The 114,587-nt window shown below is 73.6% G+C and carries 96 protein-coding genes and 15 tRNA genes (2 of these 111 cut by a window edge); 40 read left to right on the forward strand and 71 right to left on the reverse strand.

Annotated features, from left to right (window positions below; translation table 11 throughout):
• A protein-coding gene (locus tag Sya03_RS12250; protein WP_239107405.1) for a response regulator transcription factor crosses the window boundary here: on the reverse strand, positions 1-595 show its 5' portion. 98 nt of this gene lie to the left of the window's left edge; 595 of the gene's 693 nt are visible here — the first part of the coding sequence; it begins with the start codon at positions 593-595; the stop codon falls past the left edge of the window.
• 238 nt (positions 596-833) lie between these two features.
• Between Sya03_RS12250 and Sya03_RS12255 the strand changes: the two genes are divergently transcribed.
• Both Sya03_RS12255 and Sya03_RS12260 read left to right on the forward strand, forming a co-directional pair.
• Entirely contained in the window at positions 834-1,832 is a 999-nt protein-coding gene (locus Sya03_RS12255) for a carboxypeptidase-like regulatory domain-containing protein (RefSeq protein WP_203938383.1), read from the forward strand.
• 58 nt (positions 1,833-1,890) lie between these two features.
• Positions 1,891-2,997, forward strand: coding sequence for a serine hydrolase domain-containing protein (locus Sya03_RS12260; RefSeq protein ID WP_203938384.1), 1,107 nt, complete (start codon positions 1,891-1,893; stop codon positions 2,995-2,997).
• Positions 2,998-3,016: 19 nt separating this feature from the next.
• Here the strand turns inward: Sya03_RS12260 and Sya03_RS12265 are convergent, their stop codons facing one another.
• From Sya03_RS12265 to Sya03_RS12300, 8 genes are read right to left on the reverse strand one after another with little or no spacing between them, the layout of a single operon-like run.
• Complete coding sequence (locus tag Sya03_RS12265; protein ID WP_203938385.1) at positions 3,017-3,454, reverse strand: FAD-dependent monooxygenase family protein; 438 nt, start codon at positions 3,452-3,454, stop codon at positions 3,017-3,019.
• A gap of 45 nt (positions 3,455-3,499) precedes the next feature.
• Positions 3,500-4,375, reverse strand: a complete 876-nt coding sequence (locus tag Sya03_RS12270; RefSeq protein ID WP_203938386.1) for an FAD-dependent oxidoreductase — start codon at positions 4,373-4,375, stop codon at positions 3,500-3,502.
• 47 nt (positions 4,376-4,422) lie between these two features.
• Positions 4,423-5,370: a class I mannose-6-phosphate isomerase gene (locus Sya03_RS12275; protein ID WP_203938387.1), complete on the reverse strand. Its 948-nt coding sequence runs from the start codon at positions 5,368-5,370 to the stop codon at positions 4,423-4,425.
• Positions 5,367-6,578: an ADP-dependent glucokinase/phosphofructokinase gene (locus Sya03_RS12280; protein ID WP_203938388.1), complete on the reverse strand. Its 1,212-nt coding sequence runs from the start codon at positions 6,576-6,578 to the stop codon at positions 5,367-5,369. Before Sya03_RS12280 ends, Sya03_RS12275 begins: the two co-directional genes overlap by 4 nt.
• A gap of 1 nt (position 6,579) precedes the next feature.
• Positions 6,580-7,443, reverse strand: coding sequence for a ketose-bisphosphate aldolase (locus Sya03_RS12285; protein ID WP_203938389.1), 864 nt, complete (start codon positions 7,441-7,443; stop codon positions 6,580-6,582).
• Positions 7,444-7,475: 32 nt separating this feature from the next.
• Entirely contained in the window at positions 7,476-8,321 is an 846-nt protein-coding gene (locus Sya03_RS12290) for a carbohydrate ABC transporter permease (RefSeq protein ID WP_203938390.1), read from the reverse strand.
• A 1-nt stretch (position 8,322) separates the two neighbouring features.
• Positions 8,323-9,264: a carbohydrate ABC transporter permease gene (locus Sya03_RS12295; RefSeq protein WP_203938391.1), complete on the reverse strand. Its 942-nt coding sequence runs from the start codon at positions 9,262-9,264 to the stop codon at positions 8,323-8,325.
• Between the two features lie 55 nt (positions 9,265-9,319).
• A complete protein-coding gene (locus Sya03_RS12300) occupies positions 9,320-10,609 on the reverse strand; it encodes an ABC transporter substrate-binding protein (protein WP_203938392.1) in 1,290 nt (429 codons plus the stop codon).
• A gap of 264 nt (positions 10,610-10,873) precedes the next feature.
• On the opposite strand from Sya03_RS12300, the gene Sya03_RS12305 reads away from it, so the two are divergent.
• Entirely contained in the window at positions 10,874-11,680 is an 807-nt protein-coding gene (locus tag Sya03_RS12305) for a DeoR/GlpR family DNA-binding transcription regulator (RefSeq protein WP_239107407.1), read from the forward strand.
• Here the strand turns inward: Sya03_RS12305 and Sya03_RS12310 are convergent.
• From Sya03_RS12310 to Sya03_RS31530, 17 genes are all read right to left on the reverse strand, one after another.
• The gene (locus tag Sya03_RS12310; RefSeq protein WP_203938393.1) at positions 11,677-12,582 is read right to left on the reverse strand and encodes an aldo/keto reductase; all 906 of its coding nucleotides are present in this window, start codon (positions 12,580-12,582) and stop codon (positions 11,677-11,679) included. The two genes, Sya03_RS12305 and Sya03_RS12310, sit on opposite strands and share 4 nt — an antisense overlap.
• Before the next feature lie 31 nt (positions 12,583-12,613).
• Positions 12,614-14,527: a hypothetical protein gene (locus Sya03_RS12315; protein ID WP_203938394.1), complete on the reverse strand. Its 1,914-nt coding sequence runs from the start codon at positions 14,525-14,527 to the stop codon at positions 12,614-12,616.
• A gap of 128 nt (positions 14,528-14,655) precedes the next feature.
• Positions 14,656-14,730: transfer RNA gene (locus Sya03_RS12320), tRNA-Cys, on the reverse strand.
• Positions 14,731-14,736: 6 nt separating this feature from the next.
• Positions 14,737-14,809, reverse strand: a tRNA-Arg gene (locus Sya03_RS12325).
• A gap of 5 nt (positions 14,810-14,814) precedes the next feature.
• Positions 14,815-14,896, reverse strand: a tRNA-Tyr gene (locus tag Sya03_RS12330).
• A 1-nt stretch (position 14,897) separates the two neighbouring features.
• Positions 14,898-14,971, reverse strand: a tRNA-His gene (locus Sya03_RS12335).
• Positions 14,972-14,973: 2 nt separating this feature from the next.
• A tRNA-Val gene (locus tag Sya03_RS12340) sits at positions 14,974-15,045 on the reverse strand.
• Between the two features lie 26 nt (positions 15,046-15,071).
• A tRNA-Arg gene (locus Sya03_RS12345) sits at positions 15,072-15,140 on the reverse strand.
• Between the two features lie 29 nt (positions 15,141-15,169).
• A tRNA-Ser gene (locus Sya03_RS12350) sits at positions 15,170-15,254 on the reverse strand.
• A 10-nt stretch (positions 15,255-15,264) separates the two neighbouring features.
• Positions 15,265-15,338 (reverse strand) — tRNA-Leu (locus tag Sya03_RS12355).
• 13 nt (positions 15,339-15,351) lie between these two features.
• Positions 15,352-15,424, reverse strand: a tRNA-Ala gene (locus tag Sya03_RS12360).
• Between the two features lie 16 nt (positions 15,425-15,440).
• Positions 15,441-15,513: transfer RNA gene (locus tag Sya03_RS12365), tRNA-Leu, on the reverse strand.
• A 39-nt stretch (positions 15,514-15,552) separates the two neighbouring features.
• Positions 15,553-15,625, reverse strand: a tRNA-Gly gene (locus Sya03_RS12370).
• Between the two features lie 129 nt (positions 15,626-15,754).
• A tRNA-Gly gene (locus Sya03_RS12375) sits at positions 15,755-15,827 on the reverse strand.
• A gap of 12 nt (positions 15,828-15,839) precedes the next feature.
• Positions 15,840-15,912, reverse strand: a tRNA-Glu gene (locus Sya03_RS12380).
• A 97-nt stretch (positions 15,913-16,009) separates the two neighbouring features.
• Positions 16,010-16,083: transfer RNA gene (locus Sya03_RS12385), tRNA-Trp, on the reverse strand.
• Between the two features lie 72 nt (positions 16,084-16,155).
• Positions 16,156-16,281, reverse strand: coding sequence for a hypothetical protein (locus tag Sya03_RS31530; RefSeq protein WP_275411445.1), 126 nt, complete (start codon positions 16,279-16,281; stop codon positions 16,156-16,158).
• 249 nt (positions 16,282-16,530) lie between these two features.
• Between Sya03_RS31530 and Sya03_RS12390 the strand changes: the two genes are divergently transcribed.
• Genes Sya03_RS12390 through Sya03_RS12400 form a run of 3 tightly spaced genes read left to right on the forward strand, consistent with a single transcriptional unit; the run spans position 16,531 to position 18,649 of the window.
• Positions 16,531-17,271: a hypothetical protein gene (locus Sya03_RS12390; RefSeq protein ID WP_203938395.1), complete on the forward strand. Its 741-nt coding sequence runs from the start codon at positions 16,531-16,533 to the stop codon at positions 17,269-17,271.
• Complete coding sequence (locus Sya03_RS12395; protein WP_203938396.1) at positions 17,268-18,182, forward strand: hypothetical protein; 915 nt, start codon at positions 17,268-17,270, stop codon at positions 18,180-18,182. The genes Sya03_RS12390 and Sya03_RS12395 overlap by 4 nt, the downstream gene beginning before the upstream one ends.
• Complete coding sequence (locus tag Sya03_RS12400; RefSeq protein WP_203938397.1) at positions 18,176-18,649, forward strand: hypothetical protein; 474 nt, start codon at positions 18,176-18,178, stop codon at positions 18,647-18,649. Before Sya03_RS12395 ends, Sya03_RS12400 begins: the two co-directional genes overlap by 7 nt.
• 101 nt (positions 18,650-18,750) lie before the next feature.
• Here Sya03_RS12400 and Sya03_RS12405 read toward each other — a convergent pair whose 3' ends face one another.
• Together Sya03_RS12405 and Sya03_RS12410 are read right to left on the reverse strand one after the other, a co-directional pair.
• Positions 18,751-19,254: a hemerythrin domain-containing protein gene (locus tag Sya03_RS12405; protein ID WP_203938398.1), complete on the reverse strand. Its 504-nt coding sequence runs from the start codon at positions 19,252-19,254 to the stop codon at positions 18,751-18,753.
• 335 nt (positions 19,255-19,589) lie between these two features.
• A complete protein-coding gene (locus Sya03_RS12410; protein WP_343949640.1) occupies positions 19,590-20,090 on the reverse strand; it encodes a hypothetical protein in 501 nt (166 codons plus the stop codon).
• A gap of 454 nt (positions 20,091-20,544) precedes the next feature.
• Here Sya03_RS12410 and Sya03_RS12415 point away from each other — a divergent pair, with 454 nt between their 5' ends.
• From Sya03_RS12415 to Sya03_RS12425, 3 genes are all read left to right on the forward strand, one after another.
• Positions 20,545-20,949, forward strand: a complete 405-nt coding sequence (locus Sya03_RS12415) for a LapA family protein (protein WP_203938400.1) — start codon at positions 20,545-20,547, stop codon at positions 20,947-20,949.
• Between the two features lie 97 nt (positions 20,950-21,046).
• The gene (locus Sya03_RS12420) at positions 21,047-21,604 is read left to right on the forward strand and encodes a DUF5994 family protein (RefSeq protein WP_203938401.1); all 558 of its coding nucleotides are present in this window, start codon (positions 21,047-21,049) and stop codon (positions 21,602-21,604) included.
• Positions 21,605-21,776: 172 nt separating this feature from the next.
• Complete coding sequence (locus Sya03_RS12425) at positions 21,777-21,989, forward strand: hypothetical protein (protein ID WP_203938402.1); 213 nt, start codon at positions 21,777-21,779, stop codon at positions 21,987-21,989.
• 32 nt (positions 21,990-22,021) lie between these two features.
• Here the strand turns inward: Sya03_RS12425 and Sya03_RS12430 are convergent, their stop codons facing one another.
• Positions 22,022-22,492: a sigma-70 family RNA polymerase sigma factor gene (locus Sya03_RS12430; protein WP_203938403.1), complete on the reverse strand. Its 471-nt coding sequence runs from the start codon at positions 22,490-22,492 to the stop codon at positions 22,022-22,024.
• Between the two features lie 242 nt (positions 22,493-22,734).
• Here Sya03_RS12430 and Sya03_RS12435 point away from each other — a divergent pair, with 242 nt between their 5' ends.
• From Sya03_RS12435 to Sya03_RS12445, 3 genes are all read left to right on the forward strand, one after another.
• On the forward strand, positions 22,735-23,445 hold the full coding sequence (locus Sya03_RS12435) for a GAF and ANTAR domain-containing protein (protein ID WP_203938404.1): 711 nt from the start codon (positions 22,735-22,737) through the stop codon (positions 23,443-23,445).
• A 34-nt stretch (positions 23,446-23,479) separates the two neighbouring features.
• Positions 23,480-24,208 (forward strand): GAF and ANTAR domain-containing protein, encoded by a 729-nt coding sequence (locus Sya03_RS12440; RefSeq protein WP_203938405.1) that lies wholly within the window; start codon positions 23,480-23,482, stop codon positions 24,206-24,208.
• A gap of 132 nt (positions 24,209-24,340) precedes the next feature.
• Positions 24,341-24,700, forward strand: coding sequence for a hypothetical protein (locus Sya03_RS12445; protein ID WP_203938406.1), 360 nt, complete (start codon positions 24,341-24,343; stop codon positions 24,698-24,700).
• Between the two features lie 95 nt (positions 24,701-24,795).
• Here the strand turns inward: Sya03_RS12445 and Sya03_RS12450 are convergent, their stop codons facing one another.
• Both Sya03_RS12450 and Sya03_RS12455 read right to left on the reverse strand, forming a co-directional pair.
• On the reverse strand, positions 24,796-25,680 hold the full coding sequence (locus Sya03_RS12450) for a Gfo/Idh/MocA family protein (protein WP_203938407.1): 885 nt from the start codon (positions 25,678-25,680) through the stop codon (positions 24,796-24,798).
• Between the two features lie 29 nt (positions 25,681-25,709).
• On the reverse strand, positions 25,710-26,918 hold the full coding sequence (locus Sya03_RS12455; protein WP_203938408.1) for an ROK family protein: 1,209 nt from the start codon (positions 26,916-26,918) through the stop codon (positions 25,710-25,712).
• 246 nt (positions 26,919-27,164) lie between these two features.
• Here Sya03_RS12455 and Sya03_RS12460 point away from each other — a divergent pair, with 246 nt between their 5' ends.
• From Sya03_RS12460 to Sya03_RS12475, 4 genes are read left to right on the forward strand one after another with little or no spacing between them, the layout of a single operon-like run.
• Positions 27,165-28,214, forward strand: coding sequence for a zinc-binding dehydrogenase (locus Sya03_RS12460; RefSeq protein ID WP_203938409.1), 1,050 nt, complete (start codon positions 27,165-27,167; stop codon positions 28,212-28,214).
• A complete protein-coding gene (locus tag Sya03_RS12465; RefSeq protein ID WP_203938410.1) occupies positions 28,211-29,029 on the forward strand; it encodes a sugar phosphate isomerase/epimerase family protein in 819 nt (272 codons plus the stop codon). Before Sya03_RS12460 ends, Sya03_RS12465 begins: the two co-directional genes overlap by 4 nt.
• On the forward strand, positions 29,026-30,306 hold the full coding sequence (locus Sya03_RS12470; RefSeq protein ID WP_203938411.1) for an MGH1-like glycoside hydrolase domain-containing protein: 1,281 nt from the start codon (positions 29,026-29,028) through the stop codon (positions 30,304-30,306). Before Sya03_RS12465 ends, Sya03_RS12470 begins: the two co-directional genes overlap by 4 nt.
• Positions 30,303-32,105 (forward strand): amylo-alpha-1,6-glucosidase, encoded by a 1,803-nt coding sequence (locus Sya03_RS12475; protein ID WP_203938412.1) that lies wholly within the window; start codon positions 30,303-30,305, stop codon positions 32,103-32,105. The genes Sya03_RS12470 and Sya03_RS12475 overlap by 4 nt, the downstream gene beginning before the upstream one ends.
• A gap of 139 nt (positions 32,106-32,244) precedes the next feature.
• On the opposite strand, the gene Sya03_RS12480 is transcribed toward Sya03_RS12475, so the two are convergent.
• The 3 genes from Sya03_RS12480 to Sya03_RS12490 are packed head-to-tail and all read right to left on the reverse strand — an operon-like array spanning position 32,245 to position 34,995.
• Entirely contained in the window at positions 32,245-33,132 is an 888-nt protein-coding gene (locus Sya03_RS12480; RefSeq protein WP_203938413.1) for an excalibur calcium-binding domain-containing protein, read from the reverse strand.
• Between the two features lie 4 nt (positions 33,133-33,136).
• Complete coding sequence (locus Sya03_RS12485; RefSeq protein ID WP_203938414.1) at positions 33,137-33,814, reverse strand: TerD family protein; 678 nt, start codon at positions 33,812-33,814, stop codon at positions 33,137-33,139.
• 26 nt (positions 33,815-33,840) lie between these two features.
• Positions 33,841-34,995 (reverse strand): DUF475 domain-containing protein, encoded by a 1,155-nt coding sequence (locus tag Sya03_RS12490; protein WP_203938415.1) that lies wholly within the window; start codon positions 34,993-34,995, stop codon positions 33,841-33,843.
• Positions 34,996-35,231: 236 nt separating this feature from the next.
• On the opposite strand from Sya03_RS12490, the gene Sya03_RS12495 reads away from it, so the two are divergent.
• The 5 genes from Sya03_RS12495 to Sya03_RS12515 all read left to right on the forward strand — a co-directional run bounded on the left by Sya03_RS12495 (position 35,232) and on the right by Sya03_RS12515 (position 38,873).
• Positions 35,232-35,810, forward strand: a complete 579-nt coding sequence (locus tag Sya03_RS12495; protein ID WP_203938416.1) for a TerD family protein — start codon at positions 35,232-35,234, stop codon at positions 35,808-35,810.
• Between the two features lie 39 nt (positions 35,811-35,849).
• Positions 35,850-37,037, forward strand: coding sequence for a toxic anion resistance protein (locus Sya03_RS12500; protein WP_203938417.1), 1,188 nt, complete (start codon positions 35,850-35,852; stop codon positions 37,035-37,037).
• Between the two features lie 17 nt (positions 37,038-37,054).
• Positions 37,055-37,534 carry a hypothetical protein gene (locus Sya03_RS12505; protein WP_203938418.1) on the forward strand — a complete coding sequence of 160 codons (480 nt, stop codon included), beginning with the start codon at positions 37,055-37,057 and terminating at the stop codon, positions 37,532-37,534.
• Complete coding sequence (locus Sya03_RS12510) at positions 37,534-38,097, forward strand: TerD family protein (RefSeq protein ID WP_203938419.1); 564 nt, start codon at positions 37,534-37,536, stop codon at positions 38,095-38,097. Before Sya03_RS12505 ends, Sya03_RS12510 begins: the two co-directional genes overlap by 1 nt.
• Positions 38,098-38,195: 98 nt before the next feature.
• On the forward strand, positions 38,196-38,873 hold the full coding sequence (locus tag Sya03_RS12515; protein ID WP_203938420.1) for a hypothetical protein: 678 nt from the start codon (positions 38,196-38,198) through the stop codon (positions 38,871-38,873).
• Positions 38,874-38,906: 33 nt separating this feature from the next.
• Here Sya03_RS12515 and Sya03_RS12520 read toward each other — a convergent pair whose 3' ends face one another.
• The 5 genes from Sya03_RS12520 to Sya03_RS12540 all read right to left on the reverse strand — a co-directional run bounded on the left by Sya03_RS12520 (position 38,907) and on the right by Sya03_RS12540 (position 44,320).
• Positions 38,907-39,491, reverse strand: coding sequence for a TerD family protein (locus tag Sya03_RS12520; protein WP_203938421.1), 585 nt, complete (start codon positions 39,489-39,491; stop codon positions 38,907-38,909).
• Between the two features lie 362 nt (positions 39,492-39,853).
• Positions 39,854-40,675 (reverse strand): HAD family hydrolase, encoded by an 822-nt coding sequence (locus Sya03_RS12525; RefSeq protein WP_203938422.1) that lies wholly within the window; start codon positions 40,673-40,675, stop codon positions 39,854-39,856.
• A complete protein-coding gene (locus tag Sya03_RS12530; RefSeq protein WP_203938423.1) occupies positions 40,672-41,832 on the reverse strand; it encodes a cysteine protease StiP family protein in 1,161 nt (386 codons plus the stop codon). Before Sya03_RS12530 ends, Sya03_RS12525 begins: the two co-directional genes overlap by 4 nt.
• Positions 41,829-43,136, reverse strand: coding sequence for a phosphoribosyltransferase family protein (locus tag Sya03_RS12535; protein ID WP_203938424.1), 1,308 nt, complete (start codon positions 43,134-43,136; stop codon positions 41,829-41,831). Before Sya03_RS12535 ends, Sya03_RS12530 begins: the two co-directional genes overlap by 4 nt.
• Complete coding sequence (locus Sya03_RS12540) at positions 43,133-44,320, reverse strand: HpcH/HpaI aldolase/citrate lyase family protein (protein ID WP_203938425.1); 1,188 nt, start codon at positions 44,318-44,320, stop codon at positions 43,133-43,135. Before Sya03_RS12540 ends, Sya03_RS12535 begins: the two co-directional genes overlap by 4 nt.
• Positions 44,321-44,486: 166 nt before the next feature.
• Here Sya03_RS12540 and Sya03_RS12545 point away from each other — a divergent pair, with 166 nt between their 5' ends.
• A complete protein-coding gene (locus tag Sya03_RS12545; protein WP_203938426.1) occupies positions 44,487-45,875 on the forward strand; it encodes a VWA domain-containing protein in 1,389 nt (462 codons plus the stop codon).
• Between the two features lie 757 nt (positions 45,876-46,632).
• On the opposite strand, the gene Sya03_RS12550 is transcribed toward Sya03_RS12545, so the two are convergent.
• From Sya03_RS12550 to Sya03_RS12575, 6 genes are all read right to left on the reverse strand, one after another.
• The gene (locus Sya03_RS12550) at positions 46,633-48,768 is read right to left on the reverse strand and encodes a UvrD-helicase domain-containing protein (protein WP_203938427.1); all 2,136 of its coding nucleotides are present in this window, start codon (positions 48,766-48,768) and stop codon (positions 46,633-46,635) included.
• Positions 48,768-55,148 carry a DEAD/DEAH box helicase gene (locus tag Sya03_RS12555; RefSeq protein WP_203938428.1) on the reverse strand — a complete coding sequence of 2,127 codons (6,381 nt, stop codon included), beginning with the start codon at positions 55,146-55,148 and terminating at the stop codon, positions 48,768-48,770. The genes Sya03_RS12550 and Sya03_RS12555 overlap by 1 nt, the downstream gene beginning before the upstream one ends.
• Positions 55,145-59,857, reverse strand: coding sequence for a class I SAM-dependent DNA methyltransferase (locus Sya03_RS12560; protein WP_203938429.1), 4,713 nt, complete (start codon positions 59,855-59,857; stop codon positions 55,145-55,147). The genes Sya03_RS12555 and Sya03_RS12560 overlap by 4 nt, the downstream gene beginning before the upstream one ends.
• Positions 59,854-62,733, reverse strand: a complete 2,880-nt coding sequence (locus tag Sya03_RS12565; RefSeq protein ID WP_203938430.1) for a helicase-related protein — start codon at positions 62,731-62,733, stop codon at positions 59,854-59,856. The genes Sya03_RS12560 and Sya03_RS12565 overlap by 4 nt, the downstream gene beginning before the upstream one ends.
• Positions 62,734-62,871: 138 nt before the next feature.
• Positions 62,872-63,996 (reverse strand): hypothetical protein, encoded by a 1,125-nt coding sequence (locus tag Sya03_RS12570; protein ID WP_203938431.1) that lies wholly within the window; start codon positions 63,994-63,996, stop codon positions 62,872-62,874.
• Positions 63,993-64,508, reverse strand: coding sequence for a DUF4365 domain-containing protein (locus Sya03_RS12575; RefSeq protein WP_203938432.1), 516 nt, complete (start codon positions 64,506-64,508; stop codon positions 63,993-63,995). The genes Sya03_RS12570 and Sya03_RS12575 overlap by 4 nt, the downstream gene beginning before the upstream one ends.
• A 952-nt stretch (positions 64,509-65,460) precedes the next feature.
• Between Sya03_RS12575 and Sya03_RS12580 the strand changes: the two genes are divergently transcribed.
• Positions 65,461-65,712 carry a hypothetical protein gene (locus Sya03_RS12580; protein WP_203938433.1) on the forward strand — a complete coding sequence of 84 codons (252 nt, stop codon included), beginning with the start codon at positions 65,461-65,463 and terminating at the stop codon, positions 65,710-65,712.
• 57 nt (positions 65,713-65,769) lie between these two features.
• Here the strand turns inward: Sya03_RS12580 and Sya03_RS12585 are convergent.
• A tRNA-Leu gene (locus tag Sya03_RS12585) sits at positions 65,770-65,854 on the reverse strand.
• Positions 65,855-65,985: 131 nt separating this feature from the next.
• Here Sya03_RS12585 and Sya03_RS12590 point away from each other — a divergent pair.
• On the forward strand, positions 65,986-67,662 hold the full coding sequence (locus Sya03_RS12590) for a tetratricopeptide repeat protein (RefSeq protein WP_239107409.1): 1,677 nt from the start codon (positions 65,986-65,988) through the stop codon (positions 67,660-67,662).
• 45 nt (positions 67,663-67,707) lie between these two features.
• On the forward strand, positions 67,708-68,367 hold the full coding sequence (locus Sya03_RS12595; protein ID WP_203938435.1) for a DUF3159 domain-containing protein: 660 nt from the start codon (positions 67,708-67,710) through the stop codon (positions 68,365-68,367).
• Here the strand turns inward: Sya03_RS12595 and Sya03_RS12600 are convergent.
• Genes Sya03_RS12600 through Sya03_RS12610 form a run of 3 tightly spaced genes read right to left on the reverse strand, consistent with a single transcriptional unit; the run spans position 68,348 to position 71,300 of the window.
• On the reverse strand, positions 68,348-69,844 hold the full coding sequence (locus Sya03_RS12600; protein ID WP_239107411.1) for a glycosyltransferase family 2 protein: 1,497 nt from the start codon (positions 69,842-69,844) through the stop codon (positions 68,348-68,350). The genes Sya03_RS12595 and Sya03_RS12600 overlap by 20 nt on opposite strands.
• On the reverse strand, positions 69,841-70,926 hold the full coding sequence (locus tag Sya03_RS12605; protein ID WP_203938436.1) for a HEAT repeat domain-containing protein: 1,086 nt from the start codon (positions 70,924-70,926) through the stop codon (positions 69,841-69,843). Before Sya03_RS12605 ends, Sya03_RS12600 begins: the two co-directional genes overlap by 4 nt.
• Entirely contained in the window at positions 70,926-71,300 is a 375-nt protein-coding gene (locus Sya03_RS12610; protein ID WP_203938437.1) for a response regulator transcription factor, read from the reverse strand. The genes Sya03_RS12605 and Sya03_RS12610 overlap by 1 nt, the downstream gene beginning before the upstream one ends.
• A 114-nt stretch (positions 71,301-71,414) precedes the next feature.
• On the opposite strand from Sya03_RS12610, the gene Sya03_RS12615 reads away from it, so the two are divergent.
• Both Sya03_RS12615 and Sya03_RS12620 read left to right on the forward strand, forming a co-directional pair.
• Positions 71,415-73,070, forward strand: a complete 1,656-nt coding sequence (locus tag Sya03_RS12615; RefSeq protein ID WP_203938438.1) for an ATP-binding protein — start codon at positions 71,415-71,417, stop codon at positions 73,068-73,070.
• A gap of 60 nt (positions 73,071-73,130) precedes the next feature.
• Positions 73,131-74,195, forward strand: coding sequence for a 3-oxoacyl-ACP synthase III family protein (locus Sya03_RS12620; protein ID WP_239107412.1), 1,065 nt, complete (start codon positions 73,131-73,133; stop codon positions 74,193-74,195).
• A 1-nt stretch (position 74,196) separates the two neighbouring features.
• Here the strand turns inward: Sya03_RS12620 and Sya03_RS12625 are convergent, their stop codons facing one another.
• Genes Sya03_RS12625 through Sya03_RS12635 form a run of 3 tightly spaced genes read right to left on the reverse strand, consistent with a single transcriptional unit; the run spans position 74,197 to position 76,963 of the window.
• Positions 74,197-76,218 (reverse strand): ATP-binding protein, encoded by a 2,022-nt coding sequence (locus tag Sya03_RS12625; protein WP_203938439.1) that lies wholly within the window; start codon positions 76,216-76,218, stop codon positions 74,197-74,199.
• Positions 76,215-76,589 carry a response regulator transcription factor gene (locus Sya03_RS12630; RefSeq protein WP_203938440.1) on the reverse strand — a complete coding sequence of 125 codons (375 nt, stop codon included), beginning with the start codon at positions 76,587-76,589 and terminating at the stop codon, positions 76,215-76,217. The genes Sya03_RS12625 and Sya03_RS12630 overlap by 4 nt, the downstream gene beginning before the upstream one ends.
• Positions 76,586-76,963 (reverse strand): response regulator, encoded by a 378-nt coding sequence (locus tag Sya03_RS12635; RefSeq protein ID WP_203938441.1) that lies wholly within the window; start codon positions 76,961-76,963, stop codon positions 76,586-76,588. The genes Sya03_RS12630 and Sya03_RS12635 overlap by 4 nt, the downstream gene beginning before the upstream one ends.
• A gap of 191 nt (positions 76,964-77,154) precedes the next feature.
• Here Sya03_RS12635 and Sya03_RS12640 point away from each other — a divergent pair, with 191 nt between their 5' ends.
• The 5 genes from Sya03_RS12640 (at position 77,155) to Sya03_RS12660 (ending at position 81,579) form a co-directional block, all read left to right on the forward strand.
• Positions 77,155-77,388 (forward strand): hypothetical protein, encoded by a 234-nt coding sequence (locus Sya03_RS12640; RefSeq protein ID WP_203938442.1) that lies wholly within the window; start codon positions 77,155-77,157, stop codon positions 77,386-77,388.
• A gap of 177 nt (positions 77,389-77,565) precedes the next feature.
• On the forward strand, positions 77,566-78,384 hold the full coding sequence (locus Sya03_RS12645; protein WP_203938443.1) for a hypothetical protein: 819 nt from the start codon (positions 77,566-77,568) through the stop codon (positions 78,382-78,384).
• A 226-nt stretch (positions 78,385-78,610) separates the two neighbouring features.
• On the forward strand, positions 78,611-80,503 hold the full coding sequence (locus Sya03_RS12650; RefSeq protein ID WP_203938444.1) for an anthranilate synthase family protein: 1,893 nt from the start codon (positions 78,611-78,613) through the stop codon (positions 80,501-80,503).
• A gap of 165 nt (positions 80,504-80,668) precedes the next feature.
• Positions 80,669-81,244: a DsbA family protein gene (locus Sya03_RS12655; protein WP_203938445.1), complete on the forward strand. Its 576-nt coding sequence runs from the start codon at positions 80,669-80,671 to the stop codon at positions 81,242-81,244.
• A 59-nt stretch (positions 81,245-81,303) separates the two neighbouring features.
• Positions 81,304-81,579: a hypothetical protein gene (locus Sya03_RS12660; protein ID WP_203938446.1), complete on the forward strand. Its 276-nt coding sequence runs from the start codon at positions 81,304-81,306 to the stop codon at positions 81,577-81,579.
• Positions 81,580-81,622: 43 nt separating this feature from the next.
• On the opposite strand, the gene Sya03_RS12665 is transcribed toward Sya03_RS12660, so the two are convergent.
• The 4 genes from Sya03_RS12665 to Sya03_RS12680 all read right to left on the reverse strand — a co-directional run bounded on the left by Sya03_RS12665 (position 81,623) and on the right by Sya03_RS12680 (position 86,826).
• Positions 81,623-85,024 (reverse strand): SCO7613 C-terminal domain-containing membrane protein, encoded by a 3,402-nt coding sequence (locus Sya03_RS12665; protein ID WP_370872161.1) that lies wholly within the window; start codon positions 85,022-85,024, stop codon positions 81,623-81,625.
• Positions 85,025-85,089: 65 nt separating this feature from the next.
• Positions 85,090-85,500: a TIGR03668 family PPOX class F420-dependent oxidoreductase gene (locus Sya03_RS12670; RefSeq protein WP_203938448.1), complete on the reverse strand. Its 411-nt coding sequence runs from the start codon at positions 85,498-85,500 to the stop codon at positions 85,090-85,092.
• Positions 85,497-86,324 (reverse strand): LLM class F420-dependent oxidoreductase, encoded by an 828-nt coding sequence (locus Sya03_RS12675; protein WP_203938449.1) that lies wholly within the window; start codon positions 86,322-86,324, stop codon positions 85,497-85,499. The genes Sya03_RS12670 and Sya03_RS12675 overlap by 4 nt, the downstream gene beginning before the upstream one ends.
• Positions 86,325-86,334: 10 nt before the next feature.
• The gene (locus Sya03_RS12680; protein ID WP_203938450.1) at positions 86,335-86,826 is read right to left on the reverse strand and encodes an SRPBCC family protein; all 492 of its coding nucleotides are present in this window, start codon (positions 86,824-86,826) and stop codon (positions 86,335-86,337) included.
• Positions 86,827-87,005: 179 nt separating this feature from the next.
• Here Sya03_RS12680 and Sya03_RS12685 point away from each other — a divergent pair, with 179 nt between their 5' ends.
• A complete protein-coding gene (locus Sya03_RS12685) occupies positions 87,006-87,644 on the forward strand; it encodes a hypothetical protein (RefSeq protein ID WP_203938451.1) in 639 nt (212 codons plus the stop codon).
• 1 nt (position 87,645) lies between these two features.
• Here Sya03_RS12685 and Sya03_RS12690 read toward each other — a convergent pair whose 3' ends face one another.
• Positions 87,646-90,312: an MGH1-like glycoside hydrolase domain-containing protein gene (locus Sya03_RS12690; RefSeq protein ID WP_239107413.1), complete on the reverse strand. Its 2,667-nt coding sequence runs from the start codon at positions 90,310-90,312 to the stop codon at positions 87,646-87,648.
• A 122-nt stretch (positions 90,313-90,434) separates the two neighbouring features.
• On the opposite strand from Sya03_RS12690, the gene Sya03_RS12695 reads away from it, so the two are divergent.
• Positions 90,435-92,351 carry an amylo-alpha-1,6-glucosidase gene (locus Sya03_RS12695; RefSeq protein ID WP_203938452.1) on the forward strand — a complete coding sequence of 639 codons (1,917 nt, stop codon included), beginning with the start codon at positions 90,435-90,437 and terminating at the stop codon, positions 92,349-92,351.
• Between the two features lie 15 nt (positions 92,352-92,366).
• On the opposite strand, the gene Sya03_RS12700 is transcribed toward Sya03_RS12695, so the two are convergent.
• Together Sya03_RS12700 and Sya03_RS12705 are read right to left on the reverse strand one after the other, a co-directional pair.
• Positions 92,367-93,038, reverse strand: a complete 672-nt coding sequence (locus Sya03_RS12700) for a response regulator transcription factor (RefSeq protein ID WP_203938453.1) — start codon at positions 93,036-93,038, stop codon at positions 92,367-92,369.
• On the reverse strand, positions 93,035-94,213 hold the full coding sequence (locus Sya03_RS12705; protein ID WP_239107414.1) for a sensor histidine kinase: 1,179 nt from the start codon (positions 94,211-94,213) through the stop codon (positions 93,035-93,037). Before Sya03_RS12705 ends, Sya03_RS12700 begins: the two co-directional genes overlap by 4 nt.
• 189 nt (positions 94,214-94,402) lie before the next feature.
• Here Sya03_RS12705 and Sya03_RS12710 point away from each other — a divergent pair, with 189 nt between their 5' ends.
• Positions 94,403-94,852: a DUF1707 SHOCT-like domain-containing protein gene (locus tag Sya03_RS12710; protein WP_203938454.1), complete on the forward strand. Its 450-nt coding sequence runs from the start codon at positions 94,403-94,405 to the stop codon at positions 94,850-94,852.
• A 101-nt stretch (positions 94,853-94,953) separates the two neighbouring features.
• The gene (locus Sya03_RS12715) at positions 94,954-95,763 is read left to right on the forward strand and encodes a metal-dependent hydrolase (protein WP_203938560.1); all 810 of its coding nucleotides are present in this window, start codon (positions 94,954-94,956) and stop codon (positions 95,761-95,763) included.
• A gap of 2 nt (positions 95,764-95,765) precedes the next feature.
• On the opposite strand, the gene Sya03_RS12720 is transcribed toward Sya03_RS12715, so the two are convergent.
• Positions 95,766-97,394: a bifunctional 3'-5' exonuclease/DNA polymerase gene (locus Sya03_RS12720; RefSeq protein ID WP_203938561.1), complete on the reverse strand. Its 1,629-nt coding sequence runs from the start codon at positions 97,392-97,394 to the stop codon at positions 95,766-95,768.
• 74 nt (positions 97,395-97,468) lie between these two features.
• Between Sya03_RS12720 and Sya03_RS12725 the strand changes: the two genes are divergently transcribed.
• Positions 97,469-98,269: a class I SAM-dependent methyltransferase gene (locus Sya03_RS12725; RefSeq protein WP_203938455.1), complete on the forward strand. Its 801-nt coding sequence runs from the start codon at positions 97,469-97,471 to the stop codon at positions 98,267-98,269.
• Here the strand turns inward: Sya03_RS12725 and Sya03_RS12730 are convergent.
• The 8 genes from Sya03_RS12730 to murD form a co-directional block, all read right to left on the reverse strand.
• Positions 98,262-99,191, reverse strand: coding sequence for a carbohydrate ABC transporter permease (locus tag Sya03_RS12730; protein ID WP_203938456.1), 930 nt, complete (start codon positions 99,189-99,191; stop codon positions 98,262-98,264). The two genes, Sya03_RS12725 and Sya03_RS12730, sit on opposite strands and share 8 nt — an antisense overlap.
• Positions 99,191-100,096: a carbohydrate ABC transporter permease gene (locus Sya03_RS12735; RefSeq protein ID WP_203938457.1), complete on the reverse strand. Its 906-nt coding sequence runs from the start codon at positions 100,094-100,096 to the stop codon at positions 99,191-99,193. The genes Sya03_RS12730 and Sya03_RS12735 overlap by 1 nt, the downstream gene beginning before the upstream one ends.
• A 26-nt stretch (positions 100,097-100,122) precedes the next feature.
• Positions 100,123-101,559, reverse strand: a complete 1,437-nt coding sequence (ngcE, locus tag Sya03_RS12740) for an N-acetylglucosamine/diacetylchitobiose ABC transporter substrate-binding protein (protein ID WP_203938458.1) — start codon at positions 101,557-101,559, stop codon at positions 100,123-100,125.
• Positions 101,560-101,587: 28 nt separating this feature from the next.
• Positions 101,588-102,469, reverse strand: a complete 882-nt coding sequence (locus Sya03_RS12745) for a carbohydrate ABC transporter permease (protein WP_203938459.1) — start codon at positions 102,467-102,469, stop codon at positions 101,588-101,590.
• Positions 102,469-103,395, reverse strand: coding sequence for a carbohydrate ABC transporter permease (locus Sya03_RS12750; RefSeq protein ID WP_239107415.1), 927 nt, complete (start codon positions 103,393-103,395; stop codon positions 102,469-102,471). Before Sya03_RS12750 ends, Sya03_RS12745 begins: the two co-directional genes overlap by 1 nt.
• 161 nt (positions 103,396-103,556) lie before the next feature.
• Entirely contained in the window at positions 103,557-104,855 is a 1,299-nt protein-coding gene (locus tag Sya03_RS12755) for an extracellular solute-binding protein (protein WP_203938461.1), read from the reverse strand.
• 157 nt (positions 104,856-105,012) lie between these two features.
• On the reverse strand, positions 105,013-105,993 hold the full coding sequence (locus Sya03_RS12760) for a MurR/RpiR family transcriptional regulator (protein WP_203938462.1): 981 nt from the start codon (positions 105,991-105,993) through the stop codon (positions 105,013-105,015).
• Between the two features lie 280 nt (positions 105,994-106,273).
• On the reverse strand, positions 106,274-107,587 hold the full coding sequence (murD, locus tag Sya03_RS12765; protein ID WP_203938463.1) for a UDP-N-acetylmuramoyl-L-alanine--D-glutamate ligase: 1,314 nt from the start codon (positions 107,585-107,587) through the stop codon (positions 106,274-106,276).
• A 69-nt stretch (positions 107,588-107,656) separates the two neighbouring features.
• Here murD and Sya03_RS12770 point away from each other — a divergent pair, with 69 nt between their 5' ends.
• Positions 107,657-109,000 carry a MurL-like N-terminal domain-containing gene (locus tag Sya03_RS12770; protein WP_203938464.1) on the forward strand — a complete coding sequence of 448 codons (1,344 nt, stop codon included), beginning with the start codon at positions 107,657-107,659 and terminating at the stop codon, positions 108,998-109,000.
• Between the two features lie 157 nt (positions 109,001-109,157).
• A complete protein-coding gene (locus Sya03_RS12775) occupies positions 109,158-110,591 on the forward strand; it encodes a S8 family serine peptidase (RefSeq protein ID WP_203938465.1) in 1,434 nt (477 codons plus the stop codon).
• A gap of 47 nt (positions 110,592-110,638) precedes the next feature.
• On the opposite strand, the gene Sya03_RS12780 is transcribed toward Sya03_RS12775, so the two are convergent.
• Both Sya03_RS12780 and Sya03_RS12785 read right to left on the reverse strand, forming a co-directional pair.
• The gene (locus tag Sya03_RS12780) at positions 110,639-112,411 is read right to left on the reverse strand and encodes an FAD-binding oxidoreductase (protein WP_203938466.1); all 1,773 of its coding nucleotides are present in this window, start codon (positions 112,409-112,411) and stop codon (positions 110,639-110,641) included.
• Between the two features lie 54 nt (positions 112,412-112,465).
• Positions 112,466-113,275, reverse strand: a complete 810-nt coding sequence (locus tag Sya03_RS12785) for a TrmH family RNA methyltransferase (protein WP_203938562.1) — start codon at positions 113,273-113,275, stop codon at positions 112,466-112,468.
• Positions 113,276-113,341: 66 nt separating this feature from the next.
• Between Sya03_RS12785 and Sya03_RS12790 the strand changes: the two genes are divergently transcribed.
• Complete coding sequence (locus tag Sya03_RS12790; protein WP_203938467.1) at positions 113,342-114,367, forward strand: NADPH:quinone reductase; 1,026 nt, start codon at positions 113,342-113,344, stop codon at positions 114,365-114,367.
• Between the two features lie 69 nt (positions 114,368-114,436).
• Here Sya03_RS12790 and Sya03_RS12795 read toward each other — a convergent pair whose 3' ends face one another.
• Positions 114,437-114,587, reverse strand: partial view of a hypothetical protein gene (locus Sya03_RS12795; RefSeq protein ID WP_203938468.1) — the final stretch only. 527 nt of this gene lie beyond the right edge of the window; only the last 151 of its 678 coding nucleotides appear in the window; the start codon falls outside the window, past its right edge; it ends in the stop codon at positions 114,437-114,439.

Genomic DNA, 114,587 nt, shown 5'->3' on the forward strand with positions numbered 1-114,587 from the left:
CGTGCGAGTCGATCGTGCGTTCGTAGCCGGCGAACTCGTACCCGCGGATCCGGTTGACCAGCTCGAACCGGGAGAACACCCGGCCGGGCGCCGAGCACAGCGCGGTCAGCAGACCCCACTCCGTGGGGGTCAGGTCGAGCAGGGCGCCGTCGAGGCGGGCCTCGTGGCGCGCCTCGTCGATCAGTAGCCGGCCCGCCCCGTAACCGGTCACCGCCGGCCGGGCCGGGCCGGCGCGCGAGCGGTGCAGCACCGCCTCCACCCGCAGCACCAGCTCGGTCGGGCTGAACGGCTTGGTCACGTAGTCGTCGGCGCCGCGCCGGAGGCCGTCGACCCGGTCCTCCACGGCGCTCCGCGCCGTCAGCACGACGACGGGCACCTCGCCGCCGTCGCGCGCGGCGGCCAGCACCTCCAGCCCGTCGATGTCGGGCAGGCCCAGGTCGAGCACCATCGCCGCCGGGCGGGTGGTCTCCAGCAGGCGCAGGGCCTGCGCGCCCGAACCGGTGGTGTGCACGGCGTGCCCCGCCCGCTCCAGGTAGCGGCGCACGAGCTCGCGCAGCTCGCGGTCGTCCTCGACGACCAGCACCGGGCCTGCCATCCCCCCAGCCTCCTCCGCCGGTCCGGCGGCGGTCAGGGCCGGACGGCCCCCTCGTCCGGGGTATTGCCGGGTTACCGGGGCGGGCACCCCGGCCCTGGTCCGGGCCGGCCCCGGCCTGCCAGCATGGGAGTGTCGGACGATCGGGCCCTGGGCCCAGCCCCGGTGAGCCGTACCACCGTCGATCTGAGCGCTCGCCGCAGTGCTCGTCCGCGGTACGGACCCTGGAAGGGAGATCGCCGTGCAGCGACCCCGAGTCATCATCAGCGTCATCGCCGCCGCCGTCCTCGCCACGGCCGCGGCCGCGACGGCCGGCGCGCCGCCCGCCGTCGCGGGAGCCGGAGCCGGAGCCGGAGCCGGCGGCCTCGTCGGCACGGTCCGCGACACCTGCGGCGTCCCCGTGCGCGACGCCACGATCGTGGTGTACCCGTCGGACCTGTCCGGCTCCGAGGTCGCCCGGACGAGCACCGGCACCGCCGGCCGGTTCCGCGTGCCCGCGCTGGAGGCGGGCAGCTACACGATCCTCATCGATCGGGACGGCTGGTCCGAGTGGGCCCCCGGCCGGATCACCGACCCCGCCGGGGCGACCACCTACCGGGTCGTCGCGGGGCACACCACGAGGGCGAACAGTGTCGTCACGGCGGCCGGCGTCATCGCCGGGCGGGTCACCGCCCCGCACGGCGGGCCGGCCGGGGGCATCCGTGTCACCGTGGAGGGCCCGAGCGCGTCGGCGTGGGACACCGTCACCGCCGCCGGCGGCACGTACTCGATGAGCCTGCCGCCCGGCACCGGATACACGGTCAGCTTCACCAACGGCGAGCTGACCCAGTACTCGCCGCGCACCCTCGACCGGGCGCAGGCCCGGCAGTACACGGTGACATCCGGCCGCGTCACCCGCGTCAGTGAGCGGTTGCTGCCGCCCGCGGTGCTCACCGGCCGGCTCGTCGACGAGTCCGGCAACCCCGTCGCCGGCGCCCAGGTCGGCGTCTCCATCGCCGCCACGGCGGGCTTCGCGTCGGCCACCACCGGCCCGGACGGCCGCTACCGGCTCGACACCATGCCACCCGGCGACGTCACGATCCTCTTCACCACCCCGGACGGCCGCGAGCAGTGGGCCCACCAGAAGACCTCCTCCGACCAGGCCGACCTGTTCACCCTCGCACTCGGCACGATCACCACGGTCGACGAGACCCTCCTGCCGCTCACGTCGCCGGCACTCCGGGGGCGCGGGGCGGCGTAGGCCCGCGCCCCCCGGAAATCGGCTGGACGCCGGTGCCGGGATCGGCCATGGTCGCCCGATGGACGAGCGGTTCGCGGGCGTGGCGGAAGTGTTCGCGGAGAACCTGGCGAGCGGGGCGGACGTGGGCGCCTCGTTCTGCGTCACGGTGGACGGCGAGACGGTGGTCGACCTGTGGGGCGGGTTCGCCGACGAGGCCCGCACCCGCCCGTGGCGCGCGGACACCGTCGTAGGCGTGTACTCGACGACCAAGACCATGACGGCGCTGACGGCGCTGCTGGTCGCCGACCGCGGCGAGCTGGACTTCGCGGCGCCGGTGGCCCGCTACTGGCCGGAGTTCGCGGCCGGCGGCAAGGAGCGCGTCACGGTGGCCCAGCTGATGAGCCACTCGGCGGGCCTGTGCGGCTGGCGCGCGCCGATCACCCGCGACGACCTGTACGACTGGGACAAGGTGACGGCGCTGCTGGCCGCGCAGGAGCCGTTCTGGGAGCCGGGCACCGCGTCGGGCTATCACGCCATGACGCAGGGGTACCTGGTGGGCGAGGTGGTCCGCCGGATCACCGGGCGGTCGCTGGGCACGGTGTTCCGGGAGGAGATCGCCGCACCGCTGGGCGCCGACTTCTTCATCGGCCTGCCGGCGGCGCAGGACGCGCGCGTCGCGGAGCTGATCGCGCCGGACGGCCCGCCGCCGATGGGCGGCCCCGGCGTCAGTGAGCTGCAGGCGACCGTCGCGGGCAACCCGGAGCTGGACGTCCAGGTCACCCGGACCCGGGCCTGGCGCGGGGCGGAGATCCCGGCGGTCGGCGGCATCGGCAACGCCCGCGCGGTGGCCGGGATCCACGCGATCCTGGCGAACGGCGGCGTCGCGCGGGGGCGGCGGTTCCTGTCGGAGGCGGGGTGCCGGCGGGCGCTGGAGCCGCAGGTGGGAGGCGTCGACCTGGTCCTCGGCGTGCCGGTGCGGTTCGGGCTGGGGTTCGCGCTGGACACCGGGTTCATGCCGCACCCGGACACGCTCTTCTGGGGCGGCTACGGCGGCTCGCTGGCGATCGTCGACATGACGGCCCGCACCACCATCGCCTACGCCATGAACCGGATGTCCGGCACCACGACGGGCGACGACCGCGCCTTCGGCCTGGCGATGGCGTTCTGGGCGGCGTCGGCGGCCTGACCCGTGCGCGCGCCGCGGGTCAGGGACTCCGGTCGGCGGCCGCGGGGGCCCGCCGGGCCGCGCGCAGGACCCGCGCCACCATGGCCGGCCGGAGCAGGGTCGTCGCCGGTGCGAGGAGGTGCTGCACCCGCAGGATCGCGGCGACGACGTCGGCGGAGACGTGCGTGGCCCGCACGATGCGGCGCTGGTACCACTGGGTCACGGCCAGGCCGGGCGGCCGGGGCCCGGTGGTGCCGGCGTACGCGAAGTCGGTGGCGGCCGCCATGTCCCAGGCGACGGCGACGATGCGGGCGCTGCGGCGGTAGAAGGCGCGCACCGCCGCCGCGCCGGCGGAGCCGTGGCGGTCGAGGCACTCCCCCAGCGTGACGGCCTCCAGCGCGGCGACGGTCATGCCGTGGCCGTACACCGGGTTGAAGCTGCACACGGCGTCGCCGACGGCGACGTAGCCGGCGGGCACCCGGCGGAGCCGTTCGAAGTGCCGCCGGCGGCCGGCCGGGTACGATTACGCGACCGCCTCGCCCACCGGCTCGGTGCCGCGCAGCAGCTCGGCGATGGCCGGGTCGGGCAGCTCGTCGGCGAACCGCTGGAACCCCTCGGCGTCGGTCGGCGCGCGGTCGCCGTGGTAGCCGCCGAGGGTGACGAACCACCGGTCGCCCTCGACCGGGAAGGCGGCGCCGTACCGCCGGTGGTCGGGCGGGCTCTCCGCCGCGACGAGCATGCCGGGCCCGCCGAGCCGGTCGCACCGGCCGCGGACCAGCCGGGTGGTGTAGTGCATGCGCACGGTGACGACCGACTCGGGCGGGGCGGGGAAGCCCAGCTCGCGCAGCCAGCCGTCGGAGCGGCTGCCGCGCCCGCTGGCGTCGACGACCAGGGCGGCCGGCAGCCGCTCGCCGCCGGCCAGCTCGACGCCGTCGACCCGCTCGCCGGGGCGGCCGGTCAGGCCGGCGACGGCCGTCTCCGCGCGGACCTCCACGTTGGGCAGTGCCTGCAGCCGACGCCGCACGCAGGTCTCCAGCAGGGGCCGGCTCATGCAGAGCATCTCGATGCCGCTCTCGGCGCGGGCCCGGTGGCCGCCGAGCTGCCACACGATGGCGTCGCGGACCACGTCGATCCACCGCGCGCCCGCCTCGACCAGCTCGGCGGTCAGGCCGGGGAACAGCCTCTCGAGGACCTCACGGCCCACCGCGAGCAGCACGTGCGGGTGGGCGCCCTGCGGCACGCCCCGGCGGCTGTCCGGCGTGGCGGGCAGGCTGTCGCGGTCGAGAACGGTCACCCGGGCGAACCGGTCCGCCAGCACCCGCGCGGCCGCCAGGCCGGCCATCCCCGCGCCGATGACCACGGCGTCGCCGGCCGTCGCGGCCGGTGTCTGCTGCTGCACGACGTGCAGCGTGCCAGCCCGCCCGCGGCCGTGTCCAGGAGCCGGGGTCAGGGCGCCGCCGACAGGCGGATCGCCTCCACCGGGCCGTCGAGGGCGAGCTCCCCGGCGGCGTACGGGACGAGCAGCGTGTCGCCGCGCCGCACCGCCCGGTCGTCGTCCGCGCCGCGCAGCCGACCCTGCCCGGCGACGACGACCAGGACGCCGAAGCCGCGCGGCACGCGGTCGCCGCCGCGCAGCCGGCTGGCGGCGAAGAACTCGTCCGCCGCCGCGGGCAGCAGGCGGTCGCCGCCGCGCAGGGACTCCAGCCGCGCCGGGCTCCACGCCCGGCGGTCCACGCACTGCAGCGCCAGGTCGTAGCCGAGGCCCAGGTGGCCGTCGGCGAGCCCGAAGTCCTCGTACTCCAGCAGCACGGAGAAGTCGGTCGGTTCCTGGACCTCCACGAGCAGGATGCCGTCGCCGATGGCGTGCGGCAGCCCGGCCGGGCACAGGATCGCGTCGCCGGCCGCGACCGGGACGCGGTTGGTGGCCGCCAGCATGTCCTGCGTCCGCTGCCCGGCCACCCAGCCGGCCAGCTCCGCCGCCTCGACGTCGCGGGCGAAACCCAGGTGCACGTACGCGCCGGGGCGCGCCGAGACGATCACCCACGCCTCGGTCTTGCCGTACGGCGACGCCAGGTGCGCGGTGGCGAAGCGGCGGTCCGGGTGCGCGTGCAGCGGCAGGCGCTGGCCGGCGTCGAGCAACTTCACCAGGACGCCGGTGTCGGTGCGCCCCGGGCCCAGCCACCACCCGGGGTCGGCGGCGACCGCCTCGGCCAGCACCCGGCCGTCGGCCAGCGTGGACAGGCCGGCGGGCGCCAGCCCGAACCGGCTCGTCACCGAGCCCACCCAGTCCTCGGGCCGGTCGGGCGCGGCGGGCACGGTGCGGAACCCGGCGATGCGCCCGGCGCCCCGGTAGAACGTCGGCGGCTGGTTGGCGGGCAGGGTCTCGACGGTCATGGGTGATCCCTCCGGCGGGAGAGCGCGACGTCGGTGAGGAACCCGCCGACGAAGGTGTCGCCGAGCCCGACGGTGGTGGGGTCCGGCACGTCGAGCACGAACCCGGGGACGCAGCGGACCGCGTCGCCGAGCAGCGCTTCCAGCGCCGCCGCGAAGGCGGCCGACTCCGTGCGCCGCGGCCGCCGGCGCAGGGCCGCGACGTCGGCGTCGGTGAGGCCGTCGCCGTGGCTGTACCGGGCGGCGGCCATGACGGTGCCGGTGTCCAGGGCGCCGGCGTACCGCCCGGCGTCGCGCCCGTACGCCAGCGCCCAGTACCGGGTGTGCACCACCAGCGTCGGCGCCGGGATGAGCGCGTGCACCGCGGCCAGCGCGGCCGCCACGTCGGCCGGCGACAGCAGGTCCACCGGGCGGCCCAGGTGCGCCTGCAGCTCGTCCTCGTTCATGCCGTACACGTCGATCGCGTCGAGCAGCGCGTCGCGGACCCGCCGGCTGAAGGCCGGCTCGTGGTACGCCGCGTCCTCGAAGTAGGTCACCGCGGACGGCGGGAGCTGCCGCATGTGCGAGCGCAGCTCGGCGAGCCGCGCGTCCAGGGCGGCTCGGTCGCGCATGGCGTTGAACCCGGAGATCAGGAAGATCTCCGCCGCCCGCAGCGCCGGGCCGAGCGCCTCGCTGAGCAGCATGGCCTCGTTGGCCGGGTCGTTGACGTAGATGAGCCGGTTCGGGTACGGCGCGGTGACGTCGATGTCGCCGGCCCGGACCCGCAGGCCCCGGTCGTACTGGACGATGAGGTGCGGGTAGTGGGTGTCCTCGGTGCCGCTGTCCAGGTACGCGGCGCCCGGCGGCAGCAGCCGGCGCACCGTGTCGTTGACGCTGACCAGGTGCAGGGTGGACGGCACCCCGAGCCGGCTCATGAGCAGCCCGGCCCGCACCGACGTGCCGCCGATGGTCGCCCGGTGCGGGAACCGGCCGGCGAACGCGGACAGGGCCGGGGCGGAGGCGACGTAGTGCTCGCCGCCCCCGCCCCGCGCCACGTACCCGAGGATCGACACCACGAGGTCGCGCTCGCCGGCCACCGCGCGCGGGGCGGTGAGCTCCGCGGCGGTGATCCCGTGGTCGGCGACGAGCTGCTCCAGGACGTCTGCGGTCAGCTGCACCTCGTAGTCGACGCAGCCGCCGAGGCCCAGGACCACCCGGGACGCGTCCGCCATGTCAGTAGAGCGAGCCCTTGCCGGCGGCGCCGAACAGCTCGATCTTCTGGGCCGCGACCTCCTTCATGGCCTGCACGCACGCGGGCTGGATGGCGTTGGGCTCGCGCACCTTGGAGTCGCTGCCCAGCACCTCCCGCATCTTGTCGTGGTAGGCGACCTTGATGTCGGTCGAAATGTTGATCTTGTTGATGCCGGTCCGCGCGGCCTCCCGGATCTCGTCGTCCGGGTTGTTGGAGCCGCCGTGCAGCACCAGCGGGATCTGCACCCGGCCCTTGATCTCCTTCAGCAGGTCCAGCTTCAGCTCCGGCTTCAGGTGCGCCGGGAAGAACCCGTGGAACGTGCCGATGGCGATGGCCAGCGAGTCCACGCCGGTCTGCTCGACGAAGCGGACCGCGTCGTCCGGGTCGGTGTAGATGATCTCGGCGGCGCCCGACTCGGCGTAGCTGTCGTTCGCGCCGATCGTGCCCAGCTCGCCCTCCACCGACACGCCGAGGATGTGCGCGGACTCGGTGACCTTGCGGGTGATCGCGACGTTCTCCTCGAACGGCTTGAGCGAGCCGTCGATCATGACGGACGTGAAGCCGAACTGGATGGCGTGCAGGATCTCCTCGTAGCTCGCCCCGTGGTCCCAGTGGATCGCGATCGGGACGCTCGACCGGTGCGCCCGCTCGATGATGCCCCGGATCATCTCGGGCCCGATGTGGCGGACCTCGTCCGGGTGGATGGCGACGATCAGGGGCGCGTTCGTCTCCTCGCTGATCTCCACGATGCCCTTGAACATCGCCCAGTCGCTGATGTTGAAGGCTGGCACGGCGAAGCTGTGCTCGTTGGCGACGTCCAGGATCGTCTTGCCGGTCGTCAGCATGTCTGCGTTGTCTCCTTTGGCGTTGCTGGGGGTCAGGCCTTGACGGCGCCGGCGGTCAGCCCGCCGATGAACCGGCGCTGGAACAGCAGGAAGAGGACGAGGACCGGAATGGACCCGAGGATGCTCATCGCCATCATCTGGTTCCACTCGTAGGAGTGCTGGCCCATGAGCAGCTGGATGCCGATCGGCACGGTGCGCATGTCGTCGGTGCGCGTCAGCGTCAGCGCGAACAGGTACTCGTTCCACGAGATCATGAACGTGTAGACGCCGACGGCGATCAGACCGGGCACCGAGATCGGCACGAGGATGCGCCACAGCGCGGTCCAGCTGGTGCCGCCGTCGACCTTGACGGACTCGTCCAGTTCCTTCGGCAGGGTGTTCAGGTACGCGGTGATCATGATGATCGCGTACGGCAGGGTGAACACCATGTGCGTGAGGATCAGGCCGGGATAGGTGTTGTACAGGCCGAGCGCGACGACGAGCCCGAAGTACGGGATGACCAGGGTGATCGGCGGCACGGCCTGCACGCTGACGATCACGGCGTTGATGGTCTTCTGCCCGGGGAACGTGAAGCGGCTGAACGCGTAGCCGGCCAGGATGGCGACCAGCAGCGTCAGGACGGTCACCGCGAAGGCGACGATGTAGCTGTTGAGGAAGAACCGCAGCTGGGCCCCGTTGCCCAGGATCTCGGCGTAGGCGTCGAACGAGAAACTCTCGGTGATCAGTTGCGGCGGGTTCTGGAACACCTCGCCGTTGCTCTTGAGCGACGTGGACAGCATCCACAGCACCGGCAGGGCGGCGAACAGCCCGCCGATGACCAGCCCGGTCAGCACGCCCGCCTTGGCGAACCGCTGCCGCGTCCTCAGGGTCGTCGTCATCTCAGCGCTCCTTCTGCAGGCGCACGTAGAAGAAGGCCAGCACCATCGTCAGCAGCAGCACGATCACCGCGGCGGCGGACGCGGTCGCGAACTCGTACTCGCTGAACGCCTGCTTGTAGGTGAAGGTGCTGAGCACCTCGGTGACGTTCAGCGGGCCGCCGCCGGTCAGCATCCAGATCAGCGCGAACTGCTGGGACGTCCAGATCAGGTCGAGCACCGCCATGCTGATGATCACCGGCCGCAGCTGCGGCAGGGTCACGTTCAGGAAGCGCTGGACCGGGTTGGCCCCGTCCACGGCGGCCGCCTCGTACAGGTCGTTCGGGATGCCCTGCAGCCCGGCGAGCAGGCTGATCATGAAGAACGGGTAGCCCGACCAGATGTTGACGAATGTGACCGCCCAGAGCGCCTTGCCGGGGTCGCTGAGCCAGTTCACGCCCTCCTGCAGCAGGCCGAGCGTCTGCAGCACGTAGTTGACGACGCCGGACGGGTCGAGCAGCAGCCGCCAGATGACGGCGATGACCGCGATCGTGAACAGCCAGGGCAGGATGTAGACGATCCGGAAGATCGCCTTGGTGACGCCGCCGAGCAGCTGGGTGTTGAGCATCATCGCGAACGCCAGGCCGAGGATCAGGTGGGCCACGGTGCTCACCGTGATGAAGATGGCGGTGTTCTTGAGCGCGGCCAGGAAGTTCGGGTCGGTCAGCACCGTCGTGTAGTTGGCGAGCCCGGCGAACACCGAGTTCTCCTGGACGATCACGTTGTCCCGGAACGAGTAGCTGATCACCATGACGATGGGGATCACCATCAGGACCACGATCAGCACGATGGTCGGGGACAGGTAGCCGAACGGGCTCAGGCGCCGGGTGAGCGTCGTGCGCGGCCGGTCGGGGGTCACCGGCTCCTGGGTGGGCGCCGTGGTGTCGGGCGCCGTCGTGGATGTCATCGCTGTCTCCTAGGTCGGGCGCCGCGCCGGCGGACCGGCGCGGCGCCCGGGCCGGCTACTCGATCACCGAGGACCAGGACTCCTGCGACTTGGCCAGCGCGTCGTCGACGCTCGCCTTGCCGGTCAGCACGAGCTGCAGCTGCTCGTCGAAGCTGCGCATCAGGTCCTCGGACTTGGGCAGGCCGACGAACTCGTTGGCCGGGTAACCCTGCTGGTAGATGTCGAACGCGGTCTTGAACAGCGGGTCGCTCGTGCTGAAGTCGGGCTGGGCGTTCTTGTTGCCCGGGAAGCCGTTCGCGATCGTGCTGAGCTTCGCGTTGGTGTCCTTGCTCATCAGGTAGGACACGAACTTGAAGGCCTCGGCCTTGTGCTCGGTCGAGTCGGAGATGCCGATGCCCCAGGAGGCGTACGGGATGCCGCGCTTGCCGGTGTAGCCGTCCTCGGCCGGCACCGCCGCCACCTCGAACTTCAGGTTCGGCGCGTTCTCCTTGATCAGGTTGATGTGCGCGAGCGAGTCGATCATCATGCCGACCTGGCCGTTGGTGAACTTCTCGACCTTGTCCTGTTCCTTCATGGTGAGCGCGCCGGGGGCGATGACGCCCGCGTCGTTCAGGCTCTTGACGTACTCCACCGTGCTCTTGACCGGGGCGCTCTGCAGGTTCGGCTTGCCGTCCTGCAGCATGCTGCCGCCGGACGCCCACAGCCACGACATGACGTCGTTCTGGATGCCGTTGGGCACGGCGGTGTCGAGCGGCAGCGCCCAGCCCTTGACGTCGCCGCCGGAGGCGCTGATCTTCTTGGCCGCGTCGAGGAACTCGCTGCGGGTCGCCGGCGTCTTGTCCACGCCCGCCTTGGTGAGCAGGTCCTTGTTGACGAACAGCGGGTAGACGAAGTTGACCACCGGGATCATGTAGGTCTTGTTCTCGATCTGGACCTGGCTGGCCAGCTCGGCCGGGTCGTACTTCGCCTCGGTCATCAGCTCGGACATGTTGGTGATCGCGCCCTGCTTGGCGAAGTCGCTGACCCAGGCGCCGTCGAGGCCGACCACGTCGGGCAGGGTCTTGGACGCGGCCCCGGTGACGAGCTGCTGCTTGGTGGACGCGTACGGCGCGCTCAGCAGCTTGATCTTGATGTTCGGGTTCTGCGCCGTGAAGTCGTTGATGATCTTGTCGAACTCGCCGGCCGGGAGCTCAGCTCCCCACCACTGGGCGAACTCCAGCGTGACGGCGCCGCCCGCATCGGTGCCGCCCGCGTCGTCCGACCCGCACGCCGCCGCTCCGAACGCGACCGTCACGGCCGCGGCCGCCCCTATCACTCGCTTCAGCCGGGTGACACCTACCGCCATGGCGGGCTCCTTCGGTATCGAGATCTTTCCGCTCTGTGCTGTGTTGGCGTCACGTTAGCAGCGTGTTACGGGCATGAACAAGAGTAGAACCGCAGACAACTGCGAACTGCGGCATACTGTTGCGGCAGGGAGTCGCGCTCAGGGCCGCTCACGCAGGGCTTAGGCTGCTCCGGGCCGGGGCTTGCCGCTCTGCGCGGCTCTCTGCGGCGATGGGCGCGAAGGTGCGCATTTGTGGCATACTGCCGCACTGACGAGGGGGATTCAGTGAGCGTCGACAGCAACGAACGGCAACGCCACCTGCCCGCCGGGCGCAAGGCCCAGCTGGCCGCGTACGTCGCGGACACCGGTCAGGTCACCGTGGGCGAGCTGGCCGAGCGCTTCGGCGTCTCCATCGACACCGTCCGGCGCGACCTCGACCAGCTGGCCGCCGACGGCGTCCTCGTGCGCACCTACGGCGGCGCGGTCAGCCGGTCGACCGTCACCCGAACCGACCGCGCCGTCGACCAGCGCCTCAGCGTGCAGGAGCAGGAGAAGGAGAAGATCGCGGCGCTGGCCGCGACCCTGGTCCAGGACAGCTCCACCATCATGATCAACGGTGGGACGACCACCCTCGCGCTGGCCCGCACCCTGGGCCAGCACCGCGACCTCACGGTGGCCACGAACAACCTGCTGGTCCCCGGCGCGCTGCCGCCCGCGGCGGTGCGCGACATCTACGTCTTCGGCGGCGCGGTGCGCTCCCTCACCCTGGCCACCATCGGCCCGGTCAGCTTCCGCTCCAGCACCGGCGCCGACCTGGACATCAGCTGCGACCTCGCGCTGATCGGCGTCGGCGCCGTCGACGCCGAGGCGGGCTACACGACGAGCAACCTCGCCGAGGGCGCGATGATGCAGGAGATGATCTCCCGGGCGGCCCGGGTCGCCATCCTCGCCGACTCCTCCAAGTTCGGCCGCCGCCTGTTCGCCCAGGTCTCCGAGCTCGGCGCCGCCGACTACCTGATCACCGACGCCCCGCCCGCGCCCGACCTGCGCGACGCCCTGGAGGCCGGCGGCGTCGAGCTACTCGTCCCCTAGCTCCACGGCAGCTCCGACCGCTCCCGCCAGTACCGGGCGGCCGGCACGGCCAGGTCCGCCCACTCGCCCGGATCGGCGGTCCCGGCCCGCAGGTTCGAGGCCAGCTGGTCGCCGGTCGCCGCCCCGGACAGCACCACGGACGCCCACGGCTGGGCCAGCGCCGCCGCCAGCGCGGCGACGTCGCCGGGCCCGTCCACGGCGAGCCGCCCGTTGGCGAGCGCCTCCTTCACGATCACCACGCACCCCGCGTCGCGCGCCTCGGCCAGCGCCGGCCCGGCGCTGGGCTCCAGCAGGTTCCAGGTGGCCTGCACGCTGCGGAACAGCGGCCGCCCACCGACCTCGACGCGCAGCGCCGCCCGGATCGCCTCCGCCTGCGCCGGGCCGCTCGTCGACACCCCGATCACCGTGCCGCGCCCGGCCAGCTCCGCGAGCCGGCCGTGCAGGTCCCGGTCGTGCAGCGCGGGGCTGTCCGGCGTCACCGAGTGGATCTGGTACAGGTCGAGCCGGTCGCCGAGCAGCGCCCGGGTCTCCCCCAGCTGGCGGTCGAACGTGGCGGCGCCGTGGTCCTTGACCTCGTGCACCCCGGCGTCGACCCGCCACCCGGCCGTGTAGGTGTAGCCCCACTTGCTGCCCACGACGACGTCGGCCGCGTCCGGGCGCTCACGCAGCCAGCCGGCCAGGAACTCCTCGGCCCGGCCGTACGAGCGGGCCACGTCGACGTACCGGACCCCGGCCGCGTACGCCCGGTCGAGCAGCTCGTGCGCGCGGGCCCGCATGGCCTCGACCGACCGCCCGGCCGGCAGGTCCGCGGCCCGGCCGAGGGTGATGTAGCCGGGGCGGCCGACGGCGGCCAGCCCCAGCCCGATCCGCGACGCACCGCTGAGACGGTCGGCGAGCTCCATCGCCCCATCCAACACGGCGCGGCGCGCGCCGTCATCCGCGGGCGAACGACCAGGTGGCGATGCGCTGCGGATCGGTGAACGTGAGGGTGTCCTCGCCGCAGGTGTACGTCGCCGCCACCGCGCCCGGCACGTTGCCGGCGGCGCCGTTGGCCCCGCTGACGTCCTGCACGACCTTGCTGATCGGCGTCCGGGTGTACAGGGTGCGCTGCAGCGGCGACGTCATCGTGATGGTGACCGCCGCCTTGCCGAGGGACACGGCGGTCGGCGCCCACGGACCCTTGTCCGCGGCGAGGGTGTCCTTGCCGACCGTCCCGGTGATCGCGCCGTGGTAGGTCGCGCGCATCGAGACGATGTCCGCCGAGATGGTCGCCGGCTTGGCGCCCTCCAGCGTCATCGTGTACCGGCCGTCGGCGCCGATGACGAGCCGGGTGCCGGCCGCGCCGGAGCCGCGCAGGCCGATGTCCGGGATGGACCACCGCACGCCGGTGCCGCGCCAGTCGCCGACCAGGCACGAGTCGGGTTCCCCGCACGCCTGCTCCAGCGACAGCCCGGCCACGCCGACGGAGGCGTCGCGCAGGCCGCCGGTGACGCCCAGGTACGCCTCGCTCGCCAGCGTCACGAACTCGCGCCCGGCGCCCGGCGACCCCTCCGGGCAGCTGCACCCGCCGGGACGCGTGCAGAACGACGTGCCGCCGAGGCTGTCGAGCGCGCGGTCGGCCTCGCCGGCCGGGCCGAGCTTGCCGCGGGCGCCGGCCGACGGGCTGAACCGGATCACCTCGGCGCCGAACCGCAGCAGCTCCAGGTGGGTCGCCTGGGCGGGAGACTTCACGGTGTGCGTGCCACCGCTCGGCACGGCGGCGGTGACGACGTCCGCGCCGCCGCCCGGCGCACCGGCGCCCGTGATCGTCCAGGGGCTGCCCGGCCGCCGGCCCATGGCGTAGCTCGGGCCCCAGTTGTCCAGCACCGACCCGTCGCCGACGGCCGCGTGGAACGCGTCGTCGTGGTGGCCCTTCAGGTACGCCGCGAAGATCGGGAAGATGCGGCTCCACACGTCGACGCCGTTGTGGGCGAGCATCGCGTAGAAGCCGATGGCCGTGTACGTGCGCTGGAACAGCCGGCCGATGTCGGTCGCCAGGTAGATCTGCCACTCGTCGTCGGTGACCTCGGACGGGCCGGCGACCGCCGCCGCGGCGTACTCCGGGAAGCCCTCCTCGATCCACGGCGCGGCGTACGCCCCCTTGAACTTGTCCATCAGGACGCAGTGCATGGTCTCGTGCACGATGACCGCCCACACGCCCTCCGCCGTGTAGCCGGGCGCCAGCAGGACCGGGTTGAGGTGGATGGTGCAGCCGCCGGTCGCGCCGGTCCGCGCCACGCAGTCCACCGCGTACGCGACCGCGTCGCCCTCGAGGTTGCGGGTGTTCACCACGATCGTCGGCCGGTTCCGCATGGTGTGGCCGACCTTGCCGGTCAGGATTCCGAGGGCCTTGTCGAGCTGCGGCCGGTACGCGGCCCCCTCCTCGCTGTCCGCGCGGTGGCACTCGGCGTTCGGCCCGCGGCGCCGCACGGCGTCCCCGCCGGTCCCGCCGACGCCGCCCTCCAGCGCGACGCGGGCCGCGTCCTGCTGCGCCGGGGTCAGCGCCTTCCAGTGCCGGGTCAGCCACCGCACGGCGGCGGTGCCCGAGCCTGCCGCGCGCCGCGGCCCGGACACCTGCGGCACCCCGGGCAGCGGGGCGACGGCGACGGAGAACGCGGCGAGCGCGGTGGCGGCGTCCACGGTCCCGTCGGGCTTGACGCGCTCCTGCACGGCGTCCCACGCCGTCTTCACGTACGGGCTCGGCGCCGACGGCGCGGGCCCGCCCTTCCCGGCGTCCCGGGGACTGCCGGAGCAGCCCGTCACGGCGACGGCGACGAGCACGGTGACGGCGGCGAGCAGGCGACGCATCGGCGGTTCCCCCGGGTACGCACGAACGGTGACGCGCCGAGGGTAGGCCCGCGCACCCGCCCCGGGGTGCGCGCGATCGTGCAGCCGAAGGTGCCTGTCCCTTCCACAGTGGATGGCGATCGACGAGATGGAACCCGAAGCCGGATTCGAACCGGCGTACACGCGTGTTGCAGACGCGCCCCTCACCACTCGGGCATTCGGGCCTGGCGTGCCCCCGGCTGGGATCGAACCAGCGGCCCCCAGGTCCGGAACCTGGTGCTCTGTCCGCTGAGCTACGAGGGCATACGTGCGGGCGACAGGATTCGAACCTGCTCAGCGCATGCGACCGGGTTACAGCCGGCCCCGACTCTCCGACGTCGGCGCGCCCGCGTGGGGTGACCGGCCGGAGTCGAACCGGCGCCTCCAGGACCACAACCTGGCGCTCTACCAGTGAGCTACGGCCACAGTGCCCGTACCAGGTGTCGAACCTGGGACCTCCGCCGTGTGAAGGCGGCGCTCTCCCGCTGAGCCATACGGGCCTTGCCCTGTGCTGCGTGTTCCGGCCTGGACCCGAGCAGGATTCGAACCTGCGACCCCCTGATCCGTAATCAGGTGCGCTCTCCGCTGCGCCATCAGGGCATGGTCCCGCCGGCGGGACCGGTGCGGGAGGGGCGGGATTCGAACCCGCGGACGGTCGCCCGTCCCCGGCTTAGCAAGCCGGTGCCTTCGGCCACTCGGCCACCCTCCCCTGTCGTGCGTACCCGGAGCGCGATTCGAACGCGCACTGTGCCGGTCCTGAACCGGCCGCCTCCTGCCGTTGGGCTACCCGGGCTAGATCTGGTGCGTGGACCCGACCGGACTCGAACCGGTCACCTCCGCCGTGCTAGAGCGGCGCTCTCCCTGATGAGCTACGAGCCCGTGCTGGTGTGCTGCGTGCCCTCGGCGCGATTCGAACGCGCACCGTCCAGGACCTCGACCTGGTGCCTCTGCCGTTGGGCCACGAGGGCGTGGTGCCGACCGCTGCGGGCGAACCGCCCCGCGGACCGAGTGGCTACCGGGAGTCGAACCCGGGACCTCGACGTTGGCGACGTCGCGCTCTGCCGACTGAGCTACAACCACGAGGCGTCGCACCGGGGGCGGGGCCGGCCGCGTTGACCGGGTTGCGCTGGTCCCGGTCAGCGAGCCCAGCCGGGGATGATCCCCGGCCGAGCCGGCCCGCGGCGCGGCCCTTGCCCCCCGATGGTGCCGAGCGGCCCGCGGGCATCGAACCCGCTTCTCCGGTGTGGAAGACCGGCGTGTCCGCCGAGTTCACCAGGACCGCACGTGTGACGCGCAGGCCGTACCGGGATCGAACCGGTGATCTCCTGATCGAGAGTCAGGCGAGCGTTCCGCTGCTCCGACGGCCCATCGGCCCGGGGCGCACCCCGGGCCGGAACAATGTCCATTGCCATCCGCTGTGGAATTGTCAAACATCAGCACCTCCGGGCATGCCGGGGCGACGCGCATGGGCGGCAGGAATCGAACCCGCAACACACGGCTTTGGAAACCGTTGCTCTACCGGATTGAGCTACACCCATAAGGGGTGGAACAAAAAGAAAGCCGCCTGTCCCGGACGGGGAAGGCGGCGCGCTCGCGGCTGGTTGCCCGCGTCAGTCGCGCCATCGTCCCAGGTAGGACCACTCGCCGTAGTGACCGGCCGATCGCCCGGCGACGGGCAGGACGGCCGCACCGCACAGCACGCGGTGCTGCCGGCTGGTCGACGTCTGCCGTGTCATGGAAGGCTCCCTGCCCGAGTCGGTCGTGGTGACGTCAACGAGAGTACGGAACCCGCAATGGCCCGGCAAGGGCATTAACGACACCGATTCACCGAACCCGAAATGCGCACTCACCGCGTAACCGGGCTCGCCGACGTCGACCTGGAGCCGGATGTCCCGGCGGTGGCGGCCCATGGCCCCTACCGGGTTGCCTGTAGCGGTCGCACGCTCGAATGAGAGCTCTTTCCCGGCTCTGCCGCCCGACAGGAGGTGGCCGCCGTGCCCGTGCCGGATTCCGCAGCTCCCTGGGTGGGATCGCTGCTGTGGCTGATCGCGCTCATGGTGTCGTCGTTCGTGGTCACGTGGGTCTGCACCGACAGGCTGGGCATGCGACGCACCCCGTACATCGGGGTGCTGGCCCTGATGACCGCTGCGCTCGGGGCGGGCTATCTGGCCTGGCTCGGCGTCGGAGCGGCGGATCTGCTGACCGCGAACTGGGTGTGGGGGCTGCTCGGCGCACCGGTCGCCGGGCTCTTCCTGGCGTTGGCCATCCGGCGCCTGCCGGGTGGTCAGCGGCTGACCGGCCGCCGCCTGACCGCCGCCCTGGGGTGGGAGGCCCTCGTGTACGGGACCACCGAGGGTGTCCTGCTGTCGGTGCTGCCGGTGCTGATGACCTGGCAGATGATCCACTCGCTCGGCTGGTCCGGGCCCGGTGGGGTGATCGCCCGCGGGACGCTGCCCATCGCCGCCAGCCTCGCCGTCATCGTCGTTCACCACCTGGGCTACTGGGAGTACCGCAATCACCTCCTGCGGCCCATCGCGCTCGGCTGCGGCCTGATGTCGGTCGCCTACCTGGTGACCGGCAGCCCGATCGCTCCGATGCTCGCCCACGTGATCAGCCACGCGGCGAGCCTGTACCACGGCGCGGAGATGCCGCCGCACACACGCGGCGCGGCGCCCGAGTCCTACGGCCTGGAATCCGCCTCGTCCGGCGGGAGGTCACCCCGATGAATCTCGTGCCGTGGGCCGTGATGGGCGCCGTACCGGCGACCTTCTTCGCCCTCGCCGTCGTCCCACGCATACGCGCATGGGGCGCGACGCCGGACGAACTGTCCCGGGTGTGGCCTGGCGACGACCTCGTGCCGCACCCCGGCTTCGTGTGGACCAACGCCGTGACCGTCGAGCGCCCGGCGGGGGACGTGTGGCCCTGGATCACACAGCTCGGTCAGGGACGCGGCGGGTTGTACAGCTACGACTGGCTGGAGAACGCGATCCTGGCCGATGTGCACTCGGCCGCGGAGCCGGTGCCGGCGCTGCAGCGTCCCCTGCGGGTGGGCGAGGCGGTCGTCCGGATGACCCGGTACGCGCCGTACAACCCCGTCGCCCGGTACGACCCGGGCCGCGCCCTCGTGCTCGGCGCGGTGACCGACACGCCCGATCAGCTCCGGGCCGGCGGTGCGAGCAGCACCTGGGCGTTCATCGTCGATCCGGTCGACGACCGGCGTTGCCGGCTGGTCGTGCGGTCCCGCAACGGCGGAGTCGCCGCCCGCCTGCAGGGACCGATCCAGTTCGTCATGCAGCGCAGGATGATGCTGGGAATCAAGCAGCGGGCGGAGGGCGTCTGGTCGCCGTCCGCCGCCGACGTGCTGGTGCCACTGTCGTGGTTCGTCGCGGCTGCTGCGGCGGCGGTGCACGGCCGACGCGCGCTGCGTGCGGGCCGTGCGCAATCACCGGCCGCGGTGCTGGCCGGGCTCGCCGCGGTCGGCGTCCAGACGCTCCTGTTCTGGGACATGCGCGCCGGGCTCCGGGCCGTCGTCACCACCGCGCTCGCCGTTTCATCCCGCCTGTCCCACGAGGCCGCGGCGTCGGGGCGTCAGCGGGACACCGCCCGTGGCCGGACGCCTGAGGAGAAGCCATGTTGACCGCCGAGAAGCCCACCATGTGGCGCAGCCGGTACGACATCACCAACGATGGCGGCAGGGTGGCGCGGTGGGAGCCGTCGTGGTGGCGATCCGGAGGCGCCTTCGAGCTCGACGGCCAGCGGTACCAGGTGCACGGCAACGCACTGGGCAGCCGCTTCGAGCTGATCGACCGGACCGGCCGGCAACTCGCCTCGGCGCGGCGGGTCGGCCGCAAGCGGTGGACGGTGCGCTCCGGCGACCGCACGTACGAGTTCCGCCGGGCCTCGATGTGGCGCGGCGACCAGGAGTTGCTGCTCGGCGACCAGGCGGTCGGCTCGGTCCGGCGGTCGAGTGTGTGGCGCGGTTCCGCGGTCGCCGACCTGCCCGGCATGCCTGAACCGGTGCAGGTGTTCGTGCTGTGCGTGGTGCTGGCCATGTGGGACGCCGAGACCGTGGCGGCGGTCGCGGCCTCGTCCGGCCACGCCTGACCGGAGGGCGGGGGCGCGCCGCTCCTCGATGACGAACCGGACCGGTCGTGGGTCCGGCTGCTCCGGATCCCGACGACCGGTCCCGGCCGTGGTGCCGCGTGTCAACCCGCCGCACCGGTCTGCGCGCCGCGCTGGGCGCCGGCGTGCATCGCCGCGAACATCGCAGCGGCGGCGTCGGCGGTGAGTTCGGCATCGAGGATCAGCAGGTACACCTCCTCCTCCTTGGCGAAGTGCAGCCGGATGATCGCGTACAGCCCGTACAGCAGGCGCTGGCCGCTGCGCCGCTGCTCCGGGGTCGGCGGACCGTCGAGGGCATCCCGGACCTGCTGCAACTGCCGGGTCAGTTCGACCACCTCGTCGTGATCCCGTCGCATGGTCGCGGTGGCCCCCGGCGCCCCCATCGCCCGCTCGACCACGGGGTAGAGGACGGCGTCCTCCGCCTGGGCGTGCGGGATGAGGTGGTGGTGCAGGAACTCCAGCACGTCGTCGAGCGCCCGCCGGAGACCGCCTCCGTCGCCCTCGGCGGCTTCGGCGGCGGCGCGTAGCGCCTCGATGTGCGGCAGCAGCCCCTGGTGCTCATCGTGCAGTGGTTTCGTCACGCTCATGGCGTCGGCCCTCCTGGGCTGGGTGATCACCTGCCATCGATCCAGGCTATGACCGCGGCCGATCGGCGCCGTAGGGCCGAAGGGCCGTCATGTCCGGCGTCGTGACGGCCCGGGATCGCTGGGCCCGTCTGCCGTGCGGGCCGGGTGCCCGCGCCCGGCGTGGTCGCCGGGCCGCTGCGCTCAGGACCGCCGGGTGAGGCGACGCCTGCGTGATCGGCGCCGATCAACACCGGCTGATCAACGTCGCCGGCAACCTGCTGCGAGGGTCGTCCGCCGCCGGCGGGGACGGTGGGCACAATCTGCCGGCGTGCGGCGGACCGTCCCACCACTGGCACTCAGCTGAGCCAGGTGTTGCGGCATACAAGCGGCGTCGCCGTCCACGGGCGGCCGAAACCCCAGGTGTTGCCGGCCCTCAGGAGGGCCAGGACGACCAGGACGGCGGCGTAGATCAGGTGGTCGTCCATGAACGGGTTCGTCTCCGGCGGCAGGACCGCGGTCCACAGGAGGACGGTCAGCAGCGCCCCGGCGGCCGCGGCGATCCGCATGCCGATGCCGAGCAGGGCGGCCATGAACAGCGCATCCGCGACGACACTGCCGGCGATGGCGTTGTAGAGGCCGGTGAACGGGCCGGTGGCCGCCTTGCCGAGGAACCCAGCCGTGGGGCTGCCGCCGTCGATCCACCCGTTCGCGCCGGTGGTGCCGCGGCCGAGGCCGAACAGCTTGTCCAGGAACGCCCACAGGAACACCCAGCCGAGGGCGAGGCGGATACCGGCCAGCACATATCGCGCCGCGGTGGCCGCTCGTGGCGACACCGCGAACGCGCGGTCCGGTCCCACAGGCGATCGGGAGGTGCCGGGTACCGGTCGCCCGGCGGTGACCAGGCGACTGACGGGGGCGGGGGTCTCGCGACCGTTGGCGATGTCGACCATCGCGTTCACATTCCTTCGTGTTGCTCATGGTGCACGATCCGCGGCGCGTCGAGCGCGCGACGGATGGATCAGCACGGTGCCCGCTGGAGCCGGATCGGCATGCTGGATCGACGGCCCTGGAAGGGCGAAGGCGGCGGTGGGCTCACGCCACCGGGGGCCCGGCCTCGGCCAACCGCAGCTCGTGGTGCGTTTCAGGACCAGCGATCCGGCCGGCCCGGCGTCGGCCGTTTCGCCGGAGGCACGCCCGCGACCGGCTGCTGGGAGCGCGAGAGGCGTACAGTTGAGGTGTCGCTCTGGACCCCGGTGGCAGGCATTCCCCCGCCAGTGGGATGCACCGCACAACGGAGAGGCGGCGGTTGTCGTGACCGCAGCACAGGACCACCAAGACGCCCCCACGCCGGACGACGACCACACCGGGCACTCCGACGGCACACCACCGGCGCAGGCCGGGACGGCTGTGCCGCGTTCGCGGACCGGCGGCCTCTGGGTGGCCGCCGTCGCCTTCGCCGCCGTGCTCCTGCTGCTTCTGATCTTCGTGTTGCAGAACGGCCAGCGGGTCGACGTGTCCTTCCTCGGCATCCACGGAAGCCTGCCGCTGGGCGTGGCGCTGCTGCTGGCCGCCGTCTTCGGCGTGCTCCTCGTCGCGCTTCCCGGCACCGCCCGGATCGTGCAGCTCCGGATGCTCGGCCGCCGTCGCGGCCGGCGCACGGCAGGCACCCCGCCGATCGACCGGGAACCGCCGCGGGAGGACCCGGCGCGCCGGTGACCGTACCGGTCCCCCTCAGGCCGGCCCGCGTACCCCGGGCCGGCGCCCACCACCGGTGGCGCCCGCGTCACCCCGATTCCCGTCAGGACGGCCCGCCATGACCAGCATCACCGCACGCGCCACCATCGTGGCGCCCACAGCGTCGTCGTCACCGCCTCGCCTGACCCTCGCCCCCGTCCGGGCCGGCCGGGCGGTGCTGGACGGCGCGTGGTGGCCCCGATCCCTCGACCCCGGCACGGAACTCCGCGGACTCGTCCGGGCCCTGTCCGTCCGCTACGGACCGATCCGCCACCTCATGCTCAACAGCGTCACCTGGGACACCCGGCCCCGCCGGCTGGCGATCGGCGACGGGGCGGTGGTGCGGGTGGGCTGGTTCGCGAGCGTCGATCCGGCCGTGGTGATCGCCACGACCCACGCCGGCGACCAGATCGACCTGCTCGTGGTCCCGCCGCGGACCGCGCCCGCGGCGGCCGCCGTCGCGATGGCCGCGGCGGCGGACCCGGCCGACCTCAGGCGTGCCTCGGCGATCCTCGCCGCGATGCCGGCGGCGCCGGTCCCCGGGGACGGGGCGGACGAGCAACCGGTCTGGGACGACGAAGGCGGCCACACCGCGGACCGCCCGGACCGTGCCACCCACCGAAGCGCGGAGAGCTGACATGCACCGGTCGGGCACCACGGCAGCACGCGGACGGCTCGAGGTGTTCGTCGTGGCGATGATCCTGCTCCTGCCTCAGTTGCTCACCGTGCTGCTGGGCGGCGACTGAGCTGGACGGAGCCCGCCGGCGGCCACGTCCCGCTCCCACCCACCAGCACCGCGAGGAGTACGAATGAACGACACCGTGTACGTGGACAAGACCGAGGTGATCGCGCAGCTGCGCGAGCGGCGGCTGCACGCCAGGGCGCTGTGGGTCGACCGGGAGTTCCCGGGGCTCATCGACGCCGGCAGGAACCAGTCGCTGTTGCGGATGCTCGGCATCGATGTGGACGCCGTGACGGCCGGGGAACTGACGGCACCGTCCTCATCGGCCGGGAACCGGTGACCGGACGCGGGCGGCCCGTCCGGGCGGCGGTGTCACGACCGCGCCGTTCCCGGCCCTCGGCCGCATGTGCGGCCGGCGAGGGTGAGCCCTGCCGCAGCCGCACGGATCGGGGCGTCGCCGTTGCCCAGTAACGCGGTGAGCTCGAGCAGGGTGTGCTCGTCGTGGCCGGTCCCGTCGAGCGGCTGCCCGTCCCCGGACCGCGTCCGGTCGTCGACGCGCCGGGCGATGATGGACAGGATCCAGGCCCACGTCTCGTGCCCCTGAGGGTCGGGGTGGTGGCCGGCGAGGTGCCAGATCTCCACGAATGTCGACCGGGTCACTGCCCGCGCGTCGGCCGGCGGCAACTGGCCGACGGCGCAGCGCCACACTCGCAGGGCCAGCATCGTGTACAGCGACCGGAACGCCAGGCGGTCGTGGTCCGCGACACGGGCGACGAGATCGTTCATCCGGGCCTCGCGGCGACCCGCGAGGTGGATGGTTGCAGGGTCCGACGGCTTGACCATGATGCGCTCCGGCTGTGTCTCATCACTCACGGACGCGCCGCCATGGTCCGGAGCGGCAGACAGGACCGATGCTAGCCGTTCCGACCGGCCCGGGCGCCGCCGGACGGCACGTCCACCCGAACGGGTCGCCTGACCGGTCCGGGCGCGGCCGCGGGTCCGGTGCGGGAGTACGGTGACACCGTCGGCCTTCGCGGGCACGCCGCCCGTGTTCGTCGGCATCCAGCGGAAGGTGCGGGGATGTCATGAGCAACCCCGGCGATCGCGTCGCGGCGGTCCGGCGCCTGATCGCCGAACAGCCGCCCCGCCCGGGCGGCCAGGGCCTGCTGCAACGGGTGTGCCGGGCCGCGGCGGGAGCCCTGACAGCGTCGGGTGCGGGGGTCAGCGTGATGACCGCGGACGGGACCCGCGGCATCAGTGCGGCCTCGGATCCGGCCAGCGAACACGTCGAGGAGCTGCAGTTCGTCCTCGGCGAGGGCCCGTGCATCGACGCGTTCACCACAGCTCGCCCGGTGCTGGTCGCGAACCTGGCCGACGGCGCGACGCGACGCTGGCCGGCGTACGCCCCCCTCGCCCAGGAGGGCGGCCTGCGGGCGGTGTTCGCGTTCCCCCTGCAGATCGGCGCCGCCCGCCTCGGTGTCCTCGACGTCTACCGCGACCGCGCCGGCGCCCTGACCAGCGACGAGATCGCCTGCGCCCTCACTTTCGCCGACGTCATCGTCGACGTGCTGCTCGACCGCCACCCCGACGCCGGCACACCCGACGCCACCGACGCGGTGGCGTACCGCGCGGAGCTGTTCCAGGCCCAGGGCATGGTCATGGTGCAACTCGGCGTCGCGATCGATGAGGCCATGGCCCGCCTCCGCGCCCGCGCCTACGCCGAGGACCGGCCGCTCGGCGACGTCGCGCGCGACGTCGTCGCAGGCCGCCTCCAGCTGGACCCAGACCTACCGTGATCAACCGACCGTCCCGACGATGCCGGAGGCAGGCATGACCACCCTTTCCGCCCAGCGCCTGGCGGCAACGTTCGTCGACGTCGCCGACACCCTGATCGACGAGTTCGACCTCGTCGAGTTTCTGCACATGGTGGCCGACCGGACGGCGACGCTCGTCGGGGCGGCGTCCGCCGGGGTGATGCTGGCCGACGAGCGCGGCCGGCTCGAGTTCATGGCCGCCTCCGACGAGAACGCCATGATGCTGGAACTGTTCCAGCTGCAGAACAGCGAAGGCCCGTGCCTGGAGGCGTTCCGGACCGGCCGGCCCGTCGTCAACGTCGACCTGGGCGGCGCGGCCGACCGGTGGCCGCTGTTCGCCCCGCGGGCGACCGCGGCGGGTTTCGCGTCGGTGCACGCGTTCCCGCTGCGGCTGCGGCGCCAGGTGATCGGGGCGCTGAACGTCTTCGGCACCCCCACCGGCGGCGGGTTCGACGAGGCGGACGTGCCCGTCGTGCAGGCGCTCGCCGACATCGCCACCATCGGCGTGCTGCAGGAGCGCGCCATCCGCCACGGCGAGATCCTCACCGAGCAGTTGCAGGGCGCCCTGAACAGCCGCATCGTCATCGAACAGGCGAAGGGCGCCGTGGCACAGGCGCACGGCGTCAGCGTGGACGAGGCGTTCGGCATGATCCGGGCCTTCGCGCGGCGGCGCAACCGGCGGCTGACGGACCTCGCGCGGACGATCGTCACCGACCCGGCGACGCTGCGCGCGCTGAGCCGGTGACCCGCTCGGCGGCAGGCCGGGGGCATTGGCACACCCGCCGGCTTGCCGCGGTCGGGACATCGGCGAAGGGTTGAGCCGACCCCGACCCGGGACCCCGGTCGTCACCTCACCGGGACCGGCGGTCCTGATGCGATGCCCGCGCAGCGACACAGCGCTCGTGACCGCGGCGGCCACGCTGATGGTTCTGGCAACGCCCGCGGCCGCCTCGGCGGAGCGGCCCGACGCCGACGGCCGCCACGTCGCGGTGGTGTCGTCCGTCGCCGACCCCGGCCCGGTGACTCCGACGACGCCGAGGACGTCTTCGTCCACGACCGGCGCACCGGCACCACCCGCCGGGTCAGCGTCTCCACCGCCGACACCGAGGCGAACGGGCGCAGCCTCGGCCCGGCCCTGACGGCGAACGGCCACTACGTCGCCTTCCACACCGACGCAGCCGACGTCGCGCCGGGCGACACGAACGCCGCTCAGGACGTGTTCGCGCGCCGCCTGTGACGGGCTCGGTGGCTACCTCGTCCTGCAGGTAGCCACCACCGTCGGCGCTCGACGGGCGTGCAACCAACCCTTCTGCCCCGCCGGTACACCCGTGGTCAGGCTGCCCGGGCGCCGGCCCGGTCGAGAAGTGCCTGGAGCATCAGCGCGCGGCGCACGTCGAGCGGGTGCGGCACGCCGTCGCGGACGGCGGTCGCGAACTCCGCGCGCAGCACGGGCCAGCACTGTGCGTGGTCGACCGTCGCGAAGTCGAGCGCCAGCGTGCCGCCGGGTCCGAACAGCTCGATCCCGGCCCGGGAGGACGGCAGCCCGACGGCGCCCGACAGCGACAGCTGGCTGACCGCCCCGCCGCGGTGCGCGCAGGTCAGCTCGACCCAGCGGCGGCCGTCGCCGACAGCGTGCACCTCCTCGACGGGCCCGAGGGCGGCGTCGGCGAGGTCCAGCAGGTGCGGGCCCAGGTCGGGCAGCGCGCCGTGGGTCAGCCGCCAGCCGGTCGCCATCGCGCCGCCCAGGAACGCGCCGTGCAGGTAGCAGGCACGGGCGCCGGACGCGTCGAAGGTCGCGGCGTCGGCGAGGAAGGCCCGGGTGGTCGGGTGGTAGCGCTTGGTCAGCACGAGCTGGGTGACCACGCCGTGCTCCGCGACGGCGTCGGCGACGGCGCGGGCCCCGGCGAGGTTGAGCGCGAGGGGCTTCTCCAGCAGCAGCGCCTTGCCCGCCGCGGCGGCCCGGGGCGCCAGTTCGGCCTGCACGTCCGGCGGGACGGCGAAGGCGACGGCCTCGCACCGGTCGAGCAGCTCGGCGTACGAGCCGGCGGCGTGGGTGCCCAGCCGGGCGGCGAGCTGGGCGGCGGCCTCCGGGCGGCGGGCCCAGACAGCCGCCAGCCGGGTCTCCGGGCCCGCGGCGAGCATGGGGCCGTGCATCGTTCCCGCCCAGGGGCCGGCGCCGACCAGCCCGACCTCGATCGTGCGCGTGCCGGGTTCCATCGGGCGGTCCTCCCAGGAGTGGGGTGCGGTCAGCGGAGGGCGGGCACGGGCGCCGGCATCGTGCGGGCGAGCTCGGCGTCGACGGCGGCGGGGGCGTACACCCGGTCGACGACCATGGCGTGCCCGCCGGCCACCGCCGAGCGGGGGCCCAGCAGGCTCGCGGTAACCTGCAGGTGGCGGGTCGAGCGGGGCAGCGCGCGCTGGTAGAGCGTCTCGCGGACGCCGGTGACGAAGTGGATGTCGGCCAGGTCGCCGGCGATGACGAGCACCGCCGGGTTGAGCAGGCAGACGACGGTGGCCAGCACCTCCCCGACGAGCTTGCCCGCCGTCCGGGCGAGCTGGGCCGCCTCGGCGTGGCCGGAGCGGATCCGCTCGATCAGCTCGGCGCCCGACGACGTGGGTGTGCCCGCCGCGGTGAGCCGCTGGGCCAGCGCGAGCCCGCTGGCCACCGCCGCCAGGCAGCCGTGCAGGCCGCACTCGCAGCGGGCCTCGGGATAGTCGTGCAGCGGGATGTGGCCGATGTCGCCGGCGCCGCCGTCGATGCCGCGGTACACCTGCCCGTCGACGACCACGCCGGCGCTGATGCCGGTCGCCACCTTCACCAGGACCAGCGCCGGGCAGTCGGGATAGTGGACGGTCTGCTCCCCCAGCGCCATCAGGTTGGCGTCGTTGTCGACGAAGACCGGGCGGTCCCAGGTGCCGCGCAGCCGGTCGGCGATGGGGTAGCCGTCCCAGCCCGGCATGATCGGCGGCTGGGTGACCATGCCGGCGTCGAACTCGACCGGGCCGGGGACGCCGACGCCGATGCCGCGCACCCGGCCGGCGTCCTGGCCGGTCCGGGCCAGCAGCCGGCGGAACGCGGCGTCGACCCAGCCCAGCACCGGCTCCGGCCCTTCGCCGATCTTGATGGGCTCGTGCTCCTCGGCGAGCGCCCGCCCGCCGAGGTCCACGACGGCGGCCCGGGCGTGGTTCCCGCCGAGGTCGGCGACCAGCACCGTGCCGTGCCCGTTGTCGACCTCCAGCAGCTCGGCCGGCCGGCCGCCGGTGGACTCGTCGACCCCCGAGGCGCGCAGGTACCCCGCCGCGCGGAGCAGGTCGATGCGCTGGGTGATGGTCGACCGGGACAATCCCGTGTAGAGCTGCAGCTCGCCGCGGGTCCGCGCGCGCCCGGTGCGGACGAGCCACAGCAGGTGCCCCGCCGAGTTCTGGTTGCCGTCCGGCCTAACCCTCGTCGGCACCGGCCCTCAGCCCCTCGGTCGGCAAGCGTGCAGCAGCGCAGCGGTTCGTCACGGGCCGTAGCCTAGGGACGACGCGTCGCCGGGGTGGCGTTTGACGAGCCCGGCGCGCGCACACCACCCAATCGATGGCTTCGCGGGGAGCCGCCCGGCACTAATGACCGGCGGCCAGGCATAAGTCCCCGGCGGGTTGGCGCAAGTATCCGGGTTCTGCTGCGCACGGCGTCCACTTCGGGGTGAGATGACCCGGTGACGCAGATAGTCCAGTTCTCCTCGCCGCACTGCGTGGAGGTCGTCGACCAGCCCGCCGGTGACCTCGGTCCCGGCCAGGTGCGCGTGCGCACCAGCTACTCCGGCATCTCCGCCGGCACGGAACTGACGGCCTATCGCGGCACGAACCCGTACCTGAACAGGTCGTGGGACCCGGCGCAGCGGCTGTTCGTGGACGACGCCAGCGGCCTGACGTACCCGGTCGCCGGGTTCGGCTACTCGGAGGTCGGCGAGCTCGTCGAGGTCGCCCCCGACGTCGCGGACGACCCGGCGGTGCCGCCGGTCGGCGCGCAGGTGTGGGGCATCTGGGGGCACCGCGGCGAGGCCGTCCTGCCCGCCGCGGCCGTGCGCGGCCGTGCCGTGCCCGAGGGCCTCGACCCGATCGCGGCGACCTTCGCGCGGGTGGGCGCCGTCGCGCTCAACGCGGTGCTCGCCGCCGACGTCCACCTGGGCGAGACGGTGGCCGTGTTCGGCCAGGGCGTGCTCGGGCTGCTGGCCACCCGGCTGGTCCGGCTCTCCGGCGGCACCGTCGTCGCGGTCGACACGGTGCCCGGCCGGCTGGAGAAGGCGCAGGAGTACGGCGCCGCCGCCGCCCTCGACGCCCGTGACGGCACGGTCGGCCCGCAGCTGCGCCGGCTCACCGACGGCCGCGGCGCCGACGTGGCCATCGAGATCAGCGGCTCCTACCCGGCGCTGCACGAGGCGATCCGCGCGGTCGCGCCGGACGGCCGGGTCGTCGCCGCCGGCTTCTACCAGGGCGACGGCGCCGGGCTGCGGCTCGGCGACGAGTTCCACCACAACCGCGTCCAGCTGATCTGCTCGCAGATCGGCGGGGTGCCGCCGGCCGTCGCGGGCCGGTGGGACCAGAGCCGGCTCAACCGGACCTTCCTCCAGCTCGCCGTCGACCGCCAGATCGACCCCGTGGGCCTGGTCTCCCACATCGTCCCGGTGGAAGAGGCGGCGGAGGCGTACCGCATGCTCGACCGCCGTCCGCACGAGGCACTCCAGGTGGTGTTGAAGTTCTCATGATCAAGATTTCCTGTCAGGAGCAGCTCCTGCCCGGCCGGACGCTGCAGGAGAAGTGGGAGTTCGCCCGGCACGCCGGCTACGACGCCATCGAGCTGCGCGGCCGCGCTGACTTCGCCTTCCGCGACCGGCTGCCCGAGCTGCGGGCCGCCGCCCGCGACGGGGTGCCCATGCCGTCGGTGTGCGTGGACATGCTGCACTTCCTCGGCGCCTTCGACGCGGACCTGCGCCGCGACGCCGTCGAGCAGCTCAAGTCCCAGCTGTCGGTGATCGCCGAGATCGGCGGGCCGGGCGCGGTCGCCTGCACCCCGGCGTCGTACGGCATGTTCTCCCGCCGGCTGCCCCCGTTCGAGCCGCCGCGCGGCGAGGACGAGGACCGGGCGGTCCTGCTCGACGGCCTCACCGAGCTGGGCGAGCACGCCGCGCGCGAGGGCGCGACGCTCGTGCTCGAACCGCTCAACCGGTACGAGGACCACATGGTGAACCGGCTGGAGCAGGCGGTCGAGCTGGTCGACGCGGTCGGCCTGCCGTCGGTGCGGGTGCTGGCCGACACGTACCACATGAACATCGAGGAGGACGAGCCCACGACCGCGCTGGTCAAGGCGGCCGCGCACCTGGGCCACGTCCAGGTCAGCGACTCCAACCGGTTCCAGCCCGGCGCCGGGCACATCGACTGGGCCGCGCTGCTGGGCGCCCTAGACGCCATCGGCTACGACGGGCACCTGGCGCTGGAGTGCCGGCTGCGCGGCGAGCCGGCCGCCGCCGTCGCCGCCGTGCCGGGTTTCCTGCGCCGCCACGACCTGAGCGTCCGCGGATGATCGGCGACCTCGACCGGGCCTGCCGGCGGGTCCTGCTCGCGAACTGGCGGCAGCGCTCCACCGTGCCGGCCGCGCGGCTCTACCCGCACCAGTGGAGCTGGGACTCCGCGTTCATCGCGGTCGGGCTGCGCCACCTGTCCCCCGTCCGGGCGCAGCGGGAGCTGGAGTCGCTGTTCGGGGCGCAGTGGGACGACGGGCGGGTGCCGCACATCGTGTTCGACGTGCACGTCGCGGCCGACGCGTACTTCCCGGGCCCGTCGTTCTGGCGGTCCGCGGCCGTGCCCGGCGCGCCGGGGGTGCCGACCTCCGGCATCGTCCAGCCGCCCGCGCACGCCCTCGCCGCCTGGCTGACCTACCGCGCCGACCCGGCCGCGGCCCGGGCCCGCGGCTTCCTGGACCGGATCTACCCGCGGCTGGTGGCGTGGCACGACTACCTCACCACCCGGCGCGACCTGACCGGCAGCGGCCTGATGTCGATCGTGCACCCGTGGGAGTCCGGCATGGACAACAGCCCGGCGTGGGACGAGCCGCTGGCGCGGGTCACGCCGGTGCCCACGACCGAGTTCACGCGGCGCGACCTCGCCCACGGCACGTCCGCCGAGCGGCCCACCGACGCCGACTACGGGCGCTACGTGCGGCTGGCCCGCGACTACCGCGACGCCGGCTACGCCGACGCCCGGCGGGCCGACGGGTTCGCCGTGGAGGACCCGCTGTGCAACGCGCTGCTCGTCACCGGCGAGCACGCCCTCGCGTCGATCGCGGCGGAGCTCGGCCGGGACCCGCGGCCGCACCTGGCGGCGGCGGACCGGCTGACCGACGCGCTCGTGGCCACGCTGTACGACCCGGCGGCCGGCATCTTCTTCCCGCGCGACGCGCTCACCGGCTCACTCGTCCGCTCCTGGTCCGTCGGCGGTCTGCTGCCGCTCGCCGTGCCCGGCCTGCCCGTCGCCGCCGAACTGGTCAAGACCGCGCTGAGCGACCGGTTCCGGCTGCGCGAGGCGTGCCCGGTGCCGTCGTACGACCTCACCGCCGCCGACCACGACGCCGCCCGCTACTGGCGCGGGCCGGGCTGGGTGAACACCAGCTGGCTGCTCTGGTACGGCCTGGGGCTGCACGGCGAGACCTCGCTCGCGGACGACCTGCGCCACCGGCTGCTGGAGCGGGTGCGCACGGCGGGTTTCCGGGAGTACCTGGACCCGCTGACCGGCGCCGGCCACGGCACCGACGACTTCAGCTGGACCGCGGCGCTGACCCTCGACCTCATCCGGTCGGCATGAGCGGACACTCGATGGTGGCGGGCACCACCTGCCTGCTGACCACCGGCGCCGGCGCCGACGTGACGGGCGCCGGCGACGACGGCCTGTTCGTCGACGACTGCCGCCACCTCTCGCGCCTGGCGCTGCGGGTGGGCGCCGGCCCGCTGCGGGTGCTGCGCGGCGGCGGTGAGTCGGTCGTGTGCACGCCGGAGACGCCCCGCCACGAGGACCCGCCGTACACGGTGGTGCGGCGCCGCCGCGTGCTGCCGGGCCGCCTGGTCGAGTCGGTCGAGCTGACCAGCTTCGTCGCCACGCCGCAGACCGTTGAGGTGGCCTACGAGGTGGCGGCCGACTTCGCCGACCAGTTCGAGCTGCGCTCGGCGCGCTCCTTCGACAAGTCCGACGCCGTCCGCGGCGCCGAGGTGGCCGACGGCCGGCTGGTCCTCTCCTACGCCCGGCGCGGCTTCGAGCGCACCACGACGGTCCGCACGGCGCCGCCCGCCCGGCTCACCGCCGGCGGCGCCCACTGGACGGTGTCGCTGCCGCCGATGGCGTCGGTCACGCTGCAGGTCTGCGTGGCGGCGGCCGGCGACGCGTCCCAGGACCCGAGGGCGACGCCCGCGGCGCCCGGCGACGACCTCACCCGGTGCGCCCGGAAGGGCCTGGCCGACCTGGACGCGCTGCGCATGCCCGCGCCCGGCGTGCCCGGCGCCGTCGTCCCGGCCGCCGGCGCACCCTGGTTCCTCACCCTGTTCGGCCGCGACAGCCTGCTGACCTCGCTGTTCGCCCTGCCGTACCGGCCGGAGCTGGCCGCCGGGACGCTGCGGGCGCTGGCGGCGGCGCAGGGCCGCGCGGACGACGAGTCCCGCGTGGAGCAGCCCGGCAAGATCCTGCACGAGCTGCGCAGCGGCGAGCTCGCCACCACGGGCGAGGTCCCGTACGCCCGCTACTACGGCTCGGTCGACGCGACCCCGCTGTTCCTCATGCTGCTGGCCGCCCACCACGAGACGACCGGCGACGACCGCCTGGCCGCGTCGCTGCAGGACGCCGCCCGGGCCGCGGTCGGCTGGATGCTCGGACCCGGCGGTCTCGCGACGGGCTACCTGCGGTACCGCACCGACCTGCCCGGCCTGGTGCACCACTGCTGGAAGGACTCCGGCGACTCGATCGTCTTCCGCGACGGCACCCCGGCGGCCGGCCCCATCGCGGTCGCCGAGGCCCAGGGCTACGCCTACCGCGCCCTGCTCGGCACCGCCCGGCTCGCCACCCAGGTGTGGCACGACCCGGCCTGGGCCGCCACGCTCACCGCCACCGCGGCCGCCCTGCGCGACCGCTTCGCCACCGACTTCCGCCTGCCGGACGGCTTCGTGGCCCTCGCCCTCGACGGCACGGGCACACCGGTCGACGCGCTCGCGTCCAACGCGGGCCACCTGCTGTGGTGCGGCCTGCTCGCGGACGACTGGGCCGCCGCGGTGGCCGACCGGCTGACCCGCGACGACTTCTTCTCCGGCTGGGGCATCCGGACGCTGGCCGCGGGGCAGACCCCGTACCACCCGCTCTCCTACCACCGCGGCGGCGTGTGGCCCCACGACACCGCCATCGCGGTGGCCGGCCTGGCGGCCGCCGGCCGGCGCGCCGACGCGGCGCGCGTCGCCGACGGCCTGCTCGCGGCCGCGTCGCACTACGGCGGGCGGCTGCCGGAGGTGATGACCGGCCTGGCCCGGGAGTCCGGGGCGGGACCGGTGCCGTACCCGCACTCGTGCTCGCCACAGGCGTGGGCGGCCGCCGCTCCCCTGCTGGTGCAGACCGCGCTGGGCTGAGGGCCGCCCCGCACGTCGTACGAGGACTGCGCCGGTTCGTCCGATGACCCGGCGGTGCGGCGCTGCACCCGGGCTTGGTCTCACCTACTCGCCGCCGACGGCCCGCTAGCGATCTTCAGCGCCCAGGGCCGTTCCTGCGCTACCGGCTCGCGTCGCAGGCGTGACCGTCGCCGTCGCGGTCCAGCTCGGCCCGGTAACCAGGCTCGCCACGCCGCAGTGGCGCCCGGCCGGCTGCCCGCACCTCCGCGCAGGTGGCGAAGAACTCACCCGGCGGCAGTTCGGCCGCCGCAGACGGCGGACTCGCCGGGAGCAGCGTCAGGGTGGCCGGGCTGCCCCTGATCGCGCTACACCGGAGCAGCTGCGCGCCGATGGCGTCGCGCATCGACGGCGTGAGCCTCAGCCGGTACCCGCTGAGTACGCGGGTGAACCGAATGGCATACGTGCACCGGTAGGACCGGTCCGGCGGCAGCCAGGAGTCCGGCCCGGAGTCGCGCTTCTGCTGGTTGGCTGAGGCGTCGACGGCGAGCAGGTTGGCTGGGTCGTTGGCGAACCTGACCCGGTCCTCCTGTACCCACCGGTCGGCGCCGAGCTGCCAGGCCAGGGCCAGCGGCACCACGTGGTCGACCTGGATCGCGGCCGGGTCGGTGGCAAAGTCGATGTGGCGGCCGGTGTACGGGTCGTCCAAGACCCCCGCGGTCACCTCGCACCCGCGGCTCTCGACTCCCGTCAAGTCGCGGCGGAGCACGTCGTCGCGAGTGTCGCAGCCGTTGCCGTCGACGTCCTGCCACGCCGGGCCGAACATGGCCTCGCGGTCGTAGCCGGTCCTCGCGCCCCGACCACCCGACGGCACATGCGCGAGCATCGACCGGACGGCAACGAGCTGGGCGGCGACGTCCGCCGACATCGACGGCGGCGGCGACGAGTGCGGCGGCGACGGCTCCGGTAGGACCGGCGACGGACTGCCGCCGGTCGTGCAGCCACCGGACAGGGCGAGTAAGGCCGCCACGGCAAGCAGCCGCCCGCTCATGCGCTCACTTACGTCCAGCGGTCCAGCGTAGGCCCCAGCCGTATGCCCGGTCCAGAATCTGCTGGTCGCCTCGGACGTATCGGACCTCGCGTCGGATCGACAGCTCGGCGCCCGTGTTCTCCAGCATCGCGATGGCGCACATGGGCGACTTTTCATCGTGCTCGTCGAGGCGCACCTCCACCTGCGGCCCAACGACCGGGAACAGGGTGACGACCCCGTCCGCCGCGGCCCAGCTGGGCACGCCCTCATAGATGAAGGCAAAGACGAGGATCCGTGAGATGTGGTCGAGCTGCCGCAGGTCGACGTGCAGGTTCTCGCCAGCCGTATTGGTGCCGCTGCGGTCGTCGCCGTCGAGCCAGCAGATCGGCTGCGGGCCGAACCCGTGCTGGTCGCGGAACGCGTTGCCGAGCGCCTGCACGACCCCCTTCGAGCCGTCGGTGTACTCGAACAGGCAGCCGAGATCGAGGTCGATGCCGGAAGTCTTGCGCCGGAAGAGCCTGCCGCTCGACTGCTGCGGGCGCGCGTTCCAGTTCAGGTTGACGCGCAGGGTGCCCGCGGCTGCCGTCCGCTTGTCTAGCGAGACCGTCGGCGCCGACTTGGTTAGCGTCACCTTGGACAGCGAGACCGGGGGCGGCCCGCCCACCGGACCGTTCTCCGGACGCTTTGTGTAATCGATGGGCACTGCTCATTCCTCACTCGAGTGGTCGGTCATCGCGATCCGACCAACATTTCGCGGCGTTCCTCGGCGGCGGCCGCGAGACCACCGCGGCGATTGCGGACCAGCGACGAGATGAGCGCCGCCGTGATGAACGCGACTCCGATGAGGCCGGTGATGATCTCGGGCACCTCGTGCCGGATGCTGATGAGCAGGATGGTGGCCAGCGCGCCGATCGCCCAGTGCGCCCCGTGCTCGAGGTACACGTACTCGGCCAGCGTTCCCTTGCGCACGAGATAAATGGTTATCGAACGGATGTACATCGCGCCGACGCCGAGCCCCACCGCAATGATGAAGATGTCCTGGGTGATCGCGAACGCGCCGATGACCCCGTCGAAGGAGAATGACGCGTCCAGCACCTCGAGGTACAGGAACAGGAAGAACGCGGCCTTGCCGGTCACGATCTTGACGGTGTTGCCCCGGCCACGCGCGGGTGCCGCCGCGTCGAGTGACGCCTGCACGTTGACGGCGTCGCCGTGAATGCCGGCCAGCTCGCTATCGTCCTCGGTGCCCTCAGACTCGAACAGCTCGCCGAGCGCGTTGACAAGGACGTAAGTGACGATGCCCAGCGAACCCGCGATCATGACGGTGCCGGGCTCCTCGGCGAGCGCCTGCGCCACGACGATGAGGCACCCGAGTGCCACCACGACGGCGAGCTGGTCCAGCTTGCCGATCCGGCCGAGCGGCCGTTCCAGCCAGCTCAGCCAGGTGACCGCGCGGTCCTCGAAGATGAAGTCGAGGAACAACATCAACAGGAACGCCCCGCCGAACGCGGCGATCATGGGGTGCGCCTCGTGCAGCAGCGCGGCGTAGGTGCCCGGCTCGTCGACCGAGCCGCCCGCCAGCGCCAGCCGAACCGCCTCGACGGGGTTTAGCTGCGCCGTGACCCCGACCAGCAGGAGCGGGAACAGCAGCCGCATCCCGAAGACGGCGATGAGGATGCCCACCGTCAGGAACAGGCGGCGCCAGGCCTCGTCCATCCGCTCCAGCACGGTGGCGTTGACAACCGCGTTGTCGAAGGAGAGCGAGATCTCCAGAACGCACAGGATGGCCACCAGGACGAAAGCCTCCGGCCCGCCGAGAAACAGCGCGCCCGCGAGGGCGACCGCCGTCACGGTCAGGGACCAGCCGAAGGTTTTGAAGAACATTAATTTCTCCTCCGAAAGGATGCCCGGCAACGCTAGCCAATCGTGAAGTGAAACGCGCGGGCATTGCCGATTCCCGGCGTGGCGTCGAACGGGCTGGTAGGTTGTCGGCCGTCGTGTCCAGCCCTGCCGATCGGCGCGAAAGCCGCGCCAACCACGCGGGGCGGACTACCATTACGGGCGCATTCCGAGGAGTCTTCTCATTGCACTGCCCGGCACCGGAACATCAGGAGGACCGAATGTCCGTCAGCCTCACCAAGGGTGGCAACGTCTCGCTGACCAAGCAGGCGCCGAATCTGCGCGTGGCCCTGGTCGGGCTCGGCTGGGACGAGCGGGCGACCACCGGGGCTGCCTTCGACCTTGACGCCAGCGCCCTCATGCTTAACGGCTCCGGCAAGATCCTGTCCGACGCGCACTTCGTCTTCTTCAACAACCTCGTCAGCCCCGACGGCTCCGTGAAGCACACCGGCGACAACTTGACAGGTAACGGCGACGGTGACGACGAGTCGGTCCTGGTCGACCTCGGCGCGGTGCCGGCGGAGTGCGAGAAGATCACCTTCCCTGTGTCGATCTACGAAGCCGAGCAGCGGTCCCAGTCGTTCGGGCAGGTCCGCAACGCGTTCATCCGGGTCGTCGATCAGGACACCGGCACTGAGCTGGCCCGGTACGACCTCACCGAGGACGCGTCCACCGAGACAGCGATGATCTTCGGCGAGCTCTACCGGCACAACGGCGAGTGGAAGTTCCGCGCCGTCGGCCAGGGCTACGCCTCCGGCCTGGCGGGCATCGCCCGCGACTTCGGCGTCAACGTCGGCTGACCCGGCCCGCGGCACCCCTCTGCCGAAGGAGGCAGCATTATGTCCGAATTGGATCTCGGCAAGCCGGGCGGCGGGCTGGTCCTCACGCCGCCCGAGGCGATCGTCGTCGTCGAACCGGAGCAGGCTGCCGGGGCGGTACCCGTCACCACCGAGAAGCAACGAGAGCTGCGCACCAAGGCGGCCGCCTTCGTCGACGAGCTGGCGGCGCTCGACACGAAGTCTCCTGCCTTCACCCAGAAGGTCACCTCGATCACCACCATGGGCGACGAGGAGATGCGCTCCGCCGCGTCCATGTCGAACCGCATGCTGGAGCGCCCGGCGGCCGCGCTTGGCAAGAACCGTGGCGCCGGGGATGCGCAGAGCCGGGTGGCGAAGACGCTGACCGACCTGCGCATCACCGTCACCGAGCTCGACCCCAAGCGTGCCGACCTCACCGGAGCGCGCAAAGTACTTAAGTGGCTGCCCGGCGGCGACCGGCTGGACCGCTACTTCGCCCGGTACCAGTCCGCCCAGTCGCAGCTCAATGCCATTATCAAGGCCCTCGACTCCGGCCAGGACGAGCTGCGCAAGGACAACGCGGCGATCGAGACCGAGAAGGCCACCATGTGGGCCATGATGGGGCGGCTCAGCGAGTACAACCAGCTGGCGGCGGCGCTGGACGAGGCCATCGATGCGAAGGTCGCGGCGCTCGAGGCCGGTGGCCGTACTGAGGACGCGAACACCCTTCGCTCAGACGCCCTGTTCCCGGTGCGGCAGCGGCGCCAGGACCTGATGACCCAGATGGCCGTCAACGTGCAGGGCTACATGGCGCTCGACCTCATCCGGCGCAACAACCTGGAACTCATCCGCGGCGTTGACCGGGCGCAGACGACGACGATCGCCGCGCTGCGCATTGCCGTCATCGTCTCTCAGGCGCTGTCCCGCCAGAAGCTCGTCCTGGACCAGATCAACGCCCTCAACACGGTGACGTCCAACCTTATCGAGTCAACGTCGGAGCAGCTTCGCACGCAGGGCGCCGCCATCAACCAGCAGGCGGCTACGTCGACCGTGGACGTGGCGAAGCTGCAGGCGGCGTTCGACAATGTGTTCGCCACGATGGACGCGGTGGACACGTTTCGCGGCCAGGCGGTCAACTCCATGGCGCAAACGGTCCAGGCGCTCGAGGGCCAGATCGCGCGGGCCAAGCCGTACCTGGAGCGGACCCGGCGCGGCGAGGTGACCGGCTGAGCGCGGGCTGACGACCGGTGTTGCGCTGGTTCCGCAGGGACTCGACGCCGGACGGCGCCGGCCGGTCGCCGGACGGAGCCGCCGACGACGCGGACGACGACGTGCCGGCCCTGCGCTCGGCGCTCGCCGGCCTGCACCGCTACGTCAACCGCAACGCCGGTCGGCTGCCCACCGCGGCGGTGGTCCGGGCGCGCTGGATTGTGGATACCTTGGGGGAGATCCTGGACACCGCCGACACCCGGTCACTGGACATCCAGGCGACGCTGACCGTGCGCGGCGTCGCGCGCGACTACCTGCCCACGAGCCTGCGCAGCTACCTCGCGCTGGGCGACCACCCCGCGGCCGCATCGGCTGGAATGCTGCTGGAGCAGTTGACTACCATGCAGGACGGCGCCACCCGCACACTGAGCGCTGCCCGCACGCACGACCTGGACGCGCTGGCGACGCAGGGTGCGTTCTTGCGCACGAAATTCCACAAGTCCGACCTGGACCTGTGATGGCGACCATGCGGCGCGGCGCTAATGTGGCGCTCACCCGGGAAATTCCCCAGCTCACCGGGGTGGTGCTGGGCGTGCGCCTGCACGCCGGGGCCGAGCGCGCGGTCATCGAGAACGCGGTCGTCGCCGCGATCCTGTGCAACGGCCACGGCCAGGCGCTCACTAGCGAGCACTTCGTGTTCTTCAACCAGCTGGCGTCCCCCGACCTGTCCGTGACCCAGCTCGAGCGGGCCCTCGGTGACGACCACGAGCAGATCGAGATCGACCTCGGCGCCGTGCCGGCCGACGTGGCCCGCATTGTCATGGTGATGTACCTCAACGACGGGATCGCCGCCCGCCGCTCCTTCGGCCAGCTGCGCACCTGCGTGGTCCGGGTGCTCAACCTTGCGGACGACGTCGAGCTCGTGCACTCGGAGAACCTTGCCGCCGGCCTGACCACCGAGACCGGCCTGGCCCTCGGCGAAATGTACCGGCACCAGGGCGGCTGGAAGTTCAAGGTAATCGGTCAAGGCTATAACGACGGGGTTGCTGGCATCGCGAAGGACTACGGGGTCCGACTGTGACCGCCGGCCAATCCCGTCCGCCGCGCACGGACCTTCCGTACCTGCGCCGGCGCGCTCGCGCGGCAGCTGCTCCCCCGGCGAGCGCGCCCGCGGCCGCCGTGGCCGACTTCATCGCTGGTCGCGGACCCGCGCGCCGGCCGGCCGCGACAGCGGCTGCGGCGCCCGCCGGCACCTCACTCGAGCTCTCCCCTCGGCCCGCCGCGCCGACCGCTCCGGCGGCGCCCGCGTTCGTGCCGCGGCGGCCCAGCCCCGACGGCGCCACCGTGCTGACGCGGCGCCGGCCGACGGTGCTGCTCAACCGACTGCAGTCGGCGATAGGCGCGCTGCGGATCCAAGGACTCTGGCCGCCCCACTCGGCGCGCCTGGGCTGCGCCTTCCAGCTGCACTCCGGCCGCTGCACCGTGGTGTGGCCGGGTGGCGTGCCGGGCCGCGTCGACCCGCTCACGCTAACCGCGAACGGCGAGTCGCAGACGGTGACGCTCGACCTGCTGCGCTGCCGGGAGCTGGATCGCGCGATTCTGGTCGCCGCGTGTGACTCCGCCGTCCCCTGGACGGGGACGCTGCTGCTTACCACGTACGGCGGGTCACGCGTCGAGGTCCCGCTCGACGGGCCGCCGGCGCCCGGCGTCCTGGTGCTGATGTCGCTCTACAACTTGTCCGGCGAATATGTCGTGCGCGCCGAGTGGGAGCACATCGCCGGCTCGATGCGCGACGCCGCGACCGCATACGGCTTCGACCGGATCAGCTGGTACGACGGTGACACCGCCATCTCGTGACGGTGCCACCGAAGTGAACATGCGGTCGTGGGATCAGCCCACGCCGACGCCGAAGTCCTGGGCGATGCCGCGCAGGCCGCTCGCGTAGCCCTGGCCGATGGCCCGGAACTTCCACTCCGTGTTGTTCCGGTACAGCTCGCCGAAGACCATCGCCGTCTCGGTCGACGCGTCCTCGCTGAGGTCGTAGCGCGCGAGCTCCTCGCCGTTCGCCTGGTTGACCACCCGGATGAACGCGTTGCGCACCTGCCCAAACGACTGCGACCGCTGCTCGGCTTCGTAGATCGACACCGGGAAGGCGATCTTCTCGATCTCCTGCGGCATTGACGCCAGGTTGACCTTGATCTGCTCGTCGTCGCCGTCGCCCTGACCCGTGAGATTGTCGCCGGTATGCTCGATGGCGCCCTCGGGGCTGGTCAGGTTGCCGTAGAAGACGAAGTGCTTGTCGGTCTGCACCTTGCCGTCACCCTTGACCGCGATCGCCGAGGCGTCCAGGTCGAAGTCGGTGCCGGTGGTGGTGCGCACGTCCCAGCCGAGACCGACGGTAACGGCGTTCAGACCAGCGGCGCCCGCCTGCTTGGTCAGCGAGACGTTGCCGCCCTTGGCAAGACTGACTCCCACAATGCCCTCCTCGTTCAGACGCGCCGCGGGAGGGGAACCGCAGCATGGTTCCGCCGCCGGTCGGCGGCGCGACCTCAACGTAACCGCTGGCCCGCCGCGATCGCCGGGGGTTGGAAAAACCGGCGTCACCGGCAACCGAAGCCGCACTGATCGAGCCCGAGGCGCCCTGCGAGGTCGATGCCGGCGAGCGCGTCGTACGGCGGCAGCAGCGCGGCCGGGCTGCACGATGACGATGCCGTCGCCGATGACCTGCGTCTGCCAGCCCTTCCTCGTGTTGCCGCGGAGCCGCCACACCGACGACGACGTCAGCGGTCAGCGCGGACAGGGCGTTCTTATGCCCGCGGGCGAACTCTTTCGGCTCGTCAGATCGCCAGTCGGGCAGCATGAATCTGGCTGCCGTACCAGGCGATGATCTCGTCGCCGGCAGCCGCGCCGGCCTCCCGGGTCGTGCGGCAATGCGGGAGTGCGAACCCCGTGCTGTGCAACTCCCCGTGCGCGGGGCGGATCGCCGCGTCCGCGGCGCGTAGCATCCCTGCGTCGAGCAGGGAGTCGCCGCCGGCGACCAGGCGGTCGGCCGCCAGGCGCTCGGCGGCGTGGGCCACCGCGGCGGCCTTGTCGAGCGTCCTCGGCAGCAAGTAGAGCTTGCGGCCCTGCAGGGAGGCACGCCAGCCGACGCCGCCGGCCCACGCGGCGGCTTGGGCGGCAACGTCCGTGAGCCAGTCCGCGCGCTCGCGAACGGTCAGGTACATAAACAGGTCTTCGACTGCGCGCAGGGCGGCGAACGGGTGCCGGTGGTACCAGCCCGTCGCCTCCCGCCATACCACGTCGAACGCGACCCCACCGCGCATCCGGCGGCGCACGCGGTGCTCCCACGCCGGCTCGGCCTCGCCGCCGACGAGCAGCCGCGCGCCGTTGCAGACGATGGCGATGTGCGGGGGCGGGCCGGGCAGCCGCAGCCGTCGGTACTGCGGCACGGACCGAGTGGTCGCCGGCACGAGCGCACCGGCCCCGGCGAGCCGGGCCCAGTCCCGAATCACGGCGGTGGTCATGTACGCATACGTCCGCCCGCCCTCCACATCGACCGGGACGAGGTCCTTTGCCGGTGGGCGGCGGCTACCGGCCGCCATCGCGCGTTGTGAGAACAGCAACGTGCCGTCGAGATCGGTGGCGACGACGGTCGTCATGCCGTCCCGCCGGGGCGGCCGGCGGCCGCTGGCGCGGTCGCGTCGCGCGGCCGAATCAAGCCCACGCACATGTACGGCAGCCCGGGCACCTCGTCGACCGGCACACCGCGCTCGGCGGCCAGCCGGCGCACGTGGTCCAGCTCCGCGCCCGCGTCCGGGCGCACCAGCACCCGCCATGGGACGCGGCGCAGGAGCACCCGGGTGGTTTCGCCGACCCCCGGCTTGAGCAAGTTCACGTCGCCGAGGCCATACCGTGAGCACAGCGCCTCTGCGCTGCGCCAGCCGCTCCACCGGGGCCGACGGTCGGCGGCTGCGAGCTCGGGCCACTCGGCGGCGACCCGGCCGGCCACGGCGGGAAACCGCTCGCTGATCCGGTCGAGGAATAGCGCCGACACGTCGGCCGCAGCCAGCTCCGGATAAAACTTGGCGCCGTGGAATTGCTCCGGGGCGATGAGCCGGTCGTTGCACACCGTGCGCGAGACGAGGCCCGAAACGGTGGAGTTGAGGCAGGCGGACGGGATGAGGAAATCGTCGCGAGTGCCGTACGCGGTCGTGCAGCTGCCCGGGTCGGCGAGCACCGCGAGGGTCGGGTCGAAGCACAAGCCTTCCTCGGCGGAGACCGCCGCAAGCGCCTGACGCAGCTCCCGGCAGATCGCGCCCTTGCCGGTCCACCCGTCGACGAAGACGACCTGCCGCGGGTCGTGCGCCTCGGCCAGGTAGCGCAACGCGGTCCGGTCGATGCCCCGGCCGCGCACGATCGACACGGTGTAGTGCGGCGGCCGGTGGCCGTGCGCGAAGGCGGCCCACCGTCGCATGAGGATGCCGATCGGCGTGCCGGCCCGGGCCAGCGACACCAGAGCCGGGGACGGGCGTTCGGCAAGGATCAGTTCGGTGAGTGTGCCAACGGCCCGGGCGACCCGGTCGGCAGAGGCGTCGAGCGCGGCGTAAAACAGCCGCAGGTACTCCTCGGTGGGTTGATACTCGACGGGCAGGGACTCGGCGTAGTGGGCGGTGCCCGCCTGGATCGCCTCCTCACGCTCCTCGACCGGAGCCTCGAGCTCCACGTCAGACAGGTCGGTGAGAAGCCAGCTGACCTCGTCGGCGGCGTAGGACGAAAATCCCGGCCCGTGCAGCGGCGCGGCCGCGGGGCGGCTCACCGGGCGGCCGCCGGCGCGGATACCGCCGCCAGGGACGTGGCCGGGACGACAGGCAGCACCACGACCGTCACGCGGTCGGCGGCGCTGCGCAGCGCCGCGACCAGGCCGTCCTCGCGCCACAGGTCCGGGGTATCGCCCGCGTCGTCGACGACCAGCACGACGAGGGCGAAGCGGACGCCGTGCCGCCCGGCGGCGACGTTGTACGCGTACCGGACGCCGTCCGTCCCGTCGTGCGCCGGGAACGTGAGACGGGTGCGTACGGCGTAGCCTGGGTCGTCGACGGGCAGCACGGGCGACCGGGTGGTGCTAGAGAACCGCACCGGCGTGTCGACGCGGCCCGCCAGCGCCGCGGCGAGCCGCAGCGGGGCGTACATCAGCTCCTCGGCGCCCAGCACGAGGACGTCGCCCCGGCTTGGCAGCAGGTCCGACACGTGGCCGGCCAGCCGGTCAACGGCTAAGGTGAACGGCTCGCGGTGCGCGGTGGTAAAGCCGTGCCGGCCGCCCTCCGGCAGCCCGGCGGGCCACCGTGGGGCGAGCCGCTGCACCGGTGCGCCGACAGCAACGACCGGGGCGTCGGGCTGGTTCACGGCATCGGCGAGCCGCTGCGCGCGCCGCAGCACGTCGGCCGGCAGGTCGAGCCGCGCGGCCCCGAGCGCCACCACGTCAATGCGGGCTCCGAGGCTGGCGCCGACGGCGGCGAGGGCCTGCCGGTCGGCATCCGACCGCAGGTCCAGCAGGCTCGCCACCACGTAGTGGGGACGGGGGTGCAACTCGTGCAGGGCGCGGATCGTCGCGACCGCGGTTCGGCCGGTGGTCAGCTCATCGTCTACAAGGACCACCGGGCCGCCGGCGGGCACCATGGCCGGGTCGGCCGGCTGCAGCAGGTGCTCGGTGGCGTGGCTGTGCGCCTCCTCGAACCGTATCACCGCCGCGCCCGGCGGGGCCGAGCGGCGAGTCGAGTGCAGGTAGCCGGCGCCCGGGAGGGCGTCGGCGACCAGATGCCCGAGGGCCGTGGCCGTCTCGGCGTAGCCGAGGACGAGCGGCGCGCCGGTCCCCGGGCGGGCGGCAAGCGCCCCGGCGACGCGCCGGGCGAGCGCGCGGCCGGCCGTGCACGCCAGGTGCGGGTCGACCGGCACGTGCTTGCCAAGCACCCGCGACACCACCAGGTGGGCGCGGCGCGGGTTGCGCCGCACCGCTAGACCGGCGAGGTCGGCGACGGGTATGGGCGTTCCCGGCGCGTCTGCTAGCCGGATGCCGAGCCGTTCGGCGGTCCAGGCGCCCGGCCCGCGGCCGAGGTCGCTCACGCGGTGCTGCCCACGCGGTCGTGGGCGTCGAGGAAGTCGACGAACGTGACGCCCTCTCGCGCGACGCCGAAGATTTCGGCGCGCTGCAGGGTCAGCTCGGCCCAGTGCCGGTGCGGACCAACCTCATTCATCTTGTTGTCGTAGGCGCTGCGTAGCACCCCCCCGTGAACCGAGGCGCCGTCGCCGAGAATGGCCGTCGAATCGCTGTACTCCTCGTGGCTCACCACACTGAGTGCGTGCACCGTCGAGGCGTGCGTGGGGTGGATGACCGTCTTGCCCATCAGCCCGTTGGCGCGGTCGAGCATCGTCTCGCGGATCAGGCCGTCGAGCGAGCGCTGCAGGAGGCGGCGGCGCAGGTCGTCGCCGTCGGGCTCGTGCTGGGCGAAGGGCGAGGCCCGCAGCTGCGGGCGCAGGATGCGGTCGCCGCCGGCGAAGTACTCCCAGACCGGTCCGGTCACCGGGAAGCCGCTGCCGTCGCGGCGGCCGAAGACGTTTACGATGTCGGTCAGCACGCCGGCGACCAGGCCGATCTCCCAGGCGGTGAGCTCGACCGGGCGGCGCAGGCCGTAGAGCCCGCATAGGTCAGTCCCGCCGACCCGAACGGCGAGCACCGACTCGCGATACGAGTCGAGGAAGCCGTGCAGGTCGCGCAGGGCCGCGAGGCGGCTCTCCGCCCAAGCCACCTCGGGGGTCTCCAGCACGGGCATTACGTACATCGGCAGGCCAGCGTCGGCGCCAAGCTTGCGCACCGTCTCGACGCCGGAGTGGCCAATCGCGTCAGAACGAAACTTAGGTAAGACGAATCCGCTCAGCATGCGGAGCGCGTCGCCCAGCCGGTCGGCCAGCCGGGATATCTGCTCGACCGCCCGGACCCGGACGAACAGGAGGGGGCCCTCGCCGCCATCGGCCGCGTACCGGCGCAGCTGGCGGACGAGGTTACTCTCGGCGTCGGCCACCTCGTCGTCGCGGACGGCGTCCTCCAGGCAGCACACCATGCTCATCACCCCGGCCCGGTGACAGCGGGCGATGTCCGCGGCCAGGTCAGGTCGGACGGCGGGCGCATAGAGTGTGGCGCCCAGCGCCATCGCGAGCCGTTGCGCTGAGCTGTCACGGAAGAACTCGCCGGGCACGCGATGGAACAGCGCCGCTTTGCGGGCCGGGGACAGGGTCGAGAAGTAGCGCACGCGCGATCCCTTCCTGTACCGCCGGCCGCCGCGCACCGGACCACTCGGACATTTCGACCATAAGCCGCACGGACAGGATAGTCGCCGGACTGTGGGCCTACCGGCTCGTTGGCGCGATCCGCCGGTTTATCCCCTATACCGGCTTCCGGTTGGCACGATGCTTGGCATGACCGTACTTCCGAAGGGCGCCAACGCGGCCGTCGCTGCACCGTCGGTGCAGGCCGTTCTCGGCTGGACTGCGGGCGCGGGCGCACCGGACGTCGACGTGTCGGCGCTCCTGCTTACCGCGGACGGCAAGGTTCGCAGCGACGGTGACTTCGTCTTCTACAACGCCCCGCGGCACGCCTCCGGCGCGGTGAGCCACGCGGGCAAGCAGCCCGCCGCGGCAGGACCTGTCACGGACGCCGTGGCCGTCGACCTGCCCGCGATCGAGCCGGCGATCGACCGGATCGCGCTCGCCGCCTCGACAGACGGCGAGCCCATCGGCCGCGTGCCTGGTCTGCACCTACGCATCCTGGACCAGGCCACCGGGGCCGAACTGATCCGCTTCGACGACATGCGGGCGGACACCGAGACGGCCTTTGTGCTCGGCGAATTTTACCGCCGCGGCGGCGCCTGGAAGTTCCGCGCCGTCGGCCAGGGCTGGGACTCCGGGCTCGCCGGCCTAGCCACCGACTTCGGTATCAGCGTGGACGAACCCGCGGCGCCGCAGGCCTCGGCCGCCCTGCCCACCCCGCCCGCTCTCCCCGCCCCAGCGGGGGCGCCCGTCAGCCTGACCAAGGCCGAGAAGCTAGTGCGGCTGGAAAAGACCCTCGCCGACCGGGGCGACCAACACCTGCTCGACCTCACCAAGCGCGCCGCCATGTCGCTGAGCAAGCGAGGGCTCGGCGAGCACACCGCCCGCGTCGCGATCTGCCTCGACATTTCCGGCTCAATGGGCGGGCTGTACCGCGCCGGGAAGATCCAGGCGCTGGCCGAGCGGGTCTTAGCGCTCGGCATGCGCTTCGACGACGACTCGTCGATCGACTGCTTTCTGTTCGGCGCGAACAGCCACACCGCGGGCGCCATGACCCTGGACAATTACCGCACCCACCTGTCCGAGGTGCTGCGCCGGCACGCGCTCGAGGGTGGCACCTACTACGGCAAGGCCCTGACCCGCATCCGCGAGCACTACTTCGGCTCGGCCGGGCCCCGCAGCGGCCCGCACAGCGGCCCGCCCGTCTACGTCATGTTCATCACCGACGGCGCGACGTTCGACAAGGACGTCACCCGGGCGCAGATCCAGTCGTCCAGCTACGAGCCGATGTTCATCCAGTTCATGGGCATCGGCGAGGCGCCGGCCCGCGGCGGCGGGTTCTTACGGCGATCGCGGGGCGGCGGCGAATTCACGTTCCTCGAGGAGCTCGACGACATGCCCGGCCGATTCCTCGACAACACCGACTTCTTCGCTGTCGCCGACCCCTTAGAGATGAGCGACGACGCGCTGTTTGACCTGCTGATGACCGAGTACCCGGGTTGGCTGACCCAGGCCGGGGCGCGGGGCATAACGTCCTGAGCTTGAGGTAGCACACAGTCGCCGCGACCCGGCGGTCCACTATGTTTCAAGGGCTGATCGACCTTGGCGAAGATGCAGCGGATGTGTTGCACTCGCTCTCGGTGATGAATAGCCGGTCGGCCAGCGCGGCGATGACTCCGCCATCAGGACGAGCATCTCACGCTCGCGGGACTTAGCCGCCCGAGCCCGCCGTTGGGCGAAGCAGGCTGTCAGCTGGCGGCACCCAACTCGGCGCACATGGCTGCCGCGTTTTTCAGCATGGGAGCCGAGGCGCAGCCGCTTCCCGGCGAGCAGCTCTGTAACGACGGCCTGCTTAACGTATGCCGACAGACATGAGCACGGCAGGGCACCGGGCTGCTGCCGACGGGTCTCGATCGCGACGACGATGCCACATCCGATGTGGGGGGCGACCTCCGCACGTGGACGATGGGACGTCCAGGTGGTGCGCGTCCATGGCCAGGAAACCGTTCCCGGGTGAGTCTAGATCGGCAATCTCAAGCGGCAGCTCACTGTCGAGCGCGGCCTCATCGCGTAGCGGGACCGCGACAAGAATGGTTGGGCTACGAGATGAGCGGCGCGACGGTCAAGGCGGCTCCGTGCCACCTGCCGGGCGCCTCCACTGCCGGTAAATAGCAACGACGAAGCCGACCATGTCGACACCGGCTCCGACCGGAAGCGTTTGACGTCAGTGATGGCGCAACCTAGCGAGACGGCTGAGCACCACCGCGCCGAGGCCGGTCCGCGGCGAACTGTCGCGTTATGAGCGCTGGACCACCACGAGCTCGTCACGGGCCCGGCTGGCCGCTACGTACGTGAGCGACCGCGCCCTCAGCTCCGCATCCAGCCGCTCGGATTCGTCCAGCCCTCCAAGTCTGACCTTCTCAGCAGCGGACTGAAACCCCACATCAGCGAGGACCACCTTGGTGAACTCCATGCCCTTGGCGCGATGCATTGTCATGACCAGCACCCGTCCCGCTGCGGGCTTGTCGCGGTCGACGGAGCGGGCGGGCACGTCGCGCTCGATGAGCGCGTTGGCGACCCGTTCGCGCTGGAACCGGTCGTGGACCAGGACGGCGATGGTCTCCGGCAGTGTGCCATCGGCGAGCCAGGTGGTGATCTGGTCCGCGATCAGGTCGAGTTCGGCGATCAGGGATTCCGCCTTCTGCACGGATGGCGGCGGCCCCGACCGGGCCGATCGATAGCCGGTCACTTCGGGTTGCTCCTCCAGGTCGACGTACGTGCCGCCGTCGAGGACGCCCATGGCGTAGCGGAGGTTCTGCGCGGTGGTGCGGTAGTTGAGCGTGAGCCGTTGTGAGCGGCCGACAATCCGGATGCCATACCGGCCCAGCACGATCCTGGCGCCGTAGATGCGCTGGTGCGAGTCCTCCGCGATGAAGAGGTCGTCGTCGGTTTCTGCGACGAGGGCGCGGAGCATCTGCCAGTGGGTGGGTGCGAGGTCCTGGCCTTCGTCGACGAGCACGTGGTCGGCTTGCGGGCCGGTCGCCGTGAGGTGTTCAGCCGCGACCGCCGCCGCTTCGGCGAAGTCGAGGGTGCCGTCCATGCGGTTCAGCGCGCGGTAGGCGGCGATGAGTTCCCAGACGCTGTCGCGCTTGGCCCGGTCAAGCGCGACGCCCCGGCCGGGCCGGCGGACACGCCGGTAGTCGTCCTCGTTCTTCACCCGGTTGGGCAGGACGACGAGGGTGTACTCGGCGCTGAGGAACGTCTCGTTGGCGATCTTCGCCGGCAGCGATGTGCTAGACGCGTCGAGAACTTCCCGCCACCGGGTAGCCGGGGCACGTCCGGTGGGGGCAGACCGCGCGTCGCCGAGGACCGCCTGCACGGCCGCGGCGATGTCGGACCCGGCGGCGCGGATGATCGACGCGGCGAGCGAGTCGATTCCGGCGACGTGGACGCCGGCTTCACCGAGCCTGGCCGGCTGCGGCACGCGGGGGTCGAGCAGGGCAAGGCTGTCGCGCAGCGATTCGGCGAGGTTGGTGGTGAACGTCGTGAGCACGATTCTGGCCTGCGGGTCGCGGCGTGCGAGGGCCCGCCCCCGGTGCACGAGGACGACGGTCTTGCCGGTGCCGGCCCCGCCGGACAGCCGGAAGGGGCCGCTGGTCGTGCGGCTCACGTAGCGGCGCTGTTCGGGGTGCAGAAAGATCCGCCAGGCGCCGAAGTCCTCCTCCTCGATGACGCGCCGCAGCTCGTCCTGGTCGTCGATGAACGCGAACTGGGCCTGGGCGGCGGGCTTCCGCAGCGAGGTGAGCAGGTCGGCGTCGGCGTCGGCGGACGCGACAGGCGCTGTCAGCTCCAGCCGTTCGGTGATCTTCTCGATCGGCTCGGCGGTGGCCAGGTCGAGCAGGAGCAGCCCCAGCCAACCCTCGTGCTGCTGCGCGAGGTCGAGCAGGGCGTCCTCGTCGGGCGCGTTCAGGGCCCGCTGGGCCACGTCCGGGGGTACGCCAAGGCGGTCGACCAGGTCCTCGGTGGTCCGGCCGAGCTGCACCAGCAGCGGCTTCTCGGCGACGGCCGGCGGCGGAGTAGGAGCAGGCGGTGGCGAAGCCGTCTCGACCGTCTCCTCGATCTGCGGCAGTCCGTTGACCGGGTTGACCTTGAGGCGCACGCGCCTGGCCACGCTGATGGCGTCGTCGTGCGGCCACACTCCATGGACGACGTAGTGGCTGTCGCCGTCGCCGTCGAGGCGGAACATGACGGCCCGCCAGAACTGGTCGACCCGCCCGGTGCGCACCCGCGGGTCCGCCGCGTTCTCAATGGGTTCGACGTGCAGGCCGGGGGTGGTGTCGTCGGCGGACAGGCGTTGCAGGAACGTCATCGCCTTCGCCTTAACCGAGCCGTCGATCTTGACGGGCCACTTGGTCATGATGATGGTCGGCATCACGGCTCTCCGGCTTCTGCGGTGGCCAGCTTGGTCTTCAGCGTGGCGACGATGGTGTCGGCGTCCGGCGCGACGACGTCCCAGCCGGCGGTGTGCAGGTCGGCCTGGTCCTCGTCGGGCATCTCGTAGAACGCGACGGCGACGTGCGCGCCGGGCCAGGACAGGTCCATCGGGATGCCCTGCGGGCCCTCGGCGCCGACGCGGGGGGCGTCCACTCCGGCGGCGGCGAGCACGGCGATGAGGCGGCGTTCGGCGCCGGGGGCGGCGGCCCGGTACGCCTCGATCCACCTGCCGTCCACGCCGTCGGGCAGGCCGTCGTCCTCGGGTTCCTGGACGGGCGGTCGGACGGTGGCAGCCTCGGTCAGGCCGGTCGTGGTGATGACGGTCGGCCAGTCGCGCAGGGTGAGCGCGTTGGACAGTTGCAGCCACAGCCGCCAGGCGCCCGCGTGGGCCGCGTCGAGTGCCTCGTCCCGGTCGTCCAGCACGATCGCCATGTCCACCGCGGACTTCTTCGGCTCGACGACGACGGCCAGGGCGCCGTGCCGGGTGACGATCACCTTCCGGGGCCCGCTGGGCGCCTGCTCGCCGGTCAGCGCAGCCCGGCCGATCGCGGCCAGGCTGACCCCGTCGGCGTATCCGGTGGCGGGCTTGCCGCCGGCGAAGAACATCGGAACCGCGCGGGCGACCGCGGCAACGTCGGCGGGTCGCGGCGCCGTCACCCAGGCGATCAGCCAGGTAATGGGCCCGCCGCGCAGGCCGTCGTAGGCCGCCGGGGTGGCGAGGAATGACGGCTGCGCGATGAGCCGGGTGACCGTGCTCGCGGAGAACCATGCCGGGTCGGCGCCGGCGCCCCGTTCGGCGTCGGCGATGTCCTGCGCGGTGACGGCGATGACGACGCGGCCGGTGCCGCGCAGGATCTCCCGCTTGGCGGCGTCGTCGGCGAGGCGATTGCGCGACGGCACGGCGTGGAAGCTGCGGCCGTCGGTGAAGATTGCGACGGTCGGCACGGTGGTGTCGTTGGTCTCGAGGACGAAGTCGGGCCGCGAGTTCTCCAGGTTCACCTGGGGGGTCAGGGTCCATTGCCGGTGGGTGCTGGGCAGGGTGAAACGCAGGGCATTGCCCCACGCCTTGGGCACCTCGATGATCGCCGCCCCGGCCGCTTTGAGGCGTTCGAGGAGGATCTTGCGGAAGCGCTGTTCGAGGTGGGACTCCGGGTCCTCCTGCGGCGGGATCTCGGTGATCGTCCATGCTGACTCGTCGGCGGTGTCGGCGTCCTCGGTCAGGCCCAGCAAGCGGGCGAGGTGCCGCACCGCGGAGGCGCGCGACGTGCGGCGCACAGCCGCGGGCGCGGCGAAGGGCAGCAGGCAGCGGTGGCAGGCGAGGCGTTCCTCGTACTGGCATTCGCAGGTGCGCACGCGCTCCCAGGCCAGGAGGAGCAGTTCGCGGAGGCGTTCCGGTGACGCCATGTCGGCGAGGTAGCCGGTGCCGCCGGGCACCACGTCGTGCAGCAGGATCGCGTCGTGGTTGTCGGTGCCGTCGCTGAGCGTGGGGTCGACGACGTGTTCGATGCGGATGTGGTCGGGGTGCCCGCCGATCTGCTCGCGCAGGCCCAGCAGCACCGCCGACGCGAGGCTGGGTACGGCGAAGTCGTCGCCGAGGGTGACGGCGTGCGGCAGGCGCAGCAGCAGGCCCTGCGTGCGCAGGGTGCGCGACAGGGCCACGGTGGCCGTGTTCTCGGTGGTCGCGGTGCGGTAGGGGCACCACGGCCGGTGCTCGTGCGGCTTGTTGCGGCCCGAGTCGGAGTCGAGCTTGCCGCAGCCGCTGCATACCCGGAACAGGGCGCCGGCGCGCTCGTCGGCGGAGATGATCCGGGACGGGCCGTGTCCGGCGGCGCCGACGTTGATCCAGCGCACGTCCATCGACCGCAGGTAGGTGCAGCCGAGTCCAGTGCTCTCGGCGAACCACTGCCGGGCGATGTTCGCCGGGTCGACGTCCGCGGCCGAAATGATTTGGAACGAGTTGGTGTGCCGCTCGTCGCGCCGGTCGGAGATCATCGCCTCGTCGCGCCGAACCTCGGCGGAGACGTGGGTGAGTTCGACGACGTCGAGGCGCTGGCCGGTGTCGGCGACGCCGGGGCTGCCGCAGCGCGGGCACCCGGTGAGCTGCTGTTCGGCGCCGGTGGCGGCGATGTCGGCGGCGAACCCGCACGCCGGGCAGAACACCCACGGGCGGATCGACTCACCGTCGATGCCCAGGTCGATCGCGTCGATGGCGATCTCCCAGCCTCGGGCGTAGAACGTGGCGCCGGGCGCGAACTCGCGGATGGCCTGGGCGGAGCCACGCTGGAACTGGGCGTGGTCGCTCTTAAAGTCGTTGGAGTCGGGGTCGATCCAGCTGAGTCCCACGTCGAGGGTGACGGTGTCGTCGAGCAGGGTGTAGTTGGGCAGCAGCCCGTACTCCTCGAGCACACCGATCCAGTACTCGCCGCGCAGGTGCGACAGCTGGCCGCGGGTGAGTGAGCGGGCGGCCTTGGCGGAGCGCACGGCCCGCTTGTCGTCGTCGGTGGCGGCGGGCGACTGCTGTTTGGCCTCCAGCTCGGGCAGCACCTCGGCGATGGCCTTCTCGCGCCGCTTCAACGTCTCGACGGTGTGTTGCCAGCGGCGCCCGGCGGCGTGCACGTGGGCGGCGAACGCGCTGGTGCCCGCGCCGGCCACTGGGCGTACCCAGGCGCGCAGGTCGTCGGTGACTCCGGCGGGCAGCGACGGCAACGTGTCGGTGAAGCGGGTGACGCGGCGGTCGCTGTCGGCCTCGGCGGCGGCGATGAGGTCGCCGAGGAACGAGTCCCGGTCGCTGCTGCTCATTGCCCCGGCCGCGCTGCCCGGGTGGCGGCGCAGCGGGTCGCGGGCCATTTCGTCGACGAGGTGCGCGGTGTACTGGCGGCGCAGGATCTCCTCCGCCTGCAGGTAGGTGGCGGGCGGGCGCACCTCGCCGTTGATGACCGACAGCGGGTCGCCGAGCTTCGGCAGCTGGTCGCCGCGGCCGGTGATGAAGGCGAGGTTCAGCGCGTTGCCGGTGAGGCGCCCGGCGCGGCCGACCCGTTGCAGGTAGGAGGCGACCGTGCGGGGCAGCGACGACAGGAAGACGGCGGACAGGTCGCCGATGTCGATGCCCATCTCCAGGGTGGGCGTGGCGACGAGCACGTTCGGCGCCTGCGGCTCGGAGGCGGCTGTCTTGAAGCCGTTCTCGTACTCCAGGCGGGTGGCGTCGTCCAGCAGGCTGGTGTGTTCCCGGGCGACGATGCGGCGCATGTCCGGCGACGCGTACAGGTGGCGGTAGAAGTTGTCGTCGACGGCCTCCGGGGTCAGGCGGCCGGGGCAGCGCACGAGCATGCACGGCGCGCCCGCGAGCTGGTCGATGACGGTGGCGGTGCCGGGGGTGAGCAGGCGGCAGGTGTCGCAGGCGAGCATGTGCCGCTTGGCGGCGAGGTCGTCGAGCCGGGTGGGGCTGACGACGATGCCGGACGGCGGGATCGCGTACACGGACGCGCCGGTCTGGGTGGTGGTGACGGTGAGGACGCCGTCGCGGGCGAGCCGGTCGAGCAGCAGCCGGGCGAGTTTGCCGCCGTCGGCGGGGCTGACGTCGAGGACGCGCGAGGTCCACCGGGCGTACCAGGACTGGGCGGAGGTGACGGCGACGAGGTCGCTGTTGCGCACCGGGTTGGCGGAGCCGCCGACGCGCGGATAGCCGGGGGCGGGCCGGGCACCGGGGAAGGCGGGCATGCCGTCGCCGCGGGGGCGGCCACCCCAGATGGAGTACCGGCTGCCGTCCTCGAAGCGGTACCGCTCGAACCACGGGTGGTCGATGGCGCCCTGCGCGCGCATCCGGTCGAGCACGCCCCGAACCCACTGCACGAGCGTGGCGTCGGGCAGCGCGCCGTCGTGCCCGTCGAGGACGCCCTGCGACCAGGCGCCCTCGATGGTGGCGCGGGCGGCGCCCGCGATCCGCGCCGGGGTGCCGGCCTCCACCTCGACGGCGACGGCGCCGGTCAGCTCCAGGGTGCGGCCGGTGCGGCCGTTGAGCCCGAACTCGAGGGCGACGTCGAGCGCGAGGCGTTTGCGGACCCGCGACATGACCTTCGTGGGTACCCGGCGCAGCGTCGCCGAGGTCCAGAAGTCGGTGAACGACTCCCGGTCGGCGCAGTCGGGGTGCAGCAGCCGGTAGCGCAGGAAGCGGTCGTCGTGCGCGTGCCGGATGGCCTCCTCGACCAGGGCGTCGAGGGTGACGGAACCGGCGGCCACGGCGGCGCTGAGGGCGGCGCGCAGCGTCAGTGTGTGCGATCGGGCCTGCACGAACCCGGCACGGTGCGCGGCGTCCTGCACCGAGTCGGTGAAGACGAGCGCCTTCTTCTCCTCCACGTTGAGGGCGGCCGAGCCGAACAGGGTGGACAGCGAGACGCTCAGCAGGGTGGCGATGGCGCTGCCGAGGAAGCGGATGCCGTCGGCCTGCCCGCAGGACGGGCAGGTGTCGTTGCGGGCGTCCTCGTCGGCGTCGCGCCCGGCGGCGGTGAGGACGGGCAGCACCCAGCCGTCGCGCAGGTCCGGGTCGTCGTCGGGTGGGGCGCTGGTGAGCAGCTCCCGCCCGCGCACCGAGAACCAGGCCAGGCCTTCAGTCGGTGCGCCGCCGAGGTATGCGGCGGTGGCCTCGGCCGGCGCATACAGCAGGGTGCGGAACCGACCCTCGCGGGTGGCGTGGTTGCGCCGGATCGCCTCGTCGTCCACGGCGAGGCTGCCGCCGACGGGCGCGAGGGCGACGCCCCAGCCGGACCGCCCGCAGTGCCGGCAGAACACGGCAGGGAACGACGGGCGTACATCCTCGGTGTCGCCGCCCGCGGTCGGCGGCCCGTCGTCGCCCCAGCGGAACCGCGCGGTGGTGTCGGCGGCCCGGTCGATGCGGGTCAGCTCCCGCACCCACATGTGCACGTCGACGGAGAGCGCGCCCCGCCCGGCGACGGCGCGCACGTGCCCGAGCGTCGCCACGACGGCGGCGATGACCTGCTTCCACTGCGCGTCGACGCCGCCAGCAGCGAGGCTGGACGTGCGCCGGCCGGCCTGCCCGGCGACGCGGCGGACCAGTTCGTCCAGGTCGACGGCCTCACCGGCCTCGTACGCCAGCTCCTGCACCAACGGGTGCGCCCGGCACAGCGCCAGCAGGAGCTCGGGGTCGGCTCCGGCCAGGCGGCCGTCGCCGTCGTCCCACAGCGCGCCGAGCACCGCCCGGGCGAGCGCCGCACCGTCCGGGTCCGGGCCCAACGCCTCGACCGCGGCGCTGGCGTCGGCCACGGCGAACACGTCCGGGATGGCGAACCCGGCGTCGGCCACGACGTCGAGCGCGTCGCCCACCCACTCGTCCAGGCTCAGCCGCGACTCGGTGATCACGGCGTCGTCGTAGAACGGCTCGCCGAATACGGTCTCCGCGAACCCCAACATCACCCCCGGGTCGCCCTTGTCGCCCAGGGTCGCGGACGTGGCGACCGGCGTGATCCAGCCCAGCGGCCGGGCGCGGTCCTCGTCGGTCAGGACGGGGTCGTCGTCGCGCCAGTGGCTCTTCAACGCCAGCCCGAGCCGCCGCAACAGCATCGCCACGTCGGTGCCCTGCGCGCCGTCGTAAGTGTGGAACTCGTCCAGCACCAGGTACCGCAGGCTCGTCGCCGACTGCCGCCACAGCCCCTGGTCCTCGTGGCGCAGCAGCAACTGGTCGAGCATCTTGTAGTTCGTCAGCAGGATGTCCGGCGCCGAGTCCCGGATGACGCCACGGTCGGTGATCAGCCCGTCCGCGGTCACCATCGTCCGCGGCCGGCCCTGCTCGCCGGTGTACAGCGCCGCGGTGATCGATGCCAGCTCAGCGTTGCCGGTCAGCATCCCGGCGAGCCGCTTGGCCTGGTCGTTGGCCAGCGCGTTCATCGGGTACAGGATCAGCGCCTTCGCTCCGGTTACGCCTTCGAGGCGGGCGCGGCGGACGTGGTCGACGATCGGATGCAGGAACGCCTCCGTCTTGCCCGACCCGGTGCCGGTCGTGACCAGGGTCGGCTGCGGCCTTCGGCCACCCGCCGACGACAGCCGCGCGAACGCCTGCGCCTGATGCCCGTACGGGGGCAGGCCGTCGAAGAAGTCCAGGTGCCCCCGCCAGCCGTCGTCGGCGGGGCGGAACGGCAGGCGCAGGCGCACGTACGGGCCCTTGAACATGCCGTTGACCGGGTCGGACAGAAACCGGTCGAGGCCGTCACGGCTGTCCGGGTCCGTCAGCGCGAACGTCGTCTTCAGGTAGTCGACGATGCTCTCGCGGACGTTCGCCGCCTGGACGGTGGGCAGCAGTTCGGTCACGAGCGCTCCTGGAGGATCCGCTCGAAGTGCGCATACGCCTGCCGCATGTCCGCCTCCCGGTCCAGCGTCACAAACGGCAATTCGTAGGTGTACGTGTAGCCGGCCTGATTCGTGGCCGTCCGTTCATCCACAGAAGTCCGATTAGCCTTCTTTCGCCAAACGGAGAGAACGGAATTGGGCACGAGGCGACCGTTCGCGTCATAAAGGAAGACGTTCTGATCGTATCCTTGCAGGACCGCGAACTGCGTTCGATAGATAGTGCAAAGTTCGTTAACCGGCACCCCAAAGATGAGCGCGTTGAGGGCGTCAAGTTCGAGCTGCGCCTGGCGGCGCTCAACCGCCAGGCGAAGCGGGGTACCGCTATTCCAGGTCGAACCCACCCGCCCTATGGGGAACTCGTTAAGGATGCGCGGGCCGCCAGTCCATGAGTCCTCTTTAAACGCTTCGCTGTAGCTCTCTCGCCAAAGATCAGAGTACGCAAGGCTGACGCCATTCAAGCGGAGCACCCTAAGGGCGACCTGCTCATACAGCCTTGTCTCCAGGACAACTGGTATTCGTTCGATTACTCCAAACCCGATGTTTGCTAGGGCGGCTGCCCTCACCGAGAAATCGATGATCAAAGACGACGTGCTAGCCGCAGCCGCAATCAGCTTCCGATGGTCACCATCGGGGAATCCAAGGGAGTAGATTCCTTGGATATGTGTAGCTCCGGGCGGAACGATGGCACTAATAAGGGTTCGCTCGCCCGTATTCGCGGCCATCTTCCTCCAACCCAAGCGATAGAATTCTCGACTGCTGACCTGATTTCCGACGCCGTTTCGCCAGTAGCCATATGCCGCCACATAGTCCTCGGGGTCGCCGATCGGCCTGTACCCGGTAATAGGGATCGAATTTGGAGCGATCCGCTCTACGTCAACCGGGCGCCAGTCCGTATTGTGCAGCATTGTGACATTCGGCTCTTTGTAATGAGGCGTTGATACGAATATGTGCGAACCTTGGAGGATCACATCGCTCCAGCATTCCGGCTTGCCCCATTCAGATCTGAAGAACCCCCGAACGCGATCGTTTTTTTCGTGCCACCCCGCGGAATAATGAGGGTGCAGGCCACGCATGCGCGGAAGTGTAGAAACCCTGTTCAGAACCGCCGCGGACGAGGCGTTGACTGAGTACACCATTCGCGTGCGAATGATCGGCACATTCGGGGGTTCCATAAGGGCATGCCACGACGCCAACAGGGTTTGGTCGACAATGTTAATCCTCCCCTTATGGGGGCGCAGGTCCCAGCGTCCGTCCGTGTCCTTCAGACCAGGTTCCGTACCGGATCCGTCGTGACGCTGCGATCGAATGACGGTATCCGGATGATAGAGCGATACCGCATTCAGGAAACGTGGAGCCGAGCGGCTGCTGCCATACACGTTGACGCCAAAATGACGCTGATGTTGGATCTCAAACAACTGAAGTTCGTTAATAAATTCCCAGTGTCGCCGAAGGCGGCGGTAGGCGGCTTCGCGCAAAAGGCCAGCACGCTCTTCCGCGAAGTGTGTGTCCAAGTGGATAAGACTTGAGATGCCGGAAACTGTGGCATTCCGCCAGGCCGCCTCCATGAAACAACGGTAGAGGTCTGGCTGGAGGCCCTGAAGGTGGGGATACATCGGCCTAGACCCAAGGAGGTCATTAGTCACAGAAGCCTCAGAGGCGGCAGCGATTACGAACTCGCGCATCCCAGCAATGGCCAAGGTTTCAGATCGCTTAAGAGCTACCTTTTTCTCACTTGGTTTCGCCTCAAGACGCCACCACGGATCACCCTCCGCCAAGAGGTTGCTCATATCGACAGCAGGCCGTACCCACGGCGGGTTTCCAACCTGGAGGTCGAAGCCGCCGCGGGCGAACACCGGTGCGAAGTCCAGGTTCCAGTGGAAGAAGCCCTGCCGCTGGGCGATCCGGTCACACACCACCAGCCACGGGTGTTCCCGCAGCACCGTCTCGATGGGCTTCGCCCCGGCGAAGCCGATCTCGAGGCGTTCGGCCTCGTCCAACTCCTCCCAGCTCATCCCCGAGCTGAGGGTCGGCCCGGAGCCCTTGCGCTTGCGCAGATTGGGGTTGCGGCCGAGCAGCGCCTGCAACCCGGCGATCCACTGGGCGACGGTCGGCGGCGCGACCACCTCGCCGCCGACGGTGGCGGTGGCGTCGGTGAGGGGCCAGAACCACAGGGCCGTCCACGCGTCCATCGCGCGGCTCAGCCGCCGGTAGGCGCCCTCGGAGTCGGCGAGCACCTGTTCGATCTGTTCGCGCTGCACGGCCCCGCCGACGGGCAGCTCACCGGCCTCCCAGACGGGAATGCGGCGGCGGATCTGGTGTTCGGCGAGGTCGAGGCGGCGGTAGGCGATCTGCCACAGGGTTTCGACGCGGTGCGCCAGTTCGGCGTACGCGTCGACGGTCTGCCTGGTGGGTTTGACCTTGGTGGCGTTGCGCCACGCCTTCAGCCTCTTCGCGGCGTCGGGGGCGAGGGCTGCCGCTTCCTTGGCGTCGGCCGCGGACCCCCAGCCGTCGGCGGGCAGCAGGAAGTGGTGGATGCCGTCGGTGGCGACCCGGTCGGCGTTGATGTCGGCGACCAGTTCGGTGAGCGGCACGTCCTGCGGCACCGCACCCAGCCATGACTTGTCGGTGACCTGGCTGCGGCGGTAGACGGCGCGGCGGGCGCCGATGAGGGAGTTGCCGCGGCGCAGGTGCAGGCCGAACCACGGCGCGGACAATCCTTGCAGCATCGTGTCGAGCCACAGGGAGATCTCGGCGAGTTCGACGGCGAGGGGGTTGAGGTCGACGCCGTACACGTTGTGCAGGGCCAGGTACGCCTTGACCTCTTGCAGGCGTCGCGGGTAGTCGTCGGGGTCGATGCGGCGGCCGAGTTCCTTCTCGCTGCGCTTCAGGTACTGGTCGGCGAGTTGCCGGACGGCCTCGATGGCGAACGCGCCGGAGCCGAGCGCCGGTTCGCAGATGGTCAGGTTCAGGATCTCCGCGGCCGGCGTGGTCTTGCCGTCCTGGTCGAGCAGTTCTTCGAGGGCCTGCCCGACGGTGAAGCGGGTGAGCACCTCCGGGGTGTAGTAGGACGCCGACTGTTGGCGTTCGCGGCCGGCCAGCCGGAACACGAACGAGCCCTGCCTGTGCAGCACGGGGCGCAGCTCGCCGGTGACCTTGTCGGGCACCCGGATGAAGTCGTTCGTGTCGATGCCATCGGCGCGGTCCACCGGCACGACCCAGGAGCCCTTGCTGCCGTCGCCCCCCTTCGCCACCTCGTACAGGTCGGTCCCGGCGAAGAAGCCGGTGTACGACATCAGGCCCTCGTAGACGGCGCCGAGCTGGTTGATGCCCAGTTCGGCGTACGAGATGAAGCCCCGGTCGCGGCCCCGCTGCTCCTTGCTAAGCAGCAGGTGGGTGAGCACTTCCTGCAGGGCGGCGTTGCCCAGCCCGACCGCGTCGATGTGCGCGGTGGCGCTCGGGGCGAACAGGTCGGCGCGCAGCGCGTTGAACGTCAGGCCCGGCGCGGAGACGGCCTGCTCCTCGTCTCGCGGCGGCGGCTGGTGCCCCTTGTCGACCAGGCGGAACAGCACGCCCAGCGACTCGTACAGGTGCCGGCCGGTGCGGGCGTGCGGCGTCGCGAGCTCGACCTGGACGAGTTCGCGGAGCCGGTCGAGGCTGTAGCCCTGGTCGTACTCGGGGGCGCCGATCGGCAGCACACCCAGCTCGGGCGACGCCTCCGCGTACAGCAGGAACAGGATGCGGTAGAGGAAGCGCAACGCCTGCTTGGCCAGCGGCTGCGCCTGGTCGGCGGGCAGCGGGTCGAGGCCCTGGGCGCGGCGGCGGCGCACCACCTCGTTGGCGATGATCTCGATGGACAGCCGGACGCCGTCGCGCAGGTCCTTGGAGACGCCGACGGTGTGCTTGATCGACTCGTCGAGGACGCCGCTCCACCACAGGTCACCCTCGGCGTCCGGGGCGATCGACCCGGCGGACAGGCAGGTCAGCGCGCGGTCGATCTCGCCGCCGCGCTTGGTGTCGTTGCGTTCGCAGACCAGTTGCAGGTCGACGGCGAGGTAGCGGCCCTCGGCCCAGCGGTCGCGTTCGGCGAGCACCGCCCAGCGGCCGGCGAGCACCAGGATCAGGTCGGGGGCGGCGTCCGCCACGAACAGCGCCGACACCAGCCGCGCGGCCGAGGTCAGCTCGTCGCCGTCCTCGTCCAGCAGCACCGGCTCGGCCAGAGTGCGGCCCTCCTTGGCGAGGACGTCCTCGACCGCCTGCACCGGCTGGGCCCGCACGACGGCCAGCGGCGCCCGGTCGGTGATGCCAGGCGACGACACGCGCAGGATCGGCCCGTCCTCGTCGACCCGCAGGCCGTGCCCGCGCAACCCGAGGATGGCCACGACCCGGTCGTGGATGGAGGCGACCGCGTCCGCGATGGTGCGCGGGTCGGTGGCGCCGAGGTCCGCTTCCACGTCGGTCAGCTCTGCCAGCTTGGCCAGGTCGGCCTCCAGCTCCTGCCGGGCCTCGGTGAACCGGCTGCGGGGCGTGGGTCGCTGCTCGGCGGCCTCCGCGTCCCACGCCTTACGGCGCTCGACGACCCTCGCCCGAAACGACTGGGCGTTCGCCTCGGTGGTGAAGTAGTGCTCGGAGATCCAGCCCTCGCCGACGATGATCGCGTCCGACACGCTCATGCCCACTCCCCCGCGGCCGGCACCACGACGAGCAGCGGGCGCACCAGCTGCCGGTCCGGGCGCATCTCCTCAACCATCGCCTGCTCCTGCTCCACGCCCACCCGCCGCTGTTTGAAGTCGCTGCGCTGGAGCAGCGCCCCGGCCTCGTGCGTCCACTGGGCGAGCCGCCGCGACCACTCCTCGACGCGCTGGGCGACGTCCTTCTCGGCGGCGGCGAACGTCTCCCGCATCTGCCCGCGGGCTTTGCTCACCGCGGGAGCGATCAGCTCCTGCAGCGCCGCCGCGCCGCCGATCGCGCCCGGGTTCGCCCGGGGTGCGTCCCAGCCCAGTGCCGCCAGCGCGTCCCCGGCCGACTCGTGCACCTCCACCAGCGTGAACGCCTTGTCATCCAGGGCGGGGAACGCGACGGTCAGCCACATCGCCGACACCACCTGGCCGCGCCGGTTCGTCAGGGTGCCCAGCAGCAGCACGGTGGGGTCGTCCACCTCGCCCCGCACGGCAAACACCTCGTTGCGGCCCAGGCCGGCCAGGGCCCGGTCGGACGCCCAGTCGAGCACGGGATGCAGCGGGCTCAGGTAGTGGGCGTCCGGCCAGCTCGACCCGTTCTCGTCCCGCAGCGCCTCGGCCAGCCGCTCCTTGCCCCGCGCGACCGTCGTCGCCAGCACCAGCTTGTCCGTGACCCGGCGTTCCGCCAGGTAGCTCTGCGGCAGCACCTCGAGGCGCTGCACCAGGTCCGGCGGCGGCGTCAGCTCGGCCGTGCCGAACGCCGCATCACGCCGCCAGCACACCCCGTTGTTGCTCACCGTGGCGGTCGGGTCGATGAACGCCGCGTGCAACGCCTCCTCGAGATAGGCGACGTCGTCGGCGTACAGGCCCGACCCTGTGCTCGCGGCGACCCGCGATTCGTCATCGTCGGCCTCGTCGGCTTCGTCGGCTTCGCCGGCCAGGCCGAAGAACAGGGCGCTCAGGTCGTCGCCTGCCCGGACGTCGTCCACCGTGCGGACCACGTCGTCCAGGCTCTTCTGCCCGCCAAGGACCGCGCGGATCTCCTCCTCTTCGCCCTTGACGTCGAAGCGGCCCATCAGCGACGCCACGTCGCCCAGGGCGGTGTGCGCCTCGTTCTCCTTCTCCACCAGCTTCGCCAGGATGCGGATGTCGCCGGCGAACTTCGGGCTCGACGGCTCCAGCAGCAGGGCGGTGATCCGCGGCGGATGCTTCTGGCCGTAGCGGTCGATGCGGCCGTTGCGCTGCTCCAGCCGAATCAGGCTCCACGGGATGTCGAAGTGGATCAGCTCGTGGCACTGCGCGTGCAGGTTGACGCCCTCGGACGCCACGTCGCCGGTGACCAGCACCCGCACCGGCGTCTGCTCCTGCTTGAACGCGTCGACGATGCGCTGCTGCTCGTCGTCGGGCAGCCCGCCGTGCATGATCTCCACCGCACCGGGCGGCAGCCCCAGGTCGGCGGGGAGGTTCTTGCGCAGCCAGGTCAGCGTCGCGACGCGTTCGGCGAACACCACCGCGCGCATCGGCGAGCCCTTGCCGACGCCCATGTCCTTGAGGCGCTCGACCAAGCATGCGTATTTCGCGGAACCGGCCTCGCTCGCCGCGTCGGTCAGCTCGCGCAGGCGCAGCAACGCCGAGCGTTCTGTCTGCTCGGCGGCCGTCCCGCTCTTGAGGCGGCCCAGCCGCTGGGTGATCGTCTCAGCGAGCGCGGCCGGCGACGACAGGAACGCCTTCGCGAGGGTCCACGGGAACAGAGACGAGTTCTGCCCCGAATATGGGTTGCGTTTGTCCGGCGGCCACAGCCAGACGTCCTCCAGCTCATAGGCGATGGCGTCCTCGGCAGGCGACGCCGGGACGGCGACGTTCTCCGGTTCCCGGCGCTCCGCCCAGTCGGCGCCAACGACTCCGGCAACCTCGGGGCTGTGCCGGTGGCGGCGGATGACCAGCCGCCTAATCTCGTCGGCCACGAGCTCGCCGTCCGGTGGGATCGCCGACGGGTCCAGCAGCCGGATCAGCTCCGCGAACGACTCCTTGCGCCCGTTGTGCGGCGTGGCCGACGCCAGGATCAGCGCCTCAGCGTTGCGGGACAGCAGCCGGGCCAGGCGGTTGTTGAGCGTCGCGGTGTTCGACAGGTTGTGCGATTCGTCGATGACGACCGCGTCCCACCGCTGCTTGCGGAGGCTGGCGACATACCGGTCCGACTTGAGCGTGTCGATCGAGATGATCGCCCGGCGGAAGTAGGTGAACGGGTTTCGGTTCGCCGGCAGTTTCTGGCGTACCCGCTGAATGCCCGCCGAATCGAGCCGGACGAACGGCAACGCGAAACGCGACCACAATTCCTGCTGCATCTGCTCCAGGACGTGTCGAGGGGTCACGACGAGAATTCGTTCGCCGCGGCCCCGGCGTACCAGCTCGGACAGGATCATGCCGATCTCCAGCGTCTTGCCCAGACCGACCGCGTCGGCGAGCAGGATGCGCGGGCGCAGGTTCGCCGGGTCGAGCGCCTTGCGGACCGTGGCCTGCTGGTAGCTCAGCGGGTCAGCCAACGCCTGGGTGGAGACGGTGAGCGACCGGTCGCCCAACGGGACGGCCGTCTTGCGGAACGTGGACTCCAGCCACAGCCGCGCCTTGCGGTACTGTCGGCTGTCGTCGGCGACGACCCGGGCCGCTGCCGGGTCGAGCGGCTCGATCCGGTCAAGGTTCGCGTAAAAGCTGGCCGTGGTGTCGCGTACCAATTCGCCAAGGCCGCGGACATGGACCAGCAGGCCGTCGGAGGTGTCCTCGGCCGTCCGGACGAACCACTCCTCGTCGCGGATGACGACCACGGAACCGGGTGCCAATTCCAGCGGAGCGTCGGACTGCGTTTCCGTCACCGTTGACTACCCCTATCGTGACCGCCGCTTTCCGGAACCGATCGTATCCGGATCAACACTGACGAATACATCCGCATAACCGCGCTCGACGCCACCGATCAGTTGGCGACCTGGTCATGCGAATGGTCAACATGCTGCTCACCCGGGCGAAGGCCGCTCGAGCACCTCCACCCGGGCGACCCGCTCGATCCGTCCTCGCACCGCTGTGCCCGTCACGCGCACCTGGCGCCGCCGGCCGTGCGCCTCCACCACCACGCGATACAGGTCGTCGGGCAGCAGGACGCGCACCGAACGATCCGACGCGCCGTAGACCGTGCGGATCGGACCCCGCACGGTGGCCTGACCACCCTCACCAGTATCGCGCCGCAACCTGCTGACCTGGCCCTCGACGGTGATCTGCCCGTCGGGGACGACCACCCGGAGGTGCTCCGCAGCCATGCGCAGCACCTCGATCTGGCCGGGCCGGAAGCGGAAGGACCGTGTGGGAAGGCTCGATCGCAGCTGAGGTGTCCAGCCGAACCGGATGTCGAACGGCACCCCGTCGCGGCCCAACTGCGTCAAGGCGGCACAGGCGTTGGCGGACACTCCCTCGCCCGTGCGCCTCAGGAACAGCTCGGGGTCGAAATCGCTCAGCGCCTCGCCGGACGCGGCGAAACAGGCCCGGACCGTGCGGTGCAGCTGGACCGACACGCGCCGTCCCAACGGCGCCTCGGCGTCCCCACCCGGCTCCCCCACCGGCAACCTCGCCGCGATGGACCAGCTGCCCGCCCGGGGGGAACCGAGCCGCACCGTACGCGCGAACTCGAACGCCCGCTCCGGACGCCGCCCCTGGACCAGCATCGGCGTATCGACCATCAAGGCGTACGTGGACGCGACCAGCAATTCCCGCACCCCGGCAAGCGCGTCCACCGCGTTGAACAGCGGTATCGTCCCCGACGGGCCGCCCGGCAGCAGCCGGAAGGCCACCGTGTCCGAGCCACTGGCCTGCAGGTCGTCCACGATCAGCGGGATAGGCCGGTCCTCGACTGCCGCGACGGTGGTGAGCAGGTCGGCCATCCGGCCCGGATAGTCACGCACCGCCCGGTCGGCCGGCAACAGGATCTCAAACTCGCCGTCATCCTCACGGCGGGTCCACAGCGTCGCCCGCTCGAGGCGCTCACCCGGCTGCCACCCGGTGCCCGACAGGTAGCGGCCGAGCACCTCGGGCGGCAGCACCGCGACAGCCTGAAGTTCGCCGGCCGTCGGCCGGGCGTGCACGGTCATGACGCAGACGCACGTTGCACCGGGACGGGCCTGACCAGCGCTCGCAGGCCCGCCGGCGTCAACACGTTGCGCTTGGGCACCCGCACGGTGACGGTGCGCCGGGCGGAGGGATCGATCACCGCCTCGTTCGCCAACGAGACCCAGTACCCGCAGTGGCTGAGCCTCATGGCCGACTCATCGACTTCGGCGAACAGCTGCACATCCGCCGGGACGACGACCAGGAACAGGTAGCGCGGAACGCTGAAGCCGGGGCCCGCGAGGTTGTTGTAGTTGGCGACGTCCATCGTGTAGTGCCAATGCAGGTCGTTGCCCCTCGGGCTCGACCACGACTTCACCTGCGCCTCGATCTTGGGAAACCGCGCCGTGCCACGTGCGCCGGGGAAGTCGATGGAGAAGTCGACTCCCGTGTGGTCGATGTCCTGCTGCCCAGCTATGAGCCCTGCGGCACTGGCCAGCACCCGGACAAAGCACTCGCCGAAGTACCCCTGGTGGTTGTACTTGCCATAGCTCATCCACTTCGCCCCGAACCCGCACGAGAGAGCATCTGTGGTCGTAAAGATACTGGCTGCGACGGCCGCAGAGAACCGTCCGCTCGTCCGCCCATCGCGTGAGCTGCGTCAGGAGCACGTCGGTCAGACTAAGTGTCGAAAGTCCGTATGGCGAAGCGGGCGGGTCCCACATTCGCAGCTGCCTGAGTTTCGGACCGTCGCCGACTGGCAAGCCTCACGGTCGGGGTTGCCAACCAGAAGGTGCTCTCCCTGTCCGCGGTCATGAAGTCCCAGCCCTGGCCAGGCAGGGCGGGCACCGCGGACGCGCTGGCGGCCGCCAGCTCTTCCTCCAAACGCCTTCGTGCAGTGCGCCAGGCCTCAGCCGTGTCCGGATCGGCCGTGCCGCGAACGTACGCGACGACGGCGACGTGTGCGTCTGGCGTCTCGCGCTGCGCTGTGGCCACTGCGTGCTGGGCTGCGGCGACCTCCGCCTCGCATGCTGGTGACGCCTCTGCCTGGAGGCTCGTGTAGAGGGCCGGACTCACCGGCCAGGGTCCGTCCTCCGCGCGCATCGCCAAGGTCTCGACGGATGCTGCCCTCTCGGCAGGGCCCTCCGTGAGCAGCGTCAGCAGCACGTAGTCGTCGCTCTCGCGGTCGTCGCCGAGAACGATCCCCCGGGTCAAGGCGGCGCCACACTCCTGCGTCACGGCGCCGACCAGTGCTGCAAGAAGCGGGTGGCCAGGCGATATCAATTCCGGGGGTACGACGCTCGGGATCGGGCCCTCTGCACGCTCGAAACTTACTGAGTCGTACCGATGCTTGACCGCGGAGCCCAGACCGTCGCGGAGTCTCGCCGGGACGTGTCCGATCCGCCAAGCCGTGCCCCGCGATGAGATGTCGCCGTGGAATCTGGCGACAGCTCGCACTGTGAAGTCGCGTACGATCGGAGCTGCTCTCACACGGCACGACCGAGCAGTTGTTCCTCTTGCTGCGGGTGACCCTTTCTCAGGTGCTGTCCGCCGATCGCGAGACGCCGCCGCTGATCCTCGACGACGTCACGGTCCAGTCAGACCACGCACGCACAATGGCGATCATGACGTTGCTTCACGAGGTCAGCGCCGACCATCAGGTCGTACTGTTCACTCAGGAGCAGGAGGTGCTGGCCTGGGCTGAGGAGAGCCTCGATGTCAGCCGCGACAAGCTCATCGCGCTACCGGCACCGCGCTGACTGCGGTCAGCGGGCGACCTAGCTATCACCGATTGAGCCATAACCGCTGAGGATTTGTGTCCGAGGGGGGACTTGAACCCCCACGCCCGATAAAGGGCACTAGCACCTCAAGCTAGCGCGTCTGCCATTCCGCCACCCGGACCTGCACTACGCCCCGACGTCACAAACCCGTCGGGGTCGCACGGGGAGTTACTGTACACGGCCGCTCGGCACCCTTGCGGCAGGCCCCTCCGACCCGGACGGCTCTTCCGTCGTCCCCGGTTTGGCGGCAGCATGTCGGGGGTGTCGGCACTATCCTCCCTAGCCGCCGCTCAGCGGCATGCCCGGGATCTTCAGCGCTCCGGGGACCTGCCCGCCGCGCGCATCATGCTCGAGCAGGCGGTGCGGCAGAGCCGGGCCGCGCTCGGCCCGGACGACCCGGCCGTGCTGGCCGCCGCGCATCAGCTTGCCGTCGTGCACCGGGCCGGCGGTGACCCGGCCGGCGCCCGCCGCATCCTGGAGGAGGCGTTGCCCGCGGGGCAGCGCCGGCTCGGCGACGCCGACCCGCTCATGCTGGGCATATCGTTCGACCTGGGGCGCATCGCGGAAGATCTGGAGAACCGGCACGAGGCCCGCCGCGCGTACGGCCGCGTGGCCGCCTACGGCCCGAACGTCCTCGGCGAGGACCACTGGGCCGTCAAGCAGGCCCGCGCGTACCTGGGCGAGGACCCGCCGACGGTCCGCCTGGAGGTCCCCGACGGCGGCATCGAGGAGCTCCGCCGGGCGGCGGCGGGCCCGCCGCCGGTCACCGCCCAGACCGCAGGGGTACGACCGGACGGGTCCCCACCGGTGCCCGGGCAGCGCACCCCACAGGCATCCCCGGCGGGAGGCTTCACCGGCCGGCTCGCCGGCGCCACGGCCACCGGCCCGGGCACGGCAGCGCCCGGCGGCGGCCCGGCAGAGGGCGGCTTCCCCGGCGGCCCCGCCACGACCCTGGGTGGCCACCCGGCCGCGGGACCGGCGGGCAGTCTCGCCGGAGCCCCGGCGGCGGGTTCTCCGGGCGGCGCGGCCACCGGCCTGCCCGCCGCGTTCCCGGGCAGCCCGGCCGCGGGCCCGGCGGGCCGCCCACCGGCCTTCACTCCGGGCGGCGCCGCGAACAGTCCCGCGGCAGCCCCGGGCAGCCCCGCCGCCGCCCCCATCGGCAGTCCTTTCGCAGGCTCACCCGGCACTCCCCCGGCGGGACCCATCGGCAGGCCGGTCGCGGGTCCGTTCGGCAGCCCCGTCGCCGGCCCCCTGAGCAGCCCGGCCGCGGCCCACGCCGGTGCTCCGGTCGCGGGTCCGATCGGCGGCCCGGCCGCCGGGTCCACCACCGGGTTCGGCGGCGGCGCGGGTCATCCGGCGGCAACAGCCGCCGGGACACAGCAGACACCGGCCACCACCCGCGAGCCCGGGCTCGGCACCCGGGACGGGATCGTGCGGCCGGACGGGCCCGGGCTGACGTCGCGGCCCATCCAGCTCGGGCAGCCCGCGCCCGTCTTCCCGCCCGCGGCGAAGCGGCAGCGGCGGCCCGGGGCGGTCCTCGGTGGAGCGGTCGCGGCGGTGCTCGTGGTGGCGTTGCTGGTGTGGGTGGCCGTGCAGTTCTTGCAGTCCGACGGGGACGGGACGGCGCCGGTCGCCGGGCGGCCGCCGACGGACGTGCGGTTGTCCGACGAGGGGTCCGATGTGCGGGTGCTGTGGGCGGATCCTGCCGACGGGACCGTGCCGTTCATCGTCAGTTCGGGGCGGCTCGGGGCGCCGTTGACGGCGCGCGGTGAGACGCAGCCGGGGCGGCGCACGTACCTGGTGCAGTATCTCGATCCGGACGCCGACTACTGCTTCACCGTCGGCGCGAAGTACAGCGACAGCGCCGTCGCCTACTCCCCCGAAGTCTGCACCAACCGGGCGGCCGCGAACCCGAGGCGCAGCAACTGACGCGGGGCGGCCGGAGGTTAGGCTGCCCTCAGCGGAGGTGGGTGCATGGCGGGGCACGGCAGGGACGAGTCGCTGGCCGATCTGCTGGGCGGGCGGCGCGGGGCGGTCGACGCCAGTGTGCCGCCGGTGGCGTTCGCGGTGGGGTATCTGGCGGCGCCGGACCGGCTGTGGGTGGCCGTGGTGGCGGCGCTGGTGGCCGGGGTGGTCGTCGCCGGGTGGCGGTTGTTCCGGGGGCGGCGGCCGCGGGCGGTGGTGCTCGGGCTGCTCGGCACGGCCGTGGCGGCGATCGTGGTGTTGCGCACCGGGCGCGCGGAGGACTTCTTCCTGGTGCAGCTGGCCGCGAACGCGGCGAGCGCGCTGGTGTTCCTGGCCAGTGTGGCGGTGCGGTGGCCGCTGCTCGGGGTGATGCTGGGGCTGGCGCTCGGGCAGCGGGCGCGGTGGCGGCGCGACCCCGCCCTGCTGCGGGCGTACGACCGGGGCAGCCTGGTGTGGGCGGCGCAGTACGCGTTGCGGGTGGTGGTGTTCCTGCCGTTGTGGCTGGCCGGGCAGGTGGTGGCGCTGGCGGTGGCCCGGGTGGCCATGACGTGGCCGCTGGTGATCGCGACCCTGGCCGTGAGCTGGTGGGTGATCCGGCGCAGCCTGCCGGCCGGGCACCCCGGGGTGCGGCACCCGCAGCCGGGCGAGGTCAGTCCCGCGACGGCGTGACGTCCGCGGCGGGCACCGGTTCGGACGCCGGCGGCGGGCCGACCACGGCCGGCGGCGGGGACGAGAAGCCCTCGCGCTGCATGGCGCCCCACACCGCCTGCTTGCCGCGCCACGCGCCCCACGCCCCGTACACCTGGTAGGCGGCGAGGATCTGCCGGTAGCCGAAGTTCTCGATGACGGCGGCGACCAGGCCGCGGGCGAGGTCGGCGGCGCGCGGGTAGCGGTGGAACGACACCTCCTCGATGAACAGGGCGGTCAGGCTGACGAGCAGGCCGTAGCCGTAGGCGACCAGGGCGAAGCGGATGGCGAAGTCGACGTTGATGGCGTCGATCCACAGGCCGAGCGGCAGCAGCACCAGCGCGCCCAGCTCGACGAACGGCGCGAGCAGCTCGAACAGCACGTAGTACGGCAGCGCGACCATGCCGATCCGGCCGTACCGGGGGTTGAGGATCATGCGGCGGTGCTTGGACAGGATCTCGGCGATGCCGCGGTGCCAGCGGCGGCGCTGGCGGCCGAGGACCCGCATCGTCGACGGGGCCTCGCTCCAGCTGACCGGTTCGGCGACGAAGACGACGCGGTAGTCCTCGCCGCGTTCGCGCAGGTAGTGGTGCAGCCGGACGACGAGCTCGGCGTCCTCGCCGATGGTGTCGTGGTCGAGGCCGCCGATGCGCACCAGCAGGTCGCGGCGGAACACGCCGAAGGCGCCGGAGATGACGACGAGCCCGCCGAGGCGCGACCAGCCGGTGCGGCCCATGAGGAACGCGCGCAGGTACTCGACGACCTGCACCCGCAGCAGCCAGCTGCGCGGCATCCGGACGTCGACGACGCGGCCGCCGACGACGGTGCAGCCGTTGGCGATGCGGATGACGCCGCCGCACGCCGCGACCCGCAGCGGGTCGTCACCGAACGGCTTGGCGACGCTGAGCAGCGCGTCCGGGTCGAGGACGGAGTCGGCGTCGACCATGCAGACCAGCGGGTGCCGGGCGACGTTGAGGCCGACGTTGAGGGCGTCGGCCTTGCCGCCGTTCTCCTTGCGGACGACGACGAGGGTCTCGGGGTTGGCCCGGGCGACGTGCACGGACAGCACGCGGCCGCGGGTGGGCACCTCGGCGGGCACCACCTTGGGCACCTCGACGAGGTCGAACTGCTGCTGCAGCAGGGCGAACGTCTCGTCGGTGGAGCCGTCGTCGACGACGACGATCTCGTAGCGGGGGTAGCGCAGCGCCGTCATGGCCTGCACGGCGGCGATGATGCCGGGGCCCTCGTTGTAGGCGGGGACGATGACCGAGACCGGCAGGGTGAGCGGGCTGCGGAACATGTCGTCCGCGCCGGCGAACGTGGTGCGCCGCAGGTGCCGGAAGAACTCCTGCCCGGCCAGCACGATGAGCACCAGGTAGCTGCTGTTGAGCAGCACGAAGTACACGAAGATCGCCACGTCGGTGATGCGCAGCAGGTCGCGCGTCCACTCCTCGATCACGGGCCCACCCCGGCCAGCACCGGCGCGGGGTCCGCGGTGCCGATCGCCAGCATGGCCAGCGCCTCGCGGGCGTGACCGCCCTCGGCGGGGTCGGCGGCGGCGACGCGCCGTTCCAGGGCGGCGCGGCCGGCGGGCCCGAGGCGGCGCAGGGCGTGCGCGGCCTCGTGCGCGACCCGGTAGGCCGGGTCGCCGAGCTGCGCCTCGAGGTCGGCGACGGCCGACTTGGCGCCCAGTTCGCCGAGGGCCTTGGCGGCGGCGGCGCGCAGGGCGGCGGGCCGGCCGGGCCGCAGCGCCTCGGCGAGCGGCGCGATCCCGGCGGGGGTGCCGAGCTTGCCGAGGGTGGCGGCGGCGGCGATGCGGACGTCGAGCTCGGGGTCGTCGCGCAGGACCCGGGCGACGCGGCCGGCGGTGCCGGTGGCGCCGAGCAGGCCGAGCGCGTCGAGGCAGACGGCGCGCACCCGGGCCTGCGGGTGGTCGAGCGCGGCGGACAGGGTGACCTCGACGTCGGGGCCGAGCTGCACGAGCGCGTCGGTGACGAGCAGCGCCGGGGTGGGGTCGGAGCGGTCGAGGCTGGCGAGCAGCCGCCAGGCCGCGCCGGGCTCGCCGATGCGGCCGAGCGCGCGGACGGCGACGATGCGCACCTCGGCGTGCCGGTCGGCGAGGAGGTCGCACAGGTCGCCGACGGCCTCGCGCAGTTCCAGGTCGCCGAGGGTCTGGGCGGCGCGGGCGCGGCGCACGGGGCTGCGGTCGCGCAGGGCGCGGCGGGCGCGCAGGCCGACGCCGCGGCGGGTGAACACGTCGACGAGGGCGCGGTGGGCCTCGCCGCGGACCTTGCCGAGCAGGGCGACGGCGGCGGGTTCGGCGGCCCGCCAGGCGTCCTCGCCGATGGCGACGAGGTCGTCGGCGCCCTCCTCGCCGTTGTCGGCGACGAAGGCGAGCAGCTGCTTGCGCGGCGCGGCCGCCAGGGCGCTCTGCCGGCGGGCGCGGGCGGTGCGCACGACCCGCGCCGACACGATGGCGACCGACAGGACCGCGATGACCACCGCCAGCACCGCGATGGCGATCGTGAAGATCCTCAGCATCAGATCCGGACCCGCCCCAGCGCCGCCTCCACACGGGCGAGCAGGTCGCGCGGGCTGAACGGCTTGACGATGTAGTCGGAGGCGCCGGCGGCGTACGCGGCCTCGAGGTCCTGCCGGCGGGCGCGGGCGGTGAGCATGATGATCGGTATCCCGGCGGTGGCCGGGGTGGCGCGCAGCTCGCGGCACACGTCGAGGCCGGACATGCGGGGCATCCGGACGTCGAGCAGCGCGATGTCGGGCGGGGTGCGCCGGGCCTCCTGGACGGCGGTGAAGCCGTCGGCCGCGCAGGTGACCTCGACGCCCGCGCGGGTGAGCTTGTAGCTCACGAGGTGCCGGATGTCCGGGTCGTCCTCGGCCAGCAGCACGCGCGTCATCCGTCACCCCTTCCGGCCGATCCAATATATCCGTTTTGCGCGCGTCCTGGCCCCGCAACCGACATGCCACCAGCGGGTTCTCACCTCGCCCCCCGCGGGCTCGATGAAAGGGCCGTGAGGAGACCGCGGCGCGCCGGAGGGCGGCGGGCCGCCGCGCTGGCGGCGGCGGTCCTCACCGTGGGCGCCGCCGGCAGCGCCGGCGCCGCGGGCGCGCTGCACGCCGCCGAGCGGGCGGCCGCCACCGCGGCCCTCGACCTGCGCGCCGCCGCGGTCGGCCGCGCCCTGGACACCACCCTGGGCCGGTACGCCGACACGCTGCACGCCCTGACGGCACTGGCCGCCGCCGCGCCCGCCGCCGGGGCCGACGCCCTGCTCGGGACCGCCGTCACCGCGCTCGCCGCCGGCCGGCTGCCCGGCGCCCACGAGGTGTACGTGCTGGGCCCCGACCGCTCCGTGCGCGCCGCCCGCCCCGTCGACGGCAGCACTCCCCCGCCGCCGCGCGCGCCGGCCGGGCCGCCCGAGGTGGCCGCCGCCCTCACCGCCGCCCGGGAGCTGGGCGGGCCCGTCGTCAGCGCCGCGCACGTGCTCGCCCGCGACCACGCCCTGCCGCCCGCCCGGCGGCAGAACGGCTTCGTGCTGACCGCCCCGGTGCCCAGCGGGACGGGCGGATCCGGCGGCTGGGTCGTCGTCACCGTCCGCGCGGGCGACCTGCTCGACGCCGCCCTGCGCGACGCCCGGGTCACCGGTGTGGCCGTGACGCTGTCCGGCGCGCACGGGGACGTCGCCGGGCCGGCCGGGGGCGCGGCGGGCGCCCGTACCGTCGCCGTGGGGCCCGCCGGTCAGGGCTGGCGGGCGCGGGTCAGCCCGGCCACCGACCTGCTCGGCCCCGCGCAGCGCTGGGCCGACACGCTCGCGCTGGCCGCCGGCGGCCTCGGCGCCCTGCTGCTGGCCGGGCTGACGCTGCGGCTGGCCGGTGGGCGCGACGCCGCGCGCCGCCGGGCCGCGGCGGCCGAGCGGGACGCGGCCGCCGCCCGGGCCGGGCTCGCGGCGCGGGAGCGCGAGCTGGCCGGGTTCGCCGCGGTCGCCGGCGAGGAACTCCAGGCGCCGCTGGGCGCCATAGCCGGCTACGGCGACCTGCTCACCGACGAGCACGCGGCGGACCTGGGCGCGGCGCGCGGCGTCGTCGACCGGATCGCCGCCGCCGCCCGGCGCGGCCTGGCGCTGGTCGACGACCTGCTCGCGTGGTCCGGCACCGCCGACCCCGTCGTGCGGACCGAACCCGTCGACCTGGAACGGCTGGCCGCCGACGTGCTCGCCGAGCGGGTCGGCGGGGCGGGCGCGCGGCCGGTCGTCGACCTGGGCGAGCTGCCGGTCGTGCTGGGCGACGCCGAACTGCTGCGCCGCCTGCTGGACCACCTCGTCGGCAACGCGCTGCGCTACGTGCCGCCCGGCGCCGCCGCCCGCGTCGCGCTGCGCGCCCGCGAGCTGGCCGGCAACCGGTGGCGGGTCGAGGTCGCCGACCGCGGCATCGGCGTGCCCGCCGACCGCCGCGAGGAGATCTTCGCGCCGTTCCGGCGCACCCCCGCCGCCGGCGGCTACCCGGGCACCGGCCTGGGCCTGGCCGTCGCGCGGCGCATCACCGAGCTGCACGGCGGCGCCATCGGCGTCGAGCCCAACCCGGGCGGCGGCAGCGTGTTCTGGTTCACCGTTCTCGGCGCGACCGGCGGCGACCCCGCCGTCGCGCTGCTGGGTGCGGCCGAAGGGGCCTAAACCCGGACGTCACCGTGCCGATGGTCGTCGGCGAGTGGGATTCACGATGAGGAGCGCAACATGCACATGTGGGCCGAAGAGGGCGCGACGTTCCTCGACAGCGTCGGCATCCTGGGGACCGGGTCGTACCTGCCGGAGCAGGAGGTCTCCAACGACGAGATCGCCGAGCGGGTGCCCGGCGCCGACGCGGAGTGGATCTCCCGCAAGACGCTGATCGAGGCACGCCGGTTCGCCGCGCCGACCGAGGCGACGTCCGACCTCGCCGCCAAGGCGGCCACCGCCGCGCTGGAGCAGGCCCGCCTGTCCGCCGACCGGGTCGACTACCTGATCGTCTCGACGTCGACGGGCGACTCGCCGCAGCCGCCGACCTCCGCCCTGGTGCAGGAGATGATCGGCGCCCGGCGGGCGGCCTGCTTCGACATCAACGTCGTCTGCTCCGGCTTCGTGTTCGGCCTCGCGCTGGCCCGCAGCCTGGTCGTCACCGACCCGGGCGCGGTCGTGCTCGTGGTGGCCGCCGACACGTACTCGCGGATCCTCGACTTCGACGACCGGCGCACCAGCGTGCTGTTCGGCGACGGCGCGGGCGCCGCGGTCGTGGGCGCCGTCCCGGCGCCGTTCGGCGTGCTCGACGTCGAGCTGGTCACCCGCGGCGACGCGCACCGGCTGATCCGGGTCGAGGCCGGCGGCAGCCGCCTGCCCGCCTCCGCCGAGACCGTCGCCAACGGCGGCCACTGGTTCCGGATGGACGGCCGCGGCGTGCGCGACTTCGTCATGGACGGGGTGCCGCCGATCCTGGCCGACCTCATCAAGCGCGCCGGGCTGACCGCCGAGGACGTCGACCACTTCGTCCCGCACCAGCCCAACGGCGTGATGCTTGGCGAGCTGGTCGAGGCGTGCGGCCTGAGCGGCGCGAACACCGTGCGGACGCTGGAGCGGTTCGGCAACGCCGGCAGCGCGTCGGTGCCGATCGGCCTGGACGAGGCGAACCGCGCCGGGCAGCTGCGCGACGGCGACCTGGTGCTGCTGGCCGGCTTCGGCGGCGGCATGAACGTCGGCGCGACCCTGCTGCGCTGGTGGGCCGGGTACGGCGTGCGCCGCGACCGGCGCGGGCCGCAGGAGGACTGAGTCAGGCGGCGACCCGGTCACCGGCCAGCGGCAGCCGGACGGTGACCGTGGTGCCGTCGTTCTCGGCCGAGGTCATCTCGATCGTGCCGTCGTGGTTCTCCACGATCGTCCGGACGATGGCCAGGCCGAGGCCGGTGCCCGGGATCGCCAGGTGGATGGCGTTGGTGGCGCGGAAGAAGCGGGAGAACAGCTGCCCCTGCTCCGCGTCCGGCACGCCCATGCCGGTGTCGGCGACGCACAGCACCACCTCGCCGGCGTCGGCGCGGCCCGTCACGGTGACCGTGCCGCCGGGGGCGAACTTCACCGCGTTCGACAGCAGGCCCTCCACGACCCGGTCGAGCTGCTCCTTGTCGGCGTCCACGGGCAGCGGCCCGGCCAGGTCGACGGTCAGCGTCACGCCGGTCTTCGCCGCGGCCTCGGCCGCCTCCGCGGCCACGGTGCCGGCGATGGCGGCCAGGTCGACGGTCTGCCGCCGGGTGCGGAAGGTGCCGGCCTCGATCCGGGACAGGATGAGCAGGTCCTCGATGAGCGCCCGCAGCCGGGTGGTGTTGCGCTTGATGACGTCGAGCATGCGGCCCTGCGCCGGGGTCACCTCGCCCGCGTCCTCGTCGCGCAGCATCTCCACGTAGCCGGCGATGCTGGTCAGCGGGGTGCGCAGCTCGTGCGAGACGGTCGACATGAAGTCGGTCTTGACGCTGTCCAGCTCCTTGAGCTGGGCGACGAGGCGCTGCTCCTGCTCGAACAGCCGGGCGTGGTGCAGGCCGCGGCCCAGGTCGCCGGCGACGGACTCGGCGAGGCGGATCTCCACCGGGCTCCAGCCGGGCCGGCCGGCGGCGCGCAGCAGGGTCAGCGCGCCGAGGCGGGTGTCGCCGTTGGTGACCGCGACGGTGAGCACCGGCCCCGCCCCGGCGGCCCGCCAGCCGGCGGCCTCGGGGTCCGGCACCGGGTCGCCCACGTCGACGGCGTTGACGTCGGTGGCGTCGGCGGTCAGCCACAGGTCGTGCTCGCCGAGCCAGGCGATGTCGGCGCAGGCCAGCGCGTCCAGGCTGCCGGCCGCGCCGGCGGCGGAGTGCCGGGTCACCATCTTCGGCGCGTCGGCCGCGGCGGCGATGCGCAGCACCGCGTGTTCGGCGCCGAGCGTGGCGACCAGGCCGGTGGCCGCCTCCTGCATGGCGCTGTCCACGGCCAGGTGCTGCCGCACCCGGGTGTTCAGCACCCGGATCTCGCCGCGCAGCCGGGCGATCTCCTCCTCCTCGCGGCGCACCCGGTCGGCCTGCTCGGCCAGGTTGTTGACCGCGGCGGCGACCGCCCGGATCTCCACCGGGCCGTCCCCGGTCGGGGCCCGCCGGCCGTACCGGCCGCGGCCCAGGTCGTCGAGCACCGTGACGAGGCGGCCGAGCGGGCCGGTGATCCGGCGCGTGGTCCGCACGGCCGTCAGCGCCGCGACGAGCGCCGCGGCGAGGGTCAGCGCGACCAGCGCCGCCGTGGTGCCGACGCCGAGGGTTTCGCTGCGGTCGCGCAGCCGGTCGGCCCGGTCGCCGAGCGCGGTGTCGAGCCCGGTGTTGGCCGACTCGAAGGCGAGAAACAGCGCGCTGCCCTGGTCGACGAACCGGGCCGCCTCGTCGCTGCGGGGCAGGACCTGCCGCTGCCGCTCCGCGACCGCCCACCAGGCCTCCGCCCGGTCCAGCTGGGCCTCGATGGCGACGCCCTCGCCGCCGGTCGCCATCCCGCGCAGGTCGTCCGCCGAGGTCTTGTAGTCGGCGTGCGCGGAGTAGTAGTTGCCCAGCAGCGTCGGGTCGCCCGACAGCAGGTAGCCGCGCAGGCCCCGCTGGCCGTCGGACATGGCGGCGCGCAGCTCGGCGTTCTGCAGCTGCAACGGCAGCACGTGGTCGGTGAGCTGCTCGACGGTCTGGTGCTGCACGAGCGCCGTGCCGGCTCCCGACAGGCCGGACACCACGATGAGCAGCGCCAGGACGGCGAAGGCGCGGGTGAGCAGCCGCGCGACGCTGGTGGGCGGACTCACGCCCTCGTCCGGGTCAGCAGCGCCTGGATGCGCGAGATCAGCTCCCGCGGGCTGAACGGCTTGGTCACGTAGTCGTCCGCCCCGGCGCTGAACCCTCCCTCCACGTCCTGCTCCTGGACCCGGGCGGTCAGCATGATGATCAGCATCCCGGCGGTGGCGGGGTCGGCGCGCAGCATCCGGCACACGTCGATGCCGGACAGGGCGGGCATGGACACGTCGAGCACGGCCAGCGTGGGCCGGTGGGCGCGGGCCTGCTCCACGGCCTGCTGGCCGTCCTCGGCCGTGATGACCTCCAGGCCGGCCTGCTCCAGCTTGAACGCCACCAGGTCGCGGATGTCCGCGTCGTCGTCGGCGACCAGTACCACCGTCACGGTTGTCTCCTGTCCGCGGTCGTGAACTGCTGGACGATCCGCGCCACGTCGGCCTTGCCGAACGGCTTCGGCAGGACGGCGTCGGCGTCCAGGTCGGTCAGGTCGTCCGGGTCGAGCACCGAGCAGAGCACGACGGGGCAGCGGGCGGTCCGCGGGTCGGCGCGCAGCCGGCGGACCACCTCCCGCCCGTCGATGTCGGGCAGCATCATGTCCACCAGCACGAGGTCCGGCGGGTCGGTGCGGGCGAGGTCCACCCCGCCGTGGCCGGTGGCCGCGCCGCTGACCCGGCAGCCGAGCCGGGTGAGCTGCTCGCGGAGGAGCTCGAGGAGGTCGCTCTCGTCCTCGATGACCACCGCGTGGAACAGAGCACTCACCCCGCCCCCCTTCCGCTACTAAATCAGACGATATCCGGTTAGTCGGATGAAGGCGGGTGCTCCGCTCGATCGCCGGTGCACGGGGGTCCCGGCGGGCGCAACGACACGGCAACCGTGCGCTCGCCGGTTCTGCATCCGCGCCCGGGTGTCCTGGACTCCGACACCCGAGCGACCACCGGTAGGAGGATCCGATGTCCGTGCAGCTGTCCGAGGACTTCCGGACCGAGGCGCTGTTCGTCTCCGACGTGCAGTGCTCCCAGCAGCCCACCCCCGAGCTGATCCGCGACGCGGTCGAGTCGGCCAGCGCCCGCCTCGGCGAGCGCGGCTGCGCCGCCCTGGTCGCCCAGGAGTTCGGCGAGCACCCCGACACCGCCGTCGGCCGCATGCGCTGGGCACGGATGGCGATCCAGGCCGCGTACCGCTGACGCGACAATCGTGACCGGCGGCGGTGAACTTTCCGCCTCGACCGTCGGCTGATCATCGATCAACCGCCCGACCGGCCGCCGGCCCCCTCCGCGACCGAGGCGACACGTCCTGTCACGGGCGTACAGTTGCGCCGCTGCCGCACCGGCAGTGATCTCCCGGCGGAGGAGGAGGCGCCCGTGGCCGAGCACCGGCTGCCCCCCGGCGACGACCGGCCCCGGCCGGCCGCGCCGTGGTTGGGCGACGGCCGCCCGTCCGCCCGCCGCCCGCCCGCCGGCGCCCCGCCCGCCGCCGAGCCCGCCGCCTTCTCCGGGTACGACGAGGTGACCGCTCGGCGCGTCCCCGCCGCCGTGTGGGCGACCCTGCCCGACCCGGACCCCGATCCGGACCCCGCACCCGCCGCTGCCGGCGGGTGGGCCGGCGGGTGGCCCCGGCTGCCCGAGGACCCGCGCCGCCGGCTCGCCCTGGCCGCCGTCCTGGCCGTGGCCGTGCTCGTCGGCGGCCTCGGCTACCTCGCCGCCACCCGCGACGACGGCGGCGGCGTCATCCCCGCCCCCACCGGCGCGGCCGCGCTGCCGGCCGTCCCGCCCGACGTGCCGCCGCCCGCAGCCAGCTCCGAGCCGCCCGCGAGCGAGCCGCCGGCCGGCGGGGAGACCACCGCCCCGCCGACCACCCGGCCCACCACCAGGCCACCCACGAAGCCGCCGCCCACCACCCGGCCGCCGGAGAAGCGGGCGCCGAAGCGGATCGGGCCCGCCAACCTGCAGGGGTTCCAGGCGCTGCTCACCGCCCACTGCCGGGACAACGGCGACCAGGCCGCCGCCCTGTTCAACGGCGAGGGCCGGACCGCCGCCGACGGCACCTGGTTCTGCGTGCGGGCCGTCGCGTTCACCCGCATCGACCTCGACGAGGCGTGCCAGGACCGGTTCGGCCGGCGGGCGCAGGCGCGCGAGACCGTCCGCGGCGACGCCCGCTCCATCCGCTGCTTCGACTCCTAGTCCGACTCCTGAACCGGGCCGTGGACCGCCGGTCCCGGGACCGCTATGCTCCTCGCCATGCGCGCATCAACCGGCCTGTGGTGGCCCGCCGACCCGGCGGCCCCAGCCCTGCGCGCGTAACACTCCCCCACCGCGCGGCCGCCTCAGCGAGGCGGCCGTCGTCGTGTCCGGCGCTCCACCGCCCCGCTGCACCGGGGCCGTCCCGAGCACCCGAAGGACACCCACCATGCAGCTCCTGCGCCGCCTCCTCGCCGCCGCCACCGCCGGCGGGGACGCCGAAGGTCCCGGGCCGTTCGCCGTCCTCGTGCGCGCGGGCGGCGTCGACGTCCTGGCCGGGGACGTCGTCACCGCGGACACCCTCGCCGCCATCCCCCTCGACGCCGACCGGCCCACCCTCGCCGTCGTGCCCTTCCGGCAGGTCGCCGAGCGCGGGTTCGCGTGCGTCGACGACGGCGCCCCGCTGGAGTGCCTGCGTGCCACCGCCACCGAGCGGCTGACCACCGCCGAGCTTCTCGCCGAGCTGCCCGACGCCGACCCGGGCCTCACCGCGCGCGGCTTCGACGTCTCCGACGAGCGGTACGCCGCCACCGTCGCCGACGTGCTGCGCGACGAGATCGGCCGGGGCGAGGGCGCCAACTTCGTCGTGCACCGCACGTTCACCGCCACCACCGGCGGGCCGGTGCTGCCCGCCGCCCTGGCCACGCTGCGGCGGCTGCTCGCCGGCGAGCGCGGCGCCTACTGGACCTTCCTCGTGCACACCGGCGCGCGCACCCTGGTCGGCGCGACGCCCGAGCGGCACGTCAGCGTCGACGGCGGGCTGGCCATGATGAACCCGATCAGCGGCACCTTCCGCGGCCCCGCCGACGACCGCGACGCGCTGCTGGCCTTCCTCGCCGACCGCAAGGAGGTCGACGAGCTGGCGATGGTGCTCGACGAGGAGCTGAAGATGATGGCCGTCGTCGCCGAGCACGGCGGGCAGGTCGTCGGCCCCTACCTCAAGCCGATGGCGAACCTCACCCACACCGAGTACCTGCTCGCCGGGCGCACCACCCGCGACGTGCGCGACGTGCTGCGCGAGACCATGTTCGCGCCCACCGTCACGGGCAGCCCGATGGAGAACGCGTGCCGCGTCATCGCCCGGCACGAGCGGCGCGGCCGCCGCTACTACGCGGGCGTGCTGGCGCTGCTCGGCCACGACGCCGACGGCCGGCAGAGCCTGGACGCGCCCATCCTCATCCGCACCGCCGAGTTCACCCCCGACGGGGTGGTCCGGGTGCCCGTCGGCGCCACGCTGGTGCGCCACTCCACCCCCGAGGGCGAGGTCGCCGAGACGTACGCCAAGGCGGCCGGCATCCTGGCGGCGCTGGGCCTGCGCGCACCCGCGCCCGTGGCGCCGGTCGCCGCCGCCCCGGCCGAGGACCCCGAGGTGCTGCGCACCCTCGCCGGGCGCAACGAGCACCTGGCCCGGTTCTGGCTCGACCATCGGGTGCCGGGCGAGCTCACCGTCGCCGCGCTCGCCGGGCGCACCGCCGTCGTCGTCGACGCCGAGGACACGTTCACCGGCATGCTCGCCCACCAGCTGCGCGCGCTCGGGCTCACCGTGGACGTGCGGCCGTGGCACGCCCCCGGCGACCTCGACGCCGACCTCGTCGTCGCCGGTCCCGGCCCCGGCGACCCGCGCGACCTGACCGATCCGAAGATGGCCGCCGTCGACCGGCTCGTCGGCGACCGGCTCGCCGCCGGGCGGCCGCTGCTCGCCGTGTGCCTCGGCCACCAGGTGCTCGCCGCCCGGCTCGGGCTGCGGCTGCACCGGCGCGCCGAGCCGTACCAGGGCGTCGCCCGCGACATCGACCTGTTCGGCGCGGGCGCCCGGGTGGGGTTCTACTCCACGTTCACCGCGCAGGCCGGCGCCGACGCGGTGGACACCCCGTACGGCCGGGCGGAGCTGGCCCGCGACGGCCTGGCCGTGCACGCGCTGCGCGGCCCGGCGTTCGCCGGGGTGCAGTTCCACCCGGAGTCGGTGCTCAGCCGCGACGGGGTGGCGGTCCTGTCCCGGCTGCTGCCGGGCCTCTGCGGCGCGGGCGTCCCGCCGGTCGCCGCGGCCCCGGGTCCACGATGACCTCGACGATGATTAGGCCCCCGTTCAAGGGGTAGCCCGGTGTGCAGCCGGTGGTCCGGACGGGTTGAGAGCCCCCGGTCGGACCGCCGGCCCGCGAGCGGTGCGGGTCCACGATCCGTTGACGTGCCCGGCAGGGGGCGCCGCAAACCGCGTAGGGTCGACGGCATGGAGGCCACCTTCTTCTTCGACCCCGCCTGCCCGTGGACGTGGCGCACGTCGCGCTGGCTGGTCGGCGTCGCGCCCGAGCGCGGCGTCGACGTGCAGTGGCGGGCGTTCAGCCTGTCCATCCTCAACGGCGACAACGTCCCGGAGCAGTACCGCCCGATGATGGCGGCGTCCTCCCGGGCCCTGCGGCTCGTCGAGGCGCTGCGCGCCGACCGGCGCACCGCCGACATCGCCGCGTTCTACGCCGAGCTGGGCGCCCGCACCCACGACGCCGGTGAGCCGCTGACCGACGAGGTCGTGCTGGCGTCCGCGGAGGCCGCCGGCGTCGCCGACCCCAAGACGATCCTCGACGACGCGAGCTGGGACGAGCAGGTCCGCGAGTCGCACGAGGCGGCGCTGGCCGCCGCGGGCCCCGACATCGGCTCGCCCGTGCTGACGCTGGCCGGGGTGGAGCGCGGCCTGCACGGCCCGATCCTCGGCACGGTGCCCGAGCGCGACGAGGCGCTGACCATCTTCGACGCGGTCGTGCCGCTGCTGCGCAGCCCGTCGTTCTTCGAGGTCAAGCGGGGCCGCTGAGGCCGGTTTGGGGTCCTCTCCCGACGGGGTATGCGCACCCGCGACACGAGAGGAGCACCATGACCGAGCCGCAGGTCACGCTCGACCCGCACGGGGAGAGCCCGGTGGAGCAGAAGCTGCACGACGCCCTCGAGGACCAGCTCACCTCGGCGCTGCGCGCGGCCACCGACCGGGTCGCCGCGCACTACTCCGGCGAGCCGGTGGACATCGTCTGCGCCAAGCTCCTGCACGAGACCCGCGCCGGGCTGCACCCCGACATCGCCGCGGCGTTCCAGCCCGACCGCGCCGAGCTGCTCCGCGTCGCCGAGGCGATCGCCGCAGGGCAGCACCGCTGACCCGCCCGGCCGGGGCCCGTCACCGCGGGCCCCGGCCGCACGGTCAGGTCATCCGCGCCACCGCGCTGCGCACCCGGTGCAGGTCGCGCCGCCGGCGCTCCAGCGTCATCGCCAGGCCCACCAGCAGCAGCCCGCCCGCCGCGAGCGGGATCCAGCGCGGCAGCAGGTCCCACACCCGCACCAGCTCGTGCAGGGCCACCAGCGTCAGCACCGCGCCGCCGGCCACGACCGGCGCCTGCCGGCGGGTCGCCGCGCCGAGCACCAGCACCGCCAGCGCGCCCGCCCCGAGCAGCAGCCGGCGCAGCGGCGCGTCCGGCGCGGCGAACACCGCGGCCAGGCTGGGCAGCAGGGCCGCCGCCAGCGCCGGCCCCCACGCGGTCCAGCTCGACAGCCGGGGGTACGCGCGCAGCGCCAGCCACCCGGCCAGCAGCCCCACCGCCGCCGCGGGCAGCGTGTACGCCTCCGGCGTCGTCACCCCGCCCGACCCGGCGACGATCCACCAGCCCAGCAGCTCCGCCCCGGCCGCCGCGACGACGAGCACCCGGCGCGGGTTCGCGGCCTCCCCCGGCCACAGCGCCCGCAGCCCCAGCACCACACCCCACAGCACGCAGACGGCCGCGGCGGCGTTCGCCGACCCGGCGCACAGCAGCAGCGCCAGCACCGCGGTGACGTGCGCGGACGCCTGCACCGCCGCCGACTCCCCCGGCCGGCGCGACCGCAGGGCCGCCCCGAGCGCCAGCGCGAGCGCCGCCACCGCCAGCACCCCGAACGCCGCACCGGCCGGGGTGAGCCCCGCCGCCCGCCCGGCGGCCAGCGCAAATCCCCCGGCCGCGCCGACCGCCCCCAGCCACCCGGCGACCCGGGCCGACCCGGTCCGCCCGGCCGCCCCGCACGCCGCGGCGACCGCCGCCGTCGCGCCGAGCGCCACCAGCGTGGCCGGGCGGGCCGCGAACGCCCCCGCCAGCCCCGCCCCGGCGAACCCCGCCGACACCGCCCCGCACGCGGCCACGTCCGCGCCGGTGCGCCGCCGCACCGCCGTGCCCAGCAGCCCGCCGAGCCCGGCCGCGACCGCCGCGGCGACCCGCACCGGCCAGGGCGCACCGGCGGCGCCCACGGCCACCAGCGCGGCGGCCCCCGCGACCGGCGGCACGGCCGACAGCAGCACCGCTCGGTTCCGCCCGATCAGCACGGCGACCGCGAGCGCGGCGACGCCGAGGGCCCCGGCCACCGCGCCCGCGGGCGCCGGCAGGGTCACCGGGCCGTCCCACACGCGGCCGAGCTGCTCGTAGGGCGCGACCAGCACGGCGGCCAGCCCGGGCAGCGCGGCGACGACCAGCCACAGGCCGGGCAGCGCGCCGGCGGCCGCCGCGAGGGCGGCGCGGCCCGGCCCGGCGGCGCGGACCGTCACGGCGACGGCCAGCACGGCGGCCGCCGCATACAGCACGGACGGGTCGCCGGCGGGCAGCGCCCAGGCGGGCGCGATGACGGCCGCACCGGCCGCGGCGGCGAGCGCGGGGAGGCGCAGCGCCGCCAGGCGCGGGGCCGACAGGCGCGGGGCCGACAGGCGCGGGGCCGACAGGCGCGGGGCGGTCGCGGCGCGGGAGGTCGCGGCGCGGGTCGTCCAGGCCAGCGCGACCAGCGCGGCCAGGGCGGCGAGCGCGGCGCGGGCCACCCAGTGGTCCGGCGCGCCCGCGGCCGCCGCGGCCGATGCGGCGGTGGCGGGCAGCACGAGCAGCCCGGCACCGGCGGTGACGGCGGCGACCACGGCCCCGGGCCGGCGGTGGGCCAGGGCGAGGGCCGTCAGGCCCGTCGCCAGCAGGGTGGCCAGGACCGCGGCGAGGACCGCCGGGCGGCCGGCGCCGACCAGCAGAGCCACCAGCAGCGGGGCGGCCGCGACGGCCGCGCGGCGGGTCGCCGTCGCGGGGGCGGTGGCGCGGGCGGCGAGCAGCAGGGCGGTCGAGGCCGCCGCGAGCAGCAGGGCGGGCGCGACCCACCACGGCAGGTGCAGGCCGGCCGTCAGGCCGAGGGACAGCAGGGCGGCGCCGGCGAGGGCGGTGTCGCGCCGGGCGGGCCGGGGCAGGAGCACGAGCAGGCCGGCGAGCAGCAGCAGGACGGTCACCGGCAGCGGCCAGCTGTCCGCGTTGCCGGGGCGCGCCGACCAGCCCGCCGCCCACGCCGGCCGGGACGCCTCGACCGTGGCGGCCACGGCGGCCAGGGTGCCGGCCAGGGCGCCCAGCCCGGGCAGGCCGAGCACCAGGAACGCCCCGGCGCGGGGGCCGACCCGCACGCCGGCGGGCAGCAGCCGACCGCCGGCCGCGACGGCCGCGGCGAGGGCGGCGGCGACGGCGGCGACCAGCGCGGGCGTGCCGGTGACGTCGAGCAGCAGCAGCGGGCGGGCGGCGGCGACGCCGGTCGCGGCGACGACCAGGCCCGCGGCGGCGGCGACGGCGGGGGTGCGCCGGGAGACGAGGGCGCCGGCCAGGGCGAGCGCGGCGGCGCCGACCAGGGCCAGCCCGGCGGTGACGGCGGTGCCGGTGCGGGACGCGAACGCCGAGGCGGCGAGCGCGAGCAGGCCCGCCGCGGCGAGCCAGGCGGCGCCGAGGCCCCAGGCGGCCCACCGCACCGGGCGGCGGGTCAGCACGACGACGCCCAGGTTGAGGGCGGCCACGCCGGTCAGCGTCCACGCCCAGCCGACCGGGCCCGCCCCGGCGGCGGCCACGGCCAGCGGCAGCACCGGCTGCACCGCGGCCAGGGCGGCGAAGCGGGGGCCGGTCAGCCCGGTGAGGCGGGCGTACCCGGCGGCGGTCAGCGCGGTGACGGCGAAGACGCCCGCGGCGTACCGGGCCGCGGAGCCGCCCGCGACGCCGAACAGGTTGACGTACCAGGCGGCGTACCCGTCGAGCAGCACCAGCAGCAGGCCGACGGCGGCGATGGTCTCGGCGGTGGCGGTGAGGCCGCGGCGCAGGGCGAGCAGCGGCGCGCCGAGCGCGAGCGCGGTGAACGCGGCGAGCAGCAGCGCCCGCCCGCCGACGCCGAAGGTATTCCAGGCGACCGCGGTGAAGACGACGGCGGCGACGCCGAGCAGCAGCCCGCCGAGCAGGAACAGCACGTTCTGCACGGTGCGGGTGGACGCCTCGGGCCGCGGCGCGGCGGTGACGGCGGCGACGGCGGCCGGGACCGGGAGCGGCGCGGGCGCGGGCGCGGCGGGGGCGAGCCGGGACTGGATCCGGGCGACCGCCTCGGTGCGGCGCCGCCACGCGTCGGTGACGGCGCGGTCGGCGGACTGCCAGGCGCGGCGGGCGGTGGCGGCCCGCTCGGTGAGCACGGGGATCTCCAGGTCGAGGCGGATCACCTCGGCCGCGTCCGGGTCGGGGCCGCGCCCGCAGCGGGAGCAGCCCGACACGTCGTCGGCGGGGGCACGGCAGGCCGGGCACGGGTACGTCATCACGGCACAGATCCTTCCGGGCCCGGCCGCCGCGGGGACTGAGTCGGGGTACTCAGTACCCGTACTCAACCGCCGGCGGCGGACCACCCGGACCAGCGGTGGACGTCGACGGCGAGCACCGGCCCGGGCGGCGGCGCGGCCGCGTACTGCGGGTAGCGGGCGGTGAGCGCGGCCAGCGCCCGGCGGCCCTCGGCGGAGCCGGCGGCGACGACCCGGGCGGTCCCGTCGGCGCGCACCCACCAGAGGGCCGTCCAGTCCTCGGTGTAGTGGTCGGCGAGCAGCGCCACCCGGGGTTCGGCGGCCACGTTGGCGAGGCGGCGCAGGGCGGTGTGCCGCTTGGGTTTGGCGTCGACGGCGCTCCACACGGTGTCGCCGTCGACGGCGAAGACCAGCGGCACCAGGTGCGGCGAGCCGTCCGCCGCGACGGTGGCGAGCCGCGCCACCCGGGCGGCCGCGAACAGCTCCCGCCAGCTCATTCGCCGTGCAGGTCGGCGATGGCGCGTTCCCACCGCTCCAGCGTCGCCTCGACGACGCTCCACGGCCCGGACGGCAGCCAGGCCGACGCCCGGCGCACCCCGGCGGCGCGCAGCCGGTCGAGCACCCGCGGGTCGGCGGGCACGCCGATGAACTGCACGTCGAGCGGCCGGTCGGCGCGGGCGAGCAGCTCGGGCACCCGGTCGAGGTGCCGCGGCGACCAGGTGGGGAACCAGCCGTCGCCGTAGTCGAGGACCCGGTCGAACACGGTCGGCCCGTCGCCGCCGACCAGGATCGGCGGGTGCGGCCGCTGCGCGGGCTTCGGCCACGACCAGATGCGCTCGAACGAGTGGAACTCGCCGGTGTACGACGCCTCGTCCTGCGTCCAGATGGCCTGCATGGCCCGGACCCGGTCGCGCAGCAGCGCCATCCGGGTGCGCGGGTCGGTGCCGTGGTTGCGCATCTCCTCGCGGTTCCAGCCGGCGCCGACGCCGAACTCCAGGCGCCCGCCGGACAGGTGGTCGACGCTGGCGACCGCCTTCGCGGTGACGATCGGGTCGCGCTCGACGACGAGGCAGACGCCGCTGCCGACGCGCAGCCGGCGGGTCGCCTCGGCCGCCGCCGTCAGCGCCACGAACAGGTCGTAGCAGTGGTAGTAGCGGCGGGGCAGCTCCGGGCCGCCGGTCCACGGGCTCTCCCGGCTCGCCGGGATGTGGGTGTGCTCGGCGAAGAACAGGGCGTCCTGGCAGCGCTCCTCGACCCGGGCGGCCAGCTCGCCGGGGCGCACGCCGTCGTGGGTGGGGAAGTAGCCGACTCCGAACTGCATGCGGACGAGGCTAGCGGCGGGCCGACGCGGGCAGCCCGGCGCGCTCGTGGACGGCCGCGACCGCGTTGGCCAGGGCCCGGCGCAGGTAGCGCCGCCACACCGGCGCGGCCAGCACCCGGAAGGCGAGCGCCCGGCCGGGCCGGGGGCGGAACGCCAGCGTCCAGGTGATCTCGGTGCCGCCGTGCGGGGTGGTGTGCAGCTCCCAGCAGCCGCGGGCGCCGGTGACCAGCCGCCCGGTCAGCCCCGGCAGGCCCGTCACGTCGTACGCGAACTCGCGGGTGGCGTCGATCTCGGTCAGCCGCTCGACGACGGCGCCGCCGCCGGCGAGGTCGAGGGTGCGCACGTCGCCGACGCGGCCCCACGTGCCGTCGACGCGGCGGATCGGCGGCAGCGGGCCAGGGCCGGCGAGGACGGTGACGGGGTCGAGGCCGAGGACGGCGTCGAAGGCGCGGCGGCGGTCAGCGGCGGCGTGCTGGTCGACGGTGACGCAGACGAGGGACACGGTGGTTCCTGACGATCGTGACGACGGTGCGACCGATCGTAGTGTTTCGCCTGTGTTTCTCGCCACCACAGAAGTCATCCGGAACGGCCCCCGCGCCCGTACTACCGGGCGGCGCCACCGGCGCCGGGGTGGGAGGGCGTCGAGGTGTCCAGGATGACGGTGTTCGCGGCGAGGACCGCGTGACCGCCGCGCGGCCGTGCCGGCCCACCGGGCGGCGGCCGCGGCCCGGCTACCGGTCGAGCCGCCTGGTGCGTTACCGGCGGGTGCGGCTCACCGCGGACGTGAGCGGCGGCGCGCCGCCGCCCGGGCGCCCGTTCCCCGGCGGGCTGGGCGCGCACCCCGCCCCGGCCCGGACCGCGCCGGAGGCGTGGACGTCCGGGCGGCACCGCACCGGCGCGGCGGCGCCCGAGCGCGGCGAGCGGGGCGGGCTGATCGCGTTCGCCCTGGTGGTGCTCGTGCTGCTGGCCGCGTCGCTGGTCGGCGGGGTGTACCTGTGGCGGCGGCACAACGACCCGCCCGTGGCGTCCCCGGCCGCGTGCGCGGTGGCCGCGGAGACCCTCGCGCAGGGCCGCGCCCTGACCGCCGACCCCGGCGCCGCCGGGGTGTGGCGGGCCGACCGCGAGGCCGCGCACCTGCACATCCAGGAGCCCTACCTGTACGACCAGGTCGGCCGGTACGCCTGGTACGCGACCCGCATCGCCACCGGCGAGGCGCACCCGCCCACCGCCGAGGAGCTGGCGGCGGTGGAACGGGCGCTGCCCGCGCACTGCCGGGCGGAGCTGACCGTGACGTGGCCGCCCGCCCCGTCCGCGCCCTGACTCAGGAGCGGTGCACGCCGAGGATCAGGTCCACCACGAGTGCCGTCCAGCCGGTCTGGTGCCAGGCGCCCAGGCCGGCGCCGTTGTCGCCGTGGAAGTACTCCGGGAACGCGATCAGGTCGCGCCAGTCCGGGTGCGTCTGGAACAGCTCGCACGCCCCGTAGATGGGCCGGCGCCCCCACGAGTCCGGCAGGAACAGCGCGATGAGCCGGCGGGACAGGTCGTCGGCGACCTCGTGCAGCGTCACCTTGCGGCCGGAGCCGGTCGGGTACTCGATGGTGAGGTCGTCGCCGAAGAACGCGGCGAACTCGCGCAGCGCCTCGACGAGCAGGTAGTTGACGGGCATCCAGACCGGGCCGCGCCAGTTGGAGTTGCCGCCGAACAGGCCGCTGGTGGACTCCGCCGGCTCGTAGCCGACGGTGAAGTCGGAGCCGCCGAGCGACACCGTGAACGGCTTGTCGAGGTGCCGCCGCGACAGGGTGCGCACCCCGTACGGCGACAGGAACTCGTCCTCGTCCAGCATCCGGGTGAGGATCTTGACGAGCTGGTCGGGGCCCACCATCGACAGCAGGCGCTGCTGCCGGCCGTCCGCGGACAGCCGCCGCGCCCCCACCACGTCGTGGTACTCGCCCTTGTTGGCCAGCACCCAGCGCAGCCGCGCCGCCAGCTCCGGCAGCCGGGCCAGGTCGGCGGTGTTGAGCCGGCTGGTGGCGGCCAGCGGCAGCAGGCCCACGATCGAGCGCACCTTCAGCGGCACCCGCGAGCCGTCGGGCAGGCGCAGCACGTCGTAGAAGAAGCAGTCCTCGTCGTCCCACAGCCCCTGCTGGTACGCGGCCCCGGCGATGTAGGCGAAGTGCTCGAAGAACTTCGTCGCCATGTCCTCGTACGCCCGGTCCTTGCGGGCCAGCCGCAGCGACATGTCGAGCAGGTTCAGGGCGTACATCGCCATCCAGCCCGTGCCGTCGGACTGCTCCAGCACGCCCGCGACCGGCAGCGCGGCGGACCGGTCGAACGGCCCGACGTTGTCCAGGCCGAGGAAGCCGCCCTCGAAGACGTTGTTGCCGCCGACGTCCTTGCGGTTGACCCACCAGGTGAAGTTGAGCAGCAGCTTGTGCATGATGCGGGCGAGGAAGTCGTGGTCGCGGCCGCCGTCGATCTCGAACACCCGGATGGCCGCCCACGCGTGCACGGGCGGGTTCACGTCGCCGAACGCCCACTCGTACGCGGGGATCTGGCCGTTGGGGTGCTGGTACCACTCGCGCAGCAGGAGCAGCAGCTGCGCCTTCGCGAAGCCCGGGTCGACCCGGGCGATCGTGACGCAGTGGAACGCCAGGTCCCAGGCCGCGTACCAGGGGTACTCCCAGGGGTCGGGCATGGAGATGACGTCGAACGAGTTCATGTGCCACCAGGCGTGGTTGCGCCCGAACCGGCGCCCCGGCGGCGGCGGCGCGGAGCCCGGGTCGCCGGTGAGCCAGCGCTGCACGTCGAAGTGGTAGAACTGCTTGCCCCACATCAGCCCGGCGACGGCCTGCCGGGCCACGGCGGCCTCCTCGGCGGACGCGGCGGCCGGGATCAGCTCGGCGAAGAACGCGTCGGCCTCGGCCTCGCGGTCGCGCACCACGGCGCTGAAGCCGTCGCCCAGGTCCAGCTCGGGCGCGGGGTCGGCGCCGGGCGGCGGCGCGGTCACCGCGAGGCGCAGCCGGATCTGCCGCTCCTCTCCCCCGGCCAGCGTCAGCCGGTAGTGCAGCGCGCCCTTGGTGCCGCGGTGCTCCGGGTTGACGGTGGGGGTGCCGGCGATGAGGTGGTCGTTGATGCCGTCCTTCGGGTAGAGCGTCGTGCCGGGCAGGCCCCACAGCCGCTGCGCGTTGGTCTCGTTGTCGCAGACCAGCGGGGGCACGGGCTCGTCCGCCTGCAGCACCAGCTGGCCGAGCACCCGGTGGCGGCCGACCAGCCGTCCCGGCGAGCCCTGCAGCTGCGGCACGGCGTCACGCCCGGGCAGGCCCCACGACCAGGTGTTGCGGAACCACAGGGTGGGCAGCAGGTCGAGCGTCGCCGGGTCGGGGCCGCGGTTGGCGACCGTGATGACGACGCACATGTCCTCGGTGCCGGCCTTGGCGTAGTCGACGGTCACCGCCCAGTAGCGGTCCTCGTCGAAGACGCCGGTGTCGACCAGCTCGTACTCGGCCTCCTCGCGGCTGCGCCGGCCGTTGACGTGCACCAGGTCGTCGTACGGGAACGCGGCCTGCGGGTAGTGGTAGCGCCACCGCATCCACGAGTGGGTGGGCGTGGAGTCCAGGTACCACCAGTACTCCTTGGCGTCCTCGCCGTGGTTGCCGCCGTCACCGCCGAGGCCGAACATCCGCTCCTTGATGATCGGGTCGCGGCCGTTCCACAGGCCGAGGGCGAAGCAGAACGTCTGCCGGTCGTCGCAGATGCCGCCCATGCCGTCGTCATTCCACCGGTAGGCGCGGGAGCGGGCGTGGTCGTGCGGGAAGTAGTCCCACGCGGTGCCGTGCTCGCTGTAGTCCTCGCGGACCGTGCCCCAGGCGCGCTCGGCCAGGTAGGGACCCCACGCGCGCCACGGCTCCGCGCCCGCGTCGGCCTCGGCCAGCCGCGCCCGTTCCGCTCCCGCCGCGTCGATGGCCGCCACGCCGCCGGTCACCTCCACATCTCGATCTTCCGCCCACTCCCACACTAAGAGGCCCGGTCCCGCATCATCAGGATTGTGTCCACGTCGTGTTACGACCGCCGTCTCCGCTCCCCTATTTCCCCGCTAACGTGGGGAAAGCGGTGATACCGATCTCTTTCGGCCCGCAGGTGTGCGGCGATCCCGCCGCCGGGGGCGCCCGCGAGTGGCTGCTGCCGGACGGCCTGGGCGGCTACGCGATGGGCACCGTCAGCGGGCTGCGCACCCGCCGCTACCACGGCCTGCTGGTCGTCGCCGGCGCCACGCCCGCGTCCCGCCGGCTGGCGCTGGCCGCCCTCGACGCGACGCTCACGCTGCCGTCCGGGGCCACGGTGCGCCTGGGCACGCACGAGTGGGCGTCCGGGGCCGTCGAACCCCGCGGCCACGAGCTGCTGTCCGGCTTCACCCTGGCCGACGGGCTGCCCCGCTGGCGCTGGCGCGTCGGCGACACGGTCGTCGAGCGGGAGCTGGCCATGACGCACGGGCGCCCCGCGGTCGCCGTCGTGCACCGCCTGGTCGCCGGCGGCCCCGTCGGCCTCACGCTGGAGGCGCTGTGCACGTGGCGCGACGCGCACGGCGAACGCACCGCCGCCGGCCCGCCGCCCACCGTCGAACCGGCCGCCGACGGCTGCGTCGTCGCCGGGGCGTACCGCCTGACCGGCCCGGGCGTCCGCCCGGCCGGCCGGTGGTGGCGCGGCGTGCACCACCGGGAGGAGGCCGCGCGGGGCCTCAACCCCGGCGAGGACCTGTGGCACGCGGGCAGCTTCCACACCACCCTCACCGCCCCCGGCGACGCGGCCCAGGTGACCGCGTGGGCCGGCGACGCCACCGCCCTGGCCGACCGCCCCGCCCCGCCCGTGGAGGTCGTCGCCGCCGCCCGCCGCCGCCACCGCGCCGTGGTGGCGGCCGCCCGCCCGGCCGACGACCTGACCGCGAGCCTCGCCCTGGCCGCCGACGCGTTCGTGGTGCGCACCCCGGCCGGCCCGGACGTGGTGGCCGGCTACCCGTGGTTCGGCGCCTGGTCGCGCGACACGATGATCAGCTACGAGGGCCTGTTCCTCGCCACCGGGCGCGCGGACGCCGGGGCGGACCTGCTGCGCTCCTACGCCGCCACCCTGTCCGAGGGCATGCTCGCCAACACCGCCGACACCGGCGCGGTCGAGTACAACACCGTCGACGGCACGCTGTGGTTCCTGCACGCGGTCGGGCGCCACGTCGCCGCCACCGGCGACACCGGCCTGGCCGCGGACCTGCTGCCCGGCCTGCGCGCCGTCGTCGGCGCCCACCTGGCCGGCACCCGCTACGGCATCCGCGCCGACCCCGCCGACGGGCTGCTCACCCAGGGCGCCGACGGGGAGGCTCTGACCTGGATGGACGCCCGCGTCGACGGCGTGCCCGTCACCCAGCGGCGCGGCAAGCCCGTCGAGGTCAACGCCCTGTGGGTCAACGCCCTGGCCGTGGTCGCCGACCTGGCCGCCCGCACCCGCGGCGACGCCGGCCCGGCCGCCCGCGCCCACGAGGCCGCCGTCGCCGGCTTCCGGCGCCGCTTCCCCGCGCCCCACGGCCTGCTGTACGACGTGGTCGACGGCCCCGGCGGCGACGACCCGGCGCTGCGCCCCAACCAGCTGCTCGCCTGGTCGCTGCCGCACGCCCCGCTGCGCCCCGAACCGGAGGCCCTGCGCCGTGTCGCCGGCGCCCTGCTCACCCCCGTCGGCCTGCGCAGCCTCGCCCCCGCCGAGCGCGGGTTCACCGGCCGGCACCGCGGCACCGGCGCCGCCCGGGACGCCGCGTACCACCAGGGCACCGTCTGGCCGTGGCTGGCGGGCCCGTACCGCGACGCGGCCCGCCGGTGCGGCCTGACCGACGACGAGGCGCCCGCGGCCACCGCCGCCCACCTGGCCGAGTGGGGCCTCGGCTCGGTCTCCGAGACCGCCGACGGCGACCCGCCGCACGCCGCCACCGGCTGCCCGTTCCAGGCCTGGTCGGTGGCCGAGGCGCTGCGCACCCTGCGGACGGGCTGACGCGGCGGCGGCCCGTCAGGTCAGCCAGCCGGGGCGGATCAGGCCCGCCTCGTACGCGGTGACGACCAGCTGGGCGCGGTCGCGGGCGGCGAGCTTGACCATCGTGCGGCTCACGTGGGTCTTCGCCGTCGCCGGGCTGATGAGCAGCCGGGTGGCGATCTCGTCGTTCGACAGGCCCTCGCCCACCAGCGCGAGAACCTCGCGTTCGCGGTCGGTGAGCTGGTCGAGGGCCGGGGGCGGCGCGGCCGCGCGGCCCGGGTTCGCGGCGGCGAAGCGGGTGATCACGCGGCGGGTGGCGCCCGGGCTCAGCAGGGCGTCGCCGGCCGCGACGGCGCGCACGCCGCGGAGCAGGTCGACCGGCTCGGTGTCCTTGACCAGGAAGCCGGACGCGCCGACGCGCAGCGCCTCGAAGACGTACTCGTCCAGCTCGAAGGTGGTCAGGATGAGCACCCGGGTGGCGGCCAGCGCCGGGTCGGCGGCGATGCGGCGGGTGGCCTCCAGGCCGTCGACGCCGGGCATCCGGATGTCCATCAGGACCACGTCGGGGCGGTGGTCGGCGGCGAGGCGGGCCGCCGCCAGGCCGTCCGCGGCCTCGGCGACCACGGCGATGTCGGGCTCGGCGTCCAGCAGGGCGCGGAAGCCCGCCCGGACGAGGGCCTGGTCGTCGGCCAGCAGGACGGTGATCACGGCGTACCCCCGGTGGGCAGGACCGCGGCGACGCGGAAGCCGCCCGCGGTGTCCGGGCCCGCGGACAGCGTGCCGCCCAGCGACTCGGCGCGGGCGCGCATGCCGGCGATGCCGTTGCCGGTGGGGTCGGCGTCGTCGGCCGGCGGGCCGTCGTTGGCGACCGTGACGGTGAGGTCGGCGGGGCCGTAGGCCACGGTGACGACCGCGCGGGCGTCCGCCGGGCCGTGCCGGCGGACGTTGGTCAGGGCCTCCTGCACGATCCGGTACGCCGCGCGGTCCACCTCCGGCGGCACCGGGCGGGCGGCGCCCGCGACGCGGGTGTCCACGGCGATGCCGGCGTCGGCGGTCAGGTCGGTGAGCCGGTCGAGGCCCGGGGCGGGCTGGCGCGGCGCGGCCTCGGCGGCCTCGTCGTCGGTGCGCAGCACGCCGAGCACGCCGCGGACCTCGGCGAGCGCCTCCGCGCTGGCCGCCCGGATCGCCGTCAGGGCCTCGCGGGCCTGCTCGGGGCGGCTGTCCATCAGGTGCAGGCCCACGTTGGCCTGCACGCTGATCAGCGACAGGTGGTGGCCGAGGACGTCGTGCAGCTCGCGCGCCATCCGCAGCCGCTCCTCCGACGCCTGCCGGCGCTGCCGCTCGGCGCGGGCCCGCTGCTGCTCGGCGTGCGCCTTCGCCATCTCCGCGTAGTGCTCGCCGCGGACCTTCGCCGCGCCGCCCAGCAGCACGGTCAGCACCAGCGCCACGCCGGTGAGGACGGCCTCGCGCGGCTCGGGGCGCACCGCCGCCGGCACGCCGGGCAGCACCAGCGGCAGGACCAGCCAGGACAGGTACGCGCCGGCCGCGATCGCCACGGCGGCCGGGGTGCGCCGCCCGGTGCGCACCGCGTGGAACAGCGCCACCACCCCCGCCACCGCGAACGTCCAGCGCGGCGCGGCGGTCAACGCGTACGCCACGGTCGCGGCGGCCGCGACGGCCAGCACCGCGATCGGCGCGCGCCGCCGCACCAGCAGGGCGGCCGGGCCGGCCAGCAGCAGCGGGTACGCGAGCACGCCCAGGTCGACCGGCGGCGCACCGGCGCGGGCCGCGGCGCGCGCACCGAGCACGTGGAATAGGGCGGCGGCGACCGCGGCTCCCCCGCCGTGCCAGCCGCGCCGCCGGCGCTCCGGCAGGTGTCTCACCCGGTCGACGCTACGGCACCCGCGCCGCCCCGGCGTCGGCGTCGCGGCGGGGGTCCGCGTACTCCCCGCGGGGTAGGCGGCGGCCCCGGCTGCGCCCGGCGGGGTACGGCGGGCGCCTCCGCCGGGCCGACGCCGGGCGGCCGCGCGGCCGCCACGCTGGAGTGACCACCAGGCAGGGAGGAACCGACCGTGACCACCGCACCGACCAGCCGCCTGCGCGCCTCCGACGCGGAGCGCGAGCAGCTCGCCACGATCGTCCGGGCCGCCATGACCGAGGGCCGGCTCACCCTCGAGGAGGGCGAGGAGCGCCTCGCCGCCGTGTACGCCGCCACCTACCGCGACCAGTTCGCCCCGCTCACCGCCGACCTGCCCGACGGGGGCCGGCGGGCCCTGCTCGACACGCCCGAGGCCCGCGCCGAGCTGGGGCGGCACGTGCGCCGGCACACCGCGTTCGTCGTCGCGGCGGCCATGGTGCTCACCGGGCTGTGGGTGCTGTCGGGGGCGCACTTCTTCTGGCCGGCGATCCCGCTGACGTTCCTGGTCATCGGCCTGGCGCGGCACCGGCGCTGGGCGCGGCACGGCCACGGGCAGCCGTGGGGGCACCGGTCGTACGCCGGGGGGCCGTACCACCACCGGTGACCATCGCCACTCCACAGTGGACGGCGCGGTCGTTGAACCGCCCTCCCCGCTCTGCCAAGGTTCTCACGTTCGCCGGCAGACCAGGGAGGGTGGCCGCACCGATGATGGGCCCGTCGCACGCGTTGTCGGGGGCGACCGTCTGGCTGGCGGGCAGCTGGGCACTCGACCACTTCGCCGGGTACGGGCAGACGCCGCTCGCCATCGCCGCCGGCACCGCCATGTGCGCCGGCGGCGCCCTGTTCCCCGACCTGGACCTGTCCGGCAAGGTGACCCGCAACCAGGGCGGCGCCACGGTCGCCCGCACGTTCGGGGTGTTCTCGCTGTTCGCCGCCGAGGTGATCGAGAAGATCTCGCTGGGCATCTACACGGCGACGCGCACCCGCCGCGACCCGCGCCGCGACAACGGCCACCGCACGTTCACCCACACCATCCCGTTCACCGTGCTGGTGGGCTGGGGCACCACCGCGCTGTGCGGGGCGTTCGGCAAGTGGGCGGTGCTCGGCATCGTCTTCCTCATGGTGGGCCTGGCGCTGCGCGGGCTGTTCGACCGGTGGGCGGAGCGGGCCGGTTGGGTCGTCGTCACGCTGGTCAGCGCGGGCGCCGCCTCCTACGTGTGGGCCAACCTGCCCGGCGAGCGCGGCTACCCCATGCTCGGGCTGGCCGTCGGGGTGGGCTGCTTCGTGCACCTGCTCGGCGACATGATCACCCGCAACGGCGTGCCGATCCTGTGGCCCATCCCGGTCGGGCGGCGCATGTGGCGCATGATCGCGGTGCCCAGCGGCATGGCGGTCAAGGTGGGCGGCACGGTCGAGGTGGTGGTGCTGCGCGGCGCGTTCACGGTGATCAGCGTGCTCGCGGCGGGCGGCCTGCTCATGCGCCCGCTGTTGCGCCGCTTCGACATCGAGATCTGACCTCACGCGTCCGCGTAGCACCGCACCACGGACACGTCGAGCGGGAAGCGCACCGGCGTGTCACCGAACAGCAGCTCGGCGGCCCGCTGCGCGCTGCGCTCCACCGCCGCCGTCACCGCCGCGGCCTCGTCCGCCGGGCAGTGCACCACCACCTCGTCGTGCACGAAGAACACCAGCCGCGCCCGCATGCCCGCCAGCTCGGTGCGCAGCGTGGCGAGCAGCACCAGCGCCCACTCCGCCGCCGTCGCCTGGATGACGAAGTTGCGGGTGAACCGGCCGCGGGCCCGCCCCGACGCCCCGCCCTGGTAGTCCTCGGTGGGGCCGTCGCCGTCGTCCTCGCGCACCGCCGCGTGCGCGGGCGGGCAGGTGCGGCCCAGCCACGAGCGGACCAGCCCGCCCGCCTCGCCCGTGCGGGCGGCCGCCTCGACGTACTCGAACGCCGTCGGGTAGCTGCGCCGCAGCGTGTTCAGGGCGGGCACGGCGGCGCCGCCGGTCTGGCCGTACATGGCGCCGAGCAGCGCCACCTTCGCCTTCGCCCGGTCGCCGCCGAACGCCTGCTGGGCCAGCGCCGCGTAGAGGTCGCCGGCGCCGCCCGCCGCCGCGAGCCGGGCGTCGCCCGACACCGCCGCCAGCACCCGCGGCTCCAGCTGGCCCGCGTCGGCGACGACGAACCGCCAGCCCTCGTCGGCCACCACGGCGCGCCGCACCACCTTGGGCACCTGCAGCGCCCCGCCGCCCCGGGTGGCCCACCGGCCGGACACCACGCCGCCCGGCACGTACTCCGGGCGGAAGCGGCCGTCGCGCACCCACGCGTCGCGCCACGTCCAGCCGTGCGCCGTCCAGATGCGGTACAGCTCCTTGTACTCCAGCAGCGGCGCCACGGCCGGGTGGTCGACGCCGCGCAGCACCCAGGCCCGGGTGTTCGGCACCTCGACGCCGGCCCGCGCGAACGCCCGCAGCACCTCGGCCGGCGAGTCGGGGTGCAGCCCGCGGGTGCCGAACGCCGCGTTGACCTCGGCGGTCAGCTCGGCCAGCCGGCGCGGCGGCCCGACCGGCTGCGGCGGCCCGAGCAGCTCGACGAGCAGCTGATCGTGGATGTCGGCCCGCCACGGCAGGCCCTCGTGGCCCATCTCGGCGCCGATCAGCGCCCCGGCCGACTCGGCGGCCACCAGCAGCCGGAACCGGCCCGGGTGCTCGGTGGCGGCGATGCGCGCCCGCTGGTCGGAATACACGGCGGCGAGCGCGTCGAGCGGGTCGGCGCCCAGCTCGGCGGGGGCGGCGGGCGCGGGCTCGAACAGCGCCGTCTGCGCGTGCCCGGGCGGCTCGGCGTGCCGCGGCGGCGGGTCGGGCGGCACCGGCGCGCCGGTGAGCCGGGCGTACGCGGCCGGCAGCGCCCGCGGCTCGCCCCAGCGCCCCGCGTAGCCCGACAGCAACGCCTCGGTCAGCTCGGCGTCGTGGCAGCGGCCGAGCCGGGCCCCGGCGCGCAGCAGCGGCGGGTAGTCGGCGGCGGCGGACGCGAGCAGCCAGCGCACCCCGGCCCCGTCGGCCGCGGTCACGGCGGCGGCGTGGGCGGCGGTCTCGGGGCCGGGCGGCTCGACCGGCCGCATGCGCCCCGCCACCAGCCCCATCATCACGCCGCCATTCTGCCGCCCCGGTACGACAAACCCGGTTGAACACCGCCCGCCGGTCCGCCACCGTGGGCGGGGTGATCGACGCGGAGATCCTGGAGTTCTACCGGCGCGGGCTGGAGGGCGACCGGCTCACCGCCGGCACCGGCCTGCTGGAGTTCCTGCGCACCGTCGACGTGCTGGAGCGGGTGCTGCCCGCGGCGCCGGCGGACGTCCTCGACGTGGGCGGCGCCACCGGCCGGTACGCGGCGGTGCTGGCGGCGGCGGGCCACCGGGTGCACGTGGTCGACCCGGTGCCGGAGCACGTAGCCGCGGCGGCGGCGCGGCCCGGCGTGACGGCGGCCGTGGGCGACGCCCGCGACCTGCCCGCGGCGACCGGCTCGTACGACGCGGTGCTGCTGCTCGGCCCCCTCTACCACCTCACCGCCCGCGCCGACCGGGTGCGCGCCTGGCGGGAGGCGGCCCGCGCGCTGCGCCCGAGCGGGGTCGCCGCCGGCGCGACGATCAGCCGGTTCGCGCCGCTGCTCGACGGCTTCGCGAAGGGGTACCACGCCGACCCGCGCTTCCGGGACATCGTCGACGCGGGGCTCGGCAGCGGCGTGCACCGCGGCCCCGCCGACGAGCCGCGCTACTTCACCACCGCGTACCTGCACCACCCGGACGAGCCCGCGGCCGAGCCGGTCGAGGCGGGCCTGCGCGCCCCGCGGGTCGTCGCCGTCGAGGGTCCGCTGTGGCTGCTCGGCGGCCGGCTGGACGAGATCCTCGCCGACCCCGGCCGGCGGGCCACCGCGCTGGACCTGCTGCGCCGCGTCGAGGACGAGCCCAGCCTGCTGGGCGCCTCGTCGCACCACCTGACGGTGGCGCGGGCGGCTACTTGACCGCGCCCGCCGTCAGCCCGGCCTGGATCTGCCGCTGGAAGAACGCGTACACGACGATCATCGGGATGATCGACATGGTGAGCGCGGCGAACAGGGCCGCCCAGTTCGCCTGGTAACCGGCCGAGACGCTGATCGCCGCGATGCCCTGGGTCAGCACCCACTTCGAGTCGGCGCCCGCGCCCTGCATGATCGCCACCGGCAGCAGGTACTGGTTCCACTGGCCGACGATGTTGAAGATCGTGATGCTGACCAGGCCGGACCGCGCCATCGGCACCATGATCTGGAAGAACGTGCGGGTGTGGGAGGCGCCGTCGACCGTGGCGGCCTCCTCGATCTCGCGCGGCAGCGTCTTGAAGAACGCGGCGAGGAAGAACACCGTGAACGGCAGCGAGTACGCGATGTAGACCAGGATCAGGCCGGTGAACGTGTTCAGCAGGTTCATCGAGCGCAGGATCAGGAACAGCGGCGGCAGCGCCATGAACGTGGGGAACGCCAGCCCCGAGACGAACAGGTAGTAGATGAAGCGGTTGCCCCAGAATTTGTACCGGGCCAGCACGTAGGCGGCCATGGCGCCGAACAGCATCGTGCCGGCGGTGCTGACCAGCACCACGAACACGGAGTTCAGGAAGTACCGGCCGACGTTGGCCTCGTTCCACGCCGTGGCGTAGCTGTCGAGGGCGAACGAGCCGGGCAGCGCGAACGGCTGGCCGAGGAAGATCTCGGTGTTGGTCTTGAACGAGGCCAGCACGACCCAGATGAGCGGCCCGACGGTGGCGACCGCCCACAGCACGAGGGCCAGGTGCGCGGCGCCGGTGAACGCGCCGACCTCGCGCTTGACGTCCGGCCTGCCGCCGCGCTTGGCGGCCGGGGCGGGGGCGACCGGGGGGCCGGCGGGGGTGTCCGTGCTGGCGACGTCGGTCATCACATCTCCACCGTGTCGCGCCGGGTGACCCGCAGGGTCAGGGCGGCGAAGGTCAGCGTCAGGAAGAACAGCACGACGCCGATGGCCGACGCGTAGCCGTACTGGGAGTAGTCGAAGATGTTCCGGTAGATCAGCATGCCGAGGACCATCGTCGCGCCGTCGGGGCCGCCGCGGTCCACCGTCATGATGTTGACGAGGGCGAACGCGTCGAACGCGGCGATGCCCAGGTAGACCCAGGCGACCTGGACGGTGTTCCACAGCAGCGGGATCGTCACGCGGAAGAACAGCGTGACCCGGGTGGCGCCGTCGAGCGCGGCCGCCTCGTAGATCTCCTGCGGGACCGAGCCCATGCCGGCGGAGAACAGCACCACGTAGAAGCCGACGGCCTGCCAGATGAGCACCGCGAGGATCGACCACAGCGCCCAGCGCTGGTCGGCCAGGAACAGGATCGGGTCGTCGCCGCCGTTGAGCAGGCCGTTGATGAGGCCGCTGCCGTCCGGCGAGTAGACCCGGCCGAAGATGACGGCCACCAGGGCGAGGGCCAGCAGCTGCGGGAAGAAGAAGACGACCCGGTAGAACTTGGAGCCCCACACGCCGCGTTGCATGCCGCCCTTGGCGCCGCCGCCCACGTTGAGCAGGAAGGCGAAGACCAGGGCGATGGCGATGGTGATGAGCGGCAGGAAGATCAGCAGCACGGCGTGGTTGCGCAGCGCCTGCCAGAACTGGCTGTCGTCCCAGAGCCGCACGAAGTTGTCGAGGCCGACGTACGTGGCCGCGCCGAAGCCGCGGAAGCTGGTGAACGACAGCTGGAACGTCTGCACGTACGCCGCGACGACGAACGTGCCGTAGAGGGCCACCGGCACGGCAAGGAAACCGATGATGAAGGGATACTTGCCGTGCCGCATGGCGCTCGTCCGTCCTTACCTGTGGATCAGCGGGTGAACTTCTGGATGGAGGAGTCGGCCTTGACGGCGTCGGCGGCCTTCTGCATCCGGTCACAGAACTTCTGGGCGTCACCACCCGAGAACATCAGCTCGTTCGTCGCGGCGCGGGCCTCGTCGTCGAGCTTCTTGTACCAGGTGTCGAAGCGGTAGCTGAAGTAGTCCGCGCCGGCCGCCTTCAGCATCGTGTCACTGCTGGTGAGGCCGGGCGAGATCGTCAGGCCGTCGGTCGCGCCCTTGACCACCGTGAGGACCTTGGTGGCCTTGGTGAAGCCCTGGGCGCCCGCCTTCGACAGCATGTGACGCAGGTACTCCATGCCGCCGCGCGGGTTCTTGCCCTTGGCCGCGACGAAGTAGATCTCGCCCGCGGCCGCGTAGATGGCGGTCTGCGGCATGGCGTCGGAGCCGGTGACGCTCGGCACCGGCATGACGGCGTACTCGAAGCCGGCCGGGGTGTCCTTGGCCTGCTCGTTCTCCAGCCAGGAGCCGGACGGGTAGATCGCGACCTTGTCCTGGTTCTGCTGGAGCTGGACCTCGGTGTGCTTGAGGCCCAGGTGCGCCTTGTTGCCGTACTTGGCGCCGATCTCGCCCCAGGCCTGCGCGGCCTGCTTCACCGCGGGGGCCTGCCACGCGCCGTCGGCCAGGTTGTCGATGTTCTTCAGGACGTCCGGGCCGCCGATCTTGGCGGCGCTGGTGAGGATCACCAGGTACTGGTAGTAGGACGCGTTCGCGCCGGCGTACGAGTACGGCAGGATGCCCTTGCCCTTGATCTGGTCGAGCAGCGCGGTGAACTCGGCCCACGTCTTCGGCGCGGTCCAGTTGTTCGCCGCGAACAGCTTCGAGTTGTACCAGAGGCCGAAGACGGTGAACGCGTAGTTCAGGGCGTACGGCTTGCCGTTGAACTGGCCCTGCTCCACCGTGCCGGGCACCAGGGTGTCCTTGACGGTCGAGCCGGCGATGTCGACCGACGGGGCGGCGAACAGCTCGGTCAGGTCCTGCGCCTGGCCGGCCTGGACGAGCGCGCCCATGTCCATCAGCTTCGAGCCCGAGTTGTTGATCATGTCCGGCGGGTCGCCGGCGTTCACCCGGGGCTGGATGACGGTGGCGATCTCCTCGGTCTGCGAGAAGGTCACCTTCGACTCGGGGAACAGCTTGTTGTACGACGGGATGTGCACGTCCGTCGCGTACTTGGTGCCGAGGCCGCCGTTGAAGATCACGACCTCGAGCGGGGCCTTCGGGTCCACGCCGAGCGGGTTGGTGTCGCTCTTCTCCCCCGACGGCGTGTCGGTGTTCGCACCCTCGTCGCCGCCGCTGGCGCAGGCGTTGAGCAGGCCCATGGCGGGCGTGGCGAGCAGGCCGGCCATCGCGGCACGGCGCAGAACGGTACGGCGGTCCAGCTCGGTGCCGGTGCCGGGGATTTCGGCCATCAACGTCTCCTAGAAGGTGTCGAGCGCGTCAGCCCTTGACGGCGCCGGCCGTCATGCCTGTCGCGATGTTGCGCTGGATGAGCAGGAAGAACACCACCACCGGGAGGGAGGTGATGATCGCGCCAGCCATGAGGGGACCCCACGCGGTGCCCCGATTCGTCTGATTCTGCAGCAGCCACGCCATCAGGTTCTGCTTTTCCGGACTGTTGAACGTGTTGATGATGATGAACTCGTTCCACGCCTGGATGAAGCCGTAGATGGAGGTCGCAACCAAACCGGGACCCGTCAGCGGCAGGATGATCCGCCAGAACGTCTGCCACCGGTTGCAGCCGTCGACCAGGGCCGCCTCGTCGAGCTCGCGCGGGATGCCGGCGATGAAGCCGCGCAGCGTCCACACGGTGTACGGCAGGATCAGCACCAGGTAGACGATGCCGACACCGATGAGGCTGTTGGTCAGCTGGACCTTCTGCATCATCAGGAACAGCGGGATGAGCAGCGCGACCAGCGGGACGAGCTGGACGGCCAGGATGATCAGGATCAGCGCCTTGCGCCCGTAGAACGAGAACCGGGCGATGGCCAGGGCGGCGAGGAAGCCCACCACGAGCGCGCCGAACACCGCGAAGACGGTGACGAGCATGCCGTTGATGAGGTCGTCGACGAAGTACGGGGCGTTGAAGGCCGAGATGAAGTTGTCGAAGGTCGGGGCCTCCGGGAAGAACGACGGCTCGAACTGCAGCACCTCGGGCGCCGGCTTGAACGCCGTGTTGAGGACCCAGTAGACCGGGAAGATCATGACCACGGCGAAGATCACGCCGAAGGTGTTCGCGACGACCGTGCCGAGGCCGCTGCGGCCGACGGTGACGGTGCCCTGCTCGTCAGCGCTGGGCTTGCGGCCCTTCTTGCCGGCCATCAGTCGACCTCTCCGATCTTGAACATCTGGCGGATGTAGAACACGGTCACGCCGAGCATGAGCAGCACCGTGATGACCGCGATGGCGGAGCCGAGGCTGTACTTCGACTGGCCGAACGCCTGGATGAAGGAGTACGTGCCCAGCGTCTGGTACTCGGGCTCGACCTTGCTGTCCCGCAGCACCCAGACCTGCGTGAACAGGCCGAAGTTCCAGATCACGGACAGCGTGGTGACGATCGTGATGAGCGGCTTGAGGATCGGCAGCGTGATCCTGCGCAGGGCCTGCCAGGGCGAGGCGCCGTCGACGACGGCCGCCTCCAGCAGCTCCTTGGGCACCTGCGTGAGGCCGGCGTTCAGGGTGATCGCGAGGAACGGGATGCCGGCCCAGATGACCAGCGTCGTGATGACGATCCAGCCCTGGGTCGGGTCGGCGAACCAGCTGTGCCCCTGGTAGTCGAGGCCGATCTGCGCCAGCAGGTAGTTGAAGACACCGAAGTCGGTGTCGACCATCCACTTGAAGATCTGCGCCTGGACGAGCTGCGGCACGGCCCAGACGAACATCATGGCGACGACCATCGCGAGCCGGACGGGCCGGGCGACCCGGCGCATCAGCAGGGCGACGGCGAGGCCGAACACGACCGACAGCACGACGGACACCACGGTGAAGGTGGCGGTGCGCCGCACGACGTCCCAGAAGAACGGGTCGGTCAGCACGTTGGTGTAGTTGTCGAGGCCCACCCACGGCGGGGTGACGCCGGTGAGCAGCTGGCGCAGGCGCATGTCCTGGAACGACAGCTGCATCATGCGGAACATCGGGTAGCCGAGCAGCGCGGCCAGGATCAGCAGCGCGGGCGCGGCCAGCAGCAGCGGAGTCCGAGCGCTGTCATTCTTCCGGCGCTTGGGCTTGACCGCGCCGCGTTGAGGCAAACGCTGGTGGCCGCCAGACGGTCGGTGCTGTCTGGGAGTCGCCGGGGAGTCGACGGCGTACATCGGATCCTTCCTTTCCAGGAGGGGCTGAGCCGAGAAGGGGGGGTTCGGCACCTGGTGCGCCGCCCGGCCGGGGAGCCCGGCCGGGCGGCGCGAACGCGTCAGGAGGCGTTCAGGATGGTGTTGATCTGCTCGTCACCCCATGCGGTGGCTTCCTGCACCGTCTTCTTGCCGGTGAGGATGTCGCGCAGCATGGTCTGCGGAACGGTCTGCTTCTCGACGTCGGCCCACTTGGCCGAGTTCGGCGGGAACCAGCTGTTCTTGGCGGCCTGCGCGGTCGCCTCCATGCCCTCGACCGCAGCGGCCTTGTCCAGCAGGGCGGTGGAGTTCGGCAGCGCGTTGGCCGCGATCAGGCCCTCCATCGACTTGGTGTCGGTGAACGCCTTGACCCACTTGGCGGCGAGCGCCTGGTTGGCCGACTTCTGCGTCACGCCGAGGTTCGAGCCGCCCAGGAACGACGGGACCTCGGGCATCGGGGCGAGCGCCAGCTTGCCCTTGACCTTGGTGGGAACGAGCTCCGACTCGGGGTCGTTCGGGTCCTTGCGGATCTCCTCCGCGGAGCCCTTCTCCCAGCCGTTGCCGTAGAACATCGCGGCCTGGCCCTGCGCGAAGATCGCGGCCTGGTCGTTCTCGTCCTTGGCCGGGTCAGCCTTCGAGTACGCCTTGTGAAGGTCGACCCAGTCCTGCAGGCCCTGCTGGAACGCCGGCTGCGACATCTGGCCGACCCACTTGTCGCCTTCCTTGACGGCGATCTTGCCACCGCTGCGCTGGCCGAAGGAGAAGGCCATGAACCAGTTGGTGGGGATGTAGAACGCGCCGAACTTCGAGTCCTTGTTGTCGGACTCGAGCTTGTCGGCCGCCGTCTTCAGCTCGGCGAGGGTCTTCGGGACCTCGACCTTGGACTTCTCGAAGAGGTCCGTGCGGTAGATGAGGACCCGGGCGCCCGCGTAGTACGGCACGCAGAAGGTCTTGCCGTCGAGCTCGCAGGCGCCGGACAGACCGGTCAGCCAGGTGCTCGAGTTCTCGAACTCGTCCTTCTTGAGCTCGGCGAACGCGCCGGCGTCCACGTACTTCGCGAACTCGGTGTTACCGAGCTCGACGACGTCCGGGACCTCGGCGCCGGCCAGGGTGGCGTCCAGCTTGGTGAGGTGGTTCGCCCACTGCTGGTACTCGACCTTGACGTCCGCGCCGGTCTCCGCCTTGAAGCGGGCGTTGGCGTCGTCGACGACCTTCTTCCAGCCCGACTCCGCGTCGACCATCAGCCAGACCTTGATGGTCTTGCCGGCGCCGTCGACCTTGCCCTCGGTCGACGGAGCGGTGGTGCCGCCGCTGTCACCGCAGGCGGCAGCACCCAGCAGCGTGGCCGCCAGGGCGGCAGCGATCGCAATTCTGCGCTTCACGCTTCGTTCCTCTCTGAAATTCAGTACTTCGCAGGTTGTTACGAGGGGGTGGTGCGCCGGCGCCCCGAGGGGTGGGGACACCGGCCGGTGTTTCAAGCGGCCTGTCGACCGCGCCGCCGCGAGCGGCGGTGGTACGGGGTGGTGCGTCGGCGCCGGGTCATACCGGCGTCCCGTCCTTGACGGCCTTGTGACCGTGGACGGCTTGGGCGGTGCGCTGGAACGCGGCGTGCGAACGTTCGTGGGTTCGCTGGGCCACGGCCACGTAGAGCAGATCGAGGACGACCAGCTGCGGGTGCCGCGCGGAGAGCGCGTCGGGCCGGTAGGTGGTCGCCTGGGTGGCGGTGAGCAGGACGATGTCGGCCAGCTCCGCCAAGGGTGAGCGCGGGAAGCTGGTCAGGGCGATCGTGGTGGCGCCGTGGCTGCCGGCCTCGGCGAGCAGCTCGATCGTCTCGCCGGTGGCGCCGCTGTGCGAGATGCCGAGCGCGACGTCGCCGGCGCGCGACAGCGCCGCGCTGGCGAGGCCGTTGTGCACGTCGCTCCACGACCAGGCCGGCACCCCGATGCGGTGCAGGCTGAACTGCATCTCCTCGCCGACCAGCGCGCTGCCGCTGGCGCCGAAGATGTTGACCCGCGACGCGCCGGCGATGGCGACGGCCGCCCGCTCCACCTCGGCGAGGTCGAGCAGCTGGGCGGTGTCGTGCATGGCCTGCGTGTCGGCCGCCATGATCTGGCCGAGCACCCGCTCGAGCGGGTCGCCGGGCTGGATCTCGCGGCCGATGTCGACCGTCCAGCCGGCGGAGCGCGAGCGGCCGGTCTCCGCGGCGATGCCGAGGCGCAGGTCGGCGTAGCCGTCGAAGCCGAGGGCGCGGCAGAACCGGGTCACGGTCGCCGGTGACGTCCCGCTGCGCTCGGCGAGCTCGACGATCGTGGCGCGGGACGCGGCGGCCGGGTCGGACAGCACGTGCTCGGCCACCCGCTGCAGGGCGCCGGTGAACTCCGGCAGCAGCGTGCGGACCCGCAGGAGGACCCCGTCGGAGCTGGTGAACAGGGGGCCGGGGAGCTGGTCACGCACATGGTCACGCACACCGACGTCGGCGACCGCCATCGCGGCGGTGCCGTCCATCTCGTGCTCGACCATGGGCCGCCCTTTCAGGAAGGAGTGTTAACTGTTGCGGTAAAAGTTCTTACTGAGACCCCCCTCCTGTCAAGACTGTGGGCGAAGTTTTCAAACCGTTACCTTCTGTGTCGATGACGGTCGTGTTTCGGGCAGCCGACATTGACGCTCGTTGGTCCGACTTTGCGCGGAAGAATAGCTTCGCCGCCGGTGTCCTGATTGGACCCGGTAAAGGATGGGGCGAACGCTGGATGTGACGGCCGTCACGGTCACCGATGTCCGGCCGTACGGCCGATGCGCAGCGTCAGGCGGTGGCGCGCACGGCCTCGGCGAAGACCTCGGAACGGTGCTCGAAGTTGCGGAAGCGGCCGTAGCTCGGGGCGGCCGGCGACAGCAGCACCACCCCGCCGGGCGGGGTCACCGCGCGCGCCAGCGACACGGCCTCCACCAGGTCGCCGGCCAGCTCGGTGCGCACCCCGGGCAGCCCGTCCAGCTCGCGCAGGATGCGCTCGCCGCTGTCCGGGATGCCCAGCACGGTCAGCTCGCGGCCGGCCAGCCCGGCGCGCAGCGGCGCGTAGTCCAGGCCGCGGTCCGTGCCGCCGACGATCAGGGTCGTCGGCCGCCCCTCGTACGCCTCCACCGCCAGCACCGCCGAGTACGGGCTCGTCGACAGCGTGTCGTCGACGAACGTCAGCCCCGACGGGTCGGCGATCTCGGTCAGCCGGTGCGGCAGCGGCCGGTACTCCGCCACCGCCGCGGCGACCTCGGGCGCGGCCGGGTCGACGCCCAGGCCCTCCAGCACGGCCAGCGCCACGGCCAGGTTGCGCTCGTTGTGCCGCCCGGCGAGCCGCAGCGCCGCCCGGTCGAACAGCGGGCTGCCGTCGCGCAGCACCCGGCCGTCCGCGACGGTGAACCGGGCCGTCGCGTCCACCGGCGGCCGGCCCTGCGCGTCGCGCACCCCGCCCAGCTCGGCGGCGAGGCGCTCGTCGGAGCCGTTGACCACGATCAGGCCCGGGCCGTGCGCCAGCAGGTTCAGCTTGTCGCGGTAGTACTCGCGCTCGCCGCCGTGGGCGTCCAGGTGCTCCGGGAACAGCGACGTCACCACCGCCACGGCGGGCGAGTCCGTCAGGTCGGCGCACTGGTAGCTCGACAGCTCCAGCACGTACGCCGGCGCGTCCGGCAGGTCCAGCAGCGGCACGCCGATGTTGCCGCCGTACGCGTTGGGCCGGCCGGCGCCCGTGAGCAGGTGGCTGATGAGGCTCGACGTGGTGCTCTTGCCCTTGCTGCCGGTGACGCCCACCGTCCGGCCGGCGTGGTCGGCCAGCCACAGCGCGCTGCCGCCGGTGACCGGGACGCCGCGCTCCCGCAGCTCGCGCACCCACGGGTGGGTGTTGGGCACCCCGGGCGACCGCACGACCACGTCGGCGGCGAGCAGCCGGGCCCGGGCGGCCTCGCCGCCGGACAGCTCCACGCCCGCGAACTGCCCGGCGTCGGCGGTGTCGGCCACGGCGGCGAGGGCGGCGGGGCCGGCGGCGCGCACCGCGGCGACCGCGGCCTGGCCCTCCCGGCCGGTCCCCCACACGACGACGGAACGACCGCGCAGGTCAGCGAGGCGCACTCGGGTCTCCTTCGGGCTGTCGGCCGGCCGGACTAGTATGGCCGCCGGTCCCGAAGCGAGGAGGAACGGGTGGAGCGGGAGCAGATCCTGTCCCTGGACACGCTGCACTTCCCGGCCTCCGCGTTCGACCCGGTGACCGGGGTGGCCACGTTCGACTACCGGCTCACCGGCCCCGGCGGGCTGGCCCTCGACTTCCGCGAGACGGTCGAGCTGCCCGTGCCGGCCACGGCGCCGTCCGCGGCGGTGCTCGACCGGGTCCGCCGGGTGCTCGAGCTGCTGCACGTCGTCGCCGGGGTGAGCTACTACAAGACCGCCGCCCCGCGCCGGGTGGTCGCGCCCCGGCCGGTGCCCGCGGCGGCCGCCGCCCTGTTCACCGCGGTCTACACCCACGGCCTCGCCGAGTACGCGTACCGCAACGACCTGCCGCACGTGCTGGCCCTCACCGTCGAGACGCCCGGCGAGGCGCCCGCCGCCGATCCGGTGGCCGTCGGCACCCGGCCACTGTCGGCCGTCGGCGGCGGCAAGGACTCCATCGTCAGCCTGGAGCTGATGCGCGGCGCCGGGCTCGACCCGGTGCCGTTCTCGGTCAACCCCAACCCCGTCATCGAACGGGTCGGCGCGGCGTCCGGGCTGCCCGCGCTCGCGGCCCGGCGGCGGCTCGACCCGCGGCTGTTCGAGGTGAACGCGGCCGGCGCCCGCAACGGGCACATCCCCGTCACCGCCATCAACTCGCTCATCGCGATCGCCACCGCCACCCTGCACGGCCTCGGCCCGGTCGTGATGTCCAACGAGCGCTCCGCGTCCGACCCGAACCTGGTGTGGCACGGCCACGAGGTCAACCACCAGTGGTCGAAGGGCGTCGACGCCGAGGGGCTGCTGCGCGCCGCCGTCACCGCCCACGCCGGCCTGGCCGAGCCGTACTTCTCGCTGCTGCGGCCCCTGTCCGAGCTGCACATCGCCCAGCTGTACGCCCGCTGGCCCGCCTACGACGGCGTGGTGACCAGCTGCAACGCCGCGTTCAAGCTGTCCGGGGCGAGCGAACGCTGGTGCGGGCACTGCCCGAAGTGCCGGTTCGTGTTCCTGGCCATGGCCCCGGCGATGCCGCGCGAGCGGGTCGTCGCCATCTTCGGCGCCGACCTGCTGGACGACCCGGCCCAGCTCCCCGGCTACCGCGAGCTGCTCGGCGTCGACGGGCACAAGCCGTTCGAGTGCGTCGGCGAGGTCGAGGAGTGCGTGGTCGCCCTCGGCATGCTGCTCGAGCGGCCGGAGTGGCGCGACGCGGCCGTCGTGGCGGCGCTGCGCGACGAAGTGCCGCAGGCGGCGTGGTCGTCGGCGGCGTCGCGGGCCGCGATGCTGACCCCGGTCGACGCGGGCTTCGTGCCGCCGGCGTACGCCAAGCTGCTGCCCGCCTGACCCGCCCGGGCACCGGCCGTCCGGCCGAGCCCGCCCCGGCCGGACGGCCACCGCGCTGACGGTGACCGTCCGTGACTGCCTGCCGGATCACCGGTGCCTGACATGACGCTGCGTTACCTACAGTCATGGGACCCCCTCCCCCAGGAAGGCCCGTGGCATGTCTTCTCTGCTTGGTCGCAGCCTCGCCGCCGTCGCGGCGGTCACCATCGGTGCAACCGCCCTCGCTACGCCCAGTCACGCGGCGCCCGCGCCGGCCCCGGCGCCCGCCGAGGGCGTCGTGCACGGCGTCGGCGCCGCCGGCGCCGTCCCCGGCCGCTACATCGTCGTCCTGAAGCCCGGCGCCGCCCGCGTCACCTCGCTCGGCGCCGGCCGCGTCGAGCGCACCCTGAGCGGCGGCGTCGACGGCTACGTCGCCGCCATGGACGCCGCCACCGCCCGCCGCGTCGCCGCCGACCCGGCCGTCGCCGTCGTCGAGCAGGACCGGCGCGTCAGCGTGTCCGCCACGCAGCGCAAGCCCCCGTGGGGCCTGGACCGCGTCGACGAGGCGAAGCTGCCGCTGTCGAAGACCTACACCCCGGGCAGCGACGCCCGCCGCGTCACCGCGTACGTCGTCGACACCGGCATCCGCATCACCCACACCCAGTTCGGCGGGCGCGCCCGCTACGGCTGGGACTTCGTCGGCGTCGACCCCTACGCCGCCGACTGCAACGGCCACGGCACCCACGTCGCCGGCACCATCGGCGGCTCCACCTACGGCGTCGCCAAGCGCGTCAACCTCGTCGCCGTGCGGGTGCTCGACTGCTACGGCTCCGGCTGGCTGTCCGACGTCATCGACGGCGTCAACTGGGTGGCCGCCAACGCCGTCAAGCCGGCCGTCGCCAACCTCAGCCTCGGCGGCGGGCCCAGCGCCGCCCTCGACAGCGCCGTCAACGCCGCCGTCGGCTCCGGCGTCACCATGGTCCTCGCCGCCGGCAACGACAACATCAACGCCTGCCGGGTCAGCCCCGCCCGCGTCGCCGCCGGCATCACCGTCGGCGCCACCGACATCCGGGACCGCCGGGCCGTGTTCTCCAACTACGGCTCCTGCGTCGACATCTTCGCCCCCGGCGTCAAGATCCGCTCGTCGGTCGCCACCAGCAACACCGCCGTCGCCGACTTCGACGGCACCTCGATGGCCGCGCCGCACGTCGCCGGGGCCGCCGCCATGATCCTCGCCGCCGCGCCCTGGTTCACCCCGGCGCAGGTCCGCTCGTTCATGGTGTCCCGCGCCACCACCGGCGTCGTCAAGGCCCGGGGCGCCGGCTCGCCGAACCGCCTGGTGCGCACCATCGCGCCGCCCGCCGCGCCGCGCATCCGCACCGCCGCCCTGCCCACCGGCTCCACCGGCGTCGAGTACCGGGCCCAGCTCGCGCTCGTCGCCGGCCGCACCGGCCAGTGGACCGCCGCCGCCCTGCCGGCCGGTCTCACGCTCAGCCCGGGCGGCGTCCTCAGCGGCGTCCCCACCGCCCCCGGCACCCACCGGGTGACCCTGCGGTTCACCGACTACGTCCCGCAGACCGTCTCGCGGACCTACACCCTGACCATCCTCTGACCCGACCCGACCCGACCCCGACCCCGGCACGGCCCCGCGGCGCGCTGCTACAGCGCCGCGGGGTCGTGCCGGATCCGCGCCGGGTCGATGCCCAGCAACGACTCCAGGATCGCCCGCGTCGCCGCCACCATCACCGGCGGCCCCGCCAGCCGCACGTCCGCCCCCGACCACTCCCCGTACGCCGCCACCGCGTCCGTGACCAGCCCCGACGGGTACGGCCCCGGGTCGCCGTCCGACACCACCGGCACCACCGTCGCCCGGCGGCACGACCGGGCGATCGCGTCCAGCTCCGCCACGTCGTACAGGTCGGCCAGGGTGCGCACCCCCCAGAACAGCGTCGCCGGCCGCGGGTCGCCCGTCACCGCCAGCTCCGTCAGCAACGCCTTGAACGGCGCCACGCCCGTGTCCCCCGCGATCATCAGCAGCGCCCGCGACGAGTCCGCGTCCAGCACCATCTCGCCCGCCGCCGGGCGCAGCCGCACCCGGTCGCCGACCCGGGTGCCGTACACCAGGGCGCCGCTGACCGTCGTCGCCGCCTTCGCCCGCACGTGCAGCTCCAGCACGTTGTCCAGCCGGGGCGCGCCCGCCAGCGAGTACGGCCGCCACACCTGCGGGTGCCCCGCGACCTCGATCCGGGTGTACTGCCCCGGCAGGAACCGGTACGGCAGGTACGGCCGCACCCGCAGCACCGCCAGGTCGTCCGCCCGGCGCTCGTGCTGCACCACCCGCGCCGACCACACCGCCGGCTCGTACCCGGCCGCCGCCGCCCCGTCGGCCAGCCAGTGCTGCACCAGCCGCCACGTCGAGCGCACCGCCGTGTCGTACTCCCGGGTCCAGCCGGCGCCCACCGCGGACCGCAGCGCCTCCGCGAGCGCCGCCCCGGCGAGCTGCGCCTGCTGCGGGCCGACGCCCCACTCCCGCAGCACCCCGCCGAGCTGCCCGCACCCGGCGGCGACCGCGCGCGGGTCGTCCAGGTTCGCGACCAGCCAGCCGAGGGCGGCGCGCAGCTGGTCGCGCTGGCTCTCGGGACCACCGGCGAGCGGCACGAGCAGCGCCGGCTGCGCCTGGGCGAGCACGTCGCGCAGCCGGGCGGCGACCTCGTCGGGCGGGCCGGCCTCGGCCAGGCAGCGCAGCAGCACGGCCTTCAGCTCCCGCAGCACGACGTCGCCGTCGGGGTGCTCCCCGGGGTGGTCGCCGCCGACGGGCGGCAGGCCGGGATGGTGCCCGGCGCCGGGCACCGGCAGGTGCCCGATCCCGGGCAGTCCGGGCGGCAGCCCGGGCACAACCGCCTGCCCCGGCGGCGGGGTCGTGCCGGGCGGCGGGGTCGTGCCGGGCGGTGCGGTCTGGCCCGGCGGCACGGTCGAACCCGGGGGCATGGTCGTGCCGGGTGGCGGGGTCTGGCCTGGCGGCACGGTCGAGCCGGGCGGTGCGGTCGAGCCGGGCGGTGCGGTCTGACCCGGCGGCGCGGTCTGGCCCGGCGGCGCGGTCTGGCCCGGCGGCGCGGTCTGACCCGGCAGTGGGGCCTGGCCCGGCGGCGCCGGCTGGCCCGCGATCGGGCCGGGACCCCCGCCCGGCGGAGCCGGGGTCGTGCCCGGCGGGGCGGTCGGGCTGCCCGGCCGCCCGAGGACCGGCTGCTGCCCGGCGGGCACCCGTCCCCCGCCGCCGGCCGGGTCGCCCGGCGCGGTCGTGGCGCCCTCCGCCGGCGTGCCCGCCGCGGGCCGGCCGGCGGCCGCGGCGGCCTCGGCGGTCAGGCGGGCGCGGATCGACCGGAGCAGGGCGATCAGGTGTTGCTGCCCCGAACCCGGACCAATGGTCGACACGTCCACCCCCGGGGATCAACCTACCGCCGCCACGTACCCGCCGGTATGACGCGCCTAACTGTCCGCGAGGTCGTCGTCGCGGCCGAGTTCCCAGAAGGCGACGGCCGCGGCGGCGGCGACGTTGAGGGAGTCGACGCCGCGGCGCATGGGGATGGCGACGCGGACGTCGCTGGCGGCCAGGGCGTGCCGGGACAGGCCGGGGCCCTCGGCGCCGAGCAGCAGGGCGGCGCGGGCGCGCTGCGCCGCGGTGAGGCGCTGCAGCGGGACGGCGCCGGCCGCGGGGGTCATCGCGAGGACGGTGAAGCCGGCGGCGCGGACCCGGTCGAGGCCGCCGGGCCAGGGGTCCAGGGTGGCGTACGGGACGGCGAACACCTCGCCCATGCTGACGCGCACGCTGCGCCGGTACAGCGGGTCGGCGCAGGACGGCGACAGGAGCACCCCGTCGACGCCGAGGGCGGCGGCGCCGCGGAAGACGGCGCCGAGGTTGGTGTGGTTGTTGACGTCCTCCAGGACGGCGACGCGGCGGGCGGTGGCGAGCAGCTCGTCGGCGGTGCGGGGCGGCAGGCGGTGGAACGAGGCGAGCACGCCGCGGTGCACGTGGAAGCCGGTGGCCTGTTCGAGGACGTCCTGGGTGGCGGCGTAGACGGGCGCGCCGGCGGGCAGGTCGGCGATCTGGTCGACCCGCTTGGCGTCGACCAGGTACGACCGGGGCGGGTAGCCGGCGCGCAGGGCGCGGCGCAGCACCAGCTCGCCCTCGGCGATGAACAGCCCGTGCGGCGGCTCCCATCTGGTGCGCAGCTCCACGTCGGTGAGGGCGCGGTAGTCGGCGATCCGGTCGTCGGCGGGGTCGGTGATGAGCTGCACGTCGGGCACGCGCCCATTCTGGCCGCGGCGCGTGCCAGGATCGCGGGAAGGGTCGAGGGAGGACGCATGCGCGCGATCGTGTACGACGCCACGGGCGGTCCGGAGGTGCTGCGGCTGGTGGACCGCCCGGTGCCGGAGCCGGGCCCGGGCGAGGTGCGGGTGCGGCTGGTCGTGTCGGGGGTGAACCCGACGGACTGGAAGTCGCGCAGCGGGGCGACGAGCGGCCCGTTGGCGTACCCGGAGCAGACGCCGCACCACGACGGCGCGGGGGTGATCGACGCGGTCGGCCCCGGCGCGGCGGGGTTCGCGGTCGGCGACCGGGTGTGGACGTTCCTGGCGGCGGCGTCGCGGGCGGGCGGCACGGCGGCGGAGTTCGCGGTGCTGCCGGTGAACCGGGTGGCGCCGCTGGCGGACGGGGCGTCGTTCGACGTGGGCGCGTCGCTGGGGGTGCCGGCGATCACGGCGCACCGGGCGCTGACGGTGGCCGAGGACGGCCCGGCGCGGCTGGCCCCGGGGGCGCTGGCGGGCCGGACGGTGCTGGTGGCGGGCGGCGCGGGCGCGGTGGGGCACGCGGCGATCCAGCTGGCCCGGTGGGCGGGCGGCACGGTGATCGCGACGGTGAGCGGCCCGGCGAAGGCGGCGCTGGCGACGGCGGCGGGCGCGCACCACGTGGTGAACTACCGCGAGGGCGACCCGGCGGCGGCGATCCGGGCGCTGGCCCCGGACGGCGTGGACGTCGTCGCCGAGGTGGCCCTGGCGGCGAACCTGGCGCTGGACCTGGCGGTGATCCGGTCGCGGGCGACGATCGCCAGCTACGCCGACAACGGCGGCGCGTCGCTGACGCTGGAGGTGCGGCCGAACCTGGTGCTGAACACGCGCCTGCAGTTCCTGCTGCTGTACACGGTGGGCGAGGCGGCGCTCGCGGCGGCGGCCGAGGACATCGGGGCGGCGCTGGCCGACGGCGCGCTGCCGGTGGGCGAGGAGCACGGGCTGCCGCTGGTGCGGTTCGGCCTGGAGGCCACGGCGGAGGCGCAGCGCGCGGTGGAGGCGGGCGCGGTCGGCAAGGTGCTGGTGGACGTGGCGCCGGCCTGAGCGGGGGCCGGACGGGCTGCGACCCCGCCGCCTCGAGGGCAGGACGGGGCCGCGGCGGCTCGGGGTGCGTCAGGCGGACGGGATGAGCCGTCCGCCGGTCCAGGCGAGGCCCATGCCCGCGGCGAGCAGGAGCAGGGCGCCGACGGTGGGCAGCGGGTCGACGGCGAAGGTGCCGGCGCCGACGCTGACCGCGGCGATCATCAGCAGGATGCCGTCGGCG

This window comes from Spirilliplanes yamanashiensis, from assembly GCF_016863475.1.
GTDB lineage: Bacteria > Actinomycetota > Actinomycetes > Mycobacteriales > Micromonosporaceae > Spirilliplanes > Spirilliplanes yamanashiensis.

Bases quoted from the DNA above. Each gene is read 5' to 3' on its own strand.
- Sya03_RS12260 (WP_203938384.1), top strand. From the start codon at position 1,891: ATGGACGAGCGGTTCGCGGGCGTGGCGGAAGTGTTCGCGGAGAACCTG.
- Sya03_RS12275 (WP_203938387.1), bottom strand. From the start codon at position 5,370: ATGACCGTCGAGACCCTGCCCGCCAACCAGCCGCCGACGTTCTACCGG.
- Sya03_RS12280 (WP_203938388.1), bottom strand. From the start codon at position 6,578: ATGGCGGACGCGTCCCGGGTGGTCCTGGGCCTCGGCGGCTGCGTCGAC.
- Sya03_RS12285 (WP_203938389.1), bottom strand. From the start codon at position 7,443: ATGCTGACGACCGGCAAGACGATCCTGGACGTCGCCAACGAGCACAGC.
- Sya03_RS12290 (WP_203938390.1), bottom strand. From the start codon at position 8,321: ATGACGACGACCCTGAGGACGCGGCAGCGGTTCGCCAAGGCGGGCGTG.
- Sya03_RS12295 (WP_203938391.1), bottom strand. From the start codon at position 9,264: ATGACATCCACGACGGCGCCCGACACCACGGCGCCCACCCAGGAGCCG.
- Sya03_RS12300 (WP_203938392.1), bottom strand. From the start codon at position 10,609: ATGGCGGTAGGTGTCACCCGGCTGAAGCGAGTGATAGGGGCGGCCGCG.
- Sya03_RS12310 (WP_203938393.1), bottom strand. From the start codon at position 12,582: ATGGAGCTCGCCGACCGTCTCAGCGGTGCGTCGCGGATCGGGCTGGGG.
- Sya03_RS12315 (WP_203938394.1), bottom strand. From the start codon at position 14,527: ATGCGTCGCCTGCTCGCCGCCGTCACCGTGCTCGTCGCCGTCGCCGTG.
- Sya03_RS31530 (WP_275411445.1), bottom strand. From the start codon at position 16,281: ATGACACGGCAGACGTCGACCAGCCGGCAGCACCGCGTGCTGTGCGGT.
- Sya03_RS12395 (WP_203938396.1), top strand. From the start codon at position 17,268: ATGAATCTCGTGCCGTGGGCCGTGATGGGCGCCGTACCGGCGACCTTC.
- Sya03_RS12400 (WP_203938397.1), top strand. From the start codon at position 18,176: ATGTTGACCGCCGAGAAGCCCACCATGTGGCGCAGCCGGTACGACATC.
- Sya03_RS12405 (WP_203938398.1), bottom strand. From the start codon at position 19,254: ATGAGCGTGACGAAACCACTGCACGATGAGCACCAGGGGCTGCTGCCG.
- Sya03_RS12420 (WP_203938401.1), top strand. From the start codon at position 21,047: ATGACCAGCATCACCGCACGCGCCACCATCGTGGCGCCCACAGCGTCG.
- Sya03_RS12425 (WP_203938402.1), top strand. From the start codon at position 21,777: ATGAACGACACCGTGTACGTGGACAAGACCGAGGTGATCGCGCAGCTG.
- Sya03_RS12430 (WP_203938403.1), bottom strand. From the start codon at position 22,492: ATGGTCAAGCCGTCGGACCCTGCAACCATCCACCTCGCGGGTCGCCGC.
- Sya03_RS12435 (WP_203938404.1), top strand. From the start codon at position 22,735: ATGAGCAACCCCGGCGATCGCGTCGCGGCGGTCCGGCGCCTGATCGCC.
- Sya03_RS12440 (WP_203938405.1), top strand. From the start codon at position 23,480: ATGACCACCCTTTCCGCCCAGCGCCTGGCGGCAACGTTCGTCGACGTC.
- Sya03_RS12445 (WP_203938406.1), top strand. From the start codon at position 24,341: ATGCCCGCGCAGCGACACAGCGCTCGTGACCGCGGCGGCCACGCTGAT.
- Sya03_RS12450 (WP_203938407.1), bottom strand. From the start codon at position 25,680: ATGGAACCCGGCACGCGCACGATCGAGGTCGGGCTGGTCGGCGCCGGC.
- Sya03_RS12465 (WP_203938410.1), top strand. From the start codon at position 28,211: ATGATCAAGATTTCCTGTCAGGAGCAGCTCCTGCCCGGCCGGACGCTG.
- Sya03_RS12470 (WP_203938411.1), top strand. From the start codon at position 29,026: ATGATCGGCGACCTCGACCGGGCCTGCCGGCGGGTCCTGCTCGCGAAC.
- Sya03_RS12475 (WP_203938412.1), top strand. From the start codon at position 30,303: ATGAGCGGACACTCGATGGTGGCGGGCACCACCTGCCTGCTGACCACC.
- Sya03_RS12480 (WP_203938413.1), bottom strand. From the start codon at position 33,132: ATGAGCGGGCGGCTGCTTGCCGTGGCGGCCTTACTCGCCCTGTCCGGT.
- Sya03_RS12490 (WP_203938415.1), bottom strand. From the start codon at position 34,995: ATGTTCTTCAAAACCTTCGGCTGGTCCCTGACCGTGACGGCGGTCGCC.
- Sya03_RS12495 (WP_203938416.1), top strand. From the start codon at position 35,232: ATGTCCGTCAGCCTCACCAAGGGTGGCAACGTCTCGCTGACCAAGCAG.
- Sya03_RS12500 (WP_203938417.1), top strand. From the start codon at position 35,850: ATGTCCGAATTGGATCTCGGCAAGCCGGGCGGCGGGCTGGTCCTCACG.
- Sya03_RS12510 (WP_203938419.1), top strand. From the start codon at position 37,534: ATGGCGACCATGCGGCGCGGCGCTAATGTGGCGCTCACCCGGGAAATT.
- Sya03_RS12525 (WP_203938422.1), bottom strand. From the start codon at position 40,675: ATGACGACCGTCGTCGCCACCGATCTCGACGGCACGTTGCTGTTCTCA.
- Sya03_RS12545 (WP_203938426.1), top strand. From the start codon at position 44,487: ATGACCGTACTTCCGAAGGGCGCCAACGCGGCCGTCGCTGCACCGTCG.
- Sya03_RS12550 (WP_203938427.1), bottom strand. From the start codon at position 48,768: ATGCCGACCATCATCATGACCAAGTGGCCCGTCAAGATCGACGGCTCG.
- Sya03_RS12560 (WP_203938429.1), bottom strand. From the start codon at position 59,857: ATGAGCGTGTCGGACGCGATCATCGTCGGCGAGGGCTGGATCTCCGAG.
- Sya03_RS12570 (WP_203938431.1), bottom strand. From the start codon at position 63,996: ATGACCGTGCACGCCCGGCCGACGGCCGGCGAACTTCAGGCTGTCGCG.
- Sya03_RS12575 (WP_203938432.1), bottom strand. From the start codon at position 64,508: ATGAGCTATGGCAAGTACAACCACCAGGGGTACTTCGGCGAGTGCTTT.
- Sya03_RS12590 (WP_239107409.1), top strand. From the start codon at position 65,986: ATGTCGGGGGTGTCGGCACTATCCTCCCTAGCCGCCGCTCAGCGGCAT.
- Sya03_RS12595 (WP_203938435.1), top strand. From the start codon at position 67,708: ATGGCGGGGCACGGCAGGGACGAGTCGCTGGCCGATCTGCTGGGCGGG.
- Sya03_RS12605 (WP_203938436.1), bottom strand. From the start codon at position 70,926: ATGCTGAGGATCTTCACGATCGCCATCGCGGTGCTGGCGGTGGTCATC.
- Sya03_RS12610 (WP_203938437.1), bottom strand. From the start codon at position 71,300: ATGACGCGCGTGCTGCTGGCCGAGGACGACCCGGACATCCGGCACCTC.
- Sya03_RS12620 (WP_239107412.1), top strand. From the start codon at position 73,131: ATGCACATGTGGGCCGAAGAGGGCGCGACGTTCCTCGACAGCGTCGGC.
- Sya03_RS12640 (WP_203938442.1), top strand. From the start codon at position 77,155: ATGTCCGTGCAGCTGTCCGAGGACTTCCGGACCGAGGCGCTGTTCGTC.
- Sya03_RS12650 (WP_203938444.1), top strand. From the start codon at position 78,611: ATGCAGCTCCTGCGCCGCCTCCTCGCCGCCGCCACCGCCGGCGGGGAC.
- Sya03_RS12655 (WP_203938445.1), top strand. From the start codon at position 80,669: ATGGAGGCCACCTTCTTCTTCGACCCCGCCTGCCCGTGGACGTGGCGC.
- Sya03_RS12660 (WP_203938446.1), top strand. From the start codon at position 81,304: ATGACCGAGCCGCAGGTCACGCTCGACCCGCACGGGGAGAGCCCGGTG.
- Sya03_RS12665 (WP_370872161.1), bottom strand. From the start codon at position 85,024: ATGACGTACCCGTGCCCGGCCTGCCGTGCCCCCGCCGACGACGTGTCG.
- Sya03_RS12670 (WP_203938448.1), bottom strand. From the start codon at position 85,500: ATGAGCTGGCGGGAGCTGTTCGCGGCCGCCCGGGTGGCGCGGCTCGCC.
- Sya03_RS12675 (WP_203938449.1), bottom strand. From the start codon at position 86,324: ATGCAGTTCGGAGTCGGCTACTTCCCCACCCACGACGGCGTGCGCCCC.
- Sya03_RS12715 (WP_203938560.1), top strand. From the start codon at position 94,954: ATGATGGGCCCGTCGCACGCGTTGTCGGGGGCGACCGTCTGGCTGGCG.
- Sya03_RS12720 (WP_203938561.1), bottom strand. From the start codon at position 97,394: ATGATGGGGCTGGTGGCGGGGCGCATGCGGCCGGTCGAGCCGCCCGGC.
- Sya03_RS12730 (WP_203938456.1), bottom strand. From the start codon at position 99,191: ATGACCGACGTCGCCAGCACGGACACCCCCGCCGGCCCCCCGGTCGCC.
- Sya03_RS12735 (WP_203938457.1), bottom strand. From the start codon at position 100,096: ATGCGGCACGGCAAGTATCCCTTCATCATCGGTTTCCTTGCCGTGCCG.
- ngcE (WP_203938458.1), bottom strand. From the start codon at position 101,559: ATGGCCGAAATCCCCGGCACCGGCACCGAGCTGGACCGCCGTACCGTT.
- Sya03_RS12745 (WP_203938459.1), bottom strand. From the start codon at position 102,469: ATGGCCGGCAAGAAGGGCCGCAAGCCCAGCGCTGACGAGCAGGGCACC.
- Sya03_RS12760 (WP_203938462.1), bottom strand. From the start codon at position 105,993: ATGGTCGAGCACGAGATGGACGGCACCGCCGCGATGGCGGTCGCCGAC.
- Sya03_RS12775 (WP_203938465.1), top strand. From the start codon at position 109,158: ATGTCTTCTCTGCTTGGTCGCAGCCTCGCCGCCGTCGCGGCGGTCACC.
- Sya03_RS12790 (WP_203938467.1), top strand. From the start codon at position 113,342: ATGCGCGCGATCGTGTACGACGCCACGGGCGGTCCGGAGGTGCTGCGG.